Origin of the sequence: Chitinibacter sp. ZOR0017, from assembly GCF_000799095.1 — a bacterium.
GTDB classification, from domain to species: domain Bacteria; phylum Pseudomonadota; class Gammaproteobacteria; order Burkholderiales; family Chitinibacteraceae; genus Chitinibacter; species Chitinibacter tainanensis.
This window is the reverse complement of record NZ_JTLG01000034.1, coordinates 8,356-123,698: the sequence shown is the minus strand read 5'-3', so window position 1 is coordinate 123,698 and position 115,343 is coordinate 8,356. Positions and strand designations below refer to the sequence as shown.

Sequence of the window (115,343 nt, the reverse complement as noted above, 5' to 3'; positions counted from 1 at the left end):
CTGATTTTGTTTTTGCAGAAATCATTTGGATCGAAGACGTTGGGCTCGAGGGTTTAGAAAAATATGCATTTAAATATGATATTACAGAGTTTAGCACCAGCTTGAAACCCTACCTTGCGTTGAAGTTGCTCGAGTTACATAAAAATGTTGTTTTTTTGGATCCAGACACATTCTGTTTTTCATCCATTCAACCTATTTTTGATGATTTGGAATCACATGCAATCGTTTTAACTCCGCATTATGTGACCCCACATGAACCTGGTGATGTGGGTATGATGCGCTTCGGTTCTTTCAATCTAGGGTTTTTTGCGGTTTCTCAGGATGAAGAGGCTTTACGCTTTCTAAAGTGGTGGAATGAACGTTGTTTAAATTTATGCTATTTTGAGACGCAGTTTGGTCTATCAACTGATCAAAAGTGGGTGTCTATCGCGCCATGTTTTTTCCCTGGAATTTACATATCATTTAATCTTGGATATAACGTTGCATTCTGGAATGCGCACGAACGTAAAATTGGGATAAATAATAATGGTGATTTTGTTGTTAACGAAAATTACCCGTTGATATTCTTTCATTTTAGCTCTTTTAATGAAGAGTGTATTGAATTGCTAAGCAAACGTCCATTTGTAGATAAAGAGAAAAAACGCCAAGATCTTTTGGCTGTTTCAAGAATTTATGCAGAAGAACTAAGTGAAACTAAGAAACTAGTACCAAAAATTGCATATACATTCGATTATATGAGTGATGGTAGCTATATATCGCCATCTTTGCGGCGTGCGTATGCGTCGATCTATGATGAGCTACCAGAGCAGCATGATCCATTTGATAGTGATGGAGTTGTGGGTAAGTTTGCAAAAAAAAATGGTTTGTATGTTAAAGATAGCAACTACTCAGCAATGGGATTTAAAGATAAAAACGCCAACCTTAATAAAATAAAGGTTGTTAATGTGATTATGCGTTTGATTCTCAAGGTAATTGGCCCCAATAAATTCATGAATTTATCACAGCTTCTGGTTTTTCTATCAAGTTATCGACTGAATCGGGATCTCTGGAAACTTTGATTTAAGAAAATTTTGCATGAGTGGAGTCTAAATGGTCGGCGTTATACTCATCCTTTTATGGTTTGGGGTGGTGTTTGATCCAGTAGGTAGTTTTTTTTCGCTGAATAAAATACTACTTGCACCAATTTTTATGTTGTATTTGATTGATGGACTAAGATTAAAGACTACTAGCTCTGACAGAAAGCTTGCCGTGGTTTTTGTTATAGTAAGCATGTCGATTTTTTTGGTTTTGTATGGATTGATCGTCGCTCAAATTAGAGGTGGACTTCGGCAAGAGTTTATTGATACTTCATATATAGCATCAGCAATATACTTAATGGTGACAATTACTTATTTAAGACCGAGTAATTTAAAGTGGTCTATGAATGGTATGGTGCTGTCGCTGAATTGTCTGTCGCTTCTTGTGATATATACTTACTTTGCATATTGGAATGGTTATACGCTCGATTTGTTATATTTCCTTGTTGAAAAAGGTGTCTTGTACTTAGGTGTCAGAGAGTATGCAGGATTTGAAATTCCATATGTCTACTATATTGCATCGCCTGTAATTTCTATTGTCGCATGTAAAGCTGTTAGTGACTATTTGAAAGAGGGTAGTTTTTTTTGTTTAATACAGGCAATTATTCCTACTGCCGCACTCTGTTTGACAGGAGTAAGGACTGCACAGATATGTGGTTTTGTTATCCTTGGGGTGGTACTTTTTCATAAAAATAAAAAAATATTCACTGCGGCCCTTTTTTTTGCAACGTTGATTATAGGTGTTGAAGCAACTCAAGTTGTCTTCGCTATGTTTGATTCAACCGATCATAGCAACGCTACAAAGCTAGAATACCTGCCGGTATATGGAGAGATGTTTGCAGATGCAGTGACTTTCCTTTTCGGTCAAGGGTTTAATGCGCATACTTGGAATGCTGAATTTTCTAGTCTAATTACAACTGATGGCGCTAGTAAAGTTGAATTGACTTATCTTGAGCTGTTACGAGTTTATGGCGTGATATTTGGAGTCATTCTTTTATTGATAGGTTTGATTCTTCCATTGGGATATTTGAAGAGTAACGAAAGGGAATTTGAATGGTTATATTATGGCATGATTCTGTTTCTGTTTAGCTCCGCATTGAACCCATATCTATTCTCGGGTACTGGTATGTTAGCATTGGGCCTTGTGCTTGGGGTATGCATAAATAGTGATGTGCGCACTAGCGCGTGTAAATTATGAGGTTTGTATGATTGCTGATATGTTCAAAGATAAAACATTGTTAATTACAGGTGGTACGGGATCGTTTGGTAATGCGGTATTGAAACGGTTCTTGAAATCTGAAATTGCTGAGATACGCATTTTTTCTAGAGATGAAAAGAAGCAAGATGATATGCGTAAAAAATATAATAATTCTAAATTGAAGTTTTATATAGGTGATGTGCGAGATTACCAATCAGTCTTGAATGCGACTCGAGGTGTTGATTATATCTATCATGCCGCTGCTTTGAAGCAGGTCCCATCATGCGAATTCCATCCCATGGAAGCTGTTAAGACTAATGTTCTAGGTACTGAAAATGTTTTGGAGGCAGCTATTGTAAATAGTGTGAAGCGTGTTGTTTGCTTGAGCACAGATAAAGCAGTTTACCCAATTAATGCCATGGGAATTTCAAAGGCCATGATGGAAAAAGTCATGGTGGCTAAATCACGTAATGTGGATGATAGTAAGACTGTGATTTGTGGTACACGCTACGGTAATGTGATGGCTTCGCGTGGTTCGGTAATTCCGCTGTTTATCGAGCAAATTCGTGCAGGTAAGCCCATTACAATTACTGATCCATCAATGACACGTTTCATGATGACTTTGGATGATGCTGTAGAGCTAGTTCTATACGCATTTGAGCATGGTAAAAATGGTGATATTTTTGTACAAAAAGCGCCAGCAGCTACTGTTGAAGTATTGACTCGTGCTTTGCTAGATATAGTAGGAAAACCAGATCATCAAGTGAATGTCATTGGTACCCGACATGGTGAAAAACTATACGAGGCATTATTGAGCCGAGAAGAAATGGTGGCCGCCGAAGATCACGGTGGCTATTACCGCGTACCACCTGATTTACGTGACTTGAATTATGGAAAGTTTGTTGAACAGGGCGATGCTCGGATTTCTGAGGTAGAAGATTACAATTCTCATAATACAGAGCGACTTGATATCGAAAGCATGAAAAAGCTATTGTATAAGCTTGAATTTATTCGTGGGATTCATGCTGGCAAAAATGTGCAGGTAGAGGATTAAGGAATGAAAATCTTAATCACTGGCGCCAATGGTTTTATTGGTAAAAACTTGCGAGTACATTTAAAAGAGGCTGGCTATCAAGATATTATTTGTATTGATCGTGAGTCCACTTCTGCTGATTTGCACGAAGGCTTAAAAAAAGCTGATTTTATATACCATCTTGCGGGGATTAATAGGCCAAAAGATGTGAGTGAATTTCACAGTGGTAATGTAGGATTAACTGATGAAATTATTGCTGCTTTAAATGGCCTAGATCGTTCGGTGCCGATTGTATATACTTCATCAATTCAGGCAGAGATTGATAACCCTTATGGAAATAGTAAATTAGCTGCAGAAGATATATTGCGCGAATACCAAATCAAAAGTCACGCATCAGTGTATATTTATCGATTGCCAAATGTATTTGGTAAATGGTGTCGTCCCAATTATAATTCCGCAGTTGCAACATTTTGCCATAATACAGCGCATAATTTGCCGATTACAATTAACGATGCAAATGCGCCATTGCAGCTAGTCTATATTGATGATGTTTGCGAAAGTTTTATCTCATTGCTGACTTTGCAACTCCCCTCAGGGCAAATAGATATATCTCCAGTTTACAATACAACAGTAGGGTATGTTGCTGAAATCATTGCTAAATTTAAGTCTAGTAGAGATACCCTGGTTACCGAGGCTGTTGGTACAGGTTTGGTCCGTGCTTTGTATTCAACCTACGTTAGCTATTTGGCAACGGATGATTTTTCCTATCAAGTACCCAGTTACGGTGATGCACGAGGTGTTTTTGTCGAGATGCTAAAGACCCCCGATTGCGGTCAATTTTCTTTCTTCACCGCACATCCAGGAATTACACGTGGTGGGCATTATCACCATACTAAAACAGAGAAATTCCTGGTTATTAAGGGGGAGGCTAAGTTTGGTTTTCGCCATATCTTAACGGGTGAGCGAATTGAGCTTATTACCAAAGGTGCTGAGCCGAGAATTGTAGAAACAATTCCAGGTTGGGCACATGATATTACAAATATTGGGCAAGATGAAATGGTTGTGATGCTCTGGGCAAATGAAATATTTGATCGCCAGAGGCCAGACACTGTTTCACATGAGGTCTAAAGAGATTAAAGAGAATGAAAAAATTAAAAGTAGCGACAGTAGTTGGTACTCGCCCAGAAATTATTCGCCTATCGCGTGTTTTGGCTAAACTGGATCAATATTGTGATCATACTTTGATTCATACAGGGCAAAATTATGATTATGAATTAAATCAAATTTTCTTTGATGATTTAGGTGTTCGCAAGCCCGATTTTTTCCTGAATGCAGCTGGTAAAAATGCGGCGGAAACAATTGGGCAAGTCATAATTGCTGTTGATGGAGCTTTGGATGAAGTCAAGCCAGATGCACTGCTGGTTTTGGGTGATACAAATAGCTGTTTGGCGGCAATTCCAGCTAAACGCCGTAAGATTCCAATTTTCCATATGGAAGCAGGAAATCGTTGTTTTGATCAGCGAGTACCAGAAGAAACGAACAGGAAAATTGTCGATCATACTGCCGATATTAATTTGACATATAGTGACATAGCACGTGAATATCTTTTGCGTGAAGGTTTGCCTGCAGATCGAATTATTAAAACTGGTAGCCCAATGTATGAGGTATTGATGCATTACCAAGAGGGTATTGATAATTCAGATGTTTTGAACCGCTTGAGTTTAGATGTTGGTAAATATTTTGTGGTTAGCGCACACCGCGAAGAAAATATCGATTCTGATATTAATTTGGCGAAGCTGGCCGAAACACTTAATGGTGTCGCCGAAAAATATGGCGAGCCAGTCATTGTTTCTACCCATCCACGCACTCAAAAACGGATTGATGCAAAAGGCATTCAATTTCACCCTTTGGTAAATTTATTAAAACCGTTAGGCTTTAAAGATTATGTGCGCTTGCAGCGGGATGCAAGGGCAGTACTATCTGACAGTGGAACAATCTCGGAAGAATCATCAATCTTGAATTTTCCTGCTGTTAATATTCGTGAAGCACACGAACGCCCTGAAGCGATGGAAGAAGCATCTGTGATGATGACTGGGCTTGATATTGAACGGGTATTACAGGCATTGGAAATCTTGGTGGATCAGCCTCGTTCCAACATTCGTCTATTGCGACCTGTTGCTGATTATTCGATGCCGAATGTATCTGATAAAGTCGTACGCATTATCCATAGTTATACCGACTATGTGAATCGTGTAGTTTGGAAGAAAAATTAAGGATTGATGTGCGAATTTTGTTAATTACCCAGTGGTTCGATCCTGAACCTACTTTCAAAGGCTTGGTTTTTGCACGTGCCCTTCAAGCTGAGGGTCACGAGGTCGAGGTAATTACTGGCTTTCCAAATTATCCGGGGGGAAAGGTTTACCCTGGGTACAAAGTTAAGTGGCGTCAGATTGAGTACATTGATGGAATTCGGATTAATCGGGTCCCTTTGTATCCAAGCCATGACGGTTCTGCCTTGAAAAGGATTTTTAACTATGTAAGCTTTGCTATTAGCTCATGTCTCTATGGGCTTTTTGCTGTGGGTAAGCCCGATGTGGTTTATGTTTACCATCCACCTTTGACTGTTGGGTTGTCAGCATCTATTGTTTCATTATTCAGACGGGTGCCATTTGTTTATGATATTCAGGACTTATGGCCAGATACGCTCACAGCTACCGGCATGGTTAGAAATAAATATGTACTTTCTATTGTTTCTGTATTGTGCAAATTTGTATATAGATCAGCTTCAAAATTAGTAGTTCTTGCTCCTGGATTTAAGAAAAAATTAATTGAAAGAGGGGTTGCAGCACAAAAGATTGAGGTTGTTTATAATTGGTGTGATGAAAACTCTCTAAAGAATTACGAATTAAACCATTCTTATGCCCATGAATTTTATGGTAGATTCAATATCGTCTTTGCCGGCAATATGGGGAAGGCGCAAGGGTTGGATGCTGTGCTAAATGCGGCTAAGTTAGTCAAAGTGGATGTACCCCGTGCCCAGTTTGTTATGATAGGTGATGGAGTTGAGGTTGGTCGATTAAAACAGCGTGTTGAAAATGAAAATATAAGTAATGTTTTATTTATGCCACGCATTCCCATGAGCGCTGTGGGCGCTGCCTTGGGGGCTGCGGATGTGTTGCTTGTTCATCTTAAAGATGATCCTTTGTTTTCAATCACTATTCCATCAAAAACGCAGGCATACCTTGCCGTTGGCAAACCAATAATAATGGGTGTAAAGGGGGATGCAGCTGACTTAATCAAGCAAGCAAAAGCAGGAGTATGTATTGATCCTGAAGATTCTATGGCCTTAGCTAGAGCTGTTGAGCTTTTGGCGAATAAGAGACAGGAAGAGTTATTAGAAATCGGGTTAAATGCTGAGAGTTTTTATCACAAAAATTTGTCATTGCAAATTGGTGTTAGGCGGTTTAGTGAAATTTTTAACCAGTTGATTATCAAGTGATGATGTGTGCATTTTTATGAAGCGTGCTTTTGATTTTGTTTTTGCGCTGTGTGCTCTAGTGGTACTCATGCCAATTATTTTTGTAGTTGCTATTCTTGTAGCTAGTAAACTGGGCCGACCAATTTTATTTGTGCAGTTGCGTCCAGGTCTTCGTGGTAGACCTATTAAAATTTACAAGTTTCGGAGCATGAACAATGCGAGAGATGCATCTGGTCAACTTCTGTCCGATGCGAAACGCTTAACTCCATTTGGTCTTTTTCTACGCAGATCTAGCCTTGATGAACTTCCACAGTTATATAACGTGTTGCGTGGTGATTTAAGTTTAGTAGGCCCTAGGCCTTTACTGATGAATTATTTGCCTTTGTATTCACTTGAGCAGATGCGTCGACATGACGTTAGGCCTGGTATTACGGGGTGGGCTCAAGTCAATGGACGAAACGCCATAAGTTGGGAAGAAAAGTTCAATCTTGACGTTTGGTATGTTGATAATAGATCCATGATGCTGGATTTGAGAATTATTTTACTCACTATAAAAAAAGTTATAGCGCGTGATGGAATAAGTGCTGAAGGTGAGGCTACTATGCCACCATTTACCGGCACAAAAAAACCTGAGTAATCCATCAAAGGGAAATAAATCAGCCATGCAAAGAAAAACTCGTATACTGGATATGGCAAGCTACCTGCCTGAGTTTGAGCTAAATAATGACGAACTGGCACGGATTTATCCTGACTGGACTGCGGATAAAATTTATTTAAAAACGGGTATTAAGTCTAGACGTATTGCTAGTGAAAGTGAAACTGCAGTTGATTTGGCATTTAATGCAGCCTCTGCTTTATTTGAAAATGGTTTGGTTAATCGTCGTGATATTGATTTTATTATCTTGTGTACCCAAACTCCTGACTATTTTCTCCCGACTTCTGCCTGTATCTTGCAGGATCGTTTGGGCATACCTACCTCTGCGGGGGCTCTTGATGTAAATCTAGGATGTTCGGGGTATGTTTATGGATTGTCTTTGGCACATGGGCTTATCTCTTCTGGATCTGCTAAGTGTGTGTTATTATTGACAGCAGATACATATACAAAGTTAATTCATCCACATGACAAAAGCGTGCGAACTCTTTTTGGCGATGCTGCAGTAGCAACTGTGCTTGTTGAATCTTCAGCACAAGATCAATCTTCAATTGGCAGTTTTGTTTTTGGGACAGACGGTAGTGGTGCGAACGATTTAAAAGTCGATGCTGGCGGATTTAGGAACTTACACGCTGATACTGATCAAAAAGAAGTTGTGGATGATTCTGGTAATATCAGAACATCCTCGAATTTGCAAATGAATGGCGCTGCAATTATGGCTTTTTCCCTGACTGTTGTGCCTAAAGCATTCAATTTAATACTTGATAAGTCAGGTTTGAATCGAGATGATTTTGATTTTTTTGTTTTTCATCAGGCTAATAAGTTCATGCTTGATTCATTAAGAAAAAAATTAAAAATTCCAGAAGATAAGTTTCCCATTTTAATGGAGTCTTGTGGTAACACTGTTTCATCCAGTATTCCTATGGCTTTGTTGGAGATGCGTAAGAGCGGCCAGCTTGTCAGAGGGAAGAGGGTAATGCTTCTTGGATTTGGTGTTGGCCTTTCTTGGGCTGGTTGTGTGCTTAATTTTTAGATAGGTATTTTATTATGAGTGAATTTTATGAAGGTATGGCTGAGATTTTTGAAGTTGATTTAGAGGTTATTACTTCAGAACTTAGTTTAGAATCTGTGGCTTGGGACTCATTGGCTATTGTATCAACAATAGCACTGGTTGATGATTGTTTCAATGTAATGCTTGAGGGGCGAGCACTTAGCCTTTGCTCTACTATCGCAGATATTGAAAAGTTAATTGAAGCAGCAAAGCGAGGCTAAGAATGGATATGTTGGCTTCAAATATGGGGAAGGAAGTGCAAATTGCTGGTGCACGTATCGCAGGTATTGTTGCTTGCGTACCAAAGACAGAAATTTGCAATGATTTTTTTCATGACCGTCACACTGAGGCCGACATTAATGATGTTATAAAAATGATCGGTGTAAAGAAACGCCGTTGGGTTACTGATGGTGTGACTACTCATGATCTCTGTCTTGCAGCTGCGGAAAGACTGCTTGAGGCGCTCAGTTGGGACCGTAGTTCGATTGATGCCATCATTTTTGTAAGTCAGACACCAGATTATGTTTTGCCTGCAACGGCTTGTTCTTTACAGGCGGAGCTTGGCCTACCTAAGTCTTGCATTGCCTTCGATGTTAACTTAGGTTGTTCTGGTTATCCTTATGCTCTCTGGTTAGGGATGACATTAATTCAGTCAGGTGCTGCAAACCGTGTTTTATTAGCCGTTGGTGATACGATCAGTAATATTATCGACCCGAATGATCGTTCGACAGTGTTTTTATTTGGCGATGCAGGCACAATAACAGCCTTAGAGTCATCATCAAACAGTGAAGGTGCTTTTTTCGTTTTAGGAACGGATGGTTCTGGTGTAAAAAATCTTATTGTCCCGCAAGGGGGATTTAAGAACTTAACCGAGTTTTCGGATGAGCGCTTTGTTGGGCGCAAGATGGATTCACTTTACATGGATGGTGGTGAAATTTTTAATTTCACCTTGAAATCCGTGCCCCCCTTAGTAAATCGTTTATTCGAATTTTCTAGCTCCGTTGAGTCTGATTATGATTATTTTTTGTTCCATCAAGCAAATCTGTTCATGCTTAAGCACTTGGCTAAAAAAGCTAAGCTCCCTTTAGATAAGGTCCCTATCAACATTGATTCCTATGGTAATACTAGTTCAGCCTCTATCCCGTTGCTAATGGTTACAGATCTAAAAGAAAAATTGCTAAACAAAAATAGCAAGCTGGCGATGTTTGGTTTTGGAGTCGGGTATTCGTGGGCTGCTTGTTCAATTTCTGTTGGTGATTTAAAAGTTGTCGAAATGGTGGAGCTATGATTTTTTCTTCTGATTGTTTAGCCGGGCAAATTTATTTAGTTACAGGCGCTTCATCTGGTATTGGTTTAGCATCGGCACAGTTAATCAGCCGATGTGGTGGCAAAGTCGTTTTAGTTGGGCGTAATCAGCAACGACTTGAAGAAGCCATTCAGTTAATGCAAAGTCCTAATATCCATAGCTATTGCATTCAGGATATTACTGATTCTGATAGCGTAGTTGGTTGGATTAAAGAATTAGCCGAGTTGCATGGGCCTTTCTCCGGTGTTTTTCACTCGGCGGGTTTGGAAATGGTAAAGCCATCTAAATTAACAAAACAAGCTGACTTGGAAAAGTTGTTTGCTGCTTCATTGTATGGCGCATTTGGTGTAGCTAGGGCAGTAAGCCTGAAAAATATTGTCAAAGATGGTGCATCGATCGTTTTTATGTCATCGGTTGCTGCGGTTACAGGCCAGCAAGGGATGACCGCATATTCAGCATCAAAAGCAGGCATTGAAGGCTTAGTCAGATCTCTTTCATGTGAGCTTTCAAGTAGAAAAATCCGTGTTAATTCAATTGCCGCCGGGGCGGTAAGCACCTCTATGCATGATAGATTGATCAGAAATAGTACTGTTGAAGTTATTGATGCTTACGAGCAGTCACACCTTTTAGGTTTTGGTCAAGCTGAAGATATTGCGAATGCCGTTGTTTTTTTATTAGCGGACTCTTCAAAGTGGATAACCGGTAGTTCGCTAAGAGTTGATGGTGGATATACAGTAAGATGAAAAGTTTGCGTTGGATTTTAGTAGGTGCAGGTGGGTTTGGTCGTGAACTTATATGCTGGGCTGATGATTGCCTTGAGTCTGCAGATCGTATTGGGTTTTCAGGTTTTTTAGATTCAAATGCTGGTGCTTTAGATAATTTTTCCTATCAGCTAGATTGGTTGGGTAGTATTGAAAGCTATAATCCACAAGAAAATGATCGCTTTATTTTAGGTGTAGGTGATCCTGCAACTAAGCAAAAAATCGTTAATGCGCTTAAGGCTAAAGGCGCCATTTTTGGTCAGCTTATACATCCATCAGCAACTATTGCAAAAACTGCAATTTTGGGTGAAGGCGTGATTGTTTGCCCACACTCTTTAGTTTCTGCTGATTGTTCAATTGGAAGCTTTGTTTCAATAAACGCATTAAGCTCTGTTGGACACGATGCTTTTATTGGTGATTATGTAACCCTCAGCGCTCACGTTGATTTAACTGGTGGTGTAAAAGTCGGTGATTTTGCTTTTTTTGGCACGGGTGCGAAAGTCCTGCCAAAGGTAAGTATAGGTGAAAATTCACTTATCGGTGCTGGGGCAATAATCATCAGAACTGTTAAGCCAGGTAGTGTTATGTATGCTCAACCGGCAAAAAAATTATAATGATGAACTTTGATTGCGATCTATTTTCACGTTACTGGCACCTGGCGTGCCATCGTCGAGAGTTAGCGGTTCACGGGGACTTTATCCGTTTTGATTCCCCCTTGGGCGAAGTCGTTGTGTTTAACGACTCTGGCAATATTGTTGCATTTGACAATCGATGCCCTCACCGTGGCGCAAGGATTTTTCTTGCCGATCATGGCAATCAGCCTTTTTACTGTGAGTATCATGGTTGGTCCTTTAAAAACGGAAAAGTACTTATTCCCGAAGCACAGTCATTTTCTTCATGCAATGTGAATTTGGCAAAACTTAAGCAATACTCGGTGGGTTGGTGCGGCGATTTTGTTTTTTTTAGTGTTGATCCAATGATGGCGCTTTATGAGCAATTAGGTGCAGTAGCTGAAACTCTAGAAAATATTTCGTTCAATATTGATTTACGAAGCGATTTTAATCGTTATAAATTTGAATGCTATTGGCCATTGGCAATTGAGAATGCCCTTGAACCATATCATATAAATATGGTGCATCCTGAAACACTTGCTAGTCTTCAGTTAGAAAAGGGGGTTAATGAATTTTTTGGTGTTAATTCAATTTGGTATGCGCCTGTTGGAAATATTCGGCTAAAGAAAAATTTAGAGCGGATGTCTAAATTTTTAAGTATCGATTATAAATATGATGGGTACATGAGTATATATCTTTTCCCTTTTTCTATGGTGTCTTCGACCTACGGGTTCTCATACTCCATTCAGAATTTTTTTCCAGGGAGCAAAGATGTTAATCTTACTAACTTTACAAGTCGGTTGTTAACTGCTGCTGTTGTTTCTGAAGATGCAAGACAAGTCTTAAAGCCGTTTTTTGAATCTAGCGCAATGGTAAATCGTAAAGTTTTTGAGGAAGATCACTCCGTTTGCAAGCGAATGCCTAAGAATTCCTGGAGTTCCGAGCCATTGGTTTTTTTCTCTGACTCGGAAGTGAAAATTCAGCATTTCAGGGACTCATGCCAGCGCTTTATGCATTCTGTATGAATTGGCATTTTTTGATAATATACTTTTATGCTTAATACTAAACTCGCTCCTTGGCCTTCCTTTTCAGATGCTGAAATCATGGCCGTAACTGAAGTTCTGAAGTCAGGTAAGGTTAATTATTGGACTGGTTCAGAGTCTCGACTATTTGAAAAAGAATTCAGCGCATGGTGTGAAGCAAAATATGCAGTCGCTTTATCTAATGGGACTTTAGCGTTAGATGTCGCTCTCAAGGCTCTTGGTATTGGTCCTGGCGATGATGTTATTGTAACCTCTCGTACATTTTTAGCTTCGGCAAGTTGTATTGTAACGGCAGGTGCTAATCCCATCTTTGCTGACGTTGACCTCAACAGCCAAAATATTACTGCGGAAAGTATTGCTGCTGTTCTTACGGACAACACTAAAGCAATTATTTGTGTTCATCTAGCTGGCTGGCCATGCGAAATGGATGACATCTTGGCTCTCGTGCGTGAAAAATCAATTTTTATAATTGAAGATTGTGCTCAAGCACATGGCGCAAAATATAAAGGCCGTCCAGTCGGTTCAATTGGAGATGTTGCTGCTTGGTCTTTCTGCCAAGATAAAATTATGTCCACTGGCGGTGAGGGCGGAATGGTAACAACGAATAATGAACAGCTTTGGCGCAAGATGTGGTCTTATAAAGACCATGGAAAATCTTGGGATGCCGTTTATGATAGACAGCATCCTCCTGGTTTTCGTTGGTTGCATGATACGTTTGGTACAAACTGGCGCATGATGGAGATTCAGGCAGTCATTGGGCGTATACAGCTCCAATGTATGCAAGAATGGACACAAAAACGTCAGCTTAATGCGGCAAAAATTGATCAAGTAGCCAAGCGATTTGCATGTATTCGTTTGCCAGAAATTCCTGCTTATATAGAGCATGCGCAGTATAAGCATTATTTATTTGTTGAACCTACTAAGTTAAAAGACGGTTGGACACGTGATCGCATCATCGATTCACTTGCAACATTGGGTATTCCTTGCTACCAAGGGTCCTGTTCTGAAGTGTACTTAGAGAAGGCTTTTGACGGTACTCCTTGGCGTCCAGCGAAGCGTTTGCCTAATGCACAGAATCTTGGTGATACTAGTTTAATGTTTTTAGTCCATCCCACATTGACTGATGCTGATATGAAATCCGTTTGCGATGCTTTAGAACTCGTGCTGCAGCAAGCATCCATTTGATTGGTTATTTTCCATGATTCGTCGGTTGTCTCTTTTGCCACGTACAGCAAAAAGTCTAATTATACTTGCTGTTGATTTTTCGCTATTGCCAGTAGCTCTATGGGCTGCAATAGCTTTGCGTCTGGACGATTGGGGTTATCCTCGGCAGTTTGATTGGTGGATTTTTATTCTTCCTTCAATCATTGCGGCGCCTATATTTATTCGTTTTGGATTATATCGTGCTGTAATTCGCTATATCGAAGATAGGGCAGTTATTACAATTGCAAGTGCTGTTTCTTTGGCTGTTTTTGGTTTTATTACTACTTTGCATTTGTTGCAAGTAAGTGGTGTTCCACGTGGATCTTTGGTCATTTTTTGGTTTCTATCCCTGGCAATCATAATTACAAGTCGTTTTGTGGCTCGTGCTTTTTTACGACACATGGCGCCATTGGCTACGCAGTGCAAATCTGTGTTAATTTATGGTGCTGGTAGTGCTGGCCGCCAGTTAGCTACCGCATTGAAAACTGGTCAAGAATATGTTCCGGTTGGCTTTGTTGATGATTCTTTAGAGTTACATGGCCTGTTAATTAGTGGTTTAAGAGTAATTACAAACCGCCAAATGGTTGAAAAAATTGATGCAGGATTGGTAGATCAAGTATTGCTAGCAATTCCATCTGCACCACGTTCTAGGCAAATTCAATTAGTCAACCAGCTAGAACCCCTTGCTGTTGAGGTTCGAATTCTTCCCGGTATGGCGGATCTAATCAGTGGTGAAGTACGTCTAACTGATGCTCGTGAAGTCGGTGTTGATGAATTACTAGGTAGAGAGCCTGTCCCACCCAATCAAGAGTTACTTGCTCGTAACATTACTAGTAAGACTGTAATGGTAACTGGAGCGGGGGGCTCTATAGGCTCAGAGCTTTGTCGCCAAATTATTCGTAATCAACCCACTGCTTTAATCCTGTATGAGCTATCAGAATTCGCTCTTTATTCAATTGAACAAGAGTTAAGCCAGATTGTACGTGAACTAGGTCTTAATGTTGCAATCCACCCTGTTTTGGGCTCAGTTCAAAACGGTATGCGTTTAGCCGCAATTATGGCCCGTTATGAAGTCCAGACTGTCTATCATGCAGCCGCATACAAGCATGTGCCATTGGTTGAGTTCAATATCACAGAGGGCATTTTGAATAATGCGTTCGGCACTCGCTCAGCTGCAGCCGCGGCTATTGAAGCTGGTGTCGAATCTTTTGTACTGATTTCCACGGATAAGGCCGTACGTCCGACTAATGTGATGGGTGCAAGCAAACGAATGGCCGAGCTTGCATTGCAGGCATATGCCCAAGACCCCACGGTTAAAACGCGCTTCAGTATGGTACGTTTTGGTAATGTGTTGGGCTCGAGTGGCTCGGTTGTACCCCTATTTCGTAAGCAGATTGCCGCTGGTGGACCGGTTAAAGTCACTCACCCCGAAATTAATCGTTTTTTTATGACTATTCCAGAAGCATCCCAGCTCGTAATTCAAGCCGGAGCAATGGGGGGCAATGGCGAGGTCTTTGTACTGGATATGGGGCAGCCGGTCAAAATTGTTGACTTAGCTCGCCGTATGATTCACTTGAGTGGTTACCGGGTCAAAGACGAAAGCAATCCAAACGGTGATATCGCGATTGAATTTACCGGTTTGCGTCCCGGTGAAAAACTCTATGAAGAATTGCTGATTGGTGACAATGTTAGCGGGACAGAACATCCGCGGATTATGAAAGCTAATGAGGGGTCCTTGACAATGGATGCATTGGAGCAAGTCACTGCCGAATTAGCGATCGCGTGCTCAAATAATGACTCACGTAAAATCATCGAAATTTTGCAGCAATGCGTCTCTGGTTTTAAACCAGATCAAGCTGTACGCGATCACTTGTGTGAGTTTGCCGAGCATTAATAGTTAGGGTATCGCCTTGCAGTCCTTATAGAATATTGCTTTCGGAAAATACCCTCTGATTCTAGGGGCTGCTGGCAATAGCGTTGAAGCCGGTTAACCGATCAAACTAGTACCACATCAAATTGCTCTTGCGAGTAAGCCGACTCTACCTGCAGGTAGATCGGCTTACCGATGAAGTCCACTAACTGCGCCAGGTTCGCAGATTCCTCATCTAAAAACATATCAATCACCGACTGCGCAGCCAAAATGCGGTATTCGCTGGCGTTGAACTGTCGTGCTTCGCGCAAAATTTCGCGCAAAATCTCATAACAGATTGTTTGTGGGGTTTTCACTTCGCCACGGCCTTGACAGGTTGGGCAGGACTCGCAGAGGACGTGCGCTAGTGATTCGCGCGTGCGTTTACGGGTGATTTCCACGAGCCCCAAGCTCGTAAATTGGCTGACGGTAATTTTGGTGCGATCGCGTTCGAGCGCTTTTTTCAATTCATCCAGCACCGCAGCTTTGTGATTTTCATTATCCATGTCGATGAAATCGACGATGATAATGCCACCTAAATTGCGCAGGCGCAGCTGCCGGGCGATGACTTGCGTGGCTTCCAGATTGGTTTTGAAGATGGTGTCATCAAACGAGCGCGTGCCGACAAAGCCGCCGGTATTTACATCAATAGTGGTCATTGCTTCGGTTTGATCGATGATCAAATAGCCACCAAATTTTAAATTTACGCGGCGGCTTAAGGCGCGTTCAATTTCGGCTTCTACGCCATACAATTCAAATAAGGGCCGATCACCGCTGTAATGCTGAATTTTCGGTAGCACGTCGACCACGAAGCGTTCGGCGAATTGTGTCATGCGCGCGAAATTTTCGCGGCTATCAACGTGCACCGTTTCGATATTGTCGGTCACCATATCGCGCAGTACGCGCAGTTGTAGCGATAAATCCTGAAATAACAGCGAGCGGGCCGGTTTGGTTTGGCTGCTTTGGCGGATATCGGCCCAAATCAGATTTAGATAATCGATATCAGCTTGCAATTCTTCATTGCTGGCGTGATCGGCATTGGTGCGGATGATGTAGCCGCCATGCTGTTCGGGCAACATGGCTTCAAGGCGCTTGCGCAGCTGATCCCGTTCTGCGTCATCGCCAATTCGCTGCGAAATTCCGATGTGATTATCTTGCGGCAGAAATACCAAAAAACGCCCGGCGATGCTGATTTGCGTTGAGAGGCGGGCGCCTTTGCTGCCGATGGGGTCTTTGATCACTTGCACCATCACGGCTTGGCCTTCGTGCAGAATACGCTCGATGCGCTGCGGCTCATTCGGATGTTGGCGTTGTTCAATCACATCGGCAATATGCAAAAATGCGGCACGCTCAAGGCCGATTTCGATAAACGCGCTTTGCATACCAGGCAACACCCGCTTCACCAGACCCAGATAAATATTCCCCACCAGGCCGCGATGTGCGGTGCGCTCGATATGAATATCCTGCACGACACCATCTTCAATGGTGGCGACACGGGTTTCTTGTGGGGTGATATTAACGAGGATCTGTTCTTTCATAGGCCACGGGGTGCAAGTTGCGGGTTGATCAGAAGGAGGGCAAGGCGATTGAGTTCGGCCCAGACATCGCCCTCACCGATGCCTTTGATTAAAGCATCAAGCTGGCGGGCCAGCTGCAGGGCGGCTTTCAATCGTTTGGCGTTTACGCGGCTGGCGGCGCCTTCGATGAGACGTTGTTTAATGCCCCAAATGCGCAGCTCTTTGGTGAGCTGAGCGGCGGGCACGCCGCGCGAACGACCTTGCGCAAATTTATACAAAGTGCGGGTTTCTTCCGCTAGCGCCCATAAGACTAAAACGGGGGACTCGCCTTCAGCGCGCAGGCCATCGAGCATATGGCAGACCCGCTGGGCATCACCGGTTAGCACGGCTTCACCCAAGCTAAACACATCATAACGGGCGACATTGGCAACGGCGGCTTCCAGCTCGGCGAGCTGTAATTCGCCCTTTGGATGTAGCAGGCCAAGCTTCTGGATTTCTTGGTGCGCAGCCAGCAAATTACCTTCTACCCGATCCACCAGCCAATCCATCGCGCTGGCGCTTAAAGATTGACCTTGTTGCTGTAGGCGTTGGCGTATCCAGTCGGGCAGCTGCTGGCGCTCTATGGCCTTGGCCTCAACCACTACGCCGGCCTTGGCCAAAGCCTGCATCCATTTACTGTTGAGCGCGGTTTTGTCGAGCTTGGGTAAGGTGATAATGGTAAGTATGTCGCTGGATAGATTGCTGGCAAAGGCTTCTAGCGCTTTACCCCCCTCGGCTCCGGGTTTGCCATTGGGAATGCGCAGCTCAAGCAGGCGCAATTCGGCAAACAGCGACATGCTTGCGCTGCTGGTACTGAGCTGGCTCCATTGAAAGTGTGCGGCGTTTTCAACGGTGAGCACTTCGCGCTCGTGATAGCCGGCGGTGCGTGCGGCATCGCGAATGGCTTGTGCGGCTTCTAGCGCCAGCAAAGATTCATCACCATGAATGACATACAGCGGGGCTAGGCCCCGCTGCAATGCTTTGCCCAGTTCATCCGGGCGCATTATTGCCCCGCAGCGCTGGCCGTGCTGGCGGCTTTGGCCTGTTGAGCTTTTGCCGCTGCGGCAATCCGGCGCACGATCTGGGCGGCGGCATCACGCTGCATTTCTTTATACAGCCGTGCTTCTTCGCTTTCTTTCGACAGGACGCTGTTTTCATCCCAGCTGATATTGCGCTGCAAGGTCAGTGGCACATCATCGAGCAGCGGCTCGCCCTTTTGGTTGGCACTAAAGCGCACGCGGTAGAACAGGCGATATTCCGATACCTGCCCCGAATTGTTGACGCTTAGTACCTGGCGATCGGCACTTTCGTTCAGAATTTGCACGCTTAATTCCGGCTGGTTGCGGGTTACGGTGATTTGCATCAGCTGGAATTGCCGCGTGAGCTCATGGCTGGCGGCGCCTTCACCCACTACCTGCGCGGTGGTAAAGCTCAGTTTGGCCGCCGGCCCTTGCCCGCGCAAATGAAAGCCACATGCTACCAGCAAGGTGCTGAGCAAGGTGAGCAATAAGGTGCGCAGGGTAAGGGTCATGGCGGTGTCCTGTGGGGGGCTTAAGCAACAATATTCACCAGGCGGCCTGGTACGATGATAACTTTCTTCGGTGCGGCGCCGGCGAGGTGTTTTTGCACCTGCTCTTCGGCAAGTGCGGCCGCCTCGATGACGTCTTTGCTGGCGTCGGCAGCAACGTGGATTTCACCGCGCAGCTTGCCGTTAATTTGCACCATCAGCTTGATTTCATCTTGCGTCAACGCATCGGCTGCTGGCTCAGGCCATGCTGCCGTCGCGATTTCGCCACCGTAGTTGAGTTCATTCCACAGCGTATGCGCAATGTGCGGCGCGGCCGGGTAAATCGCGCGGAGCAAAATGCCAAAGCATTCGCGTACGACTGCCGCATTGTTACCCTTGTAGCCTTCCAGCGCATTCAGCAACTTCATCACGCCCGAAACCACTGTGTTGTACTGCAGACGTTCGTAGTCGAGGTTGATTTGTTTGAGGGTGCTATGCACTTCAAAGCGCAGTGCTTTGTCGTCTTTGCTCAGATCAATACCTTGCAGGGTATCGGCTGCAGACTGAATAACCTCAAAGTGTTTAAAGCCATACCCCCACAGGCGACGCAGGTAGCGGTACGCACCTTCCACACCGCTATCCGACCACGCCGCGCTTTGCTCTGGCGGGCCCGCAAACATCGTGAACAGACGCGCGGTATCGGCGCCAAATTTCTCGATAATGTCTTTCGGTTCAACGACGTTGTTTTTCGATTTCGACATCTTCTCGATGCCGCCCATGATCACCGGCTGACCGTCTTCTACCGCAATCGCCGCAATCGGGCGACCCTTGTCGTCGTGCTGAACTTGCACTTCGGCTGGGTAGAACCAGCGTTTTTTGCCGCTTGCGTCTTCGCGATAGTAGCAATCGCGCAGCAACATGCCTTGGGTAAACAGGTTTTTAAATGGCTCGCCAAAATTGATCAGGCCAGCATCGCGCATCGCTTTGGTCCAGAAACGTGCGTACAGCAAGTGCAAGACTGCGTGTTCAATGCCGCCGATGTATTGGTCCATGCCGCCAGCAGATTCACCTGCCGCGCCCATCCAGTAAGCGGTGCCGTCGCCCACCATCGCGTCGCCAACTTTCGGGTCGCAATAGCGCATGAAATACCAGCTCGAATCAACGAAGGTATCCATCGTGTCGGTTTCGCGTTTCGCAGGCGCGCCGCATTTCGGGCAATCAACGTTCAGGAAGTCTTCACGGTGTTTCAGCGGATTGCCCGAGCCGTCTGGAATGCAGTCGGTTGGCAATACCACCGGCAGTTGCTCGTACGGAACCGGTACATCGCCGCAGCAATCGCAGTGGATAATCGGGATTGGCGTGCCCCAGTAGCGCTGGCGGGAAATACCCCAGTCGCGCAGACGCCAGGTGGTTTTTTTCTCGCCGGCGTCTTGTGCTGCCAAATCAGCCGCTACCGCATCAACCGCGGCTTTGTAGCTTAAGCCATCGTATTTGCCCGAGTTAACGGTTACGCCACGGGTTTTGTCGCCATACCATTCGGCCCAAGCGTCAGTGCTGAATTCTTCGCCTTCGACAGCGATGACTTGTTTGATGGCGAGATTGTATTTTTTTGCAAAAGCAAAATCGCGCTCGTCGTGCGCTGGCACAGCCATGACTGCGCCATCACCGTAACCCATCAAGACGTAGTTACCGATCCAGACTTCCACTTGTGCGCCAGTCAGCGGATGCGTCACGAATAGGCCGGTTGATACACCCACTTTCTCTTGGGTGGCGAGTTCAGCTTCGGTAGTGCCGCCTTTTTTGCATTCTTCGATAAAGGCGGCCAGTTCTGGTTTCAATTCTGCTGCGCGGGTGGCCAGTGGATGCTCGGCCGCCACGGCACAGAAAGTCACGCCCATGATGGTATCGGCGCGCGTGGTGAACACGTAGAGTTTGCCGTCTTGTACCAAGTTGCCGTTAGCGTCTTTGATGTCGTGTTTGAACGCGAAACGCACGCCTTCCGATTTACCGATCCAGTTGCGCTGCATGGCGCGCACCATGTCCGGCCAGCCTTCCAGCGTGTCGATGTCGTTCAGTAGCTCATCGGCGTATTTAGTGATCGCAAAGTAGTAGCCAGGGATTTCGCGCTTTTCGACAATCGCGCCCGAACGCCAGCCGCGACCATCTACCACTTGCTCGTTGGCGAGTACGGTTTGGTCAACCGGATCCCAGTTTACGATTTGGGTTTTTTTGTACGCAGTGCCGTTTTCCAGCATTTTTAAGAAGAACCATTGGTTCCACTTGTAGTAATCCGGATCGCATGTGGCGATCTCGCGCGACCAGTCAAACGCCAAGCCCAGCGGCTTCATTTGCGACTTCATGTCGTCGATATTGGCGTAAGTCCATTCCGCTGGAGATTTTTTATACGCAATCGCCGCATTTTCCGCTGGCAGACCAAACGCATCCCAGCCCATTGGCATCAGTACATTAAACCCTTTCATCCGCAGATGACGCGCCAGCATGTCGTTGATGGTGTAGTTGCGCACGTGACCCATGTGCAGCTTGCCCGAAGGGTAGGGCAGCATCGAGCAGGCATAGTATTTCGGGCGGCTGGTATCTTCGGTCACTTCAAACGCGCGGGTAGATTCCCAATGCGCCTGGGTGGCGGCTTCGACGGAAAGCGGGGCGTACTGTTCTTGCATGATCGGCACTGAGTCAAATGAGGCAAAAACGCGATTATACCTGAGCTCAGCCGCCATCGCGGCGCTGATGTGCGCAAAGTGCGGCCAGCACGATGTCGCTGGCCTTGCAATGCGCGCAAGCCCTTGCCTAGACTGAGTAAATCGCAGCCCCGCTGTGCCCCGCAAGGAGTAGCAATGCAACCTGCTTCCCGACAAACCGGTTTTACCCTGGTTGAGCTGGCGATCGTGCTGGTGATTATTGGGCTGATTCTGGGGATGGCTTTTAAAGGTAAAGACCTGATCGACGGCGCCAAAGTGAAAAACATGCAGGCGCAATACAATAAGATCGTCGCCGGTTTTAATATCTATTACGAAAAATACGGCGCATACCCTGGCGATGGCTGTGCGACGGCCCCTGCGGCCGGCGCGACGACGTGCCCAGCCACCGGGCGCAATGGCTTGATTAATGGTGCGACCGAAAGCGCCGCCGCCATGACCCTGCTGATGAACACCAACATCCTCACCAGTGCGGATGTGCGCAGTGTGTTTGGTCAGGATTGGGTGATTTCGGATGCGGCCACCACGCAAACCGGCTACGCCAGCAATACCAACTACCTCACGCTTACCAGCACCGCTACCGCAGCTGCCGATGTGCGCTTTGTCTGTGCGCTGGATCGCTTGATGGATGATGGGGTTAATAGCAGCGGTATCGTGCGCAGCGCTGGGCAAAACTACACCGCCACCGATGATTGCTGGGCGCTGTCTGGCCAAGTGTCGATCGGGATTCGGGTGTTGCCATGAAGCGCGCTGAGCAGGGCTTTACATTGGTCGAGCTGGCGATTGTGCTGGTGATCATCGGGCTGATTTTGGGTATGGCCTTTAAGGGCAAAGATCTGATCGATGGCGCCAAAGTGAAAAACATGCAGGCGCAATACAATAAGATCGTCAGCGGCATTAATATTTTTTACGAAAAATATGGCTTTTACCCCGGCGATGGTTGCCCCAGCGCCACGCCCGCCACCGTGGCCGCCTGTAATGGCAGCCGCAATGGGCAGATTGAAAACGGCAATGAGGCCGCTGCGTTTTGGGTGTTGCTGATTGATGTGACCAATATCTTGCAAAGCGCGGATCGACGCAGTGTGCTGGGGCAGGATTGGACCGTCTGGAATCGCTCGGGTGGGCTCTGGCTCGATTTTGCCGGCGCGGCCAATGCCGATATGCGCTTTATCTGTTCACTGGATAAATTAATGGACGATGGCGACGCCAATACCGGCGTGGTGCGCGATGGTGATCCGGCCACGACGGCGCCGTATGCTTCCAGCAGTAATAGCTATACCGCTACCACCGATTGTTGGGCGCTGAGCGGGCAGGCGAATGTACTGATGAAGGTAATGCCCTAGGGGTATAGACTAGAGAGCGATGAATAGCTTTGCGCTAAGGCCAATACCTGCCTAGGTATTGGCCTTTAAACTTTCGCGCAGCAACGGCAGCGTGACTGGTTTTTGCTTGGATAGCGCCAATTGGTTGAGCGCTTCCAGTTGGGCATATAGATTGGGTAGCGAGCGATCTACGTGCTTGAGCAAATACTCGGCCAGCTCGCGCGGTAATTCAAAGCCCAGATGCCGCGCGCGGCGTTGCAGCGCACCCAGTTTGTCATCATCAGACAGTGATTTGAGCTGGTAAACCAACCCCCAGCCCAGGCGGGTGGTCAGATCATCGCGCAAGGGCAGTAGCATTGGCGGCAAAGTGCCGCTGGCCAAGATGCGGCCCGTGCCTTCACGCAGGGTATTGTAGTGATCAAACAGCGTAATCTGCTGCTCGGTATCAAGGCTTTCTACATTATCGACCAAGAGCGCGGCGTGACTTTCCAGCGTTTGCGGCAGCATCTCTTCGCGGGCATTCACCTGATACACCGGCATGCCGGCCGGCAGGCGTGCCGCGCTGGCCGCAAGCAGATGGCTTTTGCCTGCATCAGCCTCGCCCCAGATATACAGCGCCCGCACCTCACCATTGGCCCACTCGCCCAGCTGAAAGAGCAGCTCGGCGTTATCGCCGCGCACAAAATCATCAAAAGTGCGCGGAGCTGGGGGTAAAAAGTCGAGAATCAGTTGCTTCATCGGGGCCACTGGGCGGTTTTGCCGGTTTTTCAGTCTCTGGAGTGCGAAAAGGGGGAAGTCGTTTGGCGCTAAATGCGATAAAATGCCGTGTTTAGCAGATCTGGCGCTTATTTTACCGCACAGCGCCGCCCACTACGAGGCCTTTCCCGTGAGCGACCAAAATCTCAAGCAAAGTCTGAGCTACCGCGATGCCGGTGTTGACATCGATGCCGGTGACCAGCTGGTTGAAAACATTAAACCTTTTGCCAAACGCACCATGCGCCCTGAAGTTCTTGGCGGCATTGGAGGTTTTGGTGCTTTGGTTGAAATCAGCAAGAAATACCAAGAGCCCGTGCTGGTTTCTGGTACGGATGGTGTGGGCACCAAGCTCAAACTGGCGTTCGAACTGAACCGCCACGATACCGTGGGTATCGATCTGGTGGGCATGAGCGTAAACGATATTCTGGTGCAAGGCGCTGAGCCATTGTTCTTCCTCGATTACTTTGCCTGCGGCAAGCTGGATGTACCAAGCGCGACCGAAGTGATCAAAGGCATTGCCGCCGGTTGCGAGCAAGCCGGTTGTGCGCTGATCGGTGGTGAAACCGCCGAAATGCCCGGCATGTATCCGGAAGGTGAATATGACCTCGCTGGCTTTGCCGTGGGCGTGGTAGAAAAGAGCAAAGTGATCACCGGCCGCGAAATCCAGCCGGGTGATGTGGTGTTGGGGCTGGCCTCTAATGGTGCCCATTCCAATGGTTACTCGCTGATTCGCAAGATTCTGAGCTTGGGTAAAGTTGATTTCAACGCAGAATTTGATGGTGGCCGTTCACTGTCGGACGTAGTGATGGCGCCAACACGCATTTATGTGAAGCCGCTGTTGAAACTGATGCAAACGCTGACGGTCAAAGGCATGGCCCATATTACGGGCGGCGGCATTACCGAAAACGTACCGCGCGTTTTGCCTGAGAACGTAGTGGCGCAAATCGATGCGGCGAGCTGGACCATGCCAAAGCTGTTCCAGTGGTTGCAGGCAGAAGGCAATGTAGCGCAGCAAGAAATGTATCGCACCTTCAACTGCGGCGTAGGCATGGTGGTGATTGTGGCGGCGGCCGATGCGGCTGCGGCAACGTCGCTGTTGCAAGCCGAAGGTGAAACGGTTTACCAGTTGGGCCAGATTCGTGCCCGCACTGGTGACGAGCATCAAACGCAAGTAGCTTAAGCGACACGGCGCATCAGCCCGGGGCGAGGTCGCAGACCTCGCTCTTTGTTTTTGTGCGGGATGATTTCCCTCTTGGGGTATGTCCCGCTAGCTCTTTGATAATAAGCCTTTTAAGGCAATACCCCACTGGATATGGCATGAAGAATGTAGTCATTCTGATTTCTGGCCGCGGCAGCAATATGCAGGCGATTGTGAATGCAAAGATCGCCGGCGCACGGATTGCCGCTGTGATCTCTAATCGCCCCGATGCGGCGGGCCTGGCTTGGGCAGCCGAGCGCGGGATTACCACCGCGGCGCTGGATCATAAGCAATTTGCTGATCGCGAAAGCTTTGATCAGGCACTGGCGCTACTGATTGATAGCTACGAGCCCGATCTGGTCGTGCTGGCCGGGTTTATGCGCATTTTGAGTGCCGGTTTTGTGGCGCACTACGCTCAGCGGCTGATTAACGTGCATCCGTCTTTGTTGCCGGCCTTTACCGGCCTGAACACCCATCAGCGCGCACTGGATGAGGGCGTGAAGCTCGCCGGTTGCACCGTGCATTTTGTGACGGCCGAGCTGGATCATGGCCCGATTATCGCCCAAGCTGCTGTGCCGGTGCTGGCGAACGATACCGCCGAAAGTTTAGCGGCGCGCATTTTGGTGCAAGAGCATCAGCTTTACCCGCAAGCCGTAGCTTGGTTTGTAGCCGATGCCCTGCAGATTGAAGCGGGCAAAGTGCGTTTACTGACGCCGGCGCGCGCCGATCAGGCGCTGCGTTCGCCGGCGGTGTAAGGGGAGAGCATGGCGCGCTGGCCACGGTTTCTTGCTTGGGCTTTATTGGCTTCGGTGCTGTTGCACCTCGGTACGCTCTTGGCGCAGCCGCTGTATGACTGGTGGCTGCACCATGATGCCCCGCCACTGAAAGTACAGCAAACCAAGCGCCAGCTGCAGGCACAGGCACTGGATGATAGCCTGACCAGCAATGCGAGCAAGGTGAAACCGGCCGAGCAACAGCAGGTGTATCTTGCTAGCCCAGCGCTGCCTATGCAGCCAGTGAAGAAGGCTGCGCCGGCGCTCAAAGCTGTGGCCAGTCAAGCGGCTAAGAAAACGGTAGCGAGCAAGGTAGCGCAGGAATCCGCTTCGCAAGTGGCGGCACTAGCGGCCCTAAGCGCCAGTCGGGCCAGTAGTGTGGCCAGTGCGGTGCTGGCCAGCAGCGCTGCCAGTGCGCCGTTGAGCCTCGTGGCCAGTGAAGCGGCCAGTCGCCCGGCCAAGCTGGCGAGGAGCCAAGGCGCCAGCCGCGCCAGCTTGGCGAGCACTGCGGCCACGCAGATTAATCATCAGGCGGCCAAGCGCTTTCCGCGCGAGGTGCTGATTGAATATCGCTATGCGGTGATGAATGCCTTTTTGCACTGGAAACTGGCCGATGGCCGCTATGATCTGGAGCTAAAAGTGCTGCCGGTTGGCATTCGCTATGTCAGCCGTGGCCGCATAGGCAAGGCCGGAGTGATGCCGGAGTATTTTGCCGATCTTTCCAATGGCCCGGATAAGCCGAAAAACTCGGTGGAGTTTAACTGGGAGACCATGGAGGCCACCATTACCAATAAAGGCCAGGTGACGATCGAGCCTTTTGAAGCTGGTGATCAGGATGTGATGTCAGCGGGCTTGCATCTGGCTTTGATGGGCGGTGGACAGGCCCAGTATGGCATGGCGATGTTTACTGGTAAAAAGCGCTATCCCGATGTGCACTTTGCAGTAAAAGGGGAGGCGCAAATCCGGGTTGGCCAACAAGATCTAACCGCCGTGCTGCTCGCGGCGGACAACAAGGCCAATCATGCGGATTTCTGGTTAGCCCCCGATTGGCATAACCTGCCGGTACGGATGCAGATCTATACCGAAAAATATGGCCGCTTTGACCTCACGGCCTACAATCTAACTCTGGACGGCAAGAAGGTGCTGGAGTGGGTTGACCCGAATAAATCCGGGATGCGCCGCTAGGCACATCCTAAAAAATAACAAGGACTGCGCCGCTAGGTGTATCCCAACGAATAACAAGGCCTGCGCCGCAGGCTGGTGAAGAGAGTGAATATGACCCCCAAGCAATTATCGGCCACGCTGGATATCCTCAATAGCGCGCTAGGTTTTACCGCCCCGGCGGATGCAGTGGTATCGCGACATTTTCGCGAGAATAAAGACCTCGGCCACAAAGATCGCGCCATCATTGCCGAAACCGTGTTTGGCATGTTGCGCCATTTGCCGCAGTTGGAATGGCTGGCGGGCGGCGAAGCGGGCAAATTGCCCAGCACGCGTGAATTGCTGCTGGCCTACTTCACCCGGATCAAGCACCTGAATGTGCGCGAATTGCCGCCAGTGTTTACCGATGAGGACAAAACCCGCGCCGGCCAAATGAAGGGTATGGCGCTGCGAGATGCACCGCTGAACGTCCGTGCGGCTATACCCCAGTGGCTGGTGGATACTCTGGTGGCGGAAGGGCAGGATGAGGCCGCAATTCTGGCGCTGGGCCAGGCCATGCTGCAAGCTGCGCCACTGGATATCCGCGTGAATAGCATCAAGGCCAAGCGCGACGCCGTCGTGGCCGAATTAAAAGCCGCTGGCGACATCAATACCACGCCAACCCCGTATTCGCCATGGGGCCTGCGCGTTGATGGTAAGCCTGCTATCAATAAATACAAATGCTTTATCGAAGGCCGCGTGGAAGTGCAGGATGAAGGCAGCCAGTTGCTCGGGCTTTTGTGCGGCGCTAAACGCGGCCAGATGGTGGCGGATTTTTGTGCCGGCGCAGGGGGCAAAACCTTGCTACTGGGCGCGATGATGCAAAACACGGGCCGCCTGTATGCCTTTGATGTGTCGGAAAAACGTTTGGCCAATTTGAAGCCGCGACTGGCGCGCTCGGGTCTCTCGAATGTGAATCCGCAGCTGATCGCTTCGGAAAATGATCAAAAGATCAAACGTTTGGCCGGTAAAATGGATGTGGTGCTGGTGGATTCGCCGTGTTCGGGCATGGGCACACTGCGCCGCAATCCTGATCTGAAAATGCGCCAGAACGCCACGAGTGTGCAGGAGCTGAACGCCAAGCAGCGCAGTATTTTGCAATCGGCAGCACGGCTGGTGAAGCATGGTGGCCGGCTGGTGTATGCCACTTGCAGTTTCCTGCAAAGTGAAAACCAGGCCATTGTGGAAGCCTTTCTGGCGCAAAATCCAGATTTTGAATTGCTGGATGCACGTGAAGTGCTCAGTAAAGAGCGCGTAACGATCGAACTGCCCGATCAGTATCTGCAGTTGATGCCGCATCTGCACAATACCGATGCCTTCTTTGCCGCAGTGCTGCAGCGCGTCAGTGCCGAGCGGGCGGCGGCCAAAGAAGCCGGGGCAATGTTGTCCGCAGAGGATGAAGTGGCTGCTGAGGCTGGTGAGGCCTAATGGTGGTGCTGGCTGTGTACAGCCAGCCTAGTAGTGCAAATAAAAAACCGCGCATGGCGCGGTTTTTTTATGGCGATTGATGCCGGCTTATTTCACCACCCGCAATTGCGGACGGCCACTTGGACGTGGCGGCGGATCTTGCGGTGGCGGCTCGCTGCCAGATTCGGGGGCGCTTTCTGGCTCGCCTTGTGCATCGCCTTCATATTCAAAGCCCATGCCTTCGCCGTTTTCGCGCGAGAAGATGGAAATCACGGCGCCGACCGGAATCGCGATATCGCGAGAAATGCCATTAAATCGTGCCGAGAAGCTGATGAAATCATTGGCGATGGTGAGATTGCGACAGGCGTTGTAGCTGATATTCAGCACGATTTCGCCGTTTTTCACGTATTCCATCGGCACTTGCATTTTGCCGCGCACGGCCACCACCAAATAAGGGGTAAAGCCTTGGTCGGAACACCATTCGTGAATCGCGCGAATCAGGTACGGTTTGGTCGAAACAGTCTGCATCGTAGTCGGCCCCGCAAAAGTAAATGTACTCAATCAATTGTATCAGGCTGGCATTAAATTGCTGTAATGCGCATCCGCTAAAAAAAAGCCCCGTTGCCGGGGCTTGCCTGCTTATTTGCGCATGGCCTTTTCATTGGCGGTCAGCGATTCGATAAACGCTTCACGGCTAAATAGACGCTCGGCATATTTCATCACTGGAATCAGGCCCTTGGTAACTTCGATGCCGTAGTGCTCAAAGCGCCACAGCAGTGGGGCAATCGCCACATCCAGCATCGAGAATTCTTCACCCAGGATGTATTTTTGCTTGGTGAAGATCGGCGCGATTTGGGTCAGATTATCGCGGATGGCGGTGCGGGCGGCTTCCAGTTGGGCTTTCTTCGCAGTGCTGTCTTCAAGCGTTTTGACATGGATAAACAGCTCACGCTCCAGATTGAACAGCATCAGGCGGGCGCGGGCGCGCATCACTGGATCAGCTGGCATCAGTTGCGGGTGAGGGAAGCGCTCATCGATGTATTCATTGATGATGTTGGATTCATACAACTGCAGATCACGCTCTACCAGCACAGGCACTTCATTGTACGGATTCATGATCGCCAGATCTTCCGGCTTGCTGTGAATATCCACGTCGAGGATTTCAAAATCCATGCCTTTTTCAAACAGCACAATGCGGCAGCGGTGGCTAAACGGGCAAGAAGTGCCGGAATAAAGCTTCATCATAAGGCGGGAACCCTCGGGCTGATTAATTTAACAGCAGCATTTTACCGTTATTGCACTGCGATCTCCAGAAATAGATGCTTAAGTAAATGATTTTTAAATCAAAATTTAAGGTTTGATTGGCGCGCAAGGTAAATATGACCACGCAGGCTTTGGAACATCCATCTGCGCTAAAGATCTAATGAAATACGATGGTTGTGCAAAAAAGGAAGGCAAAATGCAACAGGCCGATTTACCCCCGATTCTGGTTTCCACCCTTGACTATGAGCGTCTGTCCACTTTAATTGCCCGTACGCCAGCGGCGCAATTTCCTGGTGCGGCCGCTTTGGAAAAAGAGCTGGAGCGGGCCACCTTGCTCAGCCCAGAGGTCATGCCAGCGTCGGTAGTGACGATGCATTCGACTGTGAAATTTGCGATGCAGCCCAGTGGCGAGGAATTTGCGCTCACTTTGTGCTATCCGCACGAAACAGCGGGCGATGCTGGCAAGATTGCGATTACCGCGCCGATGGGCAGTGCGCTGCTGGGCTTGTCGGTAGGGCAGAGTATTCATTGGCCGACCCCGGGCCGCCAGCAAGTGACCGTGACGGTACTCGATGTGATTTGGCAGCCAGAAGCCAATGGCCAGCTGACGATGTAATACTTAAGTGGGGCGCTTTGTGGTTAAGCCCAACAATGGATAGGCAATAAAAAAGGGCGGTGAAATCACCGCCCTTTTTGCTGGCTGCTGTGCTTAGTGCACGTCGCGCCAGTATTCTTTTTTCAACAAGTAGCTTACTGGGATCAGGAACAAGATCAGGAACAGCAATACGCCATAACCGATTTGTTCACGTTTCACCTGCGCTGGCTCGGCCATATACGACAGGTAATTCACCAGATCGGCCACGCGCGTATCGTACTCGTGGTTATCAAACTGGCCGTTTTCACCACCACGGGTGAGCAGGCCTGGTTTAACCAGTTTCAGGGTTTTCTCGGCGTGTGGACCTTCGCCTTTCACTTCCAGTACCTGTTCGCCTTGCAGCTCCCACAGTACGTGTGGCATACCGACTTTGTCGAATACCAGATTGTTCCAGCCGGTAGGGCGGGTGTCATCACGGTAGAAAGTACGCAGGTAGGTGTACAGCCAGTCTGCACCGCGTGAGCGTGCGATGAGACTCAGATCAGGTGGCGTTGCCCCAAACCAAACTTTGCCATCTTTCGCAGCCATGGCCACGCGCATCTGATCACCCACTTTTTCGGTGGTGAACATCAGATTGCTTTTGATTTGCGCTTCAGTCAGGCCCAGATCTTGCAGACGGTTGTAACGCATCACCGCTGCACCATGACATGAAAGACAGTAGTTTACAAAAGTTTGCGCACCACGCTGAATGCTCTCGGCATTGCTTGGGTCAATCGGCGCTTTGTCCAGATGGACGCCTTCGCCGCCAGCAGCTAATGCGTTACCACCCAATGCCAGTGCAGCAAAAGCGAGCAGGCTAGTGATTGTTTTTTTCATGGCCTTCCCCTTATACCAAGCTGCCGAACAGATACGCACCGCCAACAGCCAGCGCCACGTAGACAAAGAACATCATTTTTTGTTTGCCAGTTGAGAATGTCACGCGCTCAGGTACTGGTGCACATGGTTTCTCGTTTTTGGTGTAGAAAGGCATGCCCAGGAAGAACGCGAAGTAAACCACGCTCAAAATCTGCGAAATGATCGTGCGGGTATCGGTTGCTGGTTTCGCACCGAGAATGCCCAAGCCGATGAAGGCAATAATGAACAGTACCAGCATGACTTTGAAGCTAGTTGGACGGTAGCGCACCGATTTGATCGGCGAGCGATCCAGCCATGGCAGGAAGGCGATCAGGACTACCGCCGCACCCATACCCAATACACCCCAAACTTGTGTGCCCAAGAACGATGGGATCGCACGCAGAATGGCGTAGAACGGCGTGAAGTACCAAACCGGCGCAATGTGCGGTGGGGTTTTCAGCGCGTCTGCTGGATCAAAGTTCGGATGCTCAAGGAAGAAGCCACCCATCTCTGGTGCAAAGAACAAAATGCCGCAGAACACTGCCAGGAACACCGCTACACCCAATACGTCTTTCACGGTGTAGTAAGGGTGGAAGGCAATACCATCCACTGGAATGTGGGTGATAGGGTCTTTGTTTTTCTTGATTTCCACGCCATCTGGATTGTTTGAACCCACTTCGTGCAGTGCCACCAAGTGCGCAACCACCAAGCCCAGTAGCACCAGCGGAACGGCAATCACGTGCAGAGCAAAGAAACGGTTCAGCGTGGCATCAGAAACTACGAAGTCACCACGGATCAACACTGACAGATCTGGGCCAATCACTGGGATAGAAGCGAACAGATTTACAATCACCTGTGCACCCCAGAATGACATTTGGCCCCAAGGCAGCAGGTAACCCAGGAAGGCTTCAGCCATCAAGATCAGGAAGATCAGTGTGCCGAATACCCATACCAATTCACGTGGCTTTTTGTATGAACCGTAAATCAAACCACGGAACATATGCAGGTACACCACCACGAAGAACATTGAAGCGCCGGTGGAGTGCATATAGCGGATGATCCAGCCGCCGGCCACATCCCGCATGATGTATTCCACTGAGGCAAAAGCCACAGAGATATTAGTACCAGGAATCAGATTGCCATCTGGCTTGTAATTCATGGTCAGGAAAATGCCGGTAACGATCTGGATAACCAGAACCAGCATGGCCAGTGAACCGAAGAAGTACCAGAAGTTAAAATTCTTTGGGGCGTAATATTCGGAAACGTGTGCTTTGAATGTGCTGGTGAGCGGGAAACGCTCATCAACCCAATTCAGTACCTTTTCCGGTAATGCTTGCTGTTGATTGCTCATGACCTAGCCTCTTTATTTGTCTTCGCCGACCAGAATGGTGGTGTCGGAAAGGTATTTATGCGGCGGGATAACCAAGTTGATTGGCGCTGGTACGCCGGAGAACACACGACCAGCGAGGTCGAACTTGGAGCCATGACAGGGGCAATAAAAGCCACCAACCCAATCCGGGCCCAGATCAGCTGGGGCCAGATCAGGGCGGAAGGTTGGCGAACAGCCCAGGTGCGTACATACCCCGGTGGCCACCCAGATTTCCGGCTTGATCGAGCGGGTTGGGTTTTTACAGTATTCAGGCTGATCACTGGCTTCTGATTTCGGATCGAGCAGCTTAGGATCGTTTTTGGCCAGATTTTTCAACATTTCGGGGGTGCGGTTCACCACCCAAACTGGCTTACCACGCCATTCAACGGTGATTTTCTGGCCAGCTTCCAGCTTGCTGACATCCACTTCCACCGGCGCACCGGCGGCTTTCGCCCGCTCGGAAGGGAAGAAGCTAGCGACGAACGGAGTGGCTACCCCGGCGGTCGCCACTGCGCCCACTGCGCTGGAGGCGATCACCAAAAACCGCCGCTTGCTATTATCTATTTGCTGCTCACTCATAACCCAATCCCTGATTTGTAGGAACGCAATATCGTAAACCGCCAAATTCTACCCGAAAGCAGGCGGGAACTTAAAGCTTTCTCGGGCGTCTTAGCGGGCCATTCACGAAATAAAGTACACTTTGCGGTGTTACTTGCCGGTATAACGGGCGAATTCTTCGTTTAATTTGTCTTGCACATGCGCGGTGATTTCTTCGACCTTCTCATTTTTAGTCGATGGATAACTGATTTGGTAGACGCGCGCCGCAAGTAGCCAGCCTTGCTGGGTTTGCGTCAGGGTGTAGTGCATCCGGGCCTCGGTCGGAATATTGGCTTTGGGGACTTTGGCGCTGAATTCCAGCTCATTCGCCGTTCTCACTTTTAGCTGCATGCCCTTACTTTGGCGAAAGCGGATAATGTCTTCCATGATGGCTTTGCTGCTGCGGCCACTAATGACCATCCCTTGCACCTGCGGCGCCGGCGTGGCAGCTGGTTTGGGTGGGCTTACGGGGGCAACGGGCGCGGTACTGCAGGCCGCCAGCAATAGTGGCGCTAGTAGGAGCCGAGCGCTGAGTAAAATCGTACGCACTACACTCATACCGGATTATCCAATTCAAGATGGGTAACTTGCAGTGCCCATTCCGTCGCCAGATGTTCGCCCAAGGCTTGCACGCCAAAGCGCTCGGTGGCGTGATGGCCTGCCGCAATATAGGCCACGCCGCTTTCCTGTGCGAGATGGGTGACAAATTCCGAAGCTTCACCGGTGATAAAGCAATCAATGTCCAGATTGCTCGCTTCGCGGAAATAGCTCTGTGCGCCGCCCGTGCACCAGGCCACTTTATGAATCGGTTTGCGAGAGTCACCCAACGCCAGCGCTGGGCGCTGAAGTTGCAGCCCAATATGCTGGCTCAGTGTCTCCAGCGACATCGGCACCGGCAGCTCGCCCAAGAGGCCCAAATCCTGCTCGCCAAATTGTCCGGTTACGCGCAGCCCCAGTTTTTTGGCCAGTTGTGCGTTATTGCCTAGCTCTGGGTGTGCATCCAGCGGCAAATGATAGGCCAAGAGGTTCAAATCATGCTCGAGCAGTTTGCCGATACGCAGTTTTTTGGTACGGGTAATGGTGGGGTCTTCACCTTTCCAGAAATAACCATGATGCACCAGCAAGGTATCGGCGCCGCAGGCAATCGCCGCATCAATCGCTGCGGCCGAGGCGGTAACCGCCGTGGCGATGTGGGCCACTTCGCTATTTCCCTCGACTTGTAAGCCATTGGGGGCGTAATCTTTGAAGCGCGCAACTGCAAGCAGTTGTCCGATATAATTTTCCAGTTCTTGACGTTGGATAGGCATAAAGAAGTTCGGACTATGAAAAAACTTTGGCTTATTTTCGCACAAACCACCACGATCGGCCTGGCAATCTGGTTCTTGCTCACGCTGCTTAAACCTGAATGGCGGATGCCGAACATGGCGCCGGCCCCGGTTGTGACGGTGAAAGAGTCGCAAGCCCCCGCCTCGGCGCCGGCTGAGCTCTCGTACAGCCTGGCAGCCAAAAAGGCCAAACCGTCGGTGGTGAATATCTTTACCTCGCAGCAGGCGCGCCCTTCGCGCAACCCCTGGCTGAATGACCCGCTGTTTCGCCGTTTTTTTGGTGATCGCCTGCCGCAAGGGGAGGACGCGCAGCGCCCATCCAGTTTGGGCTCGGGGGTGTTGGTGTCCGAGCAAGGCTATATCGTGACCAATAATCACGTAGTCGACGCGGCCGACCAGATCGAAGTAGCGCTGGCCGATGGCCGCACAGCCACCGCCAAGCTGATTGGTAGCGATCCGGATACCGATATCGCGGTGATTAAAATTGATCTGCCGAATTTGCCGGCCATCAGCTTTGCCGATGTCGATAAGGTAGAAATCGGCGATGTAGTATTGGCGATTGGCAACCCCTTCGGCGTCGGCCAGACCGTCACGATGGGGATCATCTCGGCGCTGGGGCGTTCGGAATTGGGGATCAATACCTTTGAAAACTTCATCCAGACCGATGCGGCGATCAATCCGGGCAATTCTGGCGGGGCTTTAGTCGATACGCGCGGAAATCTACTCGGGATTAACACCGCGATCTACTCGAAAACCGGCGGCTCGTTGGGGATTGGGTTTGCCATTCCGGCGACGACGGTGAAGCAGATCATGGAGGCGCTGATCAAAGAGGGCAGCGTGACCCGTGGCTGGCTGGGGGTAGAAGTGCAGGATGTTACGCCCGAGCTGGCGGCCTCATTCCAGTTGCCAACGGCCAAAGGCGCGCTAATTGCCGGCGTGGTGCGCAGTGGCCCGGCCGCCAAAGCCGGCATCCGCCCGGGCGACGTGCTGCTGTCGATCAATGGCAAAGAAGTCGCAAATTCCGCCAAGATGCTCGACATTATTTCGGCGCTGAAACCCGAACAAAGCGTGCCGGTGTTGGTGGTGCGCGATGGGCAGCAGGTGGAGCTGAAAGCCGAGGTGGGTAAACGGCCGAAGTTTAACCGCCAGTAATGGTGGCTATTGTTGGTGCCTGCCTGGAGTGAGGTGGCGCCATAGCAAAACGGGAGCCAAGGCTCCCGTTTTTTATTGTCTAACTGGGGTATATCTTTGCGGTTCTTGCTGGGTATTGATTGTGGGTCTATACCCGTGCCGGTATGTGGCTGTTTAGCGTTTGCCTTGCAGCAGCAAAGATTCCGCGCTGGCTAGATTTTCCGGCACACCCAGCAACACCAACACATCGCCGGAATTGAGCTGGAAATCATCGTCCGGCACAATCGGCGCGCTGTTTTTGCGGCGGATGCTGCGCACTTCCACCTCAATGCCGGCAAAATCCAGCTCTTTCAGCTGATGGCCGATGCCAAAGGCATTTTGCGTGAGCTGGATCGTGTGCAGCCGCGCCTGCTGACGATCGCTTTCTTCGTTATCTTCGTGAGTGCCGCGGTAAAAGCCGCGAATCATCGAGTAGCGGGCCTCCCGCACTTCGCGAATGCGCCGTACCACTTTATTTAGCGGCACGCCCAGCAACATCATGGTGTGCGAGGCCAGCATCAGGCTGCCTTCCATAATCTCGGCCACTACTTCGGCCGCGCCGGCGTTTTTGAGCAGATCAATATCGCTGTCGTCTTGCGTGCGCACAATCACCGGCAATTCCGGCCGCATCTGATGCACGACTTCCAGAATTTTCATCGCCGAATGGGTGTCGGCATAGGTCACGATCAGCGCGCGGGCGCGCATGAGGCCGGCGGCGATCAGTACTTCGCGCTTGGCGGCGTCGCCAAAGACCACTGATTCACCCGCAGCGGCGGCTTCGCGCACCATTTCGGGGTCTAAATCCAAGGCAAAAAATGCAATGCCTTCCGAATGCAAAATCCGCCCCAGTGATTGGCCGCTGCGCCCGTAGCCGCACAAAATCACGTGCCCGTTGGCCGACATGCTGCGCACCGCAATCTGGTGCAGGTTCGCAGCCATATTCATCCATTCCGAACTCGCCAGCCGCAAGACAATTTTGTCGGAATGCTGGATCAAAAACGGCGTAATCAGCATCGAGATAATCACGGCCGCGATACTGCTTTGCAAAATCTCGGTTGGAATAATCCCGTGTCCGGCCGCCAGTGCCAGCAGTACAAAGGCAAATTCGCCGCCTTGCCCCAACGCAAAGCCAGTGCGCCACGCCGTGCCCGGCGCATTACCAAACAGCCGGGCTACCCCGGCAATCAGCGCAATTTTCCCCACGCTTAGGAAGACAATCAGCGCCAAGACTAATTGCCACTGGGTGAGCAGCACCATGGCATCCAGATTCATGCCGACGGTAATAAAAAATAAGCCCAGCAGCAGATCACGGAAGGGGCGAATATCGTCCTCAACCTGATAGCGGTATTCGGTTTCGGCAATCAACATGCCGGCCAGAAATGCGCCCAGCGCTAAAGAAAGACCGGTGAGCTCGGTCAGCCAGGCAATCCCCAGCGTCACAAGCAAAATATTGAGCATAAAGAGCTCGCTAGAATGCTGGCGCGCCACCAGTGTAAACCACGGGCGCATCAGTTTTTGCCCCAGCCACAGCAATAAGGTGAGCACAAAAATGATCTTGAGAGCCGCCAGGCCAATCGCCACCGCTAGCTCTTCAGCCGGCTTGCCCAGTACCGGGATCATAATCAGGAAGGGCACGACTGCCAGATCTTGAAATAGCAAGATCCCAAAGGCATTTTGCCCGTGCGGGGCGTTAAGTTCGTTGCGGTCGGCCAAGAGCTTGGACACCATGGCGGTGGAGGACATCGCCAAGGCCGCCCCCAGTGCAAGACCAAGTTGCCAGGGCTGATTAAAGAAGGCGCACGCCAGCATCACCAGCAGCAAGACCCCCATCACTTGCGATAAACCCAGGCCAAACACCACGCGTTTCATGGCATTGAGTTTGGCGAGGTTAAATTCCAGCCCCAGCGTAAACATCAGGAAAATCACGCCGTATTCGGCCAGATGGGTGGCTTCTTCGCTCGATTCAATCAGGCCCAACGCATGGGGGCCGACGAAAATGCCAATCACCAGGTAGCCCAGCATGGGCGGCAGTTTGATTTTGCGGCAGAACACCACCGTCAGAACGGCGATGGCGAGAAGAAATAAAAAATTATGCAGGGTAGAAGGCATGCAAGACGGCGCAATCGCGACATGAATTCAAATTCGTTCTTGCTAATATACCGGCGCAGCATGTCTTGCGCATGAAATCCTGCCGTTAATTGGCTAGTTGGCACGTTCTTTGCGTTTTTCTTGCAACGCCGCTGGGCGTGCGGGGCAGATTGGCATGGCAATTTGCCGCTTTGCCGGTTACAGAATGGGCTGGCTCTTTTATAATTGCTGCTCATTTGTGCTTGAGCTTTCTTTAAGATGACTGCTGCGCTTGCAACTGCCAACCGGGTATTGGCCATTGAGGCCCAAGCCATTACGGCACTGGCCCAGCGGCTGGATGAGCGATTCGCGGCTGCCTGTGCACTGATTTTGCAGTGCCCGGGGCGGCTGGTGGTGATGGGGATGGGTAAATCGGGCCACATCGCCCGCAAGCTCGCGGCCACCATGGCCAGCACCGGTACGCCAGCGTTTTTTGTGCATCCGGGCGAGGCGGCGCATGGCGACCTCGGCATGATTACCCGGCAAGATGTGGTCTTGCTGCTCTCTAATTCGGGCGAAAGCGACGAAGTGCTGGCGATCTTGCCTAGCCTGAAACGCCTAGCGGTGCCGCTGATCTGTATGACCGGCAACCCGAGCTCGACCATGGCGCGTGAGGCGCAAATTCACCTCGATGCCGGTGTGGCTGAAGAGGCGTGCCCGCTCAATTTGGCGCCCACCGCCAGCACCACTGCGGCATTGGCGCTGGGGGATGCCCTGGCTGTGGCCTTGCTGGAGGCGCGCGGTTTTCAAGCTGAAGATTTTGCGCTGTCGCATCCGGGGGGCTCGCTAGGCCGGCGTTTGCTGGTACATGTGCGAGATTTGATGCACGCGGGCGAGGCCTTGCCGGTAGTGCAGCATGATGTCACGCTGCGCGATGCGCTGATGGAAATTAGCCGCAAAGGCATGGGCATGACCGCGATTGTGGACGAGGCCGGACAGCTGTGCGGGATTTATACCGATGGCGATTTACGCCGCACCATTGATCGCGATATTGATTTACGCACGACGCCGGTACGCGAGGTGATGAGCCCGGCTCCGGTGACGATTGAAGCGCAGCGCCTAGCGGCTGAAGCCGCGGCTGTGATGGAGGCGCGCCGGGTGAATGGCCTGCTGGTGGTGGAGCAAGGCCGGCTGGTGGGCGCGATTAATATGCATGATTTGCTCAAAGCACGTGTGGTGTAGGGTATAGCCCGCTACGCCTTTTAATAAATAGATTTCAGACTGATACCCCATAAAGAGAAGCCATGATTGAGCGTGCCAAGCAAGTCAAACTGATGATTTTCGACGTTGACGGTGTGATGACCGACGGCGGCTTGTACTATACCGATGCCGGTGAAGAGCTGAAGGCGTTTAATTCGCTGGATGGCCACGGTTTGAAAATGCTGAAAAATTCCGGCGTGAAGCTGGCGATTATTACCGGGCGTAATTCACGCTTGGTAGAGCACCGGGCGCGTAATCTGGGGATTGATTTTCTGCATCAAGGCGCCCATGACAAACTGCAAACTTTCCAGAAGTTGCTCGCCGAAGCGGGCGTGAGCGCTGAAGAATGCGGTTATATGGGGGATGATGTGATTGATCTGCCCGTCATGCGGCGCGTGCACTTTGCGGTGGCCGTGCCGGCTGCGCCAGAGCTGGTGCAACAGCACGCGCATTATGTGACTGGCCGCCAGGGCGGGCATGGCGCAGTGCGCGAAGTCTGCGAATTGATTATGGCCAGCCAAGGTACACTGGATGCGGCTTTAGCGCCGTATCTGGCTTAATGGGCTGGCAGGGGAAAACGCTTGCGTAGTTTAACCATCTGGGCGCTGCCCCTTGTGTTGCTGCTGCTGGTTGGGGCCCTGATCTGGGGCTTGAGCCGGGCTGCGATTCAAACCGTCATTACGGTCGAGGCCGACCCCAATACCCCGGATATGATTGTAAATCTGGGGGTATTGCAGCGCTTTGACGAGCAAGGGCAGATCCGCTCGACGCTGATCGCGCAGGAAGTGAAACACCTGCGGGCCAATGACACGCTGCTGTTTAAACAGCCAAAGCTCACCCAGACTGAACCGGGTAAACCCAATATTGTGGTGACCGGCGTGCGGGCGAAAACCACCAACAAAGCCTCGCAGGTTTGGTTTGAAGATGCGACAGAACTACGCCGTGCGGCATTCGGCCAGCAAGCTGAATTGGTCGTGCGCAGTAGCGATGTGTTTTATGATCAGGCGACCAGCATCGCCCGCGCTAGCACGCCGGTGGTGGCGGATATGGGCCCGCATCATGCCGAAGCGGTGGGCTTTATCGCCGATAATGCCCAGCAAACTCTGAATTTACTATCCAAAGTGAGAATGACTTATGTCCCGACTGCTCGCGCTGCCCTTACTGGCACTGCTGCTCGCTAATTCTGCGTGGGCCGAAACTGCCGACCGCGAGAAACCGATGAATATCGTGGCGGATAACTGCGTGATGGATCAAAAGACCCAGCAAAGCGTCTGTACCGGCAATGTCGTCGTGACGCAGGGCACGATGGTGATGCGGGCCGATAAACTGACCACGCGGCAAGATGAACAAGGCCATCAGTTTGCTCAAGGTGAAGGCCGCCCGGTGCGTTTCAAGCAGCGGCTGGATTCGGGTGAGCCACTGGATGCCGAAGCACTCCGCTTTGATTACGACGGCGCAAAGGGTTTTCTGGTGTTGATGGACAAAGCCTGGGTTAAGCGTAATCAGGATTTGGTGGTGGGCGATAAAATTACCTACGACATGAATACCGAGTTTTACCAAGCGCAAAGTAAGGCGGGCGGTCGGGTGAATATCACGCTGAACCCGAAGAAAAAAGACGCCAGCCAGCCAGCCAAGAAAGAAGTTAGCCAATGAGTACGCTGAAAGCCCAGCATCTACAAAAGTCCTACAAAAAACGCACGGTGGTGCGTGATGTCTCGCTCGAAGTCAGCAGCGGTGAAGTGGTGGGCCTCTTGGGCCCCAATGGTGCCGGTAAAACCACCAGCTTCTACATGATTGTGGGCCTCGTGCGCATGGATGAGGGCCGGATTGAACTCGATGGCGTTGATGTTAGCCAGCAGCCTATTCACCAGCGGGCGCGTTTGGGCTTGGGTTATTTGCCGCAAGAGGCGTCGATTTTCCGCAAAATGACCGTAGCGGAAAACATTCAGGCGGTACTGGAGCTGCATTACAAGGACAAAACCGAGATCGCCGAGCGACTCGATGCCTTGCTGCATGACCTGCATGTGGGGCATTTGCGCAACAGCAATGCCATGAGTTTGTCAGGCGGTGAGCGCCGCCGGGTGGAGATCGCCCGCGCACTGGCTTCCAACCCGCAGTTTGTGTTGCTGGATGAGCCATTTGCCGGGGTAGACCCGATTGCGGTGATTGATATTCAACGCATTATTGGCTTTTTGAAAGAGCGGGGCATCGGGGTGCTGATTACCGATCACAATGTACGAGAAACCCTCGGGATTTGTGACCGCGCCTATATCATCTCCGAAGGGGCCGTGATGGCGGCTGGTAAACCGGCCGAGATTGTGAATAATGAAGATGTTCGCCGCGTGTATTTGGGCGAGCATTTCCGTATGTAGCATCACTGGCCGCAGTTTATGAAGCAAAGTCTGCAGCTGCGCATGGCGCAGCAGCTCAACCTCACGCCACAACTTCAGCAGTCGATCAAACTGCTGCAACTCTCTACGCTGGATTTTCAACAGGAAATCGAGCAGTACCTCGCTGACAATCCGCTGCTCGAACGCGAAGACCATGGTCTGGATAGTGCCGATGCCAGCGAAGCCCAAGACACCAGCGCCAACGAGCGTGATGATTTTGAAGATGATGGGCTGCGCTGGGATGAGGTGCGTGGTAGCCAATCGTTTGATGATGATGACGAGCATGATCCCACGCTGCGGGTTGCCATTGAACTTAGCCTGCGTGATCACCTGTTGGCGCAAGCTCGCTTGCTGGCTTTACCTTCCCGTGATTTTGCTTTGCTCACCATGCTCATTGAAGCGCTGGACGACGATGGCTTATTGCCGGTGTCGCTAGAAGAAGTATTTGAGCAGCTGCCAGCGGAGTTCGTCGCGGAGCTTGAGCTGGAAATGGCTGAACTGCAGATCGCACATCAGCATTTATTGCAGCTGGAGCCATTGGGCGTCGGCGCGCGCTCGCTGGGCGAGTGTTTATTGCTCCAGCTCAAACAATTGCCGCCCAGCCCTACGGTAGAGTTAGCTAAACGGGTGTTGCTAGAAGGCTTGGAATTACTCGCGGTACGGGATTTCACTCGTTTAAAGAAACTTTTGCAGTGCAATGAAGTCCAGTTAAAAGAAGCGCAGCAGATTATTCGTAGTTTGAACCCGCGTCCGGCGGCCAATTGGGGGGGCGAAACGGCCCGCTATGTTGTGCCGGATGTGCTGGTGCAAAAGGTGCGCGGCCGCTGGTCGGTACGGCTGAATCAGGCGGCGCAACCCAAGCTGAAAGTTAATGAGATGTATGCGCGGGTGTTGCAGGGGCAAGCTGGCGAGAGTTTGGCAGGCCAGCTGCAGGAAGCGCGCTGGTTAATTAAAAGCATTGAGCAGCGTGGCAATACTATTTTGCGCGTGGCGCAAGCGATTGTGGCGCGGCAGCAAGCGTTCTTTGAATATGGCGAAGTGGCGATGAAACCCTTGGTGCTACGGGACATCGCCGAAGAGCTGGATTTGCATGAATCCACTATCTCGCGGGTGACAACGCAAAAATTTATGCTGACACCCCGCGGGGTTTTGGAGTACAAATATTTCTTCGGTAGTCATGTTGAAAATGACAGCGGTGGGGAAAACTCGGCGACCGCGATCAAAGCTTTGATCAAACAGCTGGTCCAGCAGGAAAATGCACAGAAACCGTTATCCGATAATGCTATAACGGAAGAACTCGCAAAGCAGGGTGTGGCAGTTGCGCGGCGCACCGTTGCTAAATATCGGGAGGCGTTAGGTATCGCGCCTGCCAGTCAGCGCAAAAGCCTGTAATGGGCGCATAAAAACGAAGGAGCAATAATATGAACCTCAATATCAGCGGTCATCATCTTGAAGTTACTCCAGCTATCCGCGATTACGTGAGCAGTAAAATCGAACGCGTGATTCGTCATTTTGACAACGTGATCGATGCAACGGTCATTCTGGCGGTTGATAAACTGCAGCACAAAGCCGAGGTTACCGTGCATGTCAGTGGTAAAGACATCCACATTGAATCGATTGAGGAAGACCTGTATGCCGCGATTGATGTCCTGATGGACAAACTGGATCGCCAGCTGGTCAAACACAAAGAAAAGCTCTCTTCGCATCGCAATGAGGCGCTGAAACATCAGGCGGTGGCCGAAGAATAATTACGTTGCGTAGGCAATACAACGGGAACGCCGCGAGTCGTTCCCGTTTTTGTTTGCCCGCAAGGCAAGTACAATAGTTCGACCATAAGGAAATACACCAACACCATGAGCCTCATTACCAAAATCCTGCCAACCACCAATGTGTTTCTCGATCTGGATGTGGGAAGCAAGAAGCGGGTGTTCGAGCACGTGGGGATCGTGTTTGAAAATAGCCATGGCATCGCGCGCAGCGTGATCTTCGATAGCCTGTTTGCCCGCGAAAAACTGGGCTCCACTGGCCTTGGCCAAGGCGTGGCGATTCCACACGGCCGGATCAAAGGTCTGAAAGAAGCCACCGGTGCGTTTGTACGCCTGAAAGAGCCGATTCCATTTGATGCCCCAGATAGCAAGCCTGTGGCTTTGATTTTTGTGCTGCTGGTGCCAGCCAATGCCACCGATCTGCATTTGCAGATTCTGTCCGAGTTGGCGCAGCTGTTTTCCGACAAGCAGTTGCGTGAAGAGCTAAACACCATGACCGAAGCGCATCAGGTCTGGGAGCGGATCGCCAGCTGGGAGCCCTACGGCGCCGATTTTGCCTAATTGACTCGGCCAGCTTGGCTGGACGCCAGCCACTGGCCTGCTTCATAATCAAAACTGCATCCATGTGCCGATGCAGTTTTTTTTTGAGACCGGTATGCCACAGATTACTGCCCGCCAGCTGTTTATTGATAACGCCGAAAAATTGCGCCTCACCTGGGTTGCCGGTCAATCTGGGGCAAATAATCTGCTCTCGAATGACGAAAGTGAGCAAAAGCCCTCATTGTCGCTGGTTGGGCATTTGAATTTTGTGCACCCCAACCGGATTCAAGTACTCGGGATTGCCGAAGTCGCTTACCTCAATGCGCTATCCCCAGAGGTGCAGCTCAGTAGCTTGAATCAGCTCTTTGGCAATGAAATGGCGGCCATGATTGTCGCCAACGGCCAAGTGGTACCCGATGCCTTGCGCGATGCGGCCGAGCGTCATCATGTACCTTTGCTCACTAGCCCTGAGCAATCTCCGTATTTAATGGAGGTATTGCGCTACTACCTAAGTAAGGCGCTGGCTGTATCGACACACCTGCATGGGGTATTTATGGATGTGCTGGAGGTGGGCGTATTGCTTACCGGTGAGTCATCCATGGGTAAATCCGAATTGGCGCTCGAGCTGATTTCACGCGGCCATGGCTTGGTGGCCGATGATGTGGTCGAGGTGTATCGCACCAACCCGGAAACCCTGGAAGGGCGCTGCCCGCCGATGTTGCGCGATTTCCTGGAAGTGCGTGGGATTGGGGTGCTGAATATTCGCACCATTTTTGGTGAGACGGCGGTGCGGCCCAAGAAAACATTGAAATTGATTATCCATTTGGCCAAAGCCGGTGGTGAATCGCTCACGCCGGTCGATCGGCTGCAGATGCAGGCGGCTACCCAGGCGATTCTGGATGTGCCGGTGCGCAAATTGGTGATTCCGGTAGCCGCCGGCCGTAATCTGGCGGTGCTGGTTGAGTCGGCGGTGCGCAATTATATTTTGCAATTGCGCGGGATCGATTCCACGCGCGAGTTTATCGAGCGCCACCAGAAATTCATGGAAATGGGGGAGTAAATGCCAACCACTACCCAAGTGCCGCTTCACCATCAGCAGTTAATCCTGCTGTCTGGTCTTTCGGGCGCCGGCAAATCCGTGGCTTTGCGGGCGCTGGAAGATATGGGCTACTACTGCATGGATAATCTGCCCGCACCCCTGATCCGTGACGCGGTCTCGATGCTGGATCAGGATGGCTATCCACGGGTCGCAATTGCAGTGGATGCCCGCAGTGCGCACAATCTCACTAGCCTACCCGAACGTCTGGCTGAAATGAAAGCCATGGGTTTAGATGTGCGCGGTCTGTTTCTGGAGGCGGATGTCGATACTATCGTGCGCCGCTATTCCGAAAGCCGCCGCAGTCATCCACTGTCAAACGGTGCGCTCACGGTGGCTGAATGTATCGCCATGGAGCGCGAAATGCTGGCTGAAGTGCGCGAACTCGCCCACTGTATCGATACCAGCGGCATGTCGGCGGCGAAGTTGCGGTTGTGGGTGCGCGAGTTTATCGCCGTTGATGCAGCCAAGGTCACGCTGATTTTTGAATCCTTCGGGTTTAAGCACGGCATTCCGCTGGATGCCGATTTTGTGTTTGACGCCCGCTGCCTCCCCAATCCCTATTATGATCCGGCCTTGCGCCCGCTCACCGGCATGGATCAGCCAGTGGCGGATTTTCTGATGCGCCAGCCCAGCGTTGGGCCGTATCTGACGCATATTCTGGGCTTTCTGGAGCGCTGGTTGCCCGAGTTCGAGCGCGATCAGCGCAGCTATGTAACGGTGGCAATTGGCTGCACGGGCGGTCAGCATCGTTCGGTGTATTTGGCTGAAGAATTGCGCCGACATTTCTCCCGTTCGCGGCAGGTCTTGCTGCGGCATCGCGAGCAGCATGGGCACTGAGCTGTGGCGATGTTTACGCGTGGGCGACTGGTGTTTGCTTGCGCTTTGTGTGCTGCTGTGGGCAGTGCTCACGCACTGGAGCTGGCAGCAGCCCGGCGCCACGCGGGTGCGGATCTATCAGGATGGGCAACTTTACGCTGAGCTGGATTTGCTGGCCCAGCGCACCTTGGCGGTGCCTGGCCCACTGGGTACTACCGTGGTGGAAGTGCGGCAGGGAAAAGCCCGCATTGCCCAAGACCCTAGCCCGCGGCAGTATTGTGTGAAAGCTGGTTGGCTGCAGCAAGCCGGGCAGGCGGCAATTTGTTTGCCCAATCGCACCAGTATCGAACTCACCGGCCAGCAAGCCCGCCCTTATGACAGCCTCAGCTACTGATTCTGCCGCGCAGCGTTTGCAGGTAACGGCCCAGGATCAACAGATTGCACGGCTGGCGGCGATTGCGATTGCCCTAGCCGTGCTGGAATCCGGTATACCTTCGCCGATTCCCGGCGTGAAACCGGGGCTGGCGAATATCGTGACTTTGCTGGCGCTCACACGGCTGGGCTGGGCGGCGGCAGCGTGGGTGAGTGTGCTACGCATTCTGGGGGCGAGTATTGTGCTGGGGGGGATTTTCTCGCCCGGTTTTGCCCTGAGCCTTGCCGGCGGCGCTTGCAGTTTGCTGGTGCTGGCGGTAGCGCAATATTTGCCGCGGCGCTGGTTTGGGCTGGTGAGCCTGTCTTTGTTGTCGGCCATCGCGCATACCGCTGGGCAGCTGCTCTTAGCGCGGCTGTGGCTGATTCCGCATAACGGCATTGTGTATTTGATTCCCATCTTGCTCGGGATGGGTTTAGTGTTTGGTTTGGTCAATGGCATGGTGGCGGAGCAACTTTTGCGCCGCTGGCCGGCCCAAGCGGATTTACAAGAGAGAGACGCATGAGCAAAGTAATCACGGTGGCGCTCACTGGCGCCTCGGGCCTGCCCTATGGCCTGCGTACGCTGGAATGCCTGCTCGCGGCCGGCTGCCAGGTGCGCCTGGTGTATAGCCAGGTGGCGCAAATTGTGGCGCGGCAAGAGCTCGATCTGCACTGGCCAGCCCGGGCGGCTGATTTGGCCGAGCAGCTGCGCGCGCAGTATCAGCTGGCCGATCCGCAGCAGCTGCAAGTGTATGGGCAGCAGGAATGGTTCGCGCCGATGGCCTCGGGCAGCAATCCCGGCGACGGCATGGTGGTGGTGCCGTGCTCGATGGGGGCTTTGTCGGCGATCGCCAATGGGGCTTCGGATAATCTGGTCGAACGCGCGGCTGATGTGATGATTAAAGAGCGCAAAACGCTGGTGCTGGTGCCCCGCGAAACGCCGTTTTCTGCTATTCATCTGGAAAATATGCTCAAACTGTCACGGCTGGGGGTGGTGATTTTGCCGCCGAATCCGGGCTTTTATCATCATCCGCAATCGATTGATGAGCTGGTGGATTTTGTAGTGGCGCGGATCTTGGATCAGCTGGGCGTGCCGCAGCAGCTAATGACGCGCTGGGGTGAGCCCAATAGTTAAACAACAGAAGAATTAGGTTAAAAAAACCGGGACAGGCCCGGTTTTTTATTGGGGTATTGCCTTCTGGCAATTGCTTGTAAAGGCTTTTGGGGCAATACCTAGTCGATGTATCTTTGCCTAGGCATGCTGGCGTAGGCGGGCACGGCTCAGGCGGCCAAATAGTATTAGCAGGGAGAGCGCTGCGCAGGTCAAGGCTACCACCAAGGCAATCCAGTAGCCGCGTGGTCCCATCCCGCTAATTGGGCCGAAGCCAAAGGTTAGCGCATAGCCCAGTGGCATGCCCACCAGCCAGAACGCCAGCATATGCAGCAGCATCGGCAGGCGGGTGGATTGATAGCCGCGCAGCACGCCGCTGGCCACCACCTGAGTGGCATCCGAAAACTGGAAAATCCCGGCCAGCACCAAGAGCTGGGTGGCCAAGGCCAGCACAGCGGCATCCTGCGTATACCAGCCGGCAATAAACTCGCCAAACAGCATGGTTAGCGCCGCACCGACTCCGGCCACCAAAAGGCCTAGCCGCACACCGTTTTGCCCGATCAGGCGTGCCTGCTGCCAGTCATTGGCCCCCACCGCTTGCCCCACCCGGACGGTGAGGGCGGTGCCGATGGCCATCGGGATCATAAACAGCAAGGAGGCAAAATTGAGTGCCACCTGATGGGCTGCAACCGCGGTCGTGCCTAGGCGGGCGATTAGCAAGGCGATCAGACTAAAGGCGCTGACTTCAATAAAAAACATCAAACCAATGGGTATGCCCAGCTTAGCCAGCTGCCATTGGGTTGGCCAATGAATACCCCGCAGGGTATCAAAGGGATGTGTGCCGCGGTACACCGCCGCGCTGCGAATCCACAGCCACCACATCAGCGCGCTGGCCCACATGCACAGTGCGGTGGCCCAGCCACAACCGACTGCGCCGAGTGCTGGCGCACCAAAATGGCCGTAGATCAGAATCCAGTTCGCCGGCACATTCAGCGCCAGCGCGATTAGCGCAATCACCATCATCGGCTTGGTTTGATTGAGCGCCGAGCTGTAACCATACAGCACTCGGCTAATCGCTAGTGCCGGCAGGCCCCAGCTTACCGCGGCCAGAAAGCGCTTGGCCTTATCGGCCACTTCTGCGGTCAGGCCGAGGTGATCGAACACTGGCAATAGGGCATGGGCCAGCAGCATGGCGATGCCGCCGGTGATCAGCGCCTGATAGAGTGCTTGCTGGGTCAGGGCTGGTAATTCAGCTGCTTTGCCGGCACCCACTTTGGCCGCCGCTAGCGGGCTAATAGCCAGCAACAGCCCCATCAGCGTCACAATCAGGGTGGTCCAGATCGAGGCACCAACCGAAACGGCGGCTAGATCGCCGGCCGAAACATGACCCGCCATCACCGCATCTACAAACGCAGTGCCGGTTTGCGCCAGCTGGCCGATCATAATCGGCCACGCTAAGGTGAGCGTGGCTTTGGCATCGTTAAATCGTTTTGGCATGGCGCTCCATGGGGGCCCGTGCCCCCGCTTAGCGCGGCTGGTGACGGGCCGGTTCGTAATGACCCAGCAGGTCGGCAAAACGACTGTTGAACACCAGCGCCTCTTCCAGTGTGAGATCCAGCACCAAGAGCCGGCCATCGGGCAGATTCTGGGTGGGTAAGCCTAAACTCACTGCGGCCGCATAGGCCAGTTGCAAGCGATGGGGCGCGGTGTGCGGGCTCAGCCGCAATACCAGCCGGGGGTGATTGCGCCAGCGGCGCAATGGGTCGGCAACAGACACGCGAGAGGTCACTTCAAGGTTGGCCTGTGAGGGTGTTGCAGGCAGTTCAAGACAGTCGTACATGGGCAAACTCCAATGAATTTGCCGGTGATCACTGATCACCGACGCTTTAGCGGTACTTCCGGCCAACGGCCTTGCGCCCCGCAAGTTGTCGATTAATAGGCGCAAAAAAACCACGACAGGCGTGGCAAACAGCACGCTTTAGCAGACATTTATTGCGCGCCCTGCAATCTGTCGTCAAATCGGCGCGTTTGAATTTACTCTACGCCGGCCCCGCAGGCCGGCAAATAGGGGATTACCGCAATGGGCTTAGGCGGGCTGTTTCGAATCCAGCAGAATGGTCACCGGCCCATCGTTGGTCAAGCTGACCTGCATGTCAGCCCCAAAACGGCCGGTGGGAATGGCTTGGCCCAGTTTCTGGCTTAGGCTGGCGACAAACTGATTGAACAGCGGCTCGCTGATTGCGCCAGGGGCGGCGGCGCTCCAGCTGGGGCGGTTGCCCTTTTTGCAGCTGGCATACAAGGTGAACTGACTGACCGCCAGCACGGCTTCACCGGTATCGAGCAAAGAGCGATTCATAACCCCGGCTTCATCATCAAAAATACGCAGGTTGGCGAGTTTATTGACCAGGTAATCAATATCGGCGTGGTCATCGTCATGCGTGATGCCCACCAGTACCAGTGCGCCGCGGCCAATCTGGCCGACGATCTCGCCAGCGACGCTAACCTGCGCCTGGCTCACACGTTGAATGACCAAGCGCATTAGCGCACCGCCAGCGAGCTTAGCTGGCCCGGCTCATTGGCCAGCAGGGTACGTTTGAAGGAGCCGGTTTGATCGTGTGGTTGCAGCGCGACGCGTAGACGGCGCTTCAGCGGAGCCGAGAGCGCGCTGTCTTTTTGATCGAGGGCGCGCAAATCGCGCAGCAGGTGGCGCAGGAAAAAAGGCATGCCTTCGCTGTTTTCACGAAATTGGTCAATTTGCTGGGCTAGGCCACAGTTCAGCGCCATTTCGATGCGAAAGGCCAAATCCAGCGCCAGCATCTGCAATTGTTCGGTTTCCACTTTTTGGGCAGCGGCTACCAAAATCGGGTTGGTAAATTGCCGGGCTTGCGGTGCAGTGCTCATGCTCTCGGTCTCCACGGGCTATGTCTTATGCTGGCTTTTCTTGTAAGTTCGGACAGAAAATACACGATTCACATCGAATCGTCATATTTTTTTCGGTCTGACGGATTTTGCGGCCGATCTTACCCGAAAGGCGCTAGCCAGATATGCGGAATTTCACTAATATCAATGGTTTGTTGCCCCGCAGAGCGCGGCTAGGATGGCGTACTCTGGCAACATGCGCGGCACTTGGGCGCAACTGAAGTTGTGGCTGGCGAGTGATGGCGCTCTGTATCGAGTAATCAACAAGGAAAAAAGCATGAAGCGGGTAGGTTTAGTCGGTTGGCGCGGTATGGTGGGTTCGGTCCTGATGCAACGCATGCAGGAAGAAAAAGATTTTGATCTGATCGATCCCGTGTTTTTCACCACCTCGCAAGCCGGTCAGGCAGCGCCTAATTTTGGCAAAGAAGCGGGCACGCTGAAAGACGCGAACGACATCGCCGAGCTGAGCAAAATGGATGTCATCATCTCTTGCCAGGGTGGTGACTACACGACTGCGATTTTCCCGCAACTGCGCGCTAGCGGCTGGACTGGCTACTGGATTGATGCGGCATCGACTTTGCGCATGGAAGACGACGCCGTGATCGTGCTCGACCCGGTGAATGATGACGTTATCCAGGCTGCATTGGCCAAAGGCGTGAAAAACTACATCGGCGGCAACTGTACCAACTCGATCATGCTGATGGGTATGGGCGGTCTGTTTAAAGCCGGCCTGGTGGATTGGGTGTCATCAATGACTTACCAAGCCGCTTCGGGTGGTGGTGCCAACCACATGCGCGAATTGCTCAAAGGCATGGGCGTGGTTTACAACTCGGTGGCGGCTGAATTGGCCACTCCAGCGTCAGCGATTCTGGATATCGACAAAAAAGTGGCTGAAACCATCCGCACCGACGTGCCAACCGAATACTTCGGCGCACCACTGGCCGGTGGCCTGATTCCGTGGATCGACAAACAACTCGACAACGGCCAATCCAAAGAAGAGTGGAAAGGCCAGGCCGAAGTGAACAAAATCCTCGGCACAAGCGCTACGATTCCCGTTGATGGCCTGTGCGTGCGTATCGGCGCAATGCGTTGCCACAGCTTGGCACTGACCATCAAGCTGAAAAAAGATCTGCCACTGGCCGAGATCGAAAGCATTATCAAGCAAGGCAATCCATGGGTGAAATGGGTACCTAACGATCGCGAAATCAGCGTGAAAGAGCTGACTCCAGCAGCGATCACCGGCAAGCTCGACATCGGCGTGGGCCGTGTGCGCAAGCTGAACATGGGCCCAGAGTATCTGAGCGCCTTTGTGATTGGTGACCAGCTGCTGTGGGGTGCGGCCGAGCCGCTGCGTCGCATGCTGCGCATTTTGCTGGCGAAATAAGGCGTGAGCCCCGTTGGGGCTCAGCGTAAAAAAGGGAGCTGCGGCTCCCTTTTTTCTTGGCTGCTATGTACTGCTGCCATAGGATCTGGCTTAGTGTATATGGCTGCAGGCTTTAATATAAATGGCCTGTAGACCTATACCCGTCATACTTACATCCCCGCATACAACGGGCCACCGCCGCCTTCGGGCGCTGTCCACTGAATATTCTGCTTCGCGTCTTTGATATCACAGGTTTTACAGTGCAAGCAGTTTTGCGCATTGATCTGATATTGCCGCTGGCCATTGAGTTGCACAATTTCATACACGCCCGCCGGGCAATAATGGCATTCGGCCTGGCTATCGTTATGCAGGTGCACCGGGGTAATCAGCTCGGGATCGCGCAGGCGCAGATGGGCCGGTTGATCGTGTTCGTGCGAAACATTGGCCAGCGCCAGCGAATCCAGCTTGCTAAACGTCAGCACGCCATCTGGTTTGGGATAAGCAATCGGCGTGGCTTCATTCATCGGCAGGTGGTAGAGATGATCAGGCTGACGATGGTGTAAAGTCCACGGCACACTCAGCCCCAGCTGTTGCAACCACATCTCACAGCCCGCATACAGGGTTCCGGCCAGGGTGCCAAAACGGGTGAGGGCAGGTTTAATATTGCGCACTGCATGCAATTCGGCCATTACCGGCGAGGCCGCTAGGCGCTCGCGGTAGGCGTTCAGTGTGTCATGCTGGCGGCCGGCGGCGATGGCCTCGCTCACCGCTTCGGCTGCATACATGGCCGAGCGAATGGCATTGTGGGTGCCTTTAATGCGCGGCACATTCAATAGCCCCGCACTGCAGCCCAGGATGGCGCCGCCCGGAAAGGTGAGCTCGCCCAGCGATTGCCAGCCGCCTTCGCTAATCGCCCGCGCGCCATAGGCGATGCGTTTGCCGCCTTGCAGCAGCGGGCGAATCGCCGGATGCGTTTTAAAGCGCTGCAATTCATCAAATGGCGACAGATACGGGTTGCGATAATTGAGGTGCACTACATAGCCAATCGCTACTTGCTGATTGGGCAGATGATAGATAAACGCGCCGCCGCCGGTTTGATTATCCAGCGGCCAGCCTTGCGCATGTACTACTTTGCCCAATTGATGCTGCGCGGCCGGAATTTGCCAAACTTCTTTTACGCCCAGGCCATAATGCGCCGGGTCAGCTGCCTTGCGCAGGGCAAAGTGCTGTTCCAGCTCGGCGGCCAGCGAGCCGCGCGCGCCTTCGGCAAACAGGGTATAGGCGGCCACAATTTCAATGCCGCGGGTGAAATCGACCTTGGGCTGGCCGTTTTTGGCGATGCCCATATCGCCGGTGGCAATCCCGCGCACGGCACCTTGTGCGTCGTACAGCACTTCGGTGGCAGCAAAGCCGGGGTAGATTTCCACCCCCAGCGCTTCAGCTTGCTCACCCAGCCAAGCCACCACTTCACCCAGCTTCACAATGAAACAGCCCTCATTGTGTAGCGGCTTGGGCAGCAGGGCGCTCGGCAGGCGAAAGGCCTGATCTTCATCCAGCCACAAAAATTCGTCTTGCGTAACCGGGGTGGCTAGCTGTGGAGCCTGGGTGCGCCAAGTGGGGAGCAATTCATCCAGCGCCACCGGATCGATCACCGCGCCAGATAGCGTATGCGCACCCAGCTGTGCACCTTTTTCCAGCACACAGACATTCAGCGCCGCATTGCACTGCTTGAGCCGGATCGCTGCGGCTAGCCCGGCCGGGCCGCCACCGACAATCACTACGTCGTACTGTATCTGTTCCCGATCGCTCATGACGAATTCCTATATCTATGAATGCAATATATTAATTAAATTTAATCGTATTTACAGATATTGTACCGCTGGCCTAGAATGGTTGCCAAGTTAGTTTTGCAGCCGGCAGCTTAATCCGATCCGGCCCTTCACAGGAAATAGAACATGAAAATCTTGGTGCAGATCAAGCGGGTGATTGATTATCAAGTCACCGTGCGCCCGACGGCCGATGGCCGCAATGTGGAAACGGCCGGCGTCAAAATGAGCATTAACCCTTTTGATGAAAACGCGCTGGAAGCCGCCGTGCGGCTGAAAGAAGCGGGCCTCGCGACTGAAGTGCTGGCCGTGGCCATCGGGAGCGCCGCCAATCAGGATGTATTGCGTCACGCGCTGGCGATGGGCGCCGATCGCGCCTTGCTAATTGAAACCGAACACACGCTCGGTAGCCTGCAAACCGCCAAAGCGCTCAAGGCGCTGGTGGCGCGCGAAGACCCACAGCTGGTGCTGACCGGCAAGCAGGCCATTGATGACGATGCGGCGGAAACCGCACAAATGCTGGCGGCGCTGCTGGATTGGCCGCAAGCCACGTTTGCCTCGGCGATTACGCTGGCCGATGGTGTGGCCACCGTGGTGCGCGAAATCGATGGCGGGCAGGAAACACTGCAGCTGAATCTGCCGGCTGTGATCAGCGCTGATTTGCGCCTGAACGATCCGCGCTTTATCAAGCTGCCCGCGCTGATGATGGCGAAGAAAAAACCGCTGGAAACCCTGCCGTTGGCCGAATTGGGCACGGTGGATGCACCTGCGCTCACGCTGGAAGCGGTGAATGAACCACCCGCTCGTCCCGCCGGGCGCGTGTTGGGGAATGTTGATGAATTAGTGGCTGCGCTGCGCGCAGCAAAGGTGCTGTCATGAGCGTATTAGTGATTGCGGAAATTGATGCAAACGGTTTGAAAACCGCCACGCGCTCTGCGATTAGCGCGGCGGCACAGTTGGGCGGTGAGGTGCATGTATTGCTCGCTGGCGAGAATATCCGGGGTGTTGCCCTGCAAGCCAAAGAAATAAAAGGCTTGAGCAAGATACTGGTGGCCGACGCCCCTGAATATGCACAGGGCATCGCCGAAAATCTGAGCCCGTTGGTGCGCCAGCTGGCCGCCGATTACCAAACCATCGTCGCTGCGGCGACCAGCTTTGGTAAAAACCTATTGCCTCGCGTGGCGGCGCTGCTGGATGTGGCGATGGTGTCGGAAGTGACGCAGATTTTGGCGCCACGCCGGTTTGTGCGGCCGATCTACGCCGGTAATCTGAACGCCACCGTGGCCGCGCCCGCGGGGCAGTTGGTGCTCACCATTCGGCCTACGACGTTTGCGCCGGCCGAGCTGCAAGGCGGTGCTGCCGAAGTGGTGGCTGTGGCCGGTACCGGCGACGCAGCTAAAGCGCGCTTTGTGCGCCGCGAATTGGCGGTCTCCGATCGGCCAGAGCTCGCCACCGCGAAAGTTGTGATTTCCGGCGGCCGCTCGCTCGGGAGCAAAGAAGCCTTCCACGCCACGCTTACTCCGCTGGCTGAACAACTTGGGGCCGCCATCGGCGCCACCCGCGCTGCCGTGGATAGCGGCATGGCGCCCAATGATTGGCAAGTGGGCCAGACCGGCACGGTGATTGCGCCTGAGCTGTATATCGCCTTTGGTGTTTCCGGCGCCGCCCAGCACGTGGGCGGGATTAAAGACGCGAAAATCATCGTGGCCGTGAATACTGACCCGGATGCGCCGATTTTCAAAGTGGCCGACTATGGTTTGGTGGCCGATCTGTTTACTGTGATTCCGGCGCTGCAAAGTGCCCTGAAAGGTTGAGCTGATGTCTAAATTTGCCCATGAAACCGTCTTAAGCGTGCGCCACTGGAATGACACGCTGTTTAGTTTTACCACCACCCGCGATGAATCATTGCGCTTTGAAAACGGCCAATTTGTAATGATTGGCCTCGAAGTCGACGATAAACCACTGGTGCGCGCGTATTCGATTGCCAGCGCCAATTACGAAGAAAACCTCGAGTTTTTCAGTATTAAAGTGCCCAATGGCCCGCTCACATCGCGCCTGCAGCATTTACAAGAAGGCGATAAATTGCTGGTGAGCCGTAAGCCGACCGGCACGCTGGTGCTGTCCGATCTGAAACCGGGCAAACATCTGTATTACCTGAGCACCGGTACGGGCTTGGCGCCGTTTATGAGCCTGATTAAAGATCCGGAAGCTTACGAGCGCTTTGATAAGATTATTTTGGTGCATGGCGTGCGCACAGTCAGCGAGCTCGCCTATGCCGAATACATCGAGCATGAGCTGCCGAATAATGAGTATTTTGGCGATATGGTGCGCGATAAGCTCATTTACTACCCAACCGTGACCCGCGAGCCATTTCGTAATCAGGGCCGGCTGACCGATTTGATTCGTTCAGGCAAATTGGCGGCGGATCTGGGCCTGCCACAGCTTAATCCACAAACCGATCGGGCCATGCTGTGCGGCAGCCCGGCGATGCTGGAAGATACGTGCCAACTCTTGGATGAGCTGGGTTTTGTGGTGTCGCCACGTATCGGCGAGCCGGGCGATTACGTGATCGAACGGGCCTTTGTCGAGAAATAATTGGTTATTGTTGCGCGGAAGGGAAGGCTGGCCGATCCAATTTGCCGACTGCCCGCCCGCTGCAATAGACTAATGCTGATAAAACTATTCAGCATTTGAGACCGGTTATGCAAACACAGATCAATTTTGACCAAGGCCGTGGCCAGATTGCGATGAAAGGAAACTTCACTTTCGAATCGCATCGCGAATTCAAACAAGCGACCACCAGTGTGCTGGAACAAGCCGGCCTTACCGAAATTGAACTGGATTTCGCCGAGGTGGATTACATGGATTCGGCCGCCCTGGGCATGTTGCTGCTTTTGAATGAGCGCGCCAGCGGTCGCAAAGTGACTTTGGTTAACTGCAAAGGCACCGTGAAATCGGTGTTGGATATTGCCAACTTCGGTAAAATTTTCGAGATTCGCTAAGCCCTCATTCGGCCATCCATGATGTAGCCGGGCCGATCTGCCCAGAAATAACAGAAATAAAAAACCAGCCTTATGGCTGGTTTTTTATTGGGCCCGCTTTGGCTGCTTGCCGCTTAGGCGTTTTCTTCCATCCCCAGCTCTTGGATTTTACGAGTAAGGGTATTGCGCCCCCAGCCTAGTAATTCTGCGGCCTCTATGCGTTTACCCCCGGTATGTATCAGTGCAACTTCGATCACTGTGCGCTCAAATGCAGGAGTGATGTCGTCCAGCACCCGGGTATCGCCGCGAGTCAGGCGCAGACTGAGCTCTTGGCTCAGCGCCTGCCGCCAATCACCGCTCACCGGCAGGCTATGGCCTTGCTGCTCCAGCAGTTCGGGTGGTAAATCAGCAGCTTCAACCACTTGGCCAGGCGCCATCACGGTAATCCAGTGGCAGATGTTTTCCAGCTGGCGCACATTGCCCGGAAAAGCAAAGCTGGTGAGCCAGGCCATGGCGGCATCCGCCAGCCGCTTGGTTTCTACCCCCAGCTCTTGAGCCGAGCGTTGCAGAAAATGCTTGGCCAGCAGCGGAATATCTTGGCTACGCTCGCGCAGCGGCGGTAGGCGCAGACGAATGACATTCAGACGGTGAAAGAGGTCTTCGCGAAACTGGCCGGCTTTTACGCGTTCTTCCAGATGCTGGTGCGTGGCGGCGATCACGCGCACATTGGCTTTGATCGGCTGATGGCCACCCACGCGATAAAAATAGCCATCCGAGAGCACGCGCAATAGCCGGGTTTGCAAATCCAGCGGCATATCCCCGATTTCATCCAGAAACAGCGTGCCGCCTTCGGCTTGTTCGAAACGCCCAACCCGTTTGGCATCCGCACCGGTAAAAGCGCCGCGCTCATGGCCAAACAGCTCGGATTCGAGCAGATCTTTGGGAATAGCCGCGCTATTGATCGCCACAAACGGCTTATTGGCGCGTGGGCTATGGCGATGCAGGGCGCGGGCCACTAGCTCTTTCCCGCTGCCCGATTCGCCGGTGATCATCACCGTGGCCGCCGATTGGCTAAGCCGGCCGATGGCGCGAAAGACTTCCTGCATGGCTGGCGCCTGACCCAGCATTTCCGGCACGCTGGCCGCGGGCTCTGGTTGATCTTGCAGCTGTTCGCTCTCCTGCAGCGCCCGGCGGATGAGAGCGATGGCCTGATCCACGTCGAAGGGCTTGGGTAGATATTCAAACGCACCGCCCTGAAAGGCTGATACCGCGCTATCCAGATCGGAATGCGCGGTCATGATAATCACCGGAATCTGCGGCCGATCGCGTTTCACTACTTCCAGCAAGGCCAGCCCCGATTCGCCGGGCATGCGGATATCGCTGATGATGACTTGCGGCTGCTCGTATTCCATGCGGTTTAAGGCTTCGGTGGCCGAAGCAAAGGTGGCATGAGCAATATTTTCGCGCGACAGGGCTTTTTCAAATACCCAGCGGATCGAGCGGTCGTCATCAATGATCCAGACTGTATTCATGGTTTAGTCCTGTTTTTGCCACGCATTCAGTGGCAGCAAGATGGTAAAAGTGGTTTGCCCAGGGCGGCTGTCGAATTCAATCGTGCCGTGGTGTTGCGCCACATAGGTGTGCGCCAGATGCAGACCGATACCGGTGCCGCCCGGGCGGCCGGACACCAGCGGGTAAAACAGTGTTTCGGTGAGATGCTCGGGAATGCCCGGGCCGTTGTCGGTGATTTCGATCTTCAGCGCCAGCGGATAGCGGCGGCGATTGAGTGTGACCTGCCGGGCAATCCGGGTGCGTAACTGGATTTCACCAATGCCGCTCATGGCCTGAATGGCATTACGCACGATGTTCAACGCTGATTGGATCAGCTGTTCTTTATCGGCGATCAGCGAGGGCAGGCTGGTATCGTAATCGCGCTTCACCGCCAGCCCGTTGGGCGTTTCGGCTAGCACCAGACTGCGCACGCGTTCTAGCACCTCATGGATATTCAGCTCTTTGAGCTGCGGCAGCCGATGCGGCGTGAGTAGGCGATCCAGCAGGCTTTGCAGGCGCAGGGCTTCATCCACGATAACCTGGGTGTATTCCTTGAGCTGCGGGTCGGGTAATTCGTGCGCCAGGAGTTGTGCCGCCCCCCGAATCCCGCCCAATGGGTTTTTGATTTCGTGGGCCAGATTACGGATCAGCTCGCGATTGGCTTGCTGCTGGGCTTGTAGCCGCTCTTCATTCACAATCCGGCGCTGTTGGTCGATACGGCGGATTTCCAGCAGCAGGCTGGCTGCCGGTGATTCGATCGGGGTGGCTTCTAGCGTGACATACATATCGCCTTCTACCCCGGGCACCACCAATTCATGCTCGGTGATGGATATATTTTGTTGCAGTGCGGCCTGCGCCGCTGACACAATCGGGCTGAGCTCGCCAAAACAGTGCACCAAGTGCGGCAATTCCAGCGCGCGAAGGTTAAACAAACTCACAGCGGTGGGGTTGGCATAGCAGATGCGGCCATCCTGATCGGTGGCGATCACGGCGGCATCCAGAAAATCTAGCCCGGCAAAAGCAGGGTGGCTCATTGTATGGCTCCACAACCAAGAGTGCTGCCAGCCTAAAGCAAAACTCAGGCCAACAATTTTTGGGATCTTTGTGGTTTAAGCATACAAAAAACGCACCGAAATGGTGCGTTTTTTTCTAGCCTGTGTGCATTTAGCGCATCCGCGAGATTTCAGCCTGCAGGGCGGCGGTATTTTTTTCGTGCATCACGATGGTTTCGCGCAGGCGGCCGATGCGATCCAGATAAAGTTTGGGGTTGGCTTTTTCGTCGGCGGATTTGGTGCTCTCGGCTTCCTGCAGCGCTTTGCGCGCCATGGCGAGTGCATTTTGCTCGCTGGTGAGCTCGTCATTCAGGATCTGACGGCGGTTGGTGTCGCGGCTTTTCTGGGTGGCGGCATCCACGCGCGGGAAATTGGCCGGCGAGGGCACATTCACTTTATTGGCGCGGGGCTGGGTGGCGCTGCTGCTGCCGCCACCACTGCTCTCTGCTCGACGGGGGGCAGGTTCGCTCATAATGCGCACCGCGCCTTTCACCGGGGTGTTGGTGAACGTGACATTGCCATTCTCATCGACATATTTGTATATGTCGGCCCAGGCTGGGCTGATCAGAAGGCTACATAGCAAGGGATAAAACAGTATTCTGCGCATGCCGGTAAAGTATCACAGTCTGGCGGGACGTTAAAACGAAGCCGCCGGTCTGTCGGCATGACCCAATGGTTTATCTGGCGCGATGTGATCACGCACACGCTGTTTAAGCACCTTGGCTTCCGGGAAACCACCATCAAGCTGACGATCCCAGATTAGCTGCCCATCACAGTGAATCAGAAAAACCCCGCCCGTGCCGGGTTGGAGTGCAACTTCACCTATTTCGAACGCAAAAGTGCTCAGGAGTTCCTGCGCCAGCCACGCGCTGCGCAGCATCCAGTTGCATTGGGTGCAGTAGTGAATGGTGATGCGGGGCTTACTCAAAATATCAGTCCTTCGGCGCGCAAAATGGCCGCGGTGTTGGCCGCGCTGGTGTGATGAATGCCATGCCAGCCCACCGCGCTCGCGCCGGCGGCATTGGCGGCGGAATCATCGATAAAATACAAATCAGCCGGTTTGGCATTTGGGTGATGGCGCAGGATGCGCTGATACATCAGGTGGTATATGGCTGGATCTGGCTTAATTAAACCCTCGCGGCCAGATACCACGATGTCGGGCAGGGTGTGCAGGAAGGGATAATGCTCCCACGCATACGGGAAAGTCTCGGCCGACCAGTTGGTAAGCCCAAAGACCGGATAGCCCGCCGCGCGCAGCGCGTCAAAAAGCGCCATTCCCTCGGGCAATAAGCCGCGCAAAGTTTCCGGCCAGCGCGCATAAAAAGCGGCGATCTGCGCCGCGTAGGCTGGATATTCGGCCGATTTTAGTGCCACGGCTTCGGCAATGGTGCGGCCACGATCTTGCTCGATATTCCAGGACGGATTGCAGACTTCGCGCAAAAACCACTCGCGCTCGGCCGGATCGGGCAGCAGCGATTCATACAGATAGCTTGGGTTCCAATCAAACAGCACCCCGCCAAAATCGAAGACGACAATCGCTGACATCGTAGCTTCCGCTCAAAAGAAAGAATTGTAGCGATTTTAGCGCGCGCTGTATTCAGCGGTGATGACTGCTGCCGGGGCTGAGGTAGCTGGTGCTGACACTGGCTGAATTAATAACGCGATTGCGCCCACTGGCTTTGGCCACATACAAGGCTTCATCAGCGCGCCCCAGCAGGTCATCCAGGGTCAGGTCCATGACGCTGAGCGCGGTTACACCAAGGCTAATGGTGAAGTGAATGGGCGGGCGCTGATCAACCAATAAGGGGTTGCGCTCAATCAGGCCACGGATTTTTTCAGCCACCAGATTGGCTTGTTCCAGCTCGGTATCAGGTAGCAAAATCACAAATTCCTCGCCTCCCCAGCGGGCAAAGGTATCGATGGCGCGCAGATGCTGGCTACATAAGCGGCTCAAGTGCTTAAGCGCCAAGTCGCCCAATAAATGGCCATGCTGGTCGTTGATTTTTTTGAAGTGATCGATATCGAGCAAAATGATCGAAAGTGCTTGTTTATAGCGCCGGGCACGTACTACGGCCTCGGCGCAGCGACGTTGCCATTCGCGGCGATTGTAGACCTGAGTGAGCTCATCAGTGGTGGCTAACTCCGATAAATGCTTGTTGGCCTGCATCAAGGCATTGGTGCGTGCGGCGACTTCGGCTTCCAAATTCGCAGTTTGTTGGGCTTTTTCCTGCTGGATCAGGGCATGAAACTGAAAAGTGAAGGCCAGCGAGAAGATAAACAGCTGCAGGTTCAAGAAGGTCTCGGTGGGGGTGTCACCAATAAATCCACTGCCACCAAAATGCCCGCCTAGTGCGCATAACAGTCCAACTAGCAGCAAGCCCAAATGCACCCCGCTAATTTGGTGGCGTATGGCGATGTACAACATGACCGGCAAGCTCAGAATCATCAGATGACGATCGACAAAGAGCGCTACGCCTACCAAAAGCGACAGGCCGACAAGCAGCGGCAGACCTTGGCGCAAGACCGGTTGCAGGCGTTGTTGGCGCCAATCTTCCAGTAGTGGCAGCAACAATAGAACGCCCGCGAAGTTACTGAGCGCCTGAATGAAGGTGATCATTGCCCATTCGGACCAGTTATGGGCCTGGATTAAACCCATGCCATACCAGAGTAGTACGAGCAGCGGAGTGGTGAGCAGAACGGGAATGGCGCAGATTTGATACCAGATGCGGGGCAATTGAGCGGCTTTTTGCCAAAATTCGGCCCCAAAATAACGCCTGGTACGTCGGTAGTAATAATTGCCCAGCCAAGCTTGCAGCGCATCAATCCCGCCGGACACTAAGAGGGCTGGAAAAAGGGTGAACCATTGTTGCTGGCTTTGTCGATACAGCGCGAAGTTAATTAAGACATGACCAATGAGAATCACCGTATAGGCTTGGCGGCCGAGCTGAATCGCTCCCATCATTGCAATGCCAGATGCCAGCCAGATCACGACCAGATAGGCCGATTGAATGGTGCCGAGCCGAATGCTGAGCCAGGCGGCCAGCATATAGCTGCACAGCAAAAGTAGGGCTGGTTTGGGTTTGATGCGCATGGAATAAATAACTGCAAGCTTTCATAATTTTGACGAATTGTAGTGGCCAATTATGAAACTGTCTGGAAAAAAACCACCAAAGGCCATTTTTTTATGACGTGCGCGTGCAATAAATCTGCGGACAAGAAAAAACCCGCATCAGCTAGGCTGAATGCGGGTTGGTGCATCAATCGGCCTGTGCAAGCACCGGCCGAAATTGATTACAGCGAGTAGTACATATCGAACTCAACTGGATGCACGTTCATGCGAGTGCGGTTTACGTCGTTCATCTTCAGTTCGATGTACGCGTCGATCCACTCGTCGGTGAATACGCCGCCACGAGTCAGGAACTCGCGGTCTGCATCCAGTGCCGCCAGAGCTTCGTCCAGAGAAGCACAAACGGTTGGGATCAGTTTGTCTTCTTCTGGTGGCAGGTCATACAGGTTTTTGTCTGCTGGATCGCCTGGGTGGATCTTGTTCTGGATACCATCCAAACCGGCCATCAGCAGCGCTGCGAAACACAGGTATGGGTTAGCCAATGGATCTGGGAAGCGCGCTTCGATACGACGACCTTTGTCGCTAGAAACGTGAGGGATACGGATTGACGCTGAACGGTTTTTCGCAGAGTAAGCCAGTTTTACTGGGGCTTCGAAGTGCGGAACCAGACGACGGTACGAGTTAGTACCTGGGTTGGTGATCGCGTTCAGTGCTTTAGCGTGCTTGATGATACCGCCGATGTAGTACAGGGCAGTTTCAGACAGGCCTGCGTAGCCGTTGCCTGCAAACAGGTTTTTGCCATCTTTCCAGATTGACTGGTGAACGTGCATACCTGAACCATTGTCGCCAACCACTGGTTTTGGCATGAAGGTTGCAGTTTTGCCGTATTGGTGAGCAACGTTGTGCACTACGTATTTCAGGATCTGAGTCCAGTCAGCACGTTGAGTCAGGGTCGAGAATTTAGTACCGATCTCGTTCTGACCTGCATTCGCTACTTCGTGGTGGAATACTTCAACTGGTACGCCCAGCTCTTCCAGCACCAGTACCATAGTGGCACGGATGTCTTGGTGGCTGTCTACTGGTGGCACTGGGAAGTAGCCGCCTTTCACGCGTGGACGGTGGCCCAGATTGCCGCCTTGAGTTTTGTCAGCAGTTGCCCAAGCGCCTTCGTCTGAACCGATCTTCACGAAAGTACCTGACATGTCCGTGTTCCAACGGATGCTGTCAAAGATGAAGAATTCTGGCTCTGGACCGAAGAATGCAGTGTCACCGATACCTGAAGTTTTCAGATAGGCTTCAGCACGTTTGGCCAGAGAGCGTGGATCACGGTCGTAACCTTTACCAGTTGCTGGCTCCAGTACGTCACAAGTGATGAACACGGTTGGTTCGTCGAAGAAAGGATCGATCTTGGCAGTTGATGCATCTGGCATCAACAGCATGTCTGAAGCCTGAATGCCTTTCCAGCCGGCGATAGAAGAGCCATCGAACGCGTGACCGTTTTCAAACCACTCTTCGTCAACTACGTGAGAAGGAACGGTTACGTGCTGCTCTTTACCGATAGTGTCGGTGAAGCGCAGATCAACGAAACGGATGTCGTTGTCTTTAATAAGCTTGAGAACGTCGGCTACAGCCATGTTGTCGCTCCTAGTTGGGACAGTGAATCAAGTGAAGTTGTAGTGTGCGTTTTTGCGCACGGGACGGCAGATGAGTAAGCATAAACCGTGCCAAGCGAAGTAACGTCTTCCAGCTATTGTGCCACAAGTGTTTTGCTCCGCGCACATTTGCACGTGCTGATTATTTTGGTGCGCGTAGACAAATATTGCACTGAAATGGTGCGTTTGCACTGATGAGTGGCGCTGCTGTTGGTGCTTTACGGTTTGCGAATATAATCAATGGCACTTGATGACGGAGACGTGACGATGAGCCAAGCCAATGACATTCTGCAACAGGCCCAAGCCAGAGCGGCTGCCCAGGGTTTACCTTATGCCGGTGCGGTAACCCCGGCAGAGGCCTGGCAACTGGCACAAACCCTGCCCGGGGCGGTGATTGTCGACGTGCGCACGCATGCTGAATGGCAATGGGTCGGCGTCGTCCCGAATGCCGAGCTGATTGAGTGGAAATCCTACCCTGGCATGGCGGCGAACCCGAATTTCCTCACCCAACTGAAAACCAAAGTCGATCCCGAGCAAGTGGTGATGTTTTTGTGCCGTTCCGGTGCGCGTTCGCACGATTCCGCGCTCTTGGCTGCACAGCATGGCTACACGGCGGCTATGAATATTCTGGAAGGCTTTGAGGGCGATAAAGATGCTGCTGCCCATCGCGGCACGGTGAATGGCTGGAAAGTGGCCGGCTTGCCGTGGCAGCAAGGCTGAAACGCGCCGCTAAGCTCTCTGTGCGGCCAGCAATGGCCGCTGCTGTGTTTTGAGTTGAATTTTTATTTGCTTCAATCTGGGTGGGGCATGGCTTCATCCAATCTGGAAAAATCATGTCCCAGCTGCCTTCGCACGTGGTAATCGGCCATCCGATTGCGCATTCCAAATCGCCGATAATTCATGCGGCTTTTGCCGCCCAGTTTTCCGCTGAGCCAGCGCTAGCTAGCTTTGAGTATGACCGCTTGCTGGCACCACTGGATGGATTTGCCACCAGCTTGCAGCAATTTGCAGCACAAGGGGGGCAGGGTGCGAATGTTACCGTGCCGTTTAAAGAGGAGGCCTTTGCGCTGGCCAGCGAACTGACACCACGGGCGAAAGCCGCCGGCGCGGTGAATACCTTGCAGTATCTGGGCGGTAATCGCTGGCTGGGGGACAACACCGATGGCGCGGGCTTGGTAGCGGATATTTTGCGGCATATCAGCATACGGGGGCGGCGTATCTTGCTGCTGGGCGCCGGTGGCGCGGCCCGTGGCGTGATACTCCCTCTACTGGAGCAGCAACCGCATTCGCTTACCATTGCCAATCGCACTTTGGCTAAGGCAGAGGCCCTGCAGGCGCATTTTCAGCCCACCAGCGCGATTGCGATCGCGGTCAGTACATTTACTGAGTTGGTCGGCGAGTTTGATCTGATTATTAATGCCACTTCCGCCAGTCTGGGCGGTGAGCGTTTGCCGATTGCCCCTACGGTGTTTGCACCCAATGCACTGGCCTACGACATGATGTATGGCAAGGAGGAAACACCCTTTCTTGCCCAGGCGCGCGAAGCCGGCGTGGCGCAACGAGTGGATGGCTTGGGCATGCTAGTCGGGCAGGCGGCAGAGGCCTTTGCCCTCTGGACCGGCTTGCGCCCGGATGTCGCCCCTGTGTTAGCGCAACTACGGCAGATAGCCTAGGGTATGTGGTTGTAAATATTATCTTGATTGATTTGTAGAAGAATACTGTAGGGAAGTATGGCCAAAGGGAAAGTGGGTGTGATGGGCTGGCTAGGGCGGGCGGTAGCCTGTCTGCTGCTGTTGTTGCTACTGTGGAATGCCTGGATGCTGGCGCAGATTGTGGCCTGGCGCTGGATTAACCCCGGCCAGACCGCCTTTATGGCCGAGCAGCTAGAACGCCTGCAGGCGCAAGACCCCGCTGCCGAGCTCAAATTTACTTGGGTCGATTATGCGCAGATTTCCCCAAACCTAAAGCGCGCGGTGGTGGCGGCGGAAGACGCGAAATTTCTCAATCACGAAGGATTTGATTGGGAAGGCATGCAGGCGGCGTGGGAGAAAAACCTGCAAAAAGGCCGCATCGTGGCGGGCGGGTCGACCATCAGCCAGCAGCTGGCTAAAAATCTGTTTCTTTCCTCGAGCCGTAACCCCTTACGCAAAGTGCAGGAAGCCATTCTCACCGTGATGATCGAAGCCTGCTGGGATAAACAGCGGATCTTTGAGGTGTATCTGAATGTGATTGAGTGGGGTGACGGGGTATTTGGTGCTGAAGCGGCGGCGCGGCACTACTATAAAACCAGTGCCAAGCGCCTCGGCGCGGGGCAGGCGGCCAAATTGGCCTCGATGGTGACCAATCCGCGCTATTACGACAAAAACCGCAGCGATCGGCGCTTGTTGCGCAAAACCGCGATTATTCAGCGCCGGATGGCGTATGCCGATATTCCCTAAGCGTGGTTGGCGGTCTTGGCTTGGGTGATGTGAGGGCTGTTGTACGGGAAAACCATAATCAATGCTAGCATGGCCGCCGGTCATGTTCGGAGATGGGAAGTGGGCCAATGAAACGACTGCGGTGGCGGAGCGATTGGGCGGTGGCCCTGGCAGTGGTGGTGCTGTTTGTCTTACTATGGCAGGCCACGCCGCTGGTGCGTGAGCTAGAAAGCAAGGCCTACGACCAAAGCCTGCGCTGGATCGAGCGCACGCCCTCTGCACGCATCGCCATTATCGGGATCGACCAAACTAGCCTGGATAATCTGGGCCGTTGGCCGTGGTCGCGGGATATTCACGCTCGCCTCATCGAAAAACTGCAGGCGGGCGGTGCCGAGCAGATTGTGTCTACCGTCTTTTTTACCGAGCCACAAACCGAACGCGGGCTGCGGTTTTTGCAAGAACTGCAGCAGCAAGTGCAGGAAAACCCCGCCGCCTATCCGGCAGAATTCGCCACGCAGTTGGGACAGATGGTGGGGCAACTGAATGCCGATGGTGTACTGGCCACTGCGCTGACTAAAGCCGGCAATGTCACGCTGCCGATGTTCTTTAGTTTTGGTAGCCGCGCCGGCAACCCGGCGGCCGAGCTCCCCGATTTTTTTGCCCGCAACGAAATCGAGGCGAGCGGCGAGATTGGCCATGGTCAGCCGCGCTCGGTGATTGAGCCCGTCTTACCCGTAGGGCAGATTGGGGCTGCAGCGCGGCAGGTAGCACCACTGGTATTTGATCTGGATACCGATGGGGTGCTGCGGGCGGTGCCGCTGGCCGTACTGTATTACGACGCGATTTATCCGAGCTTTTTTAGTCAGGTGCTGGCCGCCAGCCAACATGTGGCGCTCCGCGATATGCAGCTGGAATTCGGGCAGGCGCTCCGCATTGGCACACAGCGCATCAGTACCAGCCAGGAAGGGCAGATTTACCCACATTTTTATGCCGAGCGTGGCACAACGCCCGCATTGGCGGTTGACTCGTTTTATGACGTGCTGGCGGAGAAAATTCCGGCCAGTAAATATCAGGGCAAGATCGTTCTGATTGGAGTTACTGCTGCGGGAATCGGCGACACCGTCAGCACTCCTGTAACGGCGACGACCTCGCCGGTGGAAATGACTGGGCAGGTGCTCTCCGCTTTGCTGGAACAGCATCTGTATCGTGTGCCGGCTTGGGCCGGCTATCTCAGTATGGCCATGGTCGGGCTGGTGGCGGTGTATCTGGTGCTGCTATTGCCGCGGCTGAAAGCCCGCGCGGGGGCGCTGACTACCTCGGGCTTGGTGCTCGCGCTGTTATTGACGGAATACGTGCTGCTGCGCTGGGGCATGCTGTGGTTGCCGCTGATGGCGCCCTTGTGCCTACTGCTGTTAGGGCATTTGGCGCTGACCACCAAGCGCTTTTTGCTTACCGAAGCCAAAGAAGAAAAATCCAGCGCCGAATCGGCTGAATCCAACCGGATGTTGGGGCTGGCGCTGCAAAACCAGGGGCAGCTGGATATGGCCTACGATAAGCTGCGCCGCGTGCCGCTAGATGCGGGCATGCTCGAGGTAATGTACAACTTGGCGCTTGATTTTGAACGGCAGCGGCAATTTAACAAGGCTGAAAGCATTTACCGGCTGCTGCATGAGTATGACCCTGGCTTTCGCGATCTGGCCGAGAAAATGAAAGTGGCCAAGCAGATGTCTGAGACTGTATTGCTGGGTGCCGGGCAGGCTGGTGGCACCCAGATTATGCTGGGTGGCGAAGTGGTCAAGCCGATGCTGGGGCGTTACGAGCTGGAAAAAGAACTGGGCAAAGGCGCGATGGGCGTGGTGTATCAAGGCAAAGACCCGAAAATCGCCCGGGTTGTGGCCATCAAAACCATGGCACTGTCGCAAGAATTTGAAGCCGATATGCTCGATGAAGCCCGGCAACGGTTTTTCCGCGAAGCCGAGACTGCGGGCCGCTTAAATCACCCCAATATCGTGACGATCTTCGATGCTGGCGAAGCGCATGATCTCGCCTATATCGCGATGGAGTTTTTGCATGGCGAAGATCTCACCCCCTATGCGCGAGCCGGGCATCTTTTGCCAGTGCTGGAAGCGGTAACGATTGTGCGCCAAGTGGCCGAAGCGCTGGATTACGCCCATGCGCAGGGAGTAGTGCATCGTGATATCAAACCCGCCAATGTAATGTATGACCGGCGCAATAAAGTGGTGAAGGTAACCGATTTCGGTATCGCCCGGATTACCGATTCATCCAAAACCAAAACCGGTATGGTGCTGGGAACGCCATCATTTATGTCGCCGGAGCAACTGGCTGGCCAGCATATTGATGGCCGCTCGGATTTATTTTCGCTGGGCGTGATGTTGTATCAATTGCTGACCGGCTACTTACCATTTACCGGGGATTCGATGGCTGAGTTAATGTATCGAATTACCCAGCAGCCGCCGACCGATCCGCGGCAGTACAACCCTAAATTGCCCGAGGTGGTGGTAAAGATCATCCTTAAGGCCTTGGAGAAGGACGTGAACGCCCGCTTTCAAACCGGCGCCAAAATGGCCGCCGTGTTAATCAAACTGGAAAACGCCATCAAAGGAGCGGCGAATGCAAAGTCTGACGGCCGCGCTTGAAATGAGCGGCAAGACCGATACCGGTCGCGTGCGTGATCATAATGAAGACGCCATTCTGTTCGAGCCCGATCTGGGCCTTGTTGTCTTGGCCGATGGTATGGGCGGCTATAACGCCGGTGAGGTTGCCAGTGGAATTGCGACGCAAGTGGTCGCAGAAATGATGCGGGCTCAAATGGCTGCTACACCAGCGCATGTTAAAACCGCCGGTAGCCTGTGGCCAGTGGCGCACGAAATGTTGATGCTGGCGATCGATCGGGCCAATAGCCTGATTTACCAAACCGCGCAGGAACACGCGCAGTGCGCCGGGATGGGGACAACGCTGGTGAGTGCGCTTTTCTACAATAACTGTTTGGCAATTGCCCATGTGGGCGATTCACGGGCCTATCGGCTCCGTGATACAAAGCTCGAACAATTGACCAAAGACCATTCATTTTTGCAGGAGCAGATCGACGCCGGCCTAGTTAGCGTCGAGGAAGCCCGTTTTGCGCCCTATAAAAATCTGGTGACCCGGGCGGTGGGGATTAATTCCGCCGTGCATACCGAGTTGCACGAATATGCAGTGGAGCCCGGTGACGTGTATCTCTTTTGCTCGGATGGCTTAAGCGATATGCTCGAAGATGCCGCCATTGAGCAGTTGATCAGTATTTACGCTGACAATTTGTCACAGGCAACTGATACCCTGATCGAACAGGCCAACGCCGAGGGCGGTCGCGACAATGTTTCGGTGGTGTTGGTCAAAATAAATCAAGCGTTCGCGGTAGAAAGCGGCATTTGGAATAAATTTACCGGCTGGTTGGGCAGCAACGGCAAGAGTGGATAGGATAGGCGCACATGGCAAAACTATTGCTAAGCCTCGATGGCAATCTGGTTAAGGAATTTCGCCTGACCCGTTCACGCACGACCATTGGTCGGCGGCCGCACAATGATATCCAGATTGATAACCTTGCCGTTTCAGGTGATCACGCCGCGGTGGAAGTCGTCGGGCAGCTTTATTTCATTGATGATCTGAATAGCACCAATGGTACTTTGCTCAATGGCGAGGCCATTACCCGTCGGCATCCGCTCAAGAATGGTGATGAGATCGCCATTGGGCGCTACAAAATTACATTCTGGCGTGAGCCGGCCGCGGCAGCCAAACAAGCCGAATTTGAAAAAACCATGGTGATGCAAGCGAGCCCCGTGGTAACGCCTGCACCAGCTGCCAGTACCAAGGCTGCGACTGTTGCTACAGAGACCGAAACCGGGCCAGAAGCAGTAATCCGCATTCTAACCGGCCAAAACGCAGGCAAAGAGTTACTGCTTAATAAACCCCTGACGACGCTGGGCAAAGCGGGCGTGCAGGTCGTGGCGTTTCGCAAACGTGACAATGGCTACTACATCGCGCATGTCGAGGGTGATCAGCGCCCGATGGTCAATTCGCGCGAAATCTCTGATAAACCCCATTTGCTCGCCGAAGAAGATCTGATCGAGATCTTGGGCGTGCGCATGGCTTTTTTCTTTCGTTGAGCGATGAGCTGTCAGCTAACCATTTTGGGCTGCAGCGGGGGTATCGGCGGCCAAAATCGCACTACCTCGTTTTTGCTCAACCAGCATATTCTGATTGATGCGGGCACTGGGGTGGGCGATTTATCGCTTGCCCAGCTACAGGCGATTGATCATGTGTTTGTGACACATGCGCATCTTGATCACATTGCCTGCTTGCCGCTTTTGCTAGATGCCATCGTCGGCATGCGCACTACGCCGGTGTATGTGCATGCCACCGCGGTGACCATCGAGCTACTCAAAACCCATATTTTCAATTGGCTGATCTGGCCGGACTTCTCGCAAATCCCATCAGCTGAAAACCCCAGCCTGGTGTTTGTAGCGCATGAACTTGGCGAGCGCCGTACCATTGGGGCGGTAACCGTTACGCCTTTACCGGCCTTGCATACCATTCCGGCGGTGGCGTTTCAGCTGGAATCGGCTGACTCCTCGCTGGTGTTCAGTGGGGATACCGTGGCCAGTGAGGCGTTCTGGGCTGCCGTCAATCAAATCGATCCGCTGAAAGCCTTGATAATCGAGACTGCATTTTCTAACAAAGAACATGCACTGGCTGCCGCGGCCAAGCACCTTTGCCCATCCACGCTGGCGGAGCAACTGCAGCATTGGCGGGGCGGGGCAGAAGTCTTGATCACTCATCTCAAGCCCGGTGAGAGTGAGCTTACTTTGCAGGAAGTGCTGGCGCTTGATCACGAACACCCGATTCGTGGTTTGGTGCAGGGCGAAACCATCCGGTTCTGATTTTCTTTTCTGGCTAGCGAGTCGCACGATGACCCATCCGGCAGACCGCAATACCCTCGATTTTCTGCAGGCTCTGCAGCAACTCACCACACAGATCCATGCCACCAGCCATCTCGATGAGCTGCTGACTGAAATCGCCAACCCGATTTGTGCGGTTTTCCAATGCGAGCGTATGACTCTGTATGTCACCACGGCGGATGGGCGCGAGCTACTGGCCAAAGTAAAAACCGGGCTGGAAGGGGTACGTGAGCTGCGCATTCCAATCAATGATCGCAGCATTGCCGGCTTTGTGGCTAATCACAAACAACAGCTTAATCTGCGCGATGTGTATGACGAAGCCGAGCTAAAAGCCCATTCGCCTAGCTTGCAGTTTTTGCAGCAAGTCGACCAGAAAACTGGTTTTCACACCCGCCAGATGCTGGTGGTGCCAATTATGCAGGCCGAAGACGGAGTCTTGCAGGGTGTGATTCAGTTGATTAATAGCCGCAGTGGGCAACCGTTTGCCGCGCCCATGCTGGAGGGGATTGATCTACTGGCCAAAACGTTGGCGGTGGCTTTTCGGCAGCGGCAGGGCTCGGCTTATCCCTTTGTGCCACAGCATAAATACCATCAGTTATTGGCCAGTGGCGCACTTTCGCCCGCGGCGTGGCAGGTGGCGCAGCGAGAAGCACAGAAAAAACAGCAGGATATCGAGCAAGTGTTGCTGACGGGCTACGGTATCACTGCGGCGCAAATCGGGGCATCGTTGGCGCTATTTTACGCTCAGCCCTATGAGCCATTTCGTGCCGATCGCCTCAAGCCACTCAATCTCTTAAAAAACCTCAAGCGCGAATATCTGGCTGAACAACAATGGTTGCCACTGGATGAAGCTGATGGCTTGGTGCTGATTCTCTGTACCGATCCCGAGCGCGTTCGCAGCGGCCCGGCCTTGGCCCTGTATGGCAACAAAGTGCAGCTGCGAGTTACCACCCGCCTTGAGTTTGCCCAAACGCTGGAGCAATTTTTCGGCCAGTGGCAGGGCGGCAATATTGATGCCCTGCTCAGTGATATGGCGGTAGAGGAAGAGAGTATTCCTACCGCGGCCGATGAAATGAGCGCCGCGCAAGACAATGAAGTAGTGCGGCTGGTGAATCAGATTATCGTCGATGCTTATCAGCAAAAAGCCTCGGATATCCATATCGAGCCCTATCCGGGGCAGGCCAAAACCCGGGTGCGCTTTCGCCGCGATGGTCAGCTGGTGCTGTACCGTGAAATCCCCGCTGCGTATCGCAATCCGCTGGTAACCCGGCTGAAAATCATGTGTGATCTGGACATCAGCGAGCGGCGTAAGCCGCAAGATGGCAAGATCAAATTCAAAAAATATGTACCCGAGCTGGATATTGAGCTACGGGTGGCGACAGTGCCTACCGCGGGCGGCTTGGAAGATGTTGTCTTGCGGATTTTAGCCGCGGGCGAGCCTTTGCCGCTGGAAAAGCTGGCGCTCTCTGGTCGCAATCTGCAACAGCTTAAAGCGGTGATCGATAAGCCCTATGGCCTGTTTTTCGTGTGCGGCCCCACTGGCTCGGGTAAAACCACCACCCTGCATTCGGTGCTCAAATACCTGAATACACCCGAAACCAAAATCTGGACTGCCGAAGACCCGGTTGAAATCACCCAGGCCGGGTTACGGCAAGTGCAGGTTAATGTCAAAGCCGGGCTGACTTTCGCACAGGTGATGCGCTCATTTTTACGGGCCGACCCCGATGTGATTATGGTGGGGGAAATGCGCGATGCCGAAACCGCAGGGGTGGGGATTGAGGCTTCGCTCACTGGGCATTTGGTATTGGCTACTTTGCACACCAATAGCGCGCCCGAATCGGTGATCCGCCTGCTGGATATGGGGATGGATCCGTTTAATTTTGCCGATGCCTTGCTGGGTATTTTGGCGCAGCGCCTAGCGCGGCGCTTATGCCCGCATTGCAAACAAGCTTATCAGCCCACTGAGGCTGAGATTGAGCAATTGCTGGCAGAGTATAGCGATGAACTCCTTGCTACGCCTGCCTGGCAGGCCGATACCCCTGGTTGCAAGCAGCAGTTGCGCACTGAATGGCAGCAGCAATTTGCGGTCAATGGGGAATTTAAACTGTATCGTCCGGTGGGGTGTAGTCACTGTCACGATAGCGGCTACGCCGGGCGGATTGGCCTCCATGAATTGCTGGTGGGCTCGGATCAAGCCAAACAGCTGATCCAGACTCGCGCGCGCGTGGCGGAATTATTAGCCTGTGCGCTGGCGCAAGGTATGCGCACTCTGAAACAGGATGGCATCGAAAAAGTGCTGCAAGGCCATACCGACTTGGCGCAAATTCGTAAGGTCTGTATTAAATAGGAATGCGGGGATGACCGAAGCCGAATTCAATCTGCGTCTGGCCAAGCTCAATGCGATTGGCGCTGCACTGTCGGCCGAAACGCAGGTCGAGCGCCTGATTGAGAGCATTCTGGTGGCCGCCACGGATCTGGTGCGCGCCGATGCCGGCACCCTTTATCTGGTGAAAGACAAAGCCCTGCATTTCAAAATTCTGCTCAATACCAGCCTGGGGCTTGCCCAAGGCGGCACCAGTGGCGTGCCAATCAAGCTACCGCCGGTGCCGCTGCAGCTAGCCGATGGCCGGCCGAATCTGGCCAATGTGGTCGCTTGTGCGGTGAACCAAAACTGCACCATCAATATTGCCGATGCCTATGCCGATGCGCAGTATGATTTTTCCGGCACGCGGCGCTTTGATCAGCATTCGGGCTATCACTCTAAGTCATTTCTGGCCGTACCGATGCGTGACCATGAAGGGCGGGTGATCGGGGTATTGCAGCTCATCAACGCGATTAGTGAGCAACATCAGATTGAGGCCTTTACCAGCCAGGATCAGCAGCTGGTGGAATCGCTGGCTTCGCAAGCGGCGATTGCCCTGACCAACCGGCGCTTGGTGCTGTCTTTGCAAGAGCTGTTTGAATCATTTATCAAGCTGATCAACTTGGCGATTGATGATAAATCGCCTTACACCGGCGGGCATTGTCAGCGTGTGCCCGAGCTCACCATGATGCTGGCCGAGGCGGTGAGTGCCTATGGCGAAGGCGAGCTGGCCGAGTTTCGGCTGAATGAACATGATCGCTATGAGCTGAAAATTGCCGGGCTATTGCATGACTGCGGCAAGATCACCACGCCGGTGCATGTGGTGGATAAAGCCACCAAGCTGCAAACGATCTTTGATCGTATTGCCTTGCTCGATACCCGGTTTGAGGTCTTGCTGCGTGATCTGGAAATTAGCTATTTGCGCGGCGATCTGTCACCGGCGCAGTTCAGTGCTGAGCAGGCCACTTTGCTGAGTGAGCGCGAGTTTTTGCGCACGATTAATCATGGTGGCGAAGCCATGGCCGAGGCTGATTTGGCGCGGCTAGATCAGATCGCGGCACGCAGCTGGACGCCGCACGGCCAAGCCGCACAGCCATTTTTAAGTACGGATGAGCTGGAAAACCTCGCCATTCGCAAAGGAACGCTGACCGCGGCCGAGCGCGACATTATCAATCGGCATATCGAAGTCACGATCCAGATGCTGGAATCGTTACCGTGGCCCGCGCATCTGCAAAACGTGCCCGAATACGCCGGTGGCCACCATGAGCGGATGGATGGGCGCGGCTACCCCAAGGGGCTCAAACGCGAACAAATGAGCGTGCAAGCGCGGATTATGGGGATTGCCGATGTGTTTGAGGCACTTACCGCGCGCGATCGGCCGTATAAAGATGGCATGAAGCTCTCAACCGCTTTGCAGATCCTGACGCGCATGGCGCTAGAGCAGCATGTGGATGCCGAGCTATTGAAGATCTTTTTGCTTAGCCGCGTGTGGCAGGATTATGCAGCGAAGTTTCTCACCGCGGCGCAGTGTGATGAAGTCAACGTTGAAGCGCTGCTGGCCCAGCTGGCACGGGATTAACGTGGCCAGAATAGAAAGCTCGCGCACAAAGCCACGACACTCAGAAGGCTAATGCCGCCCAGCATTTGCGTGCCAATAAAAAAACTGCGCCAGAAGCGGCTTTCGATGCGCTTGTAAGCGCCAGTGCGATAGGCATACCAGGTGCCGGCGATAAAGCCACCGGCCGCTTCGTAATCAGACATGAACACATCCACCCGCTGCGGCAAGGCATCGTGATAATGCTCTTTCAGATAGCCATGTACCACGGCTGCGGCAAACATATAAGCAATCGTGCCGACAAAAGAGAGCACCACCAGCGTGGGCAAGAGGCCGTGCAAAAACCACCATTTTACTTCGGGTGACATCGGGCGCTCCGGGGCGAGTCAGTTTGAACCAGTATAAGGCTACAGCCCACGCCGCTCAATCACGGCCTGTGCCAGTGTGCCAGGATCGGCATGCTCCAGTTCGCCCCCTACCGGGAGGCCGCGAGCAATGCGGCTGACTTTCAGGCCGCGGGCGCGCAACATCTCGGCCAGATAGTGAGCGGTGGCTTCACCCTCGGTAGTGAAATTAGTAGCGAGAATGACTTCTTCGATAATGCCATCGCTGGCGCGTTGCAACAGCTGTTGCAGGGCGATGTCTTTCGGGCCAATGCCATCGAGCGGCGATAAGCGCCCCATCAGCACAAAATACAGGCCTTCATAGCTGCGGGTGTGCTCGATCGAGAGTAAATCGGTGGGCATTTCCACCACGCACAGCTGGGCCTGATTGCGCTGCTCGTCCGCGCAAATATCGCAAATCTCGGCTTCGGTAAAGGTATTGCACTGGCGGCAATGCTTGAGCGTGCCCAAGGCTTCCATCAGCGCTTGGGCCAATTGGCCTGCGCCGTGCTGATCACGCTGCACCAGATGAAAGGCCATCCGGGTTGCTGATTTGGGGCCAACGCCGGGTAAAACGCGCAAGGCGTCGATGAGATTCGCCAGTGAGCGAGGTGTACTCATGGGGTATTGCCTATGAAGATATTAAAATCAAGGCTTAGAGGGAGATACAGGTGGTGAGTATGATCTGGCGCCCAGTGATGGGCCCCAGATCAGCGCCGCGGTATAGCGCTTAGAATGGCATTTTAAAGCCCGGTGGCAGCGGTAGGCCGGCTGTCAGCCCCGCCATGCGCTCTTGGCTGGTGCTTTCGGCTTTGCGCAGCGCGTCGTTGAAGGCGGCGGCGATCAGGTCTTCCAGCATGTCTTTATCGTCGCTCAGCAGGCTGTCGTCGATGGCCACACGCTTCACCACATTGGCGCAGGTCATGGTGATTTTCACCAGGCCCGCGCCAGATTGGCCTTCCACCTCAACGGTGGCCAGCTCATCTTGGGCCTTTTTCATGTTTTCCTGCATTTGCTGGGCTTGTTTCATCAAGCCACCGAGACCGGCTTTATTAAACATACTGCTTCCTTTTGGTGATAAACAGGGCGGGTTTTACAGTGGTTTGATCGAATCTGCGTCGATCATGCCGCCAAAATCCCGCACTAGGGTTTGAATAAACGGGTCGTTCTGGATTGCCGCCACGGCATTTTCCTGCCGCTGGGCGTTTTCGCGCACCAGCATGGCGGCCGGAGTTTCACCGCTAAGCGTACCAATCTGTACGGTCAATTTGATGTCACGGCCGTAATGCTCGCTCAGCGCGAGGCGGAGTTTTTCCTGATAATCGCGGCCGGATACTGCCCGATGCTCTTCGCTGACTTGCAGCATGAAATGATCATCGGCGTAGTGCTGCAATTCGGCGTTTTGCGCTAGCATGCCGGCGGCGCCGAGCTTGAGCTGCACCACCAAGGCGCGCCAGTCGCCATTAAACGGCGGCGGTGGGGCGCTAGGCGTGGCGGCTACGGGCATGTCGCTCGATAGCTCAGTAGGGGCTTGGCTTGGGGCTGGATCAGCTGTAGGTGCTACAACGGGCGCAGCAACTTGGGTGTAGCTCGCCGGCTCGTCATACAGCGCCGCAGCAGCTTCAACATGCCACGGTGGTGGCTCATCGGCAGCGTGGCTGGGGGCTGGGGCCGGTGAGTGTGATGTGGCTTGAGCGCTTGGGGCTGTTGGTGCGGCGACCGAGGGGGCGACGGGTGCTGCTGATGCTTGAGCCACAGCAGCCGGATTCACTGCAACCGGATGAACTGCCTCTGGATTCACTGCCGCCGCTTCCGGTGACACCACGTTAGGCGCGGCTGCTGCAATCGCTACGCTCGCAGCAGGCGTAGCTGCTGTACTTGGGCTTACCGGTACGCTCAGGCCTGGGGTCGGGGCCGGCTGAATTGGGCTTGCGGGCAACTGCTCGGCACTGGCCGGCGCAAAGGCCAGCATGCGCAGCAGCGTCATGGTGAAGCCCGCATATTCATCCGGAGCCAGCGGCAAATCGCGGCGACCGTGCAGCGCGATTTGATAATACAGCTGGGTGTCTTCAGGGCTCAGCGCTGCGGCCGCGGCCTGAATTTGCGCCAATTGCGGCAAATCATCGGCCAGCGCCCCGGGCACGGCTTGAATCAGCGCCACTTGGTGCAAAACATGCGCCAGCTCATGCAGCGCGGCTTCGTAAGACAGACCGCGTTTGGCGATTTCATTGGCGGTATTCAGCAGCGCCGGCCCATCATGGGCGGCCAACGCGGCGAGTAATTCAAACAGATAGCTTTGATCCACCGCGCCCAGCATGGCGCGCACGCCGGCTTCTTCTACCTGACCAGCGCCGTGGGCAATGGCCTGATCAAGTAGTGAGAGCGCATCGCGCATCGAACCATTGGCCGCATGGCCGAGCAGATTGAGCGCCAGTGGCTCAAATTGCACTTGCTCGGCTTGCAGCACTTTATGCAGATGGCTAGAGACTTGCTGCGGCGTCATTTGCCGCAGCGAAAACTGCAAACAGCGGCTGAGCACCGTGATCGGCACTTTTTGCGGATCGGTAGTGGCCAGAATAAATTTCACATGGCTTGGCGGCTCTTCCAGCGTCTTCAACATCGCGTTGAAGGCAGATTTGGACAGCATGTGTACCTCGTCGATGATGTACACTTTGAACCGCCCGGCTGTCGGGGCATACTGCGCGTTATCCAGTACTTCGCGGATGTTATCAATGCCGGTATTGGAGGCCGCATCGATCTCCAGTAGATCGACAAAGCGCCCGGCATCAATCTGGGTGCAGGCCGAACACACGCCACACGGCTCGGAAGTTATGCCGGTTTCGCAGTTCAGCGCCTTGGCCATAATCCGGGCGATGGTGGTCTTGCCCACCCCGCGCGTGCCGGTCAGCAAATAAGCATGGTGCAGTCGCTCGCTGGCAAACGCATTGGCGAGGGCTTTGATCACATGCTCTTGCCCAACGAGTTGGGCAAAGGTTTTAGGGCGCCATTTGCGCGCGAGTACTTGATAGGCCATGGCGCGATTCTAACAGATCGGTTTGCGATGGTTGAGCCTTGCTTGAAGGAAGAAGGAAAAATGCTGAATCCCCCCGCTGATCCCAGCTTAGCCACGGCGCAGGATGATCCCGAGCCACAAGCCCCGCATGAGCCAGCACTGGAAGAATGCTGCACCAGTGGCTGCGTGCCCTGTATTTTTGATATTTATGCCGAAGCTTTGCACGCCTATCGCGCCGAGCATTTAGCCTGGCGTGCGCGCCAAGCCGCCCGCGATGCAGCATCTGCGGCTGCAAGCGATTAACCGGCCAAATGGCAAGCGTACCGCGCGTAGATTGAATCTGCGCTGGAATGAAGGTGTTGAATTAACACGAGGCCAGCCTGCTGGCCGTCAGGAGTAATACATGAGCCGTTTGTCTACGCTGGCCTGTGTGGCCGGCTTGATCCTTAGCCCTTGGGCCAGTGCCCAATTGTCGCCCAAAGTAGCCAGTAGCCTGCAGGCGGCCAATCTACCCAGCAGCGCCATTAGCGTGGCGGTGCTGCCGCTGGATGGGCCGGCCAGCGCGGCGCAATGGCATTTAGCCGATGAGGCGCGCAACCCGGCATCAACCATGAAATTACTCACCACTTGGGCGGGGCTGCAGCGCCTTGGCCCTAGCTGGCAATGGCAAACTGATCTGCTGGCCACCCAGGCGCCGGTGAAAGGCGTGCTAAATAGCCCGCTGTATCTGCGGGGGCGGGGTGATCCCAAAATCACGCTGGAACGGATGTGGCTGCTGGTGCGTGAATTACGCGCGGCCGGGGTCGATGACATCGCCGGCCCGCTGGTGCTGGATGCGAGCTACTTTCAGCGCAGCCCGCAGCGCAACGAATACGATGATGACGGCGATACCGAGCGGGCATTTCTGGTTGAGCCAGATGCGCTGATTAGTAATTTTCGCACCTTGCGGATTAATTTTGATTCCACCGGCGAGCGCGTGCAGATGCGGGTCGATCCGCCACTGAATCAGGTGCGGGTGAGCAATCAGCTAGCGATTGGCAGCGGCGGCAACTGCGCCGAATGGGCCAAGCGCGTGCAGCAGCGCATGGGCGAGGTCAGTGGCTCGGAGTTTCTGGTGCAGTATGTGGGCGAAATGCCACCCGGCTGTCAGGCCGAACGCTATGTGCCGGTGCTGAATCCGCAAAGCTACACCCAGGCTTTGTTCTGGCACCTGTGGTACCTCAATGGCGGCAAAGGCTCGGGTAAAACCGAATTTGCCACCACCCCCGCCGGCGCGCAGCGGCTGGCCAGCAGCCGTTCGCCCGATCTGGTGAGCGCCGTGCGCGATATTAATAAATTCAGTAATAACCTGATGGCGCGCCAGCTGTATCTCACCATCGGCGCCGAGAGCAATGTGGCGGGCAACTACACCGATGACAAAGCCGCCACCGCCATCCGCGATACGCTGCAGCAGGCGGGGTTGCGCTGGCCGGAGCTGGTGCTGGAAAACGGCTCGGGTCTCTCGCGCAGCGAGCGCATTAGCGCGCGCCATTTGGCCGAATTGCTGCGCGAAGCCGCGCGCGGCCCGTATGCCGCCGAGTTTATTAGCTCGCTGCCGCTGGTTGGGCTGGATGGCACGATGAAAAAACGCCTTGGCGAGCTGGCTGGCCAGGCACATATCAAAACCGGCAGCCTGCGCGATGTGCGGGCGGTGGCTGGTTATGTGCGTGATCGGCAAGGGCGCAATTGGGCCGTGGTGGGGATCGTGAATCACCCCGAGGCCGCCAAAGCGGGCCCGGCGCTGGATCAGCTGATTCGCGAAGTGTGGCAAGCTAAATGATCCCCTGGGGTATAGGCCCGAAGGCTATTTTTGATGAGCTTTCGGGTGGTATACCTGCTTGGGTATTGGGCGCGCAGACCAATGAACTCGCCTGCATGGCAATAGCGCGGTAAAATGGCGTGTTTTACCGCCCACCTCTGGATGAAAACGGCATGGATAAAATTCTGATTCTTGATTTCGGCTCGCAAGTGACCCAGCTGATCGCCCGTCGCGTGCGCGAAGCGCATGTGTACTGTGAGCTGCACCCGTTCGATATGTCACTGGAAGAGATCAAGGCTTTTAATCCGCAAGGGATTATCCTGTCGGGTGGCCCGAACTCGGTGTACGAGTCGGATTACCAAGCAGATCCAAAATTGTTTGAATTGGGCATTCCAGTTCTCGGTATCTGTTACGGCATGCAGTTCATGGCGCAAACCTTGGGCGGTAAAGTTGAATCGGGCGACAAGCGCGAATTTGGCTATGCCGAAATCCAGGCCCGTCATCACTCAAAATTATTTGAAGGCCTGCAAGACCGGGTAGACGCGGCGGGCAATGGTTTCCTCGATGTGTGGATGAGCCACGGCGACAAAGTAACGGCACTGCCAGCCGGCTTTAACGTGATCGCTGAAACCCCATCTTGCCCAATCGCGGCAATGGCCGATGAAGCGCGCCAATTCTACGCCGTACAGTTCCACCCCGAAGTGACGCACACCAAACGCGGCACCGAAATGATCCACCGCTTTGTGCTGCATGTGTGTAATGCCAAGCCATCGTGGACCATGCCGAACTACATCGACGAAGCGGTGAAGAAAATCCGCGAGCAAGTCGGCGACGAAGAAGTCATCCTTGGTCTGTCGGGCGGTGTGGATTCATCAGTGGCTGCGGCGCTGATTCACCGTGCGATTGGCTCGCAGCTGACTTGCGTGTTTGTGGATCATGGCCTCTTGCGTCTGAACGAAGGCGATATGGTGATGGACATGTTCGCGCGCAATATGGGCGTGAAAGTGATCCGCGTAGATGCGACTGAACAATTCATGAGCAAACTGGCTGGCGTGACCGACCCAGAACGCAAACGCAAAATCATCGGTGGCGAATTCGTTGAAGTTTTCCAGCAAGAATCCGGCAAACTGACCACCGCCAAATGGCTGGCTCAGGGCACGATTTACCCTGATGTCATCGAATCAGCCGGCGCGAAAACCGGCAAAGCGCACGCGATCAAGAGCCACCACAATGTTGGCGGTTTGCCAGAAGACATGAACTTGAAACTCTTGGAGCCACTGCGCGAGCTGTTTAAAGACGAAGTGCGTCAGCTCGGCGTGGCGCTGGGCTTGCCACCAGAAATGGTGTATCGCCACCCATTCCCAGGCCCAGGCCTTGGTGTGCGGATTCTGGGCGAAGTGAAAATGGAATACGCCGACCTGCTGCGTCGCGCGGATGCGATTTTCATCGAAGAGCTGCGTAATACCATCGATGAAAAAACCGGCAAGAGCTGGTATGACCTCACTAGCCAAGCCTTTGCCGTATTCCTGCCGGTGAAATCTGTGGGTGTAATGGGCGATGGCCGCACCTATGACTACGTAGTAGCGCTGCGCGCGGTGGTCACCAGCGACTTCATGACCGCCCACTGGGCCGAGCTGCCATACAGCTTGCTAGGCCGCGTATCCAACCGCATCATCAACGAAGTACGTGGTCTGAACCGCGTGGTATACGACGTCAGCGGCAAACCACCGGCAACGATTGAGTGGGAATGACCCCGCGTCTGGCAACGCCTAGCACCAAGTAGCAGTAAGCACCCCGAAGCCCGCAGAAATGCGGGCTTTTTTTGATTGGAGTATTGAATGATGCGATGTGGTCTGTGCGGCCATATAAACGTGCAAATGCGCCGTGGGCTGCTTTGGGTGGCCTAGGGCGTATTCAGAGCTTATGACACAATCCCAATGCGGCAACTGTGCCGTTCACCGGAGTGCATATGCTCAAACTGACCGTGATAAAAGCAGCCAAGACTACTCGCGTAGCCTTGGTACTCGATCTCACTTCTTTAATATTGATCTGCATTAGCTTGATCAGCTAATACAACCAAGACCGCCAGTTGCAGCTGGCGGTTTTTTTATTCTATCCATCTCCCTGCGATAACGCACACAAATCGGCTGAGCGTTGCTGCGTTCGCACCCATCTACAGCTGAACTTGGGATCAGTTATTTCTCTTCTTACATCGGCGGATGCTCTAGTGGCTAAGAATACAATCGCAGTCAAAGTTCGCGCGGAAATTGCTGAGGTTTGACCTCTGTTGTTCCATCGAAGCCCCGCCTCGGCGGGGTTTTTTCTTGCCGGCTTGGCTGGCAGGCTTTGTTGTTACCGTGTAGTATTTTATATACTTATTGGTATATGTTTGTTCTTGCTAGTAGCTATTGCCGGTGACCAAACAGACCATTGGGGTATGTAGTGGTATCCATTATCTAGAAAAGCTTGTGGGGATATACCGTGGCAGGTATGCCGGTGCATGTGGTGTGGCTAAAAAAAGATCTGCGCTTGCACGATCATTGGCCATTGTGGGAAGCCAGCCAGCGTGGGCCGGTGGTGGTGCTGTATTGCCAGGAGCCCAGTCTGCAGGCGCAGCCCGATTACAGCGCCGGGCATTGGGCGTTTACCCGTGAATGTTTGGCGGAGCTTGCGCATGATTTGGCGCGGGCCGGCTTGCGACTGTATGTGTATCCCGGCGAGGTGGTGCCGGCCTTACAGGCTTTGCGGCAGCAGGTGGCGTTGGCTGGGCTGTATTCGCATGAAGAAACCGGCAATCTCGCCAGCTTTGCCCGCGATCGGGCGGTGGCGGCGTGGTGTCGCGCGGCTGGCGTGCCTTGGCAAGAATGGCCACAAAATGGGGTCGTGCGCCGGCTGGCCAATCGTGATCACTGGCAGCGCCACTGGCAAGGGCGGATGGTGGCCGACCCCGCGCCCAAACTGCAATGGGCGCAAGATGCGACTCTGGCCGCTTGGCCCAGCTGGCCTGTTGGTGAGGCGGGTACTGCGGGCGATTTCTGGGCCGATACGCCGGCACAGGGCCAGGATTTTGTAGCGCGCCAGTCTGGCGGGCGTCGCGCCGCGGTGAATACGCTGCAGGCATTTTTGCTGGAGCGGGGCGGGCAATATCGCGGCGGGATTTCCAGCCCGCTGAAGGCCGTGTCGGCCTGTTCGCGCTTATCGCCGTATTTAAGTTTTGGCTGCCTGTCGCTGCGTGAAGTGGTGCAGGCTACGCGGCGGCGGGCGGCGCAACTGAAAGCCGAAGCCCCAAGCCCGACGCGCTGGACGCAATCGCTGCGCAGCTTTGAAAGCCGCTTGCACTGGCATTGCCACTTTATGCAAAAGCTCGAATCCGAGCCAGCGCTTGAGCAATTCGCGCAAAACCCGGCCTATCTGGGCTTGCGGGAAAACCAGTTTAACCCCGCGTATTTTCAGGCCTGGGCCGCCGGTGAAACTGGTTACCCGCTGGTCGATGCCTGCATGGCGATGCTGCGGCACACTGGCTGGATCAATTTTCGCATGCGGGCGATGCTGGTCAGTTTCGCCAGCTACAACCTGTGGCTGCACTGGCCGCAGCCGGCGGCGCATCTGGCGCGGCTGTTTCTGGATTATGAGCCGGGCATTCACTACCCGCAGGTGCAGATGCAATCGGGCGTCACCGGCATTAACACCCTGCGTATTTACAACCCGATCAAGCAAGCGCAAGAGCATGATCCGCGCGGCGCATTTGTGCGGCATTGGTTACCGCCGCTACGGCGAGTGCCCGATTGGTGCATTTTCGAGCCCTGGCTGATGCCCGAAGGCATACAGCGCGAAGCGGGCTGCATGCTGGGGCGCGATTATCCGTGGCCGGTGGTGGAATGGGCTAGCTCAATGCAACTGGCCAAGCAGCGGATCAGTGATTGGCGGCGCAGCCAGCCGCATTTACGCGAATTATCGCAAGCGGTGTATCAAAAACACGGTAGCCGCCAGGGCCCAGCCCAGCGGCGCAGCCGGCGTTCTGGTACCGCGAAAGCGCCGCCCGCCGCGCTACAAGCCGATTTATTTGCCGGTGGGCTCGATGCCGAGCTCGCGCTGGAGTAAACATGCCCGATAAACCGAAAACCCGCGCGGCCGTGTCGGCCAAAGCGCAATTGCCCAGCAAGCTCTGCCCGATCTGCCAGCGGCCATTTAGCTGGCGCAAAAAATGGGAGCGCGATTGGGCGCAAGTTAAATACTGCAGCCAGCGTTGCGCCCGCGCCGCGCGCGGGGCGGGAGGCGGCGATGCACACAACTGATTTACCCCGCATTGCCACGGCTCAGCCATTTCGCCGCCTGCGGCTGATTTTGGGCGATCAGCTCAATGCCCGGCATAGCTGGTTTCGTGCGCCGGCCGAGCAGGCCGATACGCTGTATGTGCTGATGGAAATCCGCAGCGAAACTGATTACGCCTGGCATCATGCGCAAAAGGTGCTGGGCATTTTTGCCGCCATGCGCGCCTTTGCGCAGGCCTTGGCGACGGCCGGGATGGCCGTGCATTACCTGCGCTTGGGCGATGAGGATAATCATCACAGCTTTGCCGCCAATCTGGCCACGCTGTTGGCGCGCCATCAGATCAGCACGCTGGAATGGCAGCAGCCGGATGAATGGCGGGTGGCGCAACACCTGAACGAATTCGCCGCCCAGTCGGGCTTGCCGTATCAGGTGGTCGATAGCGAGCATTTTCTGGCCGAACAGGCGCAGATTAGCCAGCAATTTGCGCAAAAAATCCCACGGATGGAGTTTTTTTACCGCGCCATGCGCCGGCAATATCAGCTGCTCTTAACGCCCGAGGGCGAGCCGCTGGGCGGGCAGTGGAATTTTGATGCCGACAATCGCCAGCGCTGGCCCGGCAATCCACCCGCACCCAGCTGGCCGCAGCCGCGCCACGATTTACGCGAACTGTGGCAGGAAATCAACGCCGCGGGCGTGCGCACGCTGGGCGCGCCGCAGGCCGACGCGTTTAATTGGCCACTGAGCCGGCGCGAGGCGCAAGATTGGTTGCGCCATTTCATCGCGCACGCCTTGCCGCATTTTGGCGCGTATCAGGATGCGATGAGCCAAGCCTCGCCGACCCTCTTTCATGCTGGGCTATCGTTTGCGCTGAATATCAAATTACTGCACCCGCTGGAGGTGATTCAAGCCGCGATTGCAGCCTATGAACACGGCGCGGTGAGCCTGCCCACGGTGGAAGGCTTTGTGCGGCAGATTTTGGGCTGGCGCGAATTTGTGCGTGGGGTGTATTGGGCGCGTATGCCCGGCTATCGGGCGCTGAATGTGCTGCAACATCAGCGCCCCTTGCCGCGCTGGTATTGGGATGGCCAAACCAAAATGGCTTGCCTGCGCCATGCGATAGGCCAATCGCTCAGCATGGCCTATGCCCATCATATTCAGCGGCTGATGGTAACCGGCAATTTCGCCTTGCTGGCCGGCATCGACCCCGATCAGGTCGATGCCTGGTATCTGGGAATTTATATCGATGCCTTCGAGTGGGTGGAGCTACCCAATACCCGCGGTATGAGCCAATACGCCGATGGCGGCCTGCTGGGCAGCAAGCCCTATGCCGGTTCCGCCAGCTACATCGGCAAGATGAGCGACTACTGCAAAGGCTGTGCCTATCAGCCCAAATTGCGGCACGGCGAGATGGCTTGCCCATTTAATAGCCTGTATTGGCATTTTCATGCCCGCCACGCCGAGGGGTTAGCGCGTAACCCGCGGCTGGCGATGAGCTATCGCAGCTGGGAGAAGCTGGGGGCGCAAGAGCAAGCGGCCACCTTGGCGCAGGCCGAGCGGTATCTGGCGCAGCTGGATGACTTATGAGGGGTATGGGCTTGAAATTATTAGTATTAATAGGTCTTGAGTTATTACTAGGGCGGGGTATCTAGCATGGCGCAGCCTCAAACGTGTGGCGTGTATTGGTTTCGGCATGATTTACGCCTGCACGATCAGCCTGCGCTCACCGCGGCGCTGGCGGCTTGCCCGCAATTGGTGCCCGTGTGGGTGTGGCCTGATAATCCCACTACCGCCTGGGGCTTTGCTCGCCATAGCGCGTTGAAATTGCGTTATCTGGCCGATACGGTGCTGGATTTGCGCCAGCGGCTGCGTGCGCTGGGTAGTGATTTGCTGATTCTGGCCGGCCCGCCCGCTGCTGCGCTGGCCCAGCTGCAGGCTCAATTACGGGAGCAAGGCTGGCCTTGTGAGCTCTGGTGCGAAGAGATTGCCGCGCCGGACGAAGAAGCCGAGCTGCAGGCCGCGCGCGCGGCGGGCTGGCAAGTGCACCCGCATTGGCAATCGGGGCTGTTTGCGCTGGCCGATTTACCATTTCGCCCTGATACCTTGCCGCAGGTATTTACACCTTTTCGGCAATTATTGGCGCGCACCGGCTGCCAACCTGCTGCGCCTGTGGCGCCGATCAGCGCGCTACCGGCGCTGCCGGCCTGGGCGGCGCAAGTGTCGCAATTTGATTTAGCCGCCTGGCGCGAGAGTCACCCGGCTGCGCCAGACCCGCGTGCCGCGCTGCGTTTTGATCTGCCCGAGTTTGCCGCTGGCGAAAGTGCGGCCCTGCGCTATTTGCAGGCCTATCTCGCCAGCGAATTGCCCACCCACTATAAGCAAACGCGTAATGGCCTGTTGGGTGCGGCGTATTCCAGTAAATGGTCGGCTTGGCTAGCCAGCGGGGCGCTGTCGGTGCGGCAGATTTATGCGGGGCTGGCGGCGCGCGAGCAAGCGCGTGGCGCAGATGAGGGCTGCGAATGGCTGTATTTCGAGCTGTTGTGGCGCGAGTATTTTCGCCATTTGCACCGCCAGCATGGGCGGCGTTTGTATCGCGTCAGCGGTTTAAACCCCAGCGCGCCTGCGCCCACCCATGATCCAGCCCGCTTTGCCCACTGGCGCGAGGGCCAGACTGGCCAGCCTTTTATCGACGCCGGCATGCGTGAGCTGCGGCTGACGGGCTATTTATCCAATCGGCTGCGGCAGAATGTGGCGAGCTATTTGGTGCATGATCTGGGTGGCGATTGGCGCGCTGGCGCGGCGTGGTTTGAAGCGCAGCTGGTCGATTACGATGTTTACAGCAATCAGGGCAACTGGCTGTATCTGGCGGGCCGCGGCACTGATCCGCGCGCCGGGCGGCGGTTTAATCCGCTCAAGCAGGCGCAGGACTATGACCGCGCGGGTGACTATCAGCGCTGCTGGGCGGCCGACTAACTAGCGCGCTACCAGCGGGCCAAGCCGTATTGTATGCTCAAAATCCCCAGCCAGGTAAGCAGCAGCGAGCCGCACACATGCAGGGCAATGGTGCCCAGCGCCAGCGTGTATTCGCCGCGCAGTAGCATGCTGGTGGTTTCGGCGGAGAAAGTCGAAAACGTGGTTAAACCGCCGAGAAAACCGGTGGTGACCATCAGGCGTAACTCGGGGCTCAGCACGCCAGTTTGGCTAAAGAGACCCAGCGCAATGCCCATTAGATAGCCGCCCAGCCAGTTGGCGCTTAGTGTGCCCAGCGGAATCCCCGCCAGCATGGGGTTGAGCGCTAAGCCCAGCACCCAACGCAACCACGCGCCTGCCGCCGCGCCAACGCCGATCAAGGCACAAACCAGTAGATTCATCGTTTTTTCCGCGCAAAAAAGCAGATTATACGCCGACCGCTTAGCTCGGCTGCGCCGCGCGCAAACGCGCCAGCGGATTAAAGCCGGTGACCAAGGCCGTCCCCAGCAAAATAATCAGGCCACCGGCCAGCGTATTGCTGCCGATATGCTCGCCCAGCAGCAAAGCCCCCCAAAGCACCCCAAAAATCGGAATCAAAAACGTCACCGTTAGCGTTGAGGCGGCGCCAATATCGCGCACCAGACGGAAATACAGCAAATACGCCACGCCGGTACAGAGTATCGCCAGCGCCAGCACCGCGCCCCACACTAGCGGGGTTGGGCTGGCCGCAGGGCTACTCACGGTAAGGAGTGGCAACACCAGCAAAGTGGCGCCCCACATACTGCCGTGCGCACTCTTAAACGGCGCGAGGTGGCTGGCTTTGAGTTTGGCATAGCTACTGGCTAGGCCATAACACAGCGTGGCGCCAAGGCAGGCGCCAATCGCCCAAGCTGCGCCGGGCTGGCTGCTTACCCGATCAAACCCCACCAGCACCGCGACGCCCAGCATACCGAGCAGAAGGCCGAGCATCACGCTGCGTGCGGGCAAACGCCGCTGCAAGCTGGCCATAATGATCGCCCCCCAGATCGGCGCGGTGGCATTCAAAATCGACATCAGCGAGGCATTCAGCTGGCGGGCGGCAAAGCCATACGCCAGAAAAGGCAAGGCCGTATTCAATAGCCCCAGCACCAGAAAATGCCGCCATTCCCCCAGCGGCAAACCCTGCCGCAGCAGCGCCGCCACGGCGCCAAGAAACAACGCTGCAAAGCCAATCCGCCCCGCAATCAGCCACACCGGCCCTAGCGTCGGTACGGCCACGCGCAAAAACAAAAACGACGCGCCCCAGATGGCGGCAAGCAAAAACAGTTGGCTGAGGTGACGTAAGGGCATAGTGGGATTCGCAGCGAGGGATAAAGGCATTGTGCGCTGCTGGAGGCCGCTTGCCTAGGCAGGCGCTGAGCTACATGGCTGGTAGACTTACATTGCGGCCTTGCGTTGGCCATTCGTCTGCGGGTGAATGCAAACAAAAGCCCGCCAAAAGGCGGGCTGATTGATGCGCTTGCTCACGACTGAATACAGACTGCGCTTTAGCTCGCCGCTTCCTGGCGCCAATTCAGCTGCCCATGCAGCTCCACCACATGGCCGATGATAAGTAGGGCCGGCGGTTTGATGGCGGCGCTGTGGATATCGGCGGCGAGGGTGGCGAGCTGGCTGATCACCACGCGTTGCTGCGGGGTGGTGGCGCGCTCGATAATGGCGACAGGGGTATTGGCCTCACGGCCATGCTGGATAAGCTGTTCGGCAATATACCCCGCTTGCGCTACGCCCATATACACCACGACGGTTTCTTGTGGATTCACAAGGCGCGCCCAATCGAGCTCCAGTTTATCCGCCTCGCTCTCAGTCGCGCGCCGGTGGCCGGTGACAAAGGTGACCGATTGCGCATAATCGCGGTGCGTGAGCGGGATGCCGGCATAGCAAGAGGCGCCGGCGGCCGAAGTGATGCCCGGTACTACTTCAAACGGAATTTGCGCCGCGGCCAGCTCGGCAATTTCTTCCCCGCCGCGGCCAAAGATAAAGGGGTCGCCCCCCTTGAGCCGCAGCACTTTATTGCCAGCTTGCGCCAGCCGCACCAGCAGCTGGTTGATTTCTTCTTGCGGCAAAGCGTGGTTGCTGGCTTTTTTGCCGACATACACACGCTCGGCATCGCGGCGCACCAGCTCCATAATCGCCGGCGACACCAGATTATCGTACAGCACTACATCGGCTTGCTGCATCAGCCGTAGCGCCCGGAAGGTAAGCAGATCAGGGTTGCCCGGGCCGCTGCCCACCAGATAGACCGCGCCGCGCACCGGCGGCTGGCCGCTGTGCAGAGCGTCTTCCAGCGCGCTACGGGCCGCGTTCACTTGGCCGGCAAAGACCTGATCGGGGATCGGGCCGGCCAGTACGTTTTCCCAAAATTCCCGCCGGGCGGCCGGATCGGGTAGTTTTTCTTTCGCCAGGGGGCGCAGCTCGCTCCCCAGCCGGGCCAAGTCGCCCCAGCCATGCGGGATGAGCGCTTCGAGCTGGGCGCGCAGATGCCGCGCCAGCACCGGCACGCCACCGCCTGTGGAAAGCGCGATCGTCAGCGGGGCGCGATCAACAATCGCCGGGGTGATAAAGCGGCTATGCGCCGGGTCATCTACGGCATTGACCAAAATGCCCGCGGATTCGCAGGCAGCAAATACGGCCTGATTGACCACCGGCTGATCGGTGGCGGCAATCACCAGCCGCATGCCGACGATGTGGCTGAGTGAAAACTCACCGGGCCGCCAGTTCAGCCGGCCGGCGCGTACTTCGGCTAAAAGTTCATCGCAGATTTGCGGGGCGACCACGGTGAGGTCGGCGCCGGCGCTGGCTAGCAGGCGCATTTTGCGCAGCGCGATTTCCCCGCCGCCAACCAGCAGGCAGGGTTGTTGTTTCAAATTCAGAAAGAGGGGGAAATAGTCCATGGGCATCTCGGGCGGTGAGCCGCCATTGTCGCGCATGCCGGCGGCGGCGCGTGGTTTTCCGGGGCGATTTTGATCTAGATCGTTTTTGCTCAAGGTGAATTATGCCATGCTGCTCGCCAGCACAATCGCAAAGCTGCGCGTGCAACGCGCACCGCGGCCCTTGTGCCGGCCTTGTCTTTACAATTTATGCATGCGCAGCCACTGCGCCGGGCCAGTTGAATTGATCAAAACAGGAGATCTGCCATGAAAGGGATAAGCAGCACCGTACTGGCCGGGGTGGCCATGGGACTGATTGCCGCCGCGAGCCATGCCGCGGGGGTAGAAGATGTGATGAAGGCCAAGGCCTGTTTTGCCTGCCATGCGGTCGATAAAAAACTGGTCGGCCCCGCGTATAAGGAAGTGGCAGCCAAATACAAAGGCGACAAAGCCGCGGTGAGCAAGCTGGCGACCAAGATTCAAAAAGGAGGAGCAGGGGTGTGGGGGCAAGTGCCGATGCCTGCCAATGCGGTGACTGAAGCCGAGGCCAAACAGATGGCCGAATGGGTATTGGCCCGAAAATAAAACTCACCTGCAACACACTGACCCCGGCCTGCTGCCGGGGTTTTTTTCGTCTGGCGTGAATGCATTGCGCGCTGGCGAGGGCAACGCAGCCACTGCCATTGGGGCGGGTTTTCGCGCATACTGGCAGCATGAGTGTGCCGTGGAGCTAAGCCATGCTGATTCGCCGCCCGACCGATATTGCCCCTTCTGAAATCACCCCGCAGGCGCAGTATTTGCGCCGACGCGAGTTTATGGCGCTGGCTGCGGCCACGCCGCTCTTGGCCGGCGAAGCGCTGGCGGCGCTCACCGGCAAACCCAGCCCATTTTCCACCACCGAGGCGCTGAACACCCGCCAGCAAATTACCAGCTACAACAATTTTTACGAGTTTGGCACCAGCAAGGAAGACCCGGCCGCCAATGCGCAGCGGCTGAAAACCAGCCCCTGGCAGGTGGCGGTCGAAGGCGAGGCGCTCAAGCCTAAAGTCTTCGGGCTGGAAGAAATCCTAAAACTCGCACCGCTGGAAGAGCGGATTTATCGCCTGCGCTGTGTCGAAGGCTGGTCGATGGTGATTCCGTGGATTGGTATCCCGCTGGCGAGTTTACTCAAAGCGGTGCAGCCTACTGGCAAAGCCAAATTCGTCGCCTTTGAAACCCTGCTCGACCCGCAGCAAATGCCCGGCCAGCGTACGCGCGTGCTGGATTGGCCGTATAAGGAAGGGCTGCGGATCGATGAGGCGTTGCACCCGCTCACGCTGCTGGCGGTTGGCCTGTATGGCGAGGTGCTACCCAAGCAAAATGGTGCGCCGATTCGCTTGGTGGTGCCGTGGAAATATGGCTTTAAGAGCATTAAATCGATTGTGCGGATCCGCCTGCAGGAAACCCAGCCGCCCACCAGCTGGAATCTGGCCGCGCCCAATGAATATGGCTTTTACTCCAATGTGAACCCCGCCGTGGCGCACCCGCGCTGGAGCCAGGCTACCGAGCGGCGCATTGGCGAGTTTTTCAAACGCAAAACCCTGCCATTTAATGGCTATGGCGAGCAGGTGGCGGGCTTGTATCGCGGGATGGATTTGCAGAAATTCTTTTAAGTGGTGGGGTATAAGCCGGTAATGTCAGTAAATCATGATTTGGCGGGCAATATCCCGCTATTGTATCGCTGCCTGCAGCATAAGGCCTGCTGGTGGCTGCTCTTGCTGACGCCTTTGCTGCGGATGGTGTGGCTGGTGCTGCAGGGCGAGCTCGTGAACCCGATTGAATTTATCACCCACAGCACCGGTACCTGGGCGCTGAGTTTACTGTGCGCCACCTTAGCCATTACACCGCTGCGCCAGCTGAGCGGTTGGGCGGGCTGGCAGCGCTATCGGCGTTTGCTGGGGCTGTTTGCGTTTTTTTATGCCTGCCTGCACTGGCTGACTTATTTGTGGCTGGATCAGTTTTTTGCGCTGGACGCGATCGTGGAGGATCTGGTGAAGCGGCCGTTTATTTTGCTGGGGATGCTGGCGTTTACCTTGTTGCTGCCGTTGGCGATCACTTCAACCCAAGGCTGGATGCGGCGACTAAAGCGCCGTTGGGGGCAGCTGCATCAGCTGGTGTATCCGGCGGCGCTACTGGGCGTGCTGCATTATCTGTGGCTGGTGAAGCGCGATCTGACCACGCCACTGCTGTTTGCCGCCGGGCTGGCGCTATTGCTGGGCTGGCGGCTTTGGCGTTGGGCGAAACCGCGTTGGGGCTGGGCACGGTAGATATTCATGTCATGCCAATGATGGCGGCATGCGCTGCTTGGCGGCTGATCACCGCAAGGCGGTAGGGCTCCACACTTTGGCTGTGGCCGCACGCGTTTAGCGGGCGAAACAAAAACACCGGCATGCAGCCGGTGTTTTTTGGTGAAGGGCGTTGGTGGTGGTCAGTTGGCCGTGGCTTGCTCGTGAGCAAATGGCGTGCGCTTGTGGCTAATTACAAGCCACCCGAGCCTACAAAATGCACGCGTTCAAAATCCGCCCCGCGTTGCAGCAGGCTAACCAGCCGGATGCGATGCATGGTCTGGCCATCCCAGTAATCCAGCAGCCGGCCCTGCCGGAACCAGCCGGGCGGCAGCAGTAGGCTGGCGGGAGATTTTAGCGCCGGCACGGCATCGATCATCACCACCGAGGTGAAATCACTCTGCCCAAAGCGCGCGGCATCTTGCGCACGGATACTGGCGGCATGCGGCGTGCCGGGCAGCAGCTGCAGGCCCAATTGCTGTTCGCCATCTTGCTCGGCCAGCCAACGAATCTGCCCGATGAGGCGCTGTTGGCCATCGGCAATCATCAATACCTGGTGCAGTACCAGCCGCTGTGTCTCATCCCGCGGGCGACGCAGGCACATACCCTGGGCTGTTTCATTGCTGATCTGCCATTGCTGGGTTTGCGGCGCCAAGGGCGTAACCGGCGCCAGCCGAGCGCTGGTTTGGCCAAACATGCGAATCTGCATCAGCTCGGCGCTACTCATCTGCTGCTCGGCTTGCGGTGGCGGGGCAAAGTGCCCGGCGGCCAGCCACAGATGCAGGTTTTTCAGCTGCAGCCCGGCTTCGAGATAGCGATCGGTAGGGCGGCGGGGTAATTGCCGCTCAAGCGGATGATCGCACCAGGCGCGATATAGCTCGCGCAATAATTCTTCGGCGGCTTGTGGCCCCAGCTCGCTGCCCAAACCGATTTTTTCCGGCATTTCACCCATGCGCAGCAGCTTGATCCGTTTGCTGAGCACTTGCGCCAGCGACAGGGTATCGATGCTCAGCTCATCGGCTTCGCCGCGGCCATCGGCCCGCAGCGGTACGCCGGGCTCAGCCAGATTGATCAGCAGCGGTGGCCGGCCAGGCAGGCCTTCGGCCTTGGGGGCCAGTGTGCTGCGGGTGGCTAATATTTCTAGCCGTTTATGCAGCCACAGCTGTTGCTTATGCGAATACTGGTAGGGATTGGCCGCGGCAAACAGCAGCGCGTGCAGGAACATCGCCTCAGGGGTGCTGACCCCACTGATCTGGACCAGGCTATCGCGGGCTTTGAGCTTATCGATGTGCTGCGCGCGCGCTAACTGGTAAAAGGCAAATAACTGCTGCCAATCCCGCGCCGGTGGACGGCGATAAATCTGCACCTGGCAGGCCATGGCCTGATTGGTGTAATACAAGGTGCGCTCAGCCAGCAGGGGCAGGTATTCGGCGACGGTTTGTTCGCCGCTGCAGGCGGCGCGCCAAGCCAGCGCATAGGCGTGCTCTAAATGCAGCCACATGCTGTAGATGGCAAACCAGGTTTCCTGCTCGGCGGGGGTGAGCGGCACGGGCTTGCCGATCAGTTTTTCCTGCATGCCCTCTTGCAAGATGTGCACGGTTTCGCGAAATTGCTCGATGATTTTCAGTGCATCTAGCGCCGGCAAATCGCTGTGATTGAGCTGGCTGATGGCTTCGGTGAGCTCGGCATGGGCCACCGGCACATTAATCAGTGGCAGTAATTTCAGCCAGTCGCGCGCGCTGCGTACATCCTGAAACGGCGGTACTTGGCCGCGATCAGGTTGGGGCAGGGCACGCTCAATCCACTGTTCGATCATGGTGCCAGTTGCTCCAGCGCTTGCCGTAGCGCCGCCAGGTCAGCCGCCGCGGGCTGATGGCGAGTGCGATCGGCCGGCTTTGTGGCCCAAATTGGCGCCGGGAAATGCAGATCATCTTGCCAGCGCGGAATCACATGCCAATGTACATGCGGCACCATATTGCCCAGGCTGGCTAGATTGATTTTGTCTGGATTGAGTGTTTGCCGCACGGCCGACTCTACCGCCCAGACAATCGCCATTAGCGCTTCGCGTTCGGCCAGCGGCAGATCGGTCATTTCGGCCTGATGCTTGGCCAGAATAACCCGACAAAAGCCCGGGTAATCGGGCTCATGCGCTAGAACGACGCGGGCAAGGTGATTGCGCCAGACGACTTCGCCGCCGTCTTCATGACACAGGGGGCAGTGGGTGTTCATGTTCAAACCAGTGTTTTAATTTTGTGTTGATTATATTACGGCGCGCCCGTTTGGCGAGTAGGGCAAAACCACCGTTCATACCGCAGAGGTGAGTCGTATTACAAAAATCAAACGCTGGGCTTGCAAGCTTACTCAAGCCGCGATTATGCCCCAGCATTTGTTGCGATTTGGCGAGGATAATCAGCGCACTGGGGTTTTCTTACCATAGCAGGCTGTCAGCTTGGCGGTGGCATAAATCACAAAGGGCAGGCCTAATCGGCGCTGCCCTTTGCGGTGTTCATACAACAGTAAATGCTAATTTAAGCCAGGGTTTAAAGCAGAACCCGCTCAATCCCGCCATTGCTGGCCTTGGCGACATACTCAGGCATCCAGTTTTGCCCCAGTACCGCCTTGGCGATTTCGACCACGATGTAGTCGGCTTCGGTGCCGGCATCGTCGTTGTAGCGATTCAGGCCCTGCAGGCAGGATGGGCAAGAAGTCAGGATTTTGACTGGCGCTTTGTCATTGCCCGCATCGGCACGCAATTTGGCCGCGCCTTTTTCCATTTCTTCCTGTTTACGGAAACGCACTTGGGTCGAAATGTCGGGGCGGGCAACGGCAAAGGTGCCCGATTCACCGCAGCAGCGATCATTCAGATCGACGCGTTGGCCCATCAGCTGGTTGGCTACTTCCACCCCTTTGTAGGTCTTCATCGGCGTGTGGCATGGCTCGTGATACATATACTGGGTACCGCTCACACCTTCAAGCTTGACGCCCTTTTCCAGCAGATACTCATGGATATCCAATAGACGGCAGCCCGGGAAGATTTCTTCAAAGCGGTATTTAAGCAGCTGATCCATACACGTACCGCAGGAAACCACCACGGTTTTGATGTCGAGGTAGTTCAGCGTATTGGCCAAGCGATGGAAGAGCACGCGGTTTTCCATCGTGATCTTGTCGCCTTTATCCTGCTGGCCGCTGGACGTTTGCGGGTAGCCGCAACACAGATAGCCCGGTGGCAGCACCGTGGTGGTGCCCACATGCCACAGCATGGCTTGCGTGGCCAAACCCACCTGGCTAAACAGCCGCTCCGAGCCGCAACCCGGGAAGTAGAACACGGCCTCGTTGTCGTCGTTCAGACGCTGCGGGTCACGGATCACTGGTACTACATTGCTATCTTCCACATCCAGCAAGGCGCGGGCGGTTTTCTTCGGCAAGCCACCTGGCATCGGTTTATTGATGAAGTGAATCACCTGCGCCTTGATGGGCGCTGTGCCCAGCGTGGATGGTGGCTGCTTGGTCACGCCTTTGAGCAGACCAAATTTCTTCGCCACCGAATGCCCCAGCCGCTGTGCTTTGTAACCCCAGCCGATCATCATGGCGCGCATCAGTTTGATGGTGGCCGGATCTTTCAGCGTCAGGAAAGTCATGCCCAGCGCCGAGCCCGGGTTGAATTTCTTTTTGCCTTCTTTGCGCAGGAAATTGCGCATTGCCACCGACACATCACCAAAGTCGATTTTCACCGGGCATGGGTTCACGCAGCGGTGACACACGGTACAGTGATCCGCCACATCACCCAGCTCTTCAAAGTGCTTAAGCGAAATGCCACGGCGGGTTTGCTCTTCGTACAGGAATGCTTCGGTGAGCAAACCGGTGGCCAGAATCTTATTGCGTGGGCTGTACAGTAGATTTGCGCGCGGCACGTGGGTGGTACACACCGGCTTACATTTACCGCAGCGCAAACAGTCTTTGACCATATTGCTGATGCTGCCGATATCGGATTGCTCCAGAATCAGCGATTCAGTGCCCAGCAGGCTAAAGGATGGCGTATATGCATTGGTCAGATCAGCGCCGGGCAAGAGCTTGCCCTTATTAAAGTGGCCGTGCGGATCGACTTTTTGCTTGTAGGTTTCAAACGGCTGCAGTTCAGCGCGAGTGAGGAATTCGTACTTGGTAATGCCGATACCGTGCTCGCCGGAAATCACGCCATTCAGATCGCGGGCCACTTGCATAATGCGCGCCACTGCGTGGTGAGCGCGTTGCAGCATATCGTAGTCGTCCGAGTTCACCGGCAAGTTGGTGTGCACATTGCCATCGCCGGCGTGCATATGCAGCGCGACCCAAGTGCGGCCTTTGAGGACTTTCTGATGCAGGGCATGAATTGCATCCAGAATCGGCTTATCAGTGCGGCCGCTAAATAGCGTTTCCAGCTCGGTCAGCAGCTCGCGTTTGTAGGAAATGCGCAGTACAAAATCACGCAAGGCGTGGAATACACTTTGCGGCAGCTCATTGGCATCGACTGCTTTTTCGAGCGGCAGCTGGGGGAAGGCGCTTTGATACAGCTCGAACGCGACATCCAGATTATTGTTTACCCACTGCCAGTGCTGGCGGGTTTGCTCGATAAAAGCCAGCGCTGATTCACGGCGATCACCAATCAGTACATCATGGCTGACCGGTGCATCGCTGGTATCGAAGGGCAGGCGGCCTTGGGTGAAAAACTCGCTCAGCTGGTCGAGTAATTCCAGTTTGTTGTGAATCGACAGCTCGATATTGATGCGCTCGATGGCGTCAGAGTATTCACCCAGGCGCGGCAGCGGAATCACCACGTCTTCATTAATCTTGAAGGCGTTGGTATGTTTGGCAATCGCTGCTGTGCGGGCGCGATCCAGCCAGAATTTTTTCCGCTGCTCGGGCAGCACGGCGATAAAGCCTTCGCCACCGCGGGCGTTGGCCAGTTTCACCACATGGCTAGTGGCTTCGCCCAGCGCTTTTTCATCATCCGACACAATATCGGCAATCAGCACCATCTTGGGCCGGCCTTTGGATTTGGCCTTGGTGGCATAGCCTACCGCGCGGACATAGCGCCAATCGAGATGCTCCAGGCCAGCGAGCTGCACGCTCGGATGGGCATCGAGATAATCTTTGATTTCAACAATCGACGGTACGGCGCGGCTCACTTCACCGAAGAATTCCAAACACACGGTGCGGATATGATCCGGCATGCGGTGCAGCACAAAGCGGGCACTGGTAATCAGCCCGTCAGTACCTTCTTTCTGAATGCCAGGCAGGCCAGCGAGGAATTTGTCGGTAACGTCTTTACCCAAGCCTTCCTTGCGGAACGTCCGGCCAGGGATCACCAGCGTGTCTTCACCGAGCTTGGTTTTACCATCGGGTTTGAATTTGCTAATGCGGAAGGTAGCCTGCGCCGCATCATGGATTTTGCCCAGATTGTGATCCATCCGCTCGATAAACAGCCAGTTGCCATCGGGGTCGACCATTTTCCAGCTGACCAGATTATCGAGTGCTGTGCCCCAGAGTACGGCCTTTTTACCGCCGGCATTCATGGCGACATTGCCACCAATACAGGAGGCATCGGCTGAGGTCGGGTCCACCGCAAACACGAGGCCCGCGTCTTCCGCAGCTTCCATCACGCGGCGAGTCACTACACCTGCGCCACACTGAATGGTGGCGACTTCGTGATCCACACCGGGGATGCGGATTTTCTCAACGCCCTGATGGCGATCGAGTTTTTCGGTATTGATCACCGCGCTCATCGGCGTCAGCGGTACAGCACCGCCGGTGTAACCGGTGCCACCCCCACGCGGGATAATGGTGAGGCCCAGCTCAATACAGGCGGAGACCAGCGGCGCCATCTCGGCTTCGGTATCCGGGGTGAGGACCACAAAGGGGTATTCCACCCGCCAGTCGGTGGCATCGGTAACATGGGAAACCCGCGCCAGACCATCAAATTGGATGTTGTCTTTGCGCGTGAGGGCGCCCATTTTTTTCAGGACTTTCTTGCGCAGAATGCCGATATCGCGGAATTCGCGTTCAAATTCATCCACGGCCTGCCGGGTGCGGGCGAGCAGAATATTCACCCGCTCGTTTTCCTGGCGGCGTTTTTCGATTTCGGCCAGCCGATGATGCATGGCTTCCACCAGCAAACTCAGGCGCTTGCGGTTTTCCAGTAGATCATCTTGCAGATACGGATTGCGCTTCACCACCCAGATGTCGCCCAATACTTCAAACAACATACGCGCCGAACGGCCGGTTTTACGCTCTTGGCGCAGCTCGTCCAAAATACGCCAACCATCATCGCCCAGCAGGCGAATCACGATTTCACGATCAGAAAACGAGGTGTAGTTGTAGGGAATCTCACGCAAGCGTTCTTGCGATTGGACGATGGCGGCGGCGGTCTGGTCGGCCATGAAGGGCATCTCCGGCGGGAAAGACGGCTAAAGACCGAATTTTAACGGAAAAATGCTTACTTAAACTCGCAAATTTGATAGGGATTTGCGCGAGCTCGGCTTTTAGGGCGCTAGCAGCGGTTTGGTGAGGCTTTTTTTCAGCTGACTGGCAATTAGTAGACGACCTGATTGCGGCCAGCTTGCTTGGCTTTGTAAAGGTTTTGATCGGCGCGCTGCACCATGCTGCTGAGCTGGGCATCGTTCTGATATTGCGTTACCCCTACGCTAATAGTGAGCTCCATGCCATGCTCGATTTTGCCCCATGGCCATTGCGACACCATTAAGCGCAGCCGCTCGGCGACATCGCGCGCGGGTACGCCACTGCGCGAGGGGAGTAAGACCAGAAATTCTTCCCCACCCCAACGACAAACCAGATCATCCTGCCGGCAACCGGATTTAAGCAGCGCACCAACTTGCCGCAAGACCGAGTCACCCACCAGATGGCCCCAGCGGTCATTGATGCCTTTAAAGTAATCGATATCAATCATCAACAAGGCCAGTGGCTCTTGATGTTCGGGATTGGATTGCAGGCCTGAGCCGAGTTTGAGCTCTAGTCCGCGGCGATTGAGTAGGCCCGTTAGTGGGTCTTGTGAAGCCAGATAATCACTCTGCAGCCGCGCTTGTCGCTCTTCGGCATGTTGCTCGCGCAGATTGAGGTTTTCCAGGCGGGTTTTTTCGACTTCGAGCTTGGCTTCCATCATATGCAGCCGTTGCGGCGATGCTTGGCGCAAGAGCTGGTAATGATGCTGGTAGCCTTGGCGGTGATATTGCAAGGCCAGGGCGTACTCTTTCCGTTCGGCATGCACATCGGCCAGCGCAAGCTCCAGCTTATAAATCAGATGGGCTGCGCCGATCTCATTGGCCAATGTCAGGCTGTGTTTGAGTGCCTCCAGCGCCGCATCCAGCTGGGTACGGGCGAGGGCCAGGCGGCCGAGTAGGTATAAATTCTGCGCTTCGCCCCAGTGATTCTGGTGTTGCTGGTTCAAGCCTTTCGCCCGTTCGAGGTAAGACTGCGCCAGCGGATAATCTTTTTCTAGCAGTGCCAATTGCCCCAGCCCGCCCATCGCCGCCGCTTGATATTCAAGGTTGTGGGCTTCTTGCGCCAGAATCAGAGCTTGTTTCAAGGTTTGCTTGGCATTTTCCAGTTGCCCGAGCTCGAGCTGATCAACGCCGATATTGATTTCAATCGCAGCTTTGGTGACCAGATCGGTAGAGCGGTAGGCATGGTCACGCGCTTTCAGATGGTGATTCAGTGCCTGATAAAACTCGTCGTGGGCAAAATACAGCTGGCCAATTCCCAGCTGGCCTTTAATGTAGATGGCGTCGTTTTCAATCGCCAGTGCGGCATCTAGGCATTGAGCCCAGGCTTCTAATGCGTTGTCATAATCACCCTGCGTATAGCAAGCGCGGGCGATTTCTTGCAGGCAGTCAGGAATCAAGGCCACCAATTGGTGCAGGTTGGCCATATACAGCGCATGCCGCATTAGCGGCAGTCCATCCGCGAGCTGACCCTGAATGCAGCTAATGCTGCCTTGCAGGAAGAGCGCCTCGGTAAACCCTGCGGTGTAATCGAGCGGGATGGATAAATTGGCCGCATGCTGTGCGCAAGCCAGTGCCTCTGCCGAATGCTCGCGAGCTAGATCACGGGCGCGCTGATTTAGATTGTCGACATCGGCGTGGCTATGCATCGGGCGGCTCACAGGTATTCAAGGCGCAGCTCCATGGTTTCCAGCTCACCTTCACCGGTTTGCGCCAGTAATTGCTGGCGCAAGGTATGAAAGAGTGATTCGTGCCCACTGGCGAGCTCTTCTTGCGCCAGGTGCCGGTATACGCGGCTAAGAATCTCATGCAAATGCTGCTGCAGGTGTAGCGCGCCCAGCGAACAAGCTTTGTTCAGCGCTTCCACCAGTTGTTCACGCGCGATATCAATCATGCCGCTGGCAAAATACACTTTGCCCAGTGTGAGCAAAGTACTGGCTTCGCCCCACAGATTAATGTGCAAACGGTTGATCTTTAGGGCCACTAGGAGGCTCATTCGCGCTTTGTCATACTCGGCATTGAGCAGTTGAATCTGACCAATCAATGCGTAAATTTCGGCTTCGTTACGATAGTTCTGATCGGCCTTAACCAGCGGTAGGGCACCTTTGAGTACGACATGGGCTTCGGCCAGCTTTTGGCAGGCAATCAGATCCACCCCGATATTGATCAGAATCGCGGCTTGCAGATGATAATCGTCCGAGCTGGCGGCCAGCTCTTCTGCCCGGCGATGGTGGGCGAGGGCGGATTCGAAATGCTCGCTCGCATAAAATAATTGCCCCATGCCAATATGGGCTTTGATGCGGGTTTCCAGGCTGATGGCGCAATCGGGTAACGTGAGGCAGCGGCGCCAGTAATCACTGGCGCGGCGGTAATCGCCCATGGTGTAGTAGGTGCGCCCCAGTGCTTGCAGTTGCTCGCCCTCTTGCCGGCCAATGGGCGCGCGCGCGGCGATTTGGCCGACTTCCTGCAGATAATCCAGCACTTCGCTGTAGTTACCAAAGTCATACACGCAATTGGCCATCAGGCACAAAGCGCTGGCTTCCAGCTCGGGCAAATCGCGTTCGCGCGCCTGGTTGCGCACTTCTAGCGCAATGGCCAGGCTCTCGGTGCTTTGCGAGTTCAGCAGTTTGTGCGCCTTGGCCAATTGGCGGCGCAGATCAGCCTCTTGCATGCGATGATCGTAAGGTATGCGTGAAAGGCCAAGCATACCATTACACTTTTATTTTGCCCTGCCTGACTACGCGGCTGTGATCAAAATGGCACGGCAATCTTGGGGGCTGAGATCTTGGGCTTCGCCTAGCCGGGTACGCTGATGGCGGATCAGTTGTTGCGCTACGCCATCGGCCGCAGTCTGCGCATCCAGCTGGTAGGCGCCGAGGCGGCAGGGTAGCCCCATCTGGGTGAAAAATGCTTCGGTGCGCTCAATGGCCGCCACGGCCACCACGGCATCATCACCGCTTAGCCCCCACACGCGGCGACCATATTGCGCCAGCTTGGCCATTTTGCTGGCTAAGCGATAGCGCCACAGCGCTGGCAGCACAATCGCCAGTGTTTGGGCGTGATCCAGCCCGAACAGCATGGTGAGTTCATGCCCCATGGCGTGTGTGGCCCAATCTTGCGGCTGGCCCAGCCCCACCATGCCATACAAGGCCTGATTGGCCGCCCACATCAAATTGGCCCGCGCGTCGTAATCAGTGGGCTCGGCCAAAGTTTGCGGGCCGATTTCGATTAAGGTTTGCAAAATGCCTTCGGCCAGCCGATCTTGCACCCGCGCCTCATTGGGGTAGGTGAGGTATTGCTCGGTAGTATGCACGAAGGCATCCACCACGCCATTGCCAACTTGGCGCGCTGGTAGGCTGTAGGTGAGGGTGGGGTCCAAAATCGCCAGTTGAGGGAAGACCAGTGGATTTTTGAATGACAATTTATCTTGGGTGGCGCGGCGGGTAATCACCGCGGCGAAATTGGATTCCGAGCCAGTCGCTGGCAATGTCAGCACTGCGGCGATTGGCAGCGCACTGTGCAGTGGCGTGCGGTTGCCGATAATCAGCCAAGGATCGCCCTGATGTGGTACGGCTGCCGCGACAAATTTAGCGCCATCAATGACCGAACCGCCGCCGGCGGCCACGATGTAATCCAGTTTTTCCTGCCGCGCAAGCGCAACTGCGCGCAGCAAGGTTTCGTATTCGGGGTTAGGTTCGATTCCGCCAAATTCATGGCAGACCCGCTCACCTAGTGCCTCGATAATCTGATTGTATGCGCCGTTGCGCTTGATACTGCCACCGCCATACAGTAGCAGCACGCGGGCATTAGCAGGGAGCAGCTGGCTTAGTTGTGCAATCTGGCCTTGGCCAAACTCAATGCGGGTTGGGTTGTGAAAACTAAAGTTGTTCATCTTAGCCTCACTGGGGTATCGATTTCAAAGGTACAACTATCTTAGCCCAGCAGCAGATACCGAGGCTAGGTATTATGTAACTGCTGCTCTAAGTCTTGCAGGCGGGCAAAAATCTCGGCCGAACCAAGCCGGTTGTAATGTTCCTGATATAGACGCTGATGTTTCTCAGCCTGCGCGGGCTGGCCAGCCTGGCCATAGGCAATCGCCAAGGTGGCATGCACGACATGAACTTTGCTGGTGCATTCGTATTTCTGACTTAGGCTCAAGGCTTCTTCAAACGCCGCAATGGCGGCGGGGAGATTGTCTTCGGCCATGGCGATTTTGCCGGTGACGATTTTCCAGCTGATTTCGCCCCAGGCCCAATAGCGATCCATACTATGGCCGCGTTCCAGCAGCGCGGTGACTTCCTCGAGTTTATCTTGCTGCAAGAGCATCAGGGTGCGATAGCTGAGCGCTTCGCCAAGGTATTCCAGATGCTGTATCTGCTGGCAGATTTGTTCGGCTTCATCTAGCAAGGGCTGCGCTTCGGCATAGCGCCCCAGCTCGCAATAATCAGCGACCAGATTGATGTACAGCCGGGCGCGTAGCTCGAGATCAATGCCCTCATGCAAGTATTTTTGGGCGCTAAGATGGTGACGCAGGGCGTCTTCCGGCATATGGAAGGCAAAATACATTTGCCCCAAGGCGATAAAGGCGTTGATGCGGGTTTCAACGCTAAAACCCCGATTGTCCAGATTCAGGCAATCGCGCCAGTAGTCGATGGCGGTGCTGAAATCGGCGGTGGTGTAGTGAGCAATACCGAGGGTGTAAAGCAGATTGCCGCGCTCGGCTTCCAGATTTTCGGTTTCGGCGATCAGCAGCGTATCGTGCAGTAAGGTCGTGCCTTCATGAATCCGTCCGAACCCCATCAGCATTTCCACCTGCTGAAACATCACCTTCACCCGAAATGCCGCGGGCAGCTCGGTGGTGAGCATGGCCGTGGCCTCACAGGCAAGGCGCAAAGCTTCAGGTGGATCGGCATACATCAGCGCTCGGCTGCGCTCATAGCACTGCTGTATGGAGGTTAAGAGGTCTGACATGGTCGGTGTAAGCGAAGTAGATCGCTACGATAATCCTTTCTATGGGTAAGCTCAATAGGTATTTCAAAAAGCTGACAAAGGCGTGTGAACTACATCCGGCAGTGCCTTTGTGTGGGCGGCAGACAAAAAAACACCCCGAACGCGTCGGGGTGTTGTCATGCTAGTCCTGAGCTTATGGCAGGGCTTTCAGCGCAGCCGAAGCTGGTTTGCTGAAGTTGTAGCCATCGTGTTTATCCCAGTTGATCGACCAGGTCATCACGCCGCGGTAGTCAGGGTAGGCTTGTTTTGGTTTAACCATGCCGCAGTTTTTCAGCTGGGTCAGGCAAGTCAGGGTGTCGTTTACCACTTGGCTGGTCACAAAGCCGGTGTTGGCTGAGCTACGGCCACTTGGTACGCCAAAGGCCACTTGATCAGGGCGCAGGCCTTTGAATTCCCAGCCGGTGCCGCCTACGGTTTTGAAGCCTTCGATCAGCATCAGCGAACCACCAACCAGACCATCCACGGTGCCTTCGTTCAGTGCGCCGTTAGAGTAAGGAGTCCACAGACCACCGTTGTTGTAGTACTGCACGTGAATGATGTTCAGATCATTGCGCAGACCATCGATGATCGGCAGGTAAGCACCCCAGATGCCCGAGTACGATACATAACCGCCTTGTACGTATGGATGCTCAGGTGCCATCGACAGGTAGAAGCTTGGACCGACTTTGGCTTTCAGCTGTTTCACCGCATCAATCAGGTTATTGATGATTGGGGTGCCCAGTACCACGCCGGCGCCGCTTTCCAGATCCAGATCGATCCCGTCAAAACCGTATTTCGTGATGATGGCATGCAGGCTGTTAACGAAGTTAGTGACGTTTTCTTTGGTCGAGAGGGTCATGCGACCTTCCTGGCCACCCAGTGACAACACCACTTTCTTACCCTGGGCGCGTTTAGCAGCCACATCAGCGATGAATTCGGCTTCAGTACCGGCGTTTTTATCCAGATTGAAGGCCACCGCACCATTGCCGGCATCGTCGGCAAAGGAAATCATGATCACATCCCACTCGGCGGGTACATCGCGGATGCGGAAGGTATCGCCGGCTGGGTTGGTAAAGTTATGCCAGTAACCAATCAGCGCATGTTTTGGCAGACCGTTTGGATTTGGTGTAGGCGTTGGGCCGACTGGCGTTGGGCTTGGGGTGATCGCTGGTGTTGGCGTAGCGGTCACGACCGGAGTTACCACTGGCGTTGGGGTGGCAGTCACGACAGGCGTGCTAGTCACCACCGGGGTTGGGGTGCTGGTAACCACTGGGGTATTCGTTGGTTTGGCGGTGACCACTGGGGTAGGCGTAGCCACTGCGCCGCTTACCAGTTTCCAAGGGCCCCACTGCGCTGCGCCAGGCACGTCGCCTTGTGTCCACCATTGGGCTTCATACACGGCGCCATTGTAGGACACGCGTTGGCCACCGGTGTACACCGTGGCTTTATCCCAGCCATTCACGCCCGCAACTGGCGTAGCGGTTGGGGCGCTGCTTGGTGCGGTGGTTGGGGCTGTAGTTGGTGCTACTGTCGGCGCCACGCTTGGCACTGCAGTTGGTGCTGGGGTAGCTGAGCTATTGCCGCCTTCTTTCCACAGGGTTGGGGTCGCCGCTGGATTCCAGTTGGCACCCACATAAGCGGTGTGGGTCACCAGTGCGGTGTAGGTTTTGCCGTTGTAATCAACTACTGCGCCGGCGGTGTAGGTCGAGCCTTCCTGCCAAGTGGCGGCCTGAACGCCCGCCGAGAGCAGCATACCTGCCAAGAGGGCAGCCAAGCGGCTGCGATGCATCAAGGTGCGTACTTGCATTTGAAATCTCTCCATCCAGTTTTTATCTGTCAGCGGTGCGATATGACCGCAGGAAGCCCACTTGGTGTACCGGGCGATTCGATAGTAAGGGATGCAACGTAAGCTGACAATCCGGCCGGATGTAATTCTGTGTTGCGCACTACATGTTAGGGTTTGCTGATGTTATATGCTGTTGTGCTATGGCGGGGTATATGCCTGAATGCAAATACCAATAAGCATTGCAGGGGTATACCTCGGTTGGAATGGGCAATAAAAAAGGGCAGCTAGGCTGCCCTTGGGTGGTGATCTAGATCACAGCTTAAACCGCTTTACCTTCGATGGCTTCGCGAATCACATCCATATGGTGTTCCAGATAGTGAATGCTGGTGCCGCCTTTGATGAATTCCTTGTCCAGCAACAATTGCTGGTGCAGTGGAATATTGGTCTTGATCCCTTCGACCACCATCTCCGACAGGGCGATGCGCATGCGGGCCATGGCCTGCTCGCGGGTATCGCCGTAAGTGATGATCTTGCCGATCATGCTGTCGTACGTTGGCGGAATACGATAACCCTGATACACGTGCGAATCTACACGCACACCCGGCCCGCCTGGCGTATGCCATTTGGTCACCTGGCCGGGGCTAGGGATAAACTTCACGGCGTCTTCCGCGTTGATCCGGCATTCAAACGAATGACCTTTGAGCTTCACATCGTCTTGCGTGTAGCGCAGCGGCAGGCCAGCGGCCACTCGAATCTGCTCTTGCACAATGTCAATGCCGGTAATCATCTCGGTCACCGGATGCTCAACCTGCACACGGGTGTTCATCTCGATAAAGTAGAACTCGCCGTTTTCGTACAGGAACTCGAACGTACCCGCGCCGCGGTAGCCGATCTGGCGGCAGGCTTCGGCACACGCTTCGCCCACTTTGCGGCGCTGCTCTTCGGTCACGCCCGGAGCAGGGGCTTCTTCGATCACTTTTTGGTGACGACGTTGCATCGAGCAATCGCGCTCACCCAGATAGATGGCGTTGCCGTGCTGGTCCGCCAACACCTGAATTTCGACGTGGCGCGGGGTCTGCAGGAATTTTTCCATGTAGACCATCGGGTTGCCGAAGAATTGATTGGCTTCCTGTTTGGTCAGTGCCACAGACGCGAGCAGATCTTCTTCTTTATGCACCACGCGCATACCGCGGCCACCGCCACCGCCGGCGGCTTTAATGATGACCGGATAGCCTACTTCGCGCCCGAGCTTGAGAATGGCGGCTTCGTCATCCGGTAAGCCACCTTCCGAACCCGGTACGCAAGGCACGCCGGCTTTTTTCATTGCGTCTTTGGCGGCGACTTTATCCCCCATCACGCGGATCGATTCCGGGCGTGGGCCGATAAAGACAAAGCCAGATTCTTCAACGCGCTGGGCAAAGTCGGCGTTTTCCGACAGAAAACCGTAGCCCGGGTGAATCGCCTGCGCGCCGGTCACTTCGGCGGCAGCAATCAGGGCCGGCACATTCAGGTAGCTTTGTGCTGACGGATTCGGGCCGATACACACCGATTCATCCGCCAGTTTGACGTATTTGGCTTCGCGGTCGATTTCGGAATGCACAACCACGGTTTTAATGCCCATTTCGCGGCAGGCGCGCAAAATACGCAGCGCAATTTCGCCGCGATTGGCGATCAGGATTTTTTCAAACATAGGTACTCCGGGTAGGGATACGCCGCAAGGGCAAATCAATGCTTGATTTGCCGGCCATACCCCACATCATTAGCCAATGATAAACATCGGTTCGCCGTATTCAACCGGCTGACCATTCTCAATCAGGATCGCTTTGATCACGCCTGATTGCTCGGCTTCGATTTCATTCAGGAGTTTCATGGCTTCGATAATGCACAGCGTATCGCCAGCATTCACGGTTTGGCCAACTTCAACAAAGGCTTTCGCGCCTGGGCTAGATGAGCGGTAGAACGTACCCACCATCGGTGATTTCTGGGTGAAACCATCGACTACCGGCGCTGCGGCTTCCGGCGCGGCAGCGGCAGGGGCTGCGGCGGCCGCAGGTGCGGCGGCTGGAACATGATATTGCATTGGGGCAGCTTGCACGTAAGCCGGATTGGCTACGCTGCGCGTGATGCGTACCTTTTCCTCACCTTCCGTGACTTCCAGTTCGGCGATGCCGGACTCTTCCACCAGATCGATGAGTTTTTTCAGTTTACGCAGATCCATTGATGCAATCCTCTCTGTTTAAGTTGGATGACTACAGCTCAGTGAGCTATTGGTGTTATTGGGTTTTGAGCTTGCTGATGGCAAAGTGCAGGCCAAACTGGTAGCCCTGGGGCCCCAGGCCGCAAATCACGCCAGCGGCAAGATCGGAAAAATAGGATTTATGCCGGAAGGCATCACGGGCGTGGATATTGGAGAGATGAACCTCTACAAACGGAATTTTCACGCCCGATAGCGCATCGCGCAGCGCGATGCTGGTGTGGGTAAAGGCGGCCGGATTAATCACGATGTAGCGAGTGCCGTCATCCAGACAAGCGTGAATGCGCTCGATGAGCTCGTATTCACGATTAGACTGGAAAGTTTCGACCTCGATGCCGTGTTCGGTACCTAAAGCGACAAGTTGTGCGTTGATCTGCGCCAGCGTCTGGCTGCCATAATGCTGCGGTTCCCGCAGCCCCAGCAGGTTCAGATTCGGGCCATGCAGAACCAGGATCTTGTCGCTCGCCGACATCATGCAATCCTTATATTCCCTTCGAATCGTCGGAGTTTGCCGCAACTTCGCCGAATTTGTCCAGAAAAAGCCGTGAATTTTTTTTAATTTCTCCTGTCTTACACCGGCCCAAGTGGCTTGCAATATTCTGTTACATCAGGATTGGCGCGGGTTACAAAGGGTTTCGCTGGTATAATTTACCCAGTGAATGTTACCGACCTTACAGAGTAGATTTCGATGCAGATTGCCGATTTTGATTACCATTTGCCTGAGCACCTGATTGCCCAGTTCCCGCCTACCGAGCGGGGCAGGAGTCGTTTATTGCATGTGAATGGCACGCAACTGGCGGATCATGTGTTTACCGAGTTGCCGCAATTGCTCACGGCCGGCGATGTGCTGGTGTTTAACGATACCAAAGTGATCAAAGCCCGCCTGTTCGGCGAAAAAGCCAGCGGTGGCAAGATTGAGGCGCTGGTGGAGCGGGTGCTGGATCAACAGCATGCGCTGGCGCACATCAAGGCCTCGAAAGCCCCCAAGCCGGGCGCCATTTTGCATTTTCAGGGTGGTTTTGTTGCCGAAATGCTGGAGCGGCAGCAGGATTTATTTAAGCTCAAGTTTCTGGGCGAATTGAGCGTGTTGGAAGTGCTGGATGCCTCCGGCCGTTTGCCGCTACCGCCGTATATTACGCATGAGCCGGACGAAGAAGACGCCAAACGCTATCAGACCGTCTATGCGCGCGATCCGGGTGCGGTGGCTGCGCCGACCGCAGGGCTGCATTTTACCGATGCGATTTTGGATGAATTGCGCGCCAAAGGCGTGCAGGTGGAGTTTTTAACCTTGCATGTGGGCGCCGGGACCTTTATGCCGGTGCGCGTGGATAACATCGCCGAGCACACCATGCATCACGAGCGCTATGAAATTCCGCAGCGTACCCAAGAAGCCATTCGGGTGGCCAAAGCCAGCGGCCGGCGGGTGATTGCGGTGGGGACAACCTCATTGCGGGCGCTGGAAGCCTCGTCGCAGCAAGGGCTGCTGGCCGAACCTACGGGCGATACCAATATCTTTATCACCCCGGGCTATCAATTCAAAGTGGTTGACCGGCTGATCACCAACTTTCACTTGCCCAAATCGACATTGCTAATGCTGGTGTCGGCGTTTGCCGGTCACCAAACCATGCTGGATGCCTACCAGCATGCCATTGCGCATGAATATCGCTTCTTTAGTTATGGCGATTCGATGTTGCTGGAGCCGCAGACCGCAGCCTAAGGCAGGGGGCTGGCGCGCTTAATACAGGGCGTGCCAGCGATTGAAAATGGCTTTGTCTTCGCCGCGCTTTTGCAATTCCGCCAGCCCCGCATCCAGCGCCCGCGTCCAGCGGCCGGCGTCTGGCAGTTTGGGGCTAAAGGCCACGTAGAGCGCCAGATTATCAATCAGCCCCCAGTCGCTGATTCCGGCATTTTCCGCGTTATTGAGTAGTTTTTGCTGCGCCTGATAGGTGGATTGCGAAATCAGGATAAAGTCGATATTGCCTGCCGCCAGCCGGCGCAAGCTGGCTAGCTCGCTATGAGATTCGATCAGCTTGATGTCTTTTTGCAAAAACATCTTCTCAGGGTATTCGTAGCCAGCCGTTGTTCCAATTCGCTTGCCGGCCAATACCCCATACTCGGTGCTGGTTTTGGCTAATTTGCTATGCGCCAGTAGGTGCAATTTCACGTGCAGATAAGGTAGCTGCGGCCAGACAAACTGATTTTGGCGCTCGCTGGTTTTGGCCACGTTCAGTACTGCATCGTAGTGGCCCGCTTGGGTAAGTTTGAGGCAGCGGTTGTAGCTGCCGCTATCAATCGTAAAGGCCATGCGCTGCTGGTTGAGCGCAGCGCTAATCAGTTCGACCGAGGCACCAGCGGCTTGGCCTTGTTTGGCAAAAGAGTACGGCTTCCAATCGTTTTCGGCGCAAATGCGCAGGGTTTCACCCGCCCAGCTTGGCGAATTGACGAGGGCGCAAAAGCAAATGAGCGAAACCCAGTGGCGAGGCGAGTACATGTTTTCCCTAATAAGTGCCTGATTTAATTGGCATGTTCATTGTAGTGCATTGGCGTGAATCACCAATGAAAATCATCGCCTGTGCGGCATTTTGCGCTTGCCTTGGGCTGGCGCAGCCGTTAACCTTGCCGCCTTGCGCCGGACTGTGTCTCTGGCCGCTTCTGATTGGAAATCAAGACCATGCATTACGAATTGAAAACCACCTCGGCCGGTGCGCGCCGCGGCACGCTCACGCTGAACCACGGCGTAGTTCAAACCCCAGTGTTTATGCCGGTGGGCACTTACGGCACCGTGAAGGCGATGACGCCACGCGATCTGCATGAAATCAAAGCCCAGATCATCCTTGGCAATACTTTCCACCTGTGGCTGCGCCCGGGGCTGGAAGTGATCGAGCAATTTGGCGGCCTGCATCAATTTATGGGCTGGGATAAACCCATGCTGACCGACTCGGGCGGTTTTCAGGTGTTTAGCTTGGGTGCGATGCGCAAAATCACCGAAGAAGGGGTGAAGTTTCAAAGCCCGGTGAATGGCGACAAGCTCTTTCTGACGCCAGAAGAATCAATGCGCATTCAGAAAGTACTGAATTCTGATGTGGTGATGATTTTTGATGAATGCACGCCATACCCCGCAGATCGCAAACAGGCGGGTGACTCGATGCGCCTGTCGCTGCGCTGGGCGAAGCGCTCGAAAGATGAATTCGATCGGCTGCAAAACCCGAATGCCTTGTTCGGCATTGTGCAGGGTGGCATGTACGAAGACCTGCGGGATGAATCGCTGGCCGGCCTAAATGAGCTTAATTTCCACGGCATGGCGATTGGCGGTTTATCGGTGGGTGAGCCGAAAGAAGATATGGCGCGGATTTTGGCGCACACTGCGCCGAAATTGCCGGCGAATAAACCACGCTATCTGATGGGGGTGGGCACGCCGGAAGACTTGGTGTTTGGGGTGAGCCAAGGGATCGATATGTTCGATTGCGTGATGCCGACCCGCAATGCGCGCAATGGCATGCTGTTCACCCGCTATGGCAATGTCAAAATCAAAAACGCGCATTACAAAAAAGATCAGCGCCCGCTGGATGAAAGCTGCAGCTGCTATACCTGCCGCAACTTTAGCCGCGCCTATCTGCATCATTTATTCCGCAGCCAGGAAATCCTGAGCGCGCAGCTCAACACCATTCACAATCTGCATTACTATCAGGTGCTGATGCAGGAAATGCGCGATGCCATCGAGGTGGATCAGTTTCCGCAGTTTGTGGCCAAATTCCACGCGGATCGTCCCCGTGGCGCGGATTAATCGCTTACCGTCTGCACACCTAACCCGCCGCCGGCGGGTTTTTTTCTGCCGGTTGCCGGCTGGTAAAGCGGCCGTGCCAGCGCTATGGTGAAGCTGTGATTCACCCTGCTTAGCCCGCCATGCCGTACTCTTCTGTGCAATTAGCCGAAATTCTTGGCGCTTTTTCCTACGCGCTGGACATGACCGAAGGCCAGCCGCAAGGGCATTGCGTGCGCTGCTGCTGGATTGGCATGCACATCGGTCGGCAGCTAGGGATTGCCGAGCAAGCGCAGTGGGAGCTCTATTACACCCTGCTGCTCAAAGATCTGGGCTGTAGCAGCAATGCGGCGCGCATTTGCGAGCTGTATCTCACCGATGATCAATCGTTCAAGCGCGACTTTAAGCTGGTGGGCGGTAATCTGGCGCAGGTGCTGGGTTTTGTATTTAGCCATACCGGTCAGCATGAAAGCTGGACCCGCCGACTGAATGCCATTCTGAACATCATGCGTAATGGCGATACGATTGCCAATGAGCTGATTCAAACCCGCTGCGACCGTGGTGCGCGCATTGCCCGGCAGCTGCGTTTTCCCGAACCGGTGGCGCTGGGCATTCATTCGCTGGATGAGCATTGGGATGGCAGCGGCCGGCCGGAGCAACTAGCCGGTACGGCCATTCCCTTGTATGCGCGGATTGCGCTCCTGGCGCAAGTGGTGGATGTGTTTCATTTCTCGCATGGGCCCGCGGCTGCCTTGGCTGAAGTTGAGGCGCGAGCGGGCAGCTGGTTTGACCCCAATGTTGTGGCGGCTTTTCACGAAGTAGCGGCCGACCCGGCGTTCTGGCGCATGCTGGCCGAGCCGATGATTGCCGAAGCCGTGCTGCAGCTCGAGCCCGCGCAATTTAGCCTGCCGCTGGATGATGATTATATGGATGCCATTGCCTCGGCCTTTGGTCAGGTGGTGGATGCCAAGAGCCCGTTTACCGCTGGCCACAGCGAGCGGGTGGGCTTTTACGCCGAAATGATCGCGATTGAATTAGGGCTAGATGCACAGCAGCGGCAATGGATTCGCCGCGCAGCTTTGCTGCACGATGTGGGCAAGCTGGGTGTGAGCAGCGCGATTTTGGAAAAACCGGGCCGTCTCACGGCCGACGAATTTCTTGCGGTACAACAGCATGCCCGACTGACCGAAGAAATTTTGAGCAAAATCGTGCATTTTCGTGATCTGGCGCGGGTGGCCGGCGCCCACCATGAACGGCTCGACGGGCGTGGTTATCCGCGTGGGCTCGCGGCCGACGAGATCGCGCTGGAGACCCGCATTATCACCACCGCCGATATCTTCGATGCCATCAGCGCCGAGCGCCCCTACCATCCGGCCAATACGCCCGAACATACCCTGCACCTGATGCAACAAATGGTGGGCGATGCGCTCGATCCGTTGTGCTTTGCCGCCTTGCAGCAAGTGGTGGAGCGCGAGCTGGCCGGGCAGGGCGCCGCCACTGCAACCTGAGCACCACAGCACGCACTATCCTTCGTGACAGTTTGATGTAGGTCAAAGGCCGTTTTGTCGGGCTGGGCAGTATGCAGGCTTGAGCGACTGGAGATCACAACAATGAGCAAACTGATCGAATGGAACGATGCCCTGTCGGTCGGCATTCAAGAAATCGACGAACAACATAAAGTACTGGTGGATTTGCTGAACGAGCTGCACGATGCCATCCGCCAGCATCATGGCCGCGAAGCCTCGGTCGAAATATTGGGCCGGCTGGTGGATTACACCCGCATTCACTTTGCGGTGGAAGAGAGCTTGATGCGGATTTTGGGTTATCCCGAGTATGAAACCCACAAAGGTCATCACGAAGATTTGATCAGCCAGGTGAATACCTTGCAGCAGCGGATGCGCGAAGGTGAGGCCATTACCTTTGAATTGCTGCATTTTCTGCGCAACTGGCTCACCCATCACATCATGGAAGGCGATCAGCGCTATGTATCGCACTTCTTATCGCGCGGCGTACAGAAAACCTGGGAAAAGAAAAGCTGGTTTGGCCGGCTGTGGTCGTAAGCCCGAGCGGCGGCTAGCTGGAATGCCGTGTTAGCCTTGCATGCAGCGACCCGGGTTGTGTATTGCGCGCACGGTTTAAATTGGAAGAGGTACGCCAGATACATGTCCATGTATCTGGCTGTAGGCTAGATCAGTATTTGCGTGTAGCCACATACTCCCCAGTGTGGGCAGCAAAAAAATCAGCGGTGCTGGGGTAACGCAGCCGCCAGCGTAGTTCACGCTTGGCGCGCTGATTGCTGAGCTGCCGTGATTCATTCAGATAGGACAGCATGGTGGGCGAGAGCTGGGTTTGCGCCTCGGCGCGGCTGATGCGCGCGACGCGCGGCAGGCCGGTAAAGTCGGCCACCTGATCAAACCATTCCCCCATCGTATGGGGCGCATCATCGACGATGTTATAGCTGCGCAGCGGCCGGCCACGAAACAGCGCCAGCACCATGGCCTGCGCCAGATCGGCGGCATGAATATGATTACTGAGGCTGTCCTCGCTGGCGACGATGCCGGGTTCGCCACGGGCCAGCCGCGCGGTGGGTAAACGATCGAGGGCGTAAATGCCCGGCGCGCGTAGCAGGCTCACGCGCAATGGTCGGCCTGCGCGGCCTTGTCGGCGAGCGGCGGCGCGCCAGCTTTGCTCAGCCCATTGCCGGCGGCGGGCGCGTGTGGTGCGCGCCAATTGCCGGCTGCTCTCGGTGAGCCAGCGCCCCTGATGATCGCCATACACACCGCTGGTGCTGATGTAAACGGCGCGGCGAGGGGAGTGTGTTAAAATCCCCAATTGGCGATTCGTCGTGCGTGGCGCTGAGCGGCCTTGCCGCGGGCGTAGCAAGGCCGCGAGCAAGTGCTGGGTGCGTGGTTCACCAGCCGCTTCGGCCGGCGGTGCGCTGTGTAGCCAGTAATTGGCCAGCCCAGCCAGGCGGCGCAAGGTACGCGGTTGATCCAGATCCGCGCGAATTGGATACACGCCCAGGGTATTGAGTGCTAGCGCTTTATCTGCGGTGCGTGCCGTAGCATACACCTTGAAACGACGTTGCAGCCATGGGAGAGCCCGCTGCACAATATCGCCACAACCAATGATTAACAAGCGTTTTTTTCGCACTTGTCGGACATCCAGAAATAATGAGTAAACAACTTATCATCGAACCATCAGGCCAGCAACTGAGTGTGTTTGACGGCGAGACCCTGCTCGACGCCGCGATGCGTGAGGGGTTCAATATGCCGTATGGCTGCAAGAATGGCTCCTGTGGCGCCTGCAAAGGCAAAGTTTTGCAAGGCGAGGTCGTGCATGGCGATCATTCGCCCACGGCGCTCACTGCCGCCGATCAGGCCAATGGACTGGCGCTATTTTGCTGCGCCACCCCGGTGAGTGAGCAGGTAAGCATCGAATGCCGCGAAGTAGCGGCCACCAAAGACATCCAGATCCGTACCTTGCCTACCCGGATTGAGAAAATCAATAAAGTTTCGCACGACGTTGCCGTGCTAACGCTTAAACTGCCATCGACCGAAAAACTGGCCTTTCTGGCCGGGCAGTATATTGATATCCATACCAAAACCGGCAATAAGCGCAGCTTTTCCATCGCTAATTCGCCCGCGCAAGAAGGCTTTTTAGAATTGCACATCCGCAAAGTGCCCGGTGGCGAGTTTTCCAACTATGTGTGGGATACGCTGCAAGAGCGGGAAATCTTCCGCTTCACCGGCCCGCTGGGCAGCTTTTTTTTGCGCGAAGAATCTGACAAGCCGATCATCTTTGTCGCCACCGGCACCGGTTTTGCCCCCATCAAAGGCATGCTTGAGCACGCCTTTGCGCAAAATATGCAGCGTGAAATGGTTCTATATTGGGGCTGCCGCTCGCTGCATGACCTCTATATGCCTGAGTTGCCAGCGCAGTGGCAGCAGCAATACCCCAATTTCAGCTTTATCCCGGTCTTGTCTGAGCCTAAAGCAGAAGACCGATGGGCAGGCCGTACAGGCCTAGTGCACGAAGCGGTATTGGCCGACTTCCCCAAACTCGATCACTATCAAGTCTATGCCTGCGGCGCGCCGGTCATGGTAGAGGCGGCTGTGAATGCTTTTGTGGCTCACGGCTTACCGACAGACGAGTTTTATTCCGACGCGTTTTTTAGTAGCCAGCAAGTGAAGTAGACCTTTGCGCCGAAGTGGTGTTCGGCAGGGCTTGCGGATGAAACTCAGTCGTGTATAATGCGCAGCTCTTA

At 54.5% G+C, this 115,343-nt stretch carries 110 protein-coding genes (1 of these 110 running past the window's edge); 65 read left to right on the top strand and 45 right to left on the bottom strand.

The genetic code is table 11. The annotated features are described in order from the left end of the window. The 15 genes in view from L991_RS11680 to L991_RS11620 are tightly spaced (at most 31 nt apart) and all read left to right on the top strand, a layout consistent with a single transcriptional unit that may run on beyond the window. A protein-coding gene (locus L991_RS11680; RefSeq protein ID WP_047395555.1) for a putative nucleotide-diphospho-sugar transferase crosses the window boundary here: on the top strand, positions 1–1,058 show its 3' portion. The gene continues 154 nt to the left of window position 1, outside the view; the window shows 1,058 of its 1,212 coding nt (coding positions 155–1,212); its start codon lies beyond the left edge, outside the window; the stop codon is at positions 1,056–1,058. 31 nt (positions 1,059–1,089) lie between these two features. Then, the gene (locus tag L991_RS11675; protein WP_047395552.1) at positions 1,090–2,274 is read left to right on the top strand and encodes a hypothetical protein; all 1,185 of its coding nucleotides are present in this window, start codon (positions 1,090–1,092) and stop codon (positions 2,272–2,274) included. 7 nt (positions 2,275–2,281) lie between these two features. Further along, complete coding sequence (locus L991_RS11670) at positions 2,282–3,328, top strand: polysaccharide biosynthesis protein (RefSeq protein WP_304413148.1); 1,047 nt, start codon at positions 2,282–2,284, stop codon at positions 3,326–3,328. Positions 3,329–3,331: 3 nt separating this feature from the next. Beyond that, complete coding sequence (locus L991_RS11665) at positions 3,332–4,435, top strand: capsular polysaccharide biosynthesis protein CapF (protein ID WP_047395549.1); 1,104 nt, start codon at positions 3,332–3,334, stop codon at positions 4,433–4,435. Positions 4,436–4,449: 14 nt separating this feature from the next. After that, positions 4,450–5,580, top strand: coding sequence for a non-hydrolyzing UDP-N-acetylglucosamine 2-epimerase (gene wecB, locus L991_RS11660; RefSeq protein WP_047395546.1), 1,131 nt, complete (start codon positions 4,450–4,452; stop codon positions 5,578–5,580). After that, a complete protein-coding gene (locus L991_RS11655; RefSeq protein WP_197053875.1) occupies positions 5,565–6,806 on the top strand; it encodes a glycosyltransferase family 4 protein in 1,242 nt (413 codons plus the stop codon). Before wecB ends, L991_RS11655 begins: the two co-directional genes overlap by 16 nt. Positions 6,807–6,822: 16 nt before the next feature. Then, complete coding sequence (locus tag L991_RS11650; protein WP_047395543.1) at positions 6,823–7,422, top strand: sugar transferase; 600 nt, start codon at positions 6,823–6,825, stop codon at positions 7,420–7,422. Positions 7,423–7,447: 25 nt separating this feature from the next. After that, a complete protein-coding gene (locus L991_RS11645) occupies positions 7,448–8,470 on the top strand; it encodes a 3-oxoacyl-ACP synthase III family protein (protein WP_047395540.1) in 1,023 nt (340 codons plus the stop codon). A gap of 14 nt (positions 8,471–8,484) precedes the next feature. After that, entirely contained in the window at positions 8,485–8,709 is a 225-nt protein-coding gene (locus L991_RS11640; RefSeq protein ID WP_047395536.1) for an acyl carrier protein, read from the top strand. 2 nt (positions 8,710–8,711) lie between these two features. Continuing rightward, positions 8,712–9,776: a ketoacyl-ACP synthase III gene (locus L991_RS11635; protein WP_047395533.1), complete on the top strand. Its 1,065-nt coding sequence runs from the start codon at positions 8,712–8,714 to the stop codon at positions 9,774–9,776. After that, the gene (locus L991_RS16995; protein ID WP_081986648.1) at positions 9,773–10,537 is read left to right on the top strand and encodes an SDR family NAD(P)-dependent oxidoreductase; all 765 of its coding nucleotides are present in this window, start codon (positions 9,773–9,775) and stop codon (positions 10,535–10,537) included. Before L991_RS11635 ends, L991_RS16995 begins: the two co-directional genes overlap by 4 nt. Beyond that, positions 10,534–11,169, top strand: coding sequence for an acetyltransferase (locus L991_RS16990; RefSeq protein ID WP_081986647.1), 636 nt, complete (start codon positions 10,534–10,536; stop codon positions 11,167–11,169). The genes L991_RS16995 and L991_RS16990 overlap by 4 nt, the downstream gene beginning before the upstream one ends. After that, positions 11,169–12,191, top strand: coding sequence for an aromatic ring-hydroxylating dioxygenase subunit alpha (locus tag L991_RS11630; protein WP_197053874.1), 1,023 nt, complete (start codon positions 11,169–11,171; stop codon positions 12,189–12,191). The genes L991_RS16990 and L991_RS11630 overlap by 1 nt, the downstream gene beginning before the upstream one ends. Before the next feature lie 27 nt (positions 12,192–12,218). After that, positions 12,219–13,394 (top strand): DegT/DnrJ/EryC1/StrS aminotransferase family protein, encoded by a 1,176-nt coding sequence (locus L991_RS11625; RefSeq protein WP_047395530.1) that lies wholly within the window; start codon positions 12,219–12,221, stop codon positions 13,392–13,394. Between the two features lie 13 nt (positions 13,395–13,407). Next, positions 13,408–15,306, top strand: coding sequence for a nucleoside-diphosphate sugar epimerase/dehydratase (locus L991_RS11620; RefSeq protein WP_047395526.1), 1,899 nt, complete (start codon positions 13,408–13,410; stop codon positions 15,304–15,306). A 101-nt stretch (positions 15,307–15,407) separates the two neighbouring features. Here L991_RS11620 and rng read toward each other — a convergent pair whose 3' ends face one another. Genes rng through leuS form a run of 4 tightly spaced genes read right to left on the bottom strand, consistent with a single transcriptional unit; the run spans position 15,408 to position 21,065 of the window. Continuing rightward, complete coding sequence (gene rng / locus L991_RS11615; protein ID WP_047395523.1) at positions 15,408–16,859, bottom strand: ribonuclease G; 1,452 nt, start codon at positions 16,857–16,859, stop codon at positions 15,408–15,410. Beyond that, positions 16,856–17,881, bottom strand: coding sequence for a DNA polymerase III subunit delta (gene holA, locus L991_RS11610; protein WP_047395520.1), 1,026 nt, complete (start codon positions 17,879–17,881; stop codon positions 16,856–16,858). The genes rng and holA overlap by 4 nt, the downstream gene beginning before the upstream one ends. Next, entirely contained in the window at positions 17,881–18,408 is a 528-nt protein-coding gene (gene lptE, locus L991_RS11605; RefSeq protein ID WP_047395517.1) for an LPS assembly lipoprotein LptE, read from the bottom strand. Before lptE ends, holA begins: the two co-directional genes overlap by 1 nt. Positions 18,409–18,428: 20 nt before the next feature. Continuing rightward, positions 18,429–21,065 (bottom strand): leucine--tRNA ligase, encoded by a 2,637-nt coding sequence (gene leuS / locus L991_RS11600; RefSeq protein WP_047395721.1) that lies wholly within the window; start codon positions 21,063–21,065, stop codon positions 18,429–18,431. A gap of 174 nt (positions 21,066–21,239) precedes the next feature. Between leuS and L991_RS16590 the strand changes: the two genes are divergently transcribed. After that, positions 21,240–21,845: a type II secretion system protein gene (locus L991_RS16590; RefSeq protein WP_051258665.1), complete on the top strand. Its 606-nt coding sequence runs from the start codon at positions 21,240–21,242 to the stop codon at positions 21,843–21,845. After that, positions 21,842–22,444: a type II secretion system protein gene (locus L991_RS16585; protein WP_052190834.1), complete on the top strand. Its 603-nt coding sequence runs from the start codon at positions 21,842–21,844 to the stop codon at positions 22,442–22,444. The genes L991_RS16590 and L991_RS16585 overlap by 4 nt, the downstream gene beginning before the upstream one ends. Before the next feature lie 51 nt (positions 22,445–22,495). On the opposite strand, the gene hda is transcribed toward L991_RS16585, so the two are convergent. Continuing rightward, the gene (hda, locus tag L991_RS11585; protein ID WP_047395514.1) at positions 22,496–23,161 is read right to left on the bottom strand and encodes a DnaA regulatory inactivator Hda; all 666 of its coding nucleotides are present in this window, start codon (positions 23,159–23,161) and stop codon (positions 22,496–22,498) included. A gap of 82 nt (positions 23,162–23,243) precedes the next feature. On the opposite strand from hda, the gene purM reads away from it, so the two are divergent. The 4 genes from purM to L991_RS11565 all read left to right on the top strand — a co-directional run bounded on the left by purM (position 23,244) and on the right by L991_RS11565 (position 27,778). Beyond that, on the top strand, positions 23,244–24,359 hold the full coding sequence (gene purM, locus L991_RS11580) for a phosphoribosylformylglycinamidine cyclo-ligase (RefSeq protein ID WP_081986646.1): 1,116 nt from the start codon (positions 23,244–23,246) through the stop codon (positions 24,357–24,359). 137 nt (positions 24,360–24,496) lie between these two features. Further along, positions 24,497–25,132: a phosphoribosylglycinamide formyltransferase gene (gene purN / locus L991_RS11575; RefSeq protein ID WP_047395511.1), complete on the top strand. Its 636-nt coding sequence runs from the start codon at positions 24,497–24,499 to the stop codon at positions 25,130–25,132. Positions 25,133–25,141: 9 nt separating this feature from the next. After that, a complete protein-coding gene (locus L991_RS11570) occupies positions 25,142–26,335 on the top strand; it encodes a DUF3108 domain-containing protein (RefSeq protein WP_047395508.1) in 1,194 nt (397 codons plus the stop codon). Positions 26,336–26,425: 90 nt separating this feature from the next. Continuing rightward, positions 26,426–27,778 carry an RsmB/NOP family class I SAM-dependent RNA methyltransferase gene (locus L991_RS11565; protein WP_081986645.1) on the top strand — a complete coding sequence of 451 codons (1,353 nt, stop codon included), beginning with the start codon at positions 26,426–26,428 and terminating at the stop codon, positions 27,776–27,778. A gap of 87 nt (positions 27,779–27,865) precedes the next feature. Here L991_RS11565 and L991_RS11560 read toward each other — a convergent pair whose 3' ends face one another. Further along, complete coding sequence (locus tag L991_RS11560; protein WP_028448717.1) at positions 27,866–28,285, bottom strand: ClpXP protease specificity-enhancing factor; 420 nt, start codon at positions 28,283–28,285, stop codon at positions 27,866–27,868. A gap of 111 nt (positions 28,286–28,396) precedes the next feature. After that, entirely contained in the window at positions 28,397–29,002 is a 606-nt protein-coding gene (locus L991_RS11555; RefSeq protein ID WP_028448718.1) for a glutathione S-transferase N-terminal domain-containing protein, read from the bottom strand. 214 nt (positions 29,003–29,216) lie between these two features. Here L991_RS11555 and rnk point away from each other — a divergent pair, with 214 nt between their 5' ends. After that, positions 29,217–29,636 carry a nucleoside diphosphate kinase regulator gene (gene rnk / locus L991_RS11550; RefSeq protein ID WP_047395705.1) on the top strand — a complete coding sequence of 140 codons (420 nt, stop codon included), beginning with the start codon at positions 29,217–29,219 and terminating at the stop codon, positions 29,634–29,636. Positions 29,637–29,729: 93 nt separating this feature from the next. Here the strand turns inward: rnk and L991_RS11545 are convergent, their stop codons facing one another. The 5 genes from L991_RS11545 to L991_RS11525 form a co-directional block, all read right to left on the bottom strand. Then, complete coding sequence (locus L991_RS11545; protein ID WP_047395500.1) at positions 29,730–30,491, bottom strand: cytochrome c1; 762 nt, start codon at positions 30,489–30,491, stop codon at positions 29,730–29,732. A 10-nt stretch (positions 30,492–30,501) separates the two neighbouring features. Further along, complete coding sequence (locus tag L991_RS11540; protein ID WP_047395496.1) at positions 30,502–31,860, bottom strand: cytochrome bc complex cytochrome b subunit; 1,359 nt, start codon at positions 31,858–31,860, stop codon at positions 30,502–30,504. Between the two features lie 12 nt (positions 31,861–31,872). Beyond that, a complete protein-coding gene (petA, locus tag L991_RS11535) occupies positions 31,873–32,457 on the bottom strand; it encodes a ubiquinol-cytochrome c reductase iron-sulfur subunit (protein WP_028448722.1) in 585 nt (194 codons plus the stop codon). A gap of 129 nt (positions 32,458–32,586) precedes the next feature. Further along, on the bottom strand, positions 32,587–33,033 hold the full coding sequence (locus L991_RS11530; RefSeq protein WP_047395494.1) for a hypothetical protein: 447 nt from the start codon (positions 33,031–33,033) through the stop codon (positions 32,587–32,589). Beyond that, positions 33,030–33,782: a Nif3-like dinuclear metal center hexameric protein gene (locus tag L991_RS11525; RefSeq protein ID WP_197053873.1), complete on the bottom strand. Its 753-nt coding sequence runs from the start codon at positions 33,780–33,782 to the stop codon at positions 33,030–33,032. The genes L991_RS11530 and L991_RS11525 overlap by 4 nt, the downstream gene beginning before the upstream one ends. A 15-nt stretch (positions 33,783–33,797) precedes the next feature. On the opposite strand from L991_RS11525, the gene L991_RS11520 reads away from it, so the two are divergent. Continuing rightward, positions 33,798–34,952, top strand: a complete 1,155-nt coding sequence (locus L991_RS11520; RefSeq protein ID WP_028448725.1) for a Do family serine endopeptidase — start codon at positions 33,798–33,800, stop codon at positions 34,950–34,952. A 153-nt stretch (positions 34,953–35,105) separates the two neighbouring features. On the opposite strand, the gene L991_RS11515 is transcribed toward L991_RS11520, so the two are convergent. Next, complete coding sequence (locus tag L991_RS11515; protein WP_047395491.1) at positions 35,106–37,079, bottom strand: monovalent cation:proton antiporter family protein; 1,974 nt, start codon at positions 37,077–37,079, stop codon at positions 35,106–35,108. 237 nt (positions 37,080–37,316) lie between these two features. Between L991_RS11515 and L991_RS11510 the strand changes: the two genes are divergently transcribed. The 13 genes from L991_RS11510 to L991_RS11450 all read left to right on the top strand — a co-directional run bounded on the left by L991_RS11510 (position 37,317) and on the right by L991_RS11450 (position 46,454). After that, positions 37,317–38,279, top strand: a complete 963-nt coding sequence (locus L991_RS11510; RefSeq protein ID WP_047395489.1) for a KpsF/GutQ family sugar-phosphate isomerase — start codon at positions 37,317–37,319, stop codon at positions 38,277–38,279. Between the two features lie 62 nt (positions 38,280–38,341). Then, a complete protein-coding gene (gene kdsC, locus L991_RS11505) occupies positions 38,342–38,857 on the top strand; it encodes a 3-deoxy-manno-octulosonate-8-phosphatase KdsC (protein ID WP_028448728.1) in 516 nt (171 codons plus the stop codon). A gap of 21 nt (positions 38,858–38,878) precedes the next feature. Next, positions 38,879–39,478, top strand: a complete 600-nt coding sequence (gene lptC, locus L991_RS11500) for an LPS export ABC transporter periplasmic protein LptC (RefSeq protein ID WP_047395486.1) — start codon at positions 38,879–38,881, stop codon at positions 39,476–39,478. Beyond that, entirely contained in the window at positions 39,432–39,950 is a 519-nt protein-coding gene (gene lptA, locus L991_RS11495; protein WP_047395484.1) for a lipopolysaccharide transport periplasmic protein LptA, read from the top strand. The genes lptC and lptA overlap by 47 nt, the downstream gene beginning before the upstream one ends. Next, positions 39,947–40,669, top strand: a complete 723-nt coding sequence (lptB, locus tag L991_RS11490) for an LPS export ABC transporter ATP-binding protein (protein WP_028448731.1) — start codon at positions 39,947–39,949, stop codon at positions 40,667–40,669. The genes lptA and lptB overlap by 4 nt, the downstream gene beginning before the upstream one ends. An 18-nt stretch (positions 40,670–40,687) precedes the next feature. After that, a complete protein-coding gene (locus L991_RS11485) occupies positions 40,688–42,079 on the top strand; it encodes an RNA polymerase factor sigma-54 (protein ID WP_047395481.1) in 1,392 nt (463 codons plus the stop codon). Between the two features lie 29 nt (positions 42,080–42,108). Continuing rightward, on the top strand, positions 42,109–42,435 hold the full coding sequence (hpf, locus tag L991_RS11480; RefSeq protein ID WP_028448733.1) for a ribosome hibernation-promoting factor, HPF/YfiA family: 327 nt from the start codon (positions 42,109–42,111) through the stop codon (positions 42,433–42,435). A gap of 105 nt (positions 42,436–42,540) precedes the next feature. Then, the gene (locus L991_RS11475) at positions 42,541–43,014 is read left to right on the top strand and encodes a PTS sugar transporter subunit IIA (protein WP_028448734.1); all 474 of its coding nucleotides are present in this window, start codon (positions 42,541–42,543) and stop codon (positions 43,012–43,014) included. 94 nt (positions 43,015–43,108) lie between these two features. After that, a complete protein-coding gene (hprK, locus tag L991_RS11470) occupies positions 43,109–44,053 on the top strand; it encodes an HPr(Ser) kinase/phosphatase (protein WP_028448735.1) in 945 nt (314 codons plus the stop codon). Continuing rightward, entirely contained in the window at positions 44,054–44,929 is an 876-nt protein-coding gene (gene rapZ / locus L991_RS11465; protein WP_052190833.1) for an RNase adapter RapZ, read from the top strand. Then, on the top strand, positions 44,919–45,302 hold the full coding sequence (locus tag L991_RS11460) for a NusG domain II-containing protein (RefSeq protein ID WP_047395477.1): 384 nt from the start codon (positions 44,919–44,921) through the stop codon (positions 45,300–45,302). The genes rapZ and L991_RS11460 overlap by 11 nt, the downstream gene beginning before the upstream one ends. Continuing rightward, positions 45,283–45,843: a Gx transporter family protein gene (locus L991_RS11455; protein ID WP_047395475.1), complete on the top strand. Its 561-nt coding sequence runs from the start codon at positions 45,283–45,285 to the stop codon at positions 45,841–45,843. The genes L991_RS11460 and L991_RS11455 overlap by 20 nt, the downstream gene beginning before the upstream one ends. Next, positions 45,840–46,454, top strand: coding sequence for a flavin prenyltransferase UbiX (locus L991_RS11450; protein ID WP_047395473.1), 615 nt, complete (start codon positions 45,840–45,842; stop codon positions 46,452–46,454). The genes L991_RS11455 and L991_RS11450 overlap by 4 nt, the downstream gene beginning before the upstream one ends. Before the next feature lie 117 nt (positions 46,455–46,571). On the opposite strand, the gene L991_RS11445 is transcribed toward L991_RS11450, so the two are convergent. The 4 genes from L991_RS11445 to L991_RS11430 all read right to left on the bottom strand — a co-directional run bounded on the left by L991_RS11445 (position 46,572) and on the right by L991_RS11430 (position 49,331). Next, on the bottom strand, positions 46,572–47,927 hold the full coding sequence (locus L991_RS11445; protein WP_047395469.1) for an MATE family efflux transporter: 1,356 nt from the start codon (positions 47,925–47,927) through the stop codon (positions 46,572–46,574). A gap of 28 nt (positions 47,928–47,955) precedes the next feature. Further along, positions 47,956–48,270: a hypothetical protein gene (locus L991_RS11440; RefSeq protein WP_047395467.1), complete on the bottom strand. Its 315-nt coding sequence runs from the start codon at positions 48,268–48,270 to the stop codon at positions 47,956–47,958. A 246-nt stretch (positions 48,271–48,516) separates the two neighbouring features. Then, positions 48,517–48,969, bottom strand: coding sequence for a D-aminoacyl-tRNA deacylase (dtd, locus tag L991_RS11435; RefSeq protein ID WP_047395464.1), 453 nt, complete (start codon positions 48,967–48,969; stop codon positions 48,517–48,519). Continuing rightward, positions 48,969–49,331 carry a hypothetical protein gene (locus L991_RS11430; RefSeq protein WP_047395461.1) on the bottom strand — a complete coding sequence of 121 codons (363 nt, stop codon included), beginning with the start codon at positions 49,329–49,331 and terminating at the stop codon, positions 48,969–48,971. Before L991_RS11430 ends, dtd begins: the two co-directional genes overlap by 1 nt. Before the next feature lie 295 nt (positions 49,332–49,626). Here L991_RS11430 and asd point away from each other — a divergent pair, with 295 nt between their 5' ends. Then, complete coding sequence (gene asd / locus L991_RS11425) at positions 49,627–50,733, top strand: aspartate-semialdehyde dehydrogenase (protein ID WP_047395696.1); 1,107 nt, start codon at positions 49,627–49,629, stop codon at positions 50,731–50,733. 149 nt (positions 50,734–50,882) lie between these two features. Here asd and L991_RS11420 read toward each other — a convergent pair whose 3' ends face one another. Beyond that, entirely contained in the window at positions 50,883–52,523 is a 1,641-nt protein-coding gene (locus tag L991_RS11420) for an electron transfer flavoprotein-ubiquinone oxidoreductase (RefSeq protein ID WP_047395458.1), read from the bottom strand. Between the two features lie 144 nt (positions 52,524–52,667). Between L991_RS11420 and L991_RS11415 the strand changes: the two genes are divergently transcribed. The 4 genes from L991_RS11415 (at position 52,668) to L991_RS11400 (ending at position 55,540) form a co-directional block, all read left to right on the top strand. Then, a complete protein-coding gene (locus tag L991_RS11415; protein ID WP_047395455.1) occupies positions 52,668–53,417 on the top strand; it encodes an electron transfer flavoprotein subunit beta/FixA family protein in 750 nt (249 codons plus the stop codon). Then, a complete protein-coding gene (locus L991_RS11410; protein ID WP_047395451.1) occupies positions 53,414–54,352 on the top strand; it encodes an electron transfer flavoprotein subunit alpha/FixB family protein in 939 nt (312 codons plus the stop codon). The genes L991_RS11415 and L991_RS11410 overlap by 4 nt, the downstream gene beginning before the upstream one ends. 4 nt (positions 54,353–54,356) lie before the next feature. Continuing rightward, a complete protein-coding gene (locus L991_RS11405; protein WP_028448746.1) occupies positions 54,357–55,133 on the top strand; it encodes a ferredoxin--NADP reductase in 777 nt (258 codons plus the stop codon). Positions 55,134–55,240: 107 nt separating this feature from the next. Next, entirely contained in the window at positions 55,241–55,540 is a 300-nt protein-coding gene (locus L991_RS11400) for an STAS domain-containing protein (RefSeq protein WP_028448747.1), read from the top strand. Positions 55,541–55,653: 113 nt separating this feature from the next. Here L991_RS11400 and ntrC read toward each other — a convergent pair whose 3' ends face one another. The 7 genes from ntrC to glnA all read right to left on the bottom strand — a co-directional run bounded on the left by ntrC (position 55,654) and on the right by glnA (position 62,823). Further along, entirely contained in the window at positions 55,654–57,051 is a 1,398-nt protein-coding gene (ntrC, locus tag L991_RS11395; RefSeq protein ID WP_047395447.1) for a nitrogen regulation protein NR(I), read from the bottom strand. Between the two features lie 3 nt (positions 57,052–57,054). Continuing rightward, on the bottom strand, positions 57,055–58,104 hold the full coding sequence (gene glnL, locus L991_RS11390) for a nitrogen regulation protein NR(II) (protein WP_028448749.1): 1,050 nt from the start codon (positions 58,102–58,104) through the stop codon (positions 57,055–57,057). Positions 58,105–58,234: 130 nt separating this feature from the next. Next, complete coding sequence (locus L991_RS11385) at positions 58,235–58,729, bottom strand: DUF4124 domain-containing protein (RefSeq protein WP_047395444.1); 495 nt, start codon at positions 58,727–58,729, stop codon at positions 58,235–58,237. 30 nt (positions 58,730–58,759) lie between these two features. Next, positions 58,760–59,050 carry a SelT/SelW/SelH family protein gene (locus tag L991_RS11380; RefSeq protein ID WP_028448751.1) on the bottom strand — a complete coding sequence of 97 codons (291 nt, stop codon included), beginning with the start codon at positions 59,048–59,050 and terminating at the stop codon, positions 58,760–58,762. Then, positions 59,047–59,667 carry an HAD-IA family hydrolase gene (locus L991_RS11375; RefSeq protein ID WP_047395441.1) on the bottom strand — a complete coding sequence of 207 codons (621 nt, stop codon included), beginning with the start codon at positions 59,665–59,667 and terminating at the stop codon, positions 59,047–59,049. Before L991_RS11375 ends, L991_RS11380 begins: the two co-directional genes overlap by 4 nt. A 52-nt stretch (positions 59,668–59,719) precedes the next feature. Continuing rightward, complete coding sequence (locus L991_RS16580) at positions 59,720–61,213, bottom strand: diguanylate cyclase (RefSeq protein WP_052190831.1); 1,494 nt, start codon at positions 61,211–61,213, stop codon at positions 59,720–59,722. A 200-nt stretch (positions 61,214–61,413) separates the two neighbouring features. Next, the gene (gene glnA / locus L991_RS11365) at positions 61,414–62,823 is read right to left on the bottom strand and encodes a type I glutamate--ammonia ligase (protein ID WP_028448753.1); all 1,410 of its coding nucleotides are present in this window, start codon (positions 62,821–62,823) and stop codon (positions 61,414–61,416) included. Positions 62,824–63,108: 285 nt separating this feature from the next. On the opposite strand from glnA, the gene L991_RS11360 reads away from it, so the two are divergent. The 9 genes from L991_RS11360 (at position 63,109) to L991_RS11320 (ending at position 74,154) form a co-directional block, all read left to right on the top strand. Beyond that, positions 63,109–63,561 carry a rhodanese-like domain-containing protein gene (locus tag L991_RS11360; RefSeq protein ID WP_047395439.1) on the top strand — a complete coding sequence of 151 codons (453 nt, stop codon included), beginning with the start codon at positions 63,109–63,111 and terminating at the stop codon, positions 63,559–63,561. Between the two features lie 113 nt (positions 63,562–63,674). After that, entirely contained in the window at positions 63,675–64,514 is an 840-nt protein-coding gene (gene aroE, locus L991_RS11355; RefSeq protein WP_047395436.1) for a shikimate dehydrogenase, read from the top strand. Positions 64,515–64,571: 57 nt separating this feature from the next. Continuing rightward, complete coding sequence (mtgA, locus tag L991_RS11350) at positions 64,572–65,279, top strand: monofunctional biosynthetic peptidoglycan transglycosylase (RefSeq protein ID WP_374749647.1); 708 nt, start codon at positions 64,572–64,574, stop codon at positions 65,277–65,279. A gap of 107 nt (positions 65,280–65,386) precedes the next feature. After that, positions 65,387–67,915 (top strand): CHASE2 domain-containing serine/threonine-protein kinase, encoded by a 2,529-nt coding sequence (locus tag L991_RS11345; RefSeq protein ID WP_047395434.1) that lies wholly within the window; start codon positions 65,387–65,389, stop codon positions 67,913–67,915. Beyond that, positions 67,890–68,735 (top strand): Stp1/IreP family PP2C-type Ser/Thr phosphatase, encoded by an 846-nt coding sequence (locus tag L991_RS11340; protein WP_047395430.1) that lies wholly within the window; start codon positions 67,890–67,892, stop codon positions 68,733–68,735. The genes L991_RS11345 and L991_RS11340 overlap by 26 nt, the downstream gene beginning before the upstream one ends. A gap of 11 nt (positions 68,736–68,746) precedes the next feature. Beyond that, entirely contained in the window at positions 68,747–69,421 is a 675-nt protein-coding gene (locus L991_RS11335) for an FHA domain-containing protein (RefSeq protein WP_047395427.1), read from the top strand. Between the two features lie 3 nt (positions 69,422–69,424). After that, complete coding sequence (locus tag L991_RS11330) at positions 69,425–70,195, top strand: 3',5'-cyclic-nucleotide phosphodiesterase (protein WP_047395424.1); 771 nt, start codon at positions 69,425–69,427, stop codon at positions 70,193–70,195. Between the two features lie 28 nt (positions 70,196–70,223). After that, positions 70,224–72,560: a GspE/PulE family protein gene (locus L991_RS11325; RefSeq protein ID WP_047395421.1), complete on the top strand. Its 2,337-nt coding sequence runs from the start codon at positions 70,224–70,226 to the stop codon at positions 72,558–72,560. Between the two features lie 10 nt (positions 72,561–72,570). Beyond that, positions 72,571–74,154: an HD domain-containing phosphohydrolase gene (locus L991_RS11320; protein ID WP_047395418.1), complete on the top strand. Its 1,584-nt coding sequence runs from the start codon at positions 72,571–72,573 to the stop codon at positions 74,152–74,154. Here the strand turns inward: L991_RS11320 and L991_RS11315 are convergent. The 4 genes from L991_RS11315 to dnaX form a co-directional block, all read right to left on the bottom strand. Next, positions 74,151–74,498 (bottom strand): hypothetical protein, encoded by a 348-nt coding sequence (locus L991_RS11315; RefSeq protein ID WP_047395416.1) that lies wholly within the window; start codon positions 74,496–74,498, stop codon positions 74,151–74,153. The two genes, L991_RS11320 and L991_RS11315, sit on opposite strands and share 4 nt — an antisense overlap. A gap of 39 nt (positions 74,499–74,537) precedes the next feature. Continuing rightward, the gene (gene recR / locus L991_RS11310; protein ID WP_047395412.1) at positions 74,538–75,134 is read right to left on the bottom strand and encodes a recombination mediator RecR; all 597 of its coding nucleotides are present in this window, start codon (positions 75,132–75,134) and stop codon (positions 74,538–74,540) included. Positions 75,135–75,243: 109 nt separating this feature from the next. Further along, positions 75,244–75,573 carry a YbaB/EbfC family nucleoid-associated protein gene (locus L991_RS11305; protein ID WP_028448764.1) on the bottom strand — a complete coding sequence of 110 codons (330 nt, stop codon included), beginning with the start codon at positions 75,571–75,573 and terminating at the stop codon, positions 75,244–75,246. A 33-nt stretch (positions 75,574–75,606) separates the two neighbouring features. Then, positions 75,607–77,547, bottom strand: coding sequence for a DNA polymerase III subunit gamma/tau (gene dnaX / locus L991_RS11300; RefSeq protein ID WP_047395409.1), 1,941 nt, complete (start codon positions 77,545–77,547; stop codon positions 75,607–75,609). A gap of 60 nt (positions 77,548–77,607) precedes the next feature. On the opposite strand from dnaX, the gene L991_RS11295 reads away from it, so the two are divergent. The 7 genes from L991_RS11295 to L991_RS11265 all read left to right on the top strand — a co-directional run bounded on the left by L991_RS11295 (position 77,608) and on the right by L991_RS11265 (position 86,566). Next, on the top strand, positions 77,608–77,829 hold the full coding sequence (locus tag L991_RS11295) for an oxidoreductase-like domain-containing protein (protein ID WP_047395406.1): 222 nt from the start codon (positions 77,608–77,610) through the stop codon (positions 77,827–77,829). Between the two features lie 100 nt (positions 77,830–77,929). Beyond that, complete coding sequence (gene dacB / locus L991_RS11290) at positions 77,930–79,345, top strand: D-alanyl-D-alanine carboxypeptidase/D-alanyl-D-alanine-endopeptidase (protein ID WP_047395405.1); 1,416 nt, start codon at positions 77,930–77,932, stop codon at positions 79,343–79,345. A 152-nt stretch (positions 79,346–79,497) separates the two neighbouring features. Further along, positions 79,498–81,075, top strand: a complete 1,578-nt coding sequence (guaA, locus tag L991_RS11285) for a glutamine-hydrolyzing GMP synthase (protein WP_028448768.1) — start codon at positions 79,498–79,500, stop codon at positions 81,073–81,075. Between the two features lie 739 nt (positions 81,076–81,814). After that, positions 81,815–83,425 (top strand): cryptochrome/deoxyribodipyrimidine photo-lyase family protein, encoded by a 1,611-nt coding sequence (locus L991_RS11280; protein ID WP_052190830.1) that lies wholly within the window; start codon positions 81,815–81,817, stop codon positions 83,423–83,425. Between the two features lie 2 nt (positions 83,426–83,427). After that, positions 83,428–83,619, top strand: a complete 192-nt coding sequence (locus L991_RS11275) for a DUF2256 domain-containing protein (protein ID WP_047395402.1) — start codon at positions 83,428–83,430, stop codon at positions 83,617–83,619. Beyond that, positions 83,606–85,180 (top strand): cryptochrome/photolyase family protein, encoded by a 1,575-nt coding sequence (locus L991_RS11270; protein WP_052190829.1) that lies wholly within the window; start codon positions 83,606–83,608, stop codon positions 85,178–85,180. Before L991_RS11275 ends, L991_RS11270 begins: the two co-directional genes overlap by 14 nt. A 66-nt stretch (positions 85,181–85,246) precedes the next feature. Next, positions 85,247–86,566: a DASH family cryptochrome gene (locus L991_RS11265; protein WP_047395398.1), complete on the top strand. Its 1,320-nt coding sequence runs from the start codon at positions 85,247–85,249 to the stop codon at positions 86,564–86,566. A gap of 8 nt (positions 86,567–86,574) precedes the next feature. Here the strand turns inward: L991_RS11265 and crcB are convergent, their stop codons facing one another. The 3 genes from crcB to cysG all read right to left on the bottom strand — a co-directional run bounded on the left by crcB (position 86,575) and on the right by cysG (position 89,586). Further along, a complete protein-coding gene (gene crcB, locus L991_RS11260) occupies positions 86,575–86,964 on the bottom strand; it encodes a fluoride efflux transporter CrcB (protein WP_047395395.1) in 390 nt (129 codons plus the stop codon). Positions 86,965–87,004: 40 nt separating this feature from the next. After that, entirely contained in the window at positions 87,005–87,922 is a 918-nt protein-coding gene (locus L991_RS11255) for a DMT family transporter (protein WP_197053871.1), read from the bottom strand. A gap of 167 nt (positions 87,923–88,089) precedes the next feature. After that, positions 88,090–89,586, bottom strand: coding sequence for a siroheme synthase CysG (gene cysG / locus L991_RS11250; protein WP_255350788.1), 1,497 nt, complete (start codon positions 89,584–89,586; stop codon positions 88,090–88,092). Positions 89,587–89,736: 150 nt separating this feature from the next. On the opposite strand from cysG, the gene L991_RS11245 reads away from it, so the two are divergent. The 3 genes from L991_RS11245 (at position 89,737) to L991_RS11235 (ending at position 91,775) form a co-directional block, all read left to right on the top strand. Beyond that, positions 89,737–90,054 carry a c-type cytochrome gene (locus tag L991_RS11245; RefSeq protein ID WP_028448774.1) on the top strand — a complete coding sequence of 106 codons (318 nt, stop codon included), beginning with the start codon at positions 89,737–89,739 and terminating at the stop codon, positions 90,052–90,054. 152 nt (positions 90,055–90,206) lie between these two features. Continuing rightward, complete coding sequence (msrP, locus tag L991_RS11240; protein ID WP_047395389.1) at positions 90,207–91,121, top strand: protein-methionine-sulfoxide reductase catalytic subunit MsrP; 915 nt, start codon at positions 90,207–90,209, stop codon at positions 91,119–91,121. 21 nt (positions 91,122–91,142) lie between these two features. Beyond that, positions 91,143–91,775, top strand: a complete 633-nt coding sequence (locus L991_RS11235; protein WP_052190828.1) for a sulfite oxidase heme-binding subunit YedZ — start codon at positions 91,143–91,145, stop codon at positions 91,773–91,775. A gap of 211 nt (positions 91,776–91,986) precedes the next feature. On the opposite strand, the gene L991_RS11230 is transcribed toward L991_RS11235, so the two are convergent. The 11 genes from L991_RS11230 to aroQ form a co-directional block, all read right to left on the bottom strand. After that, positions 91,987–93,609: a hypothetical protein gene (locus tag L991_RS11230; RefSeq protein WP_047395386.1), complete on the bottom strand. Its 1,623-nt coding sequence runs from the start codon at positions 93,607–93,609 to the stop codon at positions 91,987–91,989. Then, positions 93,606–94,022, bottom strand: coding sequence for an HIT family protein (locus L991_RS11225; RefSeq protein WP_047395383.1), 417 nt, complete (start codon positions 94,020–94,022; stop codon positions 93,606–93,608). Before L991_RS11225 ends, L991_RS11230 begins: the two co-directional genes overlap by 4 nt. Before the next feature lie 311 nt (positions 94,023–94,333). Continuing rightward, the gene (locus tag L991_RS11220; protein ID WP_374749646.1) at positions 94,334–98,218 is read right to left on the bottom strand and encodes a DUF3683 domain-containing protein; all 3,885 of its coding nucleotides are present in this window, start codon (positions 98,216–98,218) and stop codon (positions 94,334–94,336) included. Between the two features lie 143 nt (positions 98,219–98,361). After that, positions 98,362–99,936, bottom strand: coding sequence for a GGDEF domain-containing protein (locus L991_RS11215; protein WP_047395378.1), 1,575 nt, complete (start codon positions 99,934–99,936; stop codon positions 98,362–98,364). A gap of 8 nt (positions 99,937–99,944) precedes the next feature. Further along, positions 99,945–100,958 carry a lipopolysaccharide assembly protein LapB gene (locus tag L991_RS11210; RefSeq protein ID WP_028448781.1) on the bottom strand — a complete coding sequence of 338 codons (1,014 nt, stop codon included), beginning with the start codon at positions 100,956–100,958 and terminating at the stop codon, positions 99,945–99,947. A 66-nt stretch (positions 100,959–101,024) separates the two neighbouring features. After that, a complete protein-coding gene (locus tag L991_RS11205; protein WP_047395373.1) occupies positions 101,025–102,179 on the bottom strand; it encodes an iron-containing alcohol dehydrogenase in 1,155 nt (384 codons plus the stop codon). Between the two features lie 65 nt (positions 102,180–102,244). Continuing rightward, positions 102,245–103,258 (bottom strand): lipopolysaccharide assembly protein LapB, encoded by a 1,014-nt coding sequence (locus tag L991_RS11200; protein ID WP_156129058.1) that lies wholly within the window; start codon positions 103,256–103,258, stop codon positions 102,245–102,247. Positions 103,259–103,430: 172 nt separating this feature from the next. Next, the gene (locus L991_RS16985) at positions 103,431–105,083 is read right to left on the bottom strand and encodes a chitinase (protein WP_231550543.1); all 1,653 of its coding nucleotides are present in this window, start codon (positions 105,081–105,083) and stop codon (positions 103,431–103,433) included. A gap of 298 nt (positions 105,084–105,381) precedes the next feature. Beyond that, on the bottom strand, positions 105,382–106,752 hold the full coding sequence (accC, locus tag L991_RS11190; RefSeq protein ID WP_028448785.1) for an acetyl-CoA carboxylase biotin carboxylase subunit: 1,371 nt from the start codon (positions 106,750–106,752) through the stop codon (positions 105,382–105,384). A gap of 69 nt (positions 106,753–106,821) precedes the next feature. Further along, entirely contained in the window at positions 106,822–107,280 is a 459-nt protein-coding gene (gene accB / locus L991_RS11185; RefSeq protein ID WP_047395367.1) for an acetyl-CoA carboxylase biotin carboxyl carrier protein, read from the bottom strand. Between the two features lie 55 nt (positions 107,281–107,335). Next, positions 107,336–107,788 (bottom strand): type II 3-dehydroquinate dehydratase, encoded by a 453-nt coding sequence (gene aroQ / locus L991_RS11180; RefSeq protein ID WP_028448787.1) that lies wholly within the window; start codon positions 107,786–107,788, stop codon positions 107,336–107,338. 216 nt (positions 107,789–108,004) lie between these two features. Between aroQ and queA the strand changes: the two genes are divergently transcribed. Beyond that, positions 108,005–109,033, top strand: a complete 1,029-nt coding sequence (gene queA, locus L991_RS11175; protein ID WP_047395365.1) for a tRNA preQ1(34) S-adenosylmethionine ribosyltransferase-isomerase QueA — start codon at positions 108,005–108,007, stop codon at positions 109,031–109,033. Positions 109,034–109,051: 18 nt separating this feature from the next. Here queA and L991_RS11170 read toward each other — a convergent pair whose 3' ends face one another. Next, on the bottom strand, positions 109,052–109,807 hold the full coding sequence (locus L991_RS11170; RefSeq protein ID WP_047395363.1) for an ABC transporter substrate-binding protein: 756 nt from the start codon (positions 109,805–109,807) through the stop codon (positions 109,052–109,054). Between the two features lie 180 nt (positions 109,808–109,987). Between L991_RS11170 and tgt the strand changes: the two genes are divergently transcribed. The 3 genes from tgt to L991_RS11155 all read left to right on the top strand — a co-directional run bounded on the left by tgt (position 109,988) and on the right by L991_RS11155 (position 113,136). Beyond that, on the top strand, positions 109,988–111,100 hold the full coding sequence (gene tgt, locus L991_RS11165; RefSeq protein WP_047395359.1) for a tRNA guanosine(34) transglycosylase Tgt: 1,113 nt from the start codon (positions 109,988–109,990) through the stop codon (positions 111,098–111,100). Between the two features lie 119 nt (positions 111,101–111,219). Beyond that, positions 111,220–112,584: an HD-GYP domain-containing protein gene (locus L991_RS11160; RefSeq protein ID WP_047395356.1), complete on the top strand. Its 1,365-nt coding sequence runs from the start codon at positions 111,220–111,222 to the stop codon at positions 112,582–112,584. Between the two features lie 102 nt (positions 112,585–112,686). Further along, on the top strand, positions 112,687–113,136 hold the full coding sequence (locus tag L991_RS11155; RefSeq protein WP_028448792.1) for a bacteriohemerythrin: 450 nt from the start codon (positions 112,687–112,689) through the stop codon (positions 113,134–113,136). A 130-nt stretch (positions 113,137–113,266) separates the two neighbouring features. Here the strand turns inward: L991_RS11155 and L991_RS11150 are convergent, their stop codons facing one another. Next, positions 113,267–114,187, bottom strand: a complete 921-nt coding sequence (locus tag L991_RS11150) for an NAD-dependent epimerase/dehydratase family protein (protein ID WP_231550542.1) — start codon at positions 114,185–114,187, stop codon at positions 113,267–113,269. 62 nt (positions 114,188–114,249) lie between these two features. Between L991_RS11150 and L991_RS11145 the strand changes: the two genes are divergently transcribed. Then, entirely contained in the window at positions 114,250–115,272 is a 1,023-nt protein-coding gene (locus L991_RS11145; RefSeq protein ID WP_047395354.1) for a CDP-6-deoxy-delta-3,4-glucoseen reductase, read from the top strand. The last annotated feature ends 71 nt before the right edge of the window (positions 115,273–115,343 follow it).

Coding starts and splice junctions, on each gene's coding strand:
- L991_RS11675 (WP_047395552.1), top strand. CDS start 1,090: ATGGTCGGCGTTATACTCATCCTTTTATGGTTTGGGGTGGTGTTTGAT.
- L991_RS11670 (WP_304413148.1), top strand. CDS start 2,282: ATGATTGCTGATATGTTCAAAGATAAAACATTGTTAATTACAGGTGGT.
- L991_RS11665 (WP_047395549.1), top strand. CDS start 3,332: ATGAAAATCTTAATCACTGGCGCCAATGGTTTTATTGGTAAAAACTTG.
- wecB (WP_047395546.1), top strand. CDS start 4,450: ATGAAAAAATTAAAAGTAGCGACAGTAGTTGGTACTCGCCCAGAAATT.
- L991_RS11650 (WP_047395543.1), top strand. CDS start 6,823: ATGAAGCGTGCTTTTGATTTTGTTTTTGCGCTGTGTGCTCTAGTGGTA.
- L991_RS11645 (WP_047395540.1), top strand. CDS start 7,448: ATGCAAAGAAAAACTCGTATACTGGATATGGCAAGCTACCTGCCTGAG.
- L991_RS11640 (WP_047395536.1), top strand. CDS start 8,485: ATGAGTGAATTTTATGAAGGTATGGCTGAGATTTTTGAAGTTGATTTA.
- L991_RS11635 (WP_047395533.1), top strand. CDS start 8,712: ATGGATATGTTGGCTTCAAATATGGGGAAGGAAGTGCAAATTGCTGGT.
- L991_RS16995 (WP_081986648.1), top strand. CDS start 9,773: ATGATTTTTTCTTCTGATTGTTTAGCCGGGCAAATTTATTTAGTTACA.
- L991_RS16990 (WP_081986647.1), top strand. CDS start 10,534: ATGAAAAGTTTGCGTTGGATTTTAGTAGGTGCAGGTGGGTTTGGTCGT.
- L991_RS11630 (WP_197053874.1), top strand. CDS start 11,169: ATGATGAACTTTGATTGCGATCTATTTTCACGTTACTGGCACCTGGCG.
- L991_RS11625 (WP_047395530.1), top strand. CDS start 12,219: ATGCTTAATACTAAACTCGCTCCTTGGCCTTCCTTTTCAGATGCTGAA.
- L991_RS11620 (WP_047395526.1), top strand. CDS start 13,408: ATGATTCGTCGGTTGTCTCTTTTGCCACGTACAGCAAAAAGTCTAATT.
- rng (WP_047395523.1), bottom strand. CDS start 16,859: ATGAAAGAACAGATCCTCGTTAATATCACCCCACAAGAAACCCGTGTC.
- holA (WP_047395520.1), bottom strand. CDS start 17,881: ATGCGCCCGGATGAACTGGGCAAAGCATTGCAGCGGGGCCTAGCCCCG.
- lptE (WP_047395517.1), bottom strand. CDS start 18,408: ATGACCCTTACCCTGCGCACCTTATTGCTCACCTTGCTCAGCACCTTG.
- leuS (WP_047395721.1), bottom strand. CDS start 21,065: ATGCAAGAACAGTACGCCCCGCTTTCCGTCGAAGCCGCCACCCAGGCG.
- L991_RS16590 (WP_051258665.1), top strand. CDS start 21,240: ATGCAACCTGCTTCCCGACAAACCGGTTTTACCCTGGTTGAGCTGGCG.
- L991_RS16585 (WP_052190834.1), top strand. CDS start 21,842: ATGAAGCGCGCTGAGCAGGGCTTTACATTGGTCGAGCTGGCGATTGTG.
- hda (WP_047395514.1), bottom strand. CDS start 23,161: ATGAAGCAACTGATTCTCGACTTTTTACCCCCAGCTCCGCGCACTTTT.
- purM (WP_081986646.1), top strand. CDS start 23,244: ATGCCGTGTTTAGCAGATCTGGCGCTTATTTTACCGCACAGCGCCGCC.
- purN (WP_047395511.1), top strand. CDS start 24,497: ATGAAGAATGTAGTCATTCTGATTTCTGGCCGCGGCAGCAATATGCAG.
- L991_RS11570 (WP_047395508.1), top strand. CDS start 25,142: ATGGCGCGCTGGCCACGGTTTCTTGCTTGGGCTTTATTGGCTTCGGTG.
- L991_RS11565 (WP_081986645.1), top strand. CDS start 26,426: ATGACCCCCAAGCAATTATCGGCCACGCTGGATATCCTCAATAGCGCG.
- L991_RS11560 (WP_028448717.1), bottom strand. CDS start 28,285: ATGCAGACTGTTTCGACCAAACCGTACCTGATTCGCGCGATTCACGAA.
- L991_RS11555 (WP_028448718.1), bottom strand. CDS start 29,002: ATGATGAAGCTTTATTCCGGCACTTCTTGCCCGTTTAGCCACCGCTGC.
- rnk (WP_047395705.1), top strand. CDS start 29,217: ATGCAACAGGCCGATTTACCCCCGATTCTGGTTTCCACCCTTGACTAT.
- L991_RS11545 (WP_047395500.1), bottom strand. CDS start 30,491: ATGAAAAAAACAATCACTAGCCTGCTCGCTTTTGCTGCACTGGCATTG.
- L991_RS11540 (WP_047395496.1), bottom strand. CDS start 31,860: ATGAGCAATCAACAGCAAGCATTACCGGAAAAGGTACTGAATTGGGTT.
- petA (WP_028448722.1), bottom strand. CDS start 32,457: ATGAGTGAGCAGCAAATAGATAATAGCAAGCGGCGGTTTTTGGTGATC.
- L991_RS11530 (WP_047395494.1), bottom strand. CDS start 33,033: ATGAGTGTAGTGCGTACGATTTTACTCAGCGCTCGGCTCCTACTAGCG.
- L991_RS11525 (WP_197053873.1), bottom strand. CDS start 33,782: ATGCCTATCCAACGTCAAGAACTGGAAAATTATATCGGACAACTGCTT.
- L991_RS11520 (WP_028448725.1), top strand. CDS start 33,798: ATGAAAAAACTTTGGCTTATTTTCGCACAAACCACCACGATCGGCCTG.
- L991_RS11515 (WP_047395491.1), bottom strand. CDS start 37,079: ATGCCTTCTACCCTGCATAATTTTTTATTTCTTCTCGCCATCGCCGTT.
- L991_RS11510 (WP_047395489.1), top strand. CDS start 37,317: ATGACTGCTGCGCTTGCAACTGCCAACCGGGTATTGGCCATTGAGGCC.
- kdsC (WP_028448728.1), top strand. CDS start 38,342: ATGATTGAGCGTGCCAAGCAAGTCAAACTGATGATTTTCGACGTTGAC.
- lptA (WP_047395484.1), top strand. CDS start 39,432: ATGTCCCGACTGCTCGCGCTGCCCTTACTGGCACTGCTGCTCGCTAAT.
- lptB (WP_028448731.1), top strand. CDS start 39,947: ATGAGTACGCTGAAAGCCCAGCATCTACAAAAGTCCTACAAAAAACGC.
- L991_RS11485 (WP_047395481.1), top strand. CDS start 40,688: ATGAAGCAAAGTCTGCAGCTGCGCATGGCGCAGCAGCTCAACCTCACG.
- hpf (WP_028448733.1), top strand. CDS start 42,109: ATGAACCTCAATATCAGCGGTCATCATCTTGAAGTTACTCCAGCTATC.
- L991_RS11475 (WP_028448734.1), top strand. CDS start 42,541: ATGAGCCTCATTACCAAAATCCTGCCAACCACCAATGTGTTTCTCGAT.
- hprK (WP_028448735.1), top strand. CDS start 43,109: ATGCCACAGATTACTGCCCGCCAGCTGTTTATTGATAACGCCGAAAAA.
- rapZ (WP_052190833.1), top strand. CDS start 44,054: ATGCCAACCACTACCCAAGTGCCGCTTCACCATCAGCAGTTAATCCTG.
- L991_RS11460 (WP_047395477.1), top strand. CDS start 44,919: ATGGGCACTGAGCTGTGGCGATGTTTACGCGTGGGCGACTGGTGTTTG.
- L991_RS11455 (WP_047395475.1), top strand. CDS start 45,283: ATGACAGCCTCAGCTACTGATTCTGCCGCGCAGCGTTTGCAGGTAACG.
- L991_RS11450 (WP_047395473.1), top strand. CDS start 45,840: ATGAGCAAAGTAATCACGGTGGCGCTCACTGGCGCCTCGGGCCTGCCC.
- L991_RS11445 (WP_047395469.1), bottom strand. CDS start 47,927: ATGCCAAAACGATTTAACGATGCCAAAGCCACGCTCACCTTAGCGTGG.
- L991_RS11440 (WP_047395467.1), bottom strand. CDS start 48,270: ATGTACGACTGTCTTGAACTGCCTGCAACACCCTCACAGGCCAACCTT.
- dtd (WP_047395464.1), bottom strand. CDS start 48,969: ATGCGCTTGGTCATTCAACGTGTGAGCCAGGCGCAGGTTAGCGTCGCT.
- L991_RS11430 (WP_047395461.1), bottom strand. CDS start 49,331: ATGAGCACTGCACCGCAAGCCCGGCAATTTACCAACCCGATTTTGGTA.
- asd (WP_047395696.1), top strand. CDS start 49,627: ATGAAGCGGGTAGGTTTAGTCGGTTGGCGCGGTATGGTGGGTTCGGTC.
- L991_RS11420 (WP_047395458.1), bottom strand. CDS start 52,523: ATGAGCGATCGGGAACAGATACAGTACGACGTAGTGATTGTCGGTGGC.
- L991_RS11415 (WP_047395455.1), top strand. CDS start 52,668: ATGAAAATCTTGGTGCAGATCAAGCGGGTGATTGATTATCAAGTCACC.
- L991_RS11410 (WP_047395451.1), top strand. CDS start 53,414: ATGAGCGTATTAGTGATTGCGGAAATTGATGCAAACGGTTTGAAAACC.
- L991_RS11405 (WP_028448746.1), top strand. CDS start 54,357: ATGTCTAAATTTGCCCATGAAACCGTCTTAAGCGTGCGCCACTGGAAT.
- L991_RS11400 (WP_028448747.1), top strand. CDS start 55,241: ATGCAAACACAGATCAATTTTGACCAAGGCCGTGGCCAGATTGCGATG.
- ntrC (WP_047395447.1), bottom strand. CDS start 57,051: ATGAATACAGTCTGGATCATTGATGACGACCGCTCGATCCGCTGGGTA.
- glnL (WP_028448749.1), bottom strand. CDS start 58,104: ATGAGCCACCCTGCTTTTGCCGGGCTAGATTTTCTGGATGCCGCCGTG.
- L991_RS11385 (WP_047395444.1), bottom strand. CDS start 58,729: ATGCGCAGAATACTGTTTTATCCCTTGCTATGTAGCCTTCTGATCAGC.
- L991_RS11375 (WP_047395441.1), bottom strand. CDS start 59,667: ATGTCAGCGATTGTCGTCTTCGATTTTGGCGGGGTGCTGTTTGATTGG.
- L991_RS16580 (WP_052190831.1), bottom strand. CDS start 61,213: ATGCGCATCAAACCCAAACCAGCCCTACTTTTGCTGTGCAGCTATATG.
- glnA (WP_028448753.1), bottom strand. CDS start 62,823: ATGGCTGTAGCCGACGTTCTCAAGCTTATTAAAGACAACGACATCCGT.
- L991_RS11360 (WP_047395439.1), top strand. CDS start 63,109: ATGAGCCAAGCCAATGACATTCTGCAACAGGCCCAAGCCAGAGCGGCT.
- aroE (WP_047395436.1), top strand. CDS start 63,675: ATGTCCCAGCTGCCTTCGCACGTGGTAATCGGCCATCCGATTGCGCAT.
- mtgA (WP_374749647.1), top strand. CDS start 64,572: ATGGCCAAAGGGAAAGTGGGTGTGATGGGCTGGCTAGGGCGGGCGGTA.
- L991_RS11345 (WP_047395434.1), top strand. CDS start 65,387: ATGAAACGACTGCGGTGGCGGAGCGATTGGGCGGTGGCCCTGGCAGTG.
- L991_RS11340 (WP_047395430.1), top strand. CDS start 67,890: ATGCAAAGTCTGACGGCCGCGCTTGAAATGAGCGGCAAGACCGATACC.
- L991_RS11335 (WP_047395427.1), top strand. CDS start 68,747: ATGGCAAAACTATTGCTAAGCCTCGATGGCAATCTGGTTAAGGAATTT.
- L991_RS11330 (WP_047395424.1), top strand. CDS start 69,425: ATGAGCTGTCAGCTAACCATTTTGGGCTGCAGCGGGGGTATCGGCGGC.
- L991_RS11325 (WP_047395421.1), top strand. CDS start 70,224: ATGACCCATCCGGCAGACCGCAATACCCTCGATTTTCTGCAGGCTCTG.
- L991_RS11320 (WP_047395418.1), top strand. CDS start 72,571: ATGACCGAAGCCGAATTCAATCTGCGTCTGGCCAAGCTCAATGCGATT.
- L991_RS11315 (WP_047395416.1), bottom strand. CDS start 74,498: ATGTCACCCGAAGTAAAATGGTGGTTTTTGCACGGCCTCTTGCCCACG.
- recR (WP_047395412.1), bottom strand. CDS start 75,134: ATGAGTACACCTCGCTCACTGGCGAATCTCATCGACGCCTTGCGCGTT.
- L991_RS11305 (WP_028448764.1), bottom strand. CDS start 75,573: ATGTTTAATAAAGCCGGTCTCGGTGGCTTGATGAAACAAGCCCAGCAA.
- dnaX (WP_047395409.1), bottom strand. CDS start 77,547: ATGGCCTATCAAGTACTCGCGCGCAAATGGCGCCCTAAAACCTTTGCC.
- L991_RS11295 (WP_047395406.1), top strand. CDS start 77,608: ATGCTGAATCCCCCCGCTGATCCCAGCTTAGCCACGGCGCAGGATGAT.
- dacB (WP_047395405.1), top strand. CDS start 77,930: ATGAGCCGTTTGTCTACGCTGGCCTGTGTGGCCGGCTTGATCCTTAGC.
- guaA (WP_028448768.1), top strand. CDS start 79,498: ATGGATAAAATTCTGATTCTTGATTTCGGCTCGCAAGTGACCCAGCTG.
- L991_RS11280 (WP_052190830.1), top strand. CDS start 81,815: ATGCCGGTGCATGTGGTGTGGCTAAAAAAAGATCTGCGCTTGCACGAT.
- L991_RS11275 (WP_047395402.1), top strand. CDS start 83,428: ATGCCCGATAAACCGAAAACCCGCGCGGCCGTGTCGGCCAAAGCGCAA.
- L991_RS11270 (WP_052190829.1), top strand. CDS start 83,606: ATGCACACAACTGATTTACCCCGCATTGCCACGGCTCAGCCATTTCGC.
- L991_RS11265 (WP_047395398.1), top strand. CDS start 85,247: ATGGCGCAGCCTCAAACGTGTGGCGTGTATTGGTTTCGGCATGATTTA.
- crcB (WP_047395395.1), bottom strand. CDS start 86,964: ATGAATCTACTGGTTTGTGCCTTGATCGGCGTTGGCGCGGCGGCAGGC.
- L991_RS11255 (WP_197053871.1), bottom strand. CDS start 87,922: ATGCCTTTATCCCTCGCTGCGAATCCCACTATGCCCTTACGTCACCTC.
- L991_RS11245 (WP_028448774.1), top strand. CDS start 89,737: ATGAAAGGGATAAGCAGCACCGTACTGGCCGGGGTGGCCATGGGACTG.
- msrP (WP_047395389.1), top strand. CDS start 90,207: ATGCTGATTCGCCGCCCGACCGATATTGCCCCTTCTGAAATCACCCCG.
- L991_RS11235 (WP_052190828.1), top strand. CDS start 91,143: ATGTCAGTAAATCATGATTTGGCGGGCAATATCCCGCTATTGTATCGC.
- L991_RS11230 (WP_047395386.1), bottom strand. CDS start 93,609: ATGATCGAACAGTGGATTGAGCGTGCCCTGCCCCAACCTGATCGCGGC.
- L991_RS11225 (WP_047395383.1), bottom strand. CDS start 94,022: ATGAACACCCACTGCCCCCTGTGTCATGAAGACGGCGGCGAAGTCGTC.
- L991_RS11220 (WP_374749646.1), bottom strand. CDS start 98,218: ATGCCCTTCATGGCCGACCAGACCGCCGCCGCCATCGTCCAATCGCAA.
- L991_RS11215 (WP_047395378.1), bottom strand. CDS start 99,936: ATGCATAGCCACGCCGATGTCGACAATCTAAATCAGCGCGCCCGTGAT.
- L991_RS11210 (WP_028448781.1), bottom strand. CDS start 100,958: ATGCAAGAGGCTGATCTGCGCCGCCAATTGGCCAAGGCGCACAAACTG.
- L991_RS11205 (WP_047395373.1), bottom strand. CDS start 102,179: ATGAACAACTTTAGTTTTCACAACCCAACCCGCATTGAGTTTGGCCAA.
- L991_RS11200 (WP_156129058.1), bottom strand. CDS start 103,258: ATGTCAGACCTCTTAACCTCCATACAGCAGTGCTATGAGCGCAGCCGA.
- L991_RS16985 (WP_231550543.1), bottom strand. CDS start 105,083: ATGCAAGTACGCACCTTGATGCATCGCAGCCGCTTGGCTGCCCTCTTG.
- accC (WP_028448785.1), bottom strand. CDS start 106,752: ATGTTTGAAAAAATCCTGATCGCCAATCGCGGCGAAATTGCGCTGCGT.
- accB (WP_047395367.1), bottom strand. CDS start 107,280: ATGGATCTGCGTAAACTGAAAAAACTCATCGATCTGGTGGAAGAGTCC.
- aroQ (WP_028448787.1), bottom strand. CDS start 107,788: ATGTCGGCGAGCGACAAGATCCTGGTTCTGCATGGCCCGAATCTGAAC.
- queA (WP_047395365.1), top strand. CDS start 108,005: ATGCAGATTGCCGATTTTGATTACCATTTGCCTGAGCACCTGATTGCC.
- L991_RS11170 (WP_047395363.1), bottom strand. CDS start 109,807: ATGTACTCGCCTCGCCACTGGGTTTCGCTCATTTGCTTTTGCGCCCTC.
- tgt (WP_047395359.1), top strand. CDS start 109,988: ATGCATTACGAATTGAAAACCACCTCGGCCGGTGCGCGCCGCGGCACG.
- L991_RS11160 (WP_047395356.1), top strand. CDS start 111,220: ATGCCGTACTCTTCTGTGCAATTAGCCGAAATTCTTGGCGCTTTTTCC.
- L991_RS11155 (WP_028448792.1), top strand. CDS start 112,687: ATGAGCAAACTGATCGAATGGAACGATGCCCTGTCGGTCGGCATTCAA.
- L991_RS11145 (WP_047395354.1), top strand. CDS start 114,250: ATGAGTAAACAACTTATCATCGAACCATCAGGCCAGCAACTGAGTGTG.